General features: G+C 71.0%; 108 protein-coding genes and 1 pseudogene (2 of these 109 running past the window's edge). 60 read left to right on the top strand and 49 right to left on the bottom strand.

The window, feature by feature from the left end; all coding sequences use genetic code 11:
• The 5 genes from MRBLMI12_RS10505 to MRBLMI12_RS10485 form a co-directional block, all read right to left on the bottom strand.
• A protein-coding gene (locus MRBLMI12_RS10505; protein ID WP_363356393.1) for a fluoride efflux transporter FluC crosses the window boundary here: on the bottom strand, positions 1-86 show its 5' end (the start). The gene continues 292 nt to the left of window position 1, outside the view; the window shows 86 of its 378 coding nt (coding positions 1-86); the start codon lies at positions 84-86; the stop codon falls past the left edge of the window.
• Complete coding sequence (locus tag MRBLMI12_RS10500) at positions 83-496, bottom strand: fluoride efflux transporter FluC (protein WP_363356392.1); 414 nt, start codon at positions 494-496, stop codon at positions 83-85. The genes MRBLMI12_RS10505 and MRBLMI12_RS10500 overlap by 4 nt, the downstream gene beginning before the upstream one ends.
• A 135-nt stretch (positions 497-631) precedes the next feature.
• Positions 632-1,600: a DNA topoisomerase IB gene (locus MRBLMI12_RS10495; protein WP_363356390.1), complete on the bottom strand. Its 969-nt coding sequence runs from the start codon at positions 1,598-1,600 to the stop codon at positions 632-634.
• 78 nt (positions 1,601-1,678) lie between these two features.
• Positions 1,679-1,945, bottom strand: a complete 267-nt coding sequence (locus MRBLMI12_RS10490; protein WP_363356388.1) for a DUF7218 family protein — start codon at positions 1,943-1,945, stop codon at positions 1,679-1,681.
• A gap of 36 nt (positions 1,946-1,981) precedes the next feature.
• Positions 1,982-2,869 (bottom strand): SDR family oxidoreductase, encoded by an 888-nt coding sequence (locus MRBLMI12_RS10485; protein ID WP_363356386.1) that lies wholly within the window; start codon positions 2,867-2,869, stop codon positions 1,982-1,984.
• 213 nt (positions 2,870-3,082) lie between these two features.
• On the opposite strand from MRBLMI12_RS10485, the gene MRBLMI12_RS10480 reads away from it, so the two are divergent.
• Complete coding sequence (locus MRBLMI12_RS10480) at positions 3,083-3,247, top strand: hypothetical protein (RefSeq protein ID WP_194412039.1); 165 nt, start codon at positions 3,083-3,085, stop codon at positions 3,245-3,247.
• Between the two features lie 86 nt (positions 3,248-3,333).
• Here MRBLMI12_RS10480 and MRBLMI12_RS10475 read toward each other — a convergent pair whose 3' ends face one another.
• Positions 3,334-4,122, bottom strand: a complete 789-nt coding sequence (locus MRBLMI12_RS10475; RefSeq protein WP_363356383.1) for a MerR family transcriptional regulator — start codon at positions 4,120-4,122, stop codon at positions 3,334-3,336.
• 273 nt (positions 4,123-4,395) lie between these two features.
• Between MRBLMI12_RS10475 and MRBLMI12_RS10470 the strand changes: the two are divergent.
• A pseudogene (locus MRBLMI12_RS10470) lies at positions 4,396-5,232 on the top strand (DUF4097 family beta strand repeat-containing protein); the annotation flags it as partial.
• Between the two features lie 176 nt (positions 5,233-5,408).
• A complete protein-coding gene (locus tag MRBLMI12_RS10465) occupies positions 5,409-6,017 on the top strand; it encodes a PadR family transcriptional regulator (RefSeq protein ID WP_363356381.1) in 609 nt (202 codons plus the stop codon).
• 90 nt (positions 6,018-6,107) lie between these two features.
• Here the strand turns inward: MRBLMI12_RS10465 and MRBLMI12_RS10460 are convergent, their stop codons facing one another.
• On the bottom strand, positions 6,108-6,647 hold the full coding sequence (locus MRBLMI12_RS10460) for a universal stress protein (protein WP_363356379.1): 540 nt from the start codon (positions 6,645-6,647) through the stop codon (positions 6,108-6,110).
• Positions 6,648-6,815: 168 nt separating this feature from the next.
• Here MRBLMI12_RS10460 and MRBLMI12_RS10455 point away from each other — a divergent pair, with 168 nt between their 5' ends.
• Positions 6,816-7,010 carry a DUF3073 domain-containing protein gene (locus MRBLMI12_RS10455; RefSeq protein ID WP_308866161.1) on the top strand — a complete coding sequence of 65 codons (195 nt, stop codon included), beginning with the start codon at positions 6,816-6,818 and terminating at the stop codon, positions 7,008-7,010.
• 96 nt (positions 7,011-7,106) lie between these two features.
• Here the strand turns inward: MRBLMI12_RS10455 and MRBLMI12_RS10450 are convergent, their stop codons facing one another.
• Entirely contained in the window at positions 7,107-8,357 is a 1,251-nt protein-coding gene (locus tag MRBLMI12_RS10450) for an MFS transporter (RefSeq protein WP_363356377.1), read from the bottom strand.
• A 174-nt stretch (positions 8,358-8,531) separates the two neighbouring features.
• Here MRBLMI12_RS10450 and MRBLMI12_RS10445 point away from each other — a divergent pair, with 174 nt between their 5' ends.
• The 3 genes from MRBLMI12_RS10445 (at position 8,532) to MRBLMI12_RS10435 (ending at position 10,915) form a co-directional block, all read left to right on the top strand.
• Positions 8,532-9,392 (top strand): alpha/beta fold hydrolase, encoded by an 861-nt coding sequence (locus MRBLMI12_RS10445; protein ID WP_363356376.1) that lies wholly within the window; start codon positions 8,532-8,534, stop codon positions 9,390-9,392.
• A 33-nt stretch (positions 9,393-9,425) separates the two neighbouring features.
• Complete coding sequence (locus MRBLMI12_RS10440; protein ID WP_363356374.1) at positions 9,426-10,217, top strand: strictosidine synthase; 792 nt, start codon at positions 9,426-9,428, stop codon at positions 10,215-10,217.
• A 95-nt stretch (positions 10,218-10,312) separates the two neighbouring features.
• On the top strand, positions 10,313-10,915 hold the full coding sequence (locus MRBLMI12_RS10435) for a TetR/AcrR family transcriptional regulator (RefSeq protein ID WP_363356372.1): 603 nt from the start codon (positions 10,313-10,315) through the stop codon (positions 10,913-10,915).
• 237 nt (positions 10,916-11,152) lie between these two features.
• Here MRBLMI12_RS10435 and purF read toward each other — a convergent pair whose 3' ends face one another.
• Entirely contained in the window at positions 11,153-12,613 is a 1,461-nt protein-coding gene (gene purF / locus MRBLMI12_RS10430) for an amidophosphoribosyltransferase (protein WP_363356370.1), read from the bottom strand.
• 35 nt (positions 12,614-12,648) lie between these two features.
• Positions 12,649-13,797 carry a phosphoribosylformylglycinamidine cyclo-ligase gene (purM, locus tag MRBLMI12_RS10425; protein ID WP_363356368.1) on the bottom strand — a complete coding sequence of 383 codons (1,149 nt, stop codon included), beginning with the start codon at positions 13,795-13,797 and terminating at the stop codon, positions 12,649-12,651.
• Between the two features lie 239 nt (positions 13,798-14,036).
• Between purM and MRBLMI12_RS10420 the strand changes: the two genes are divergently transcribed.
• Positions 14,037-14,648: a zinc-binding alcohol dehydrogenase gene (locus MRBLMI12_RS10420; RefSeq protein WP_363356366.1), complete on the top strand. Its 612-nt coding sequence runs from the start codon at positions 14,037-14,039 to the stop codon at positions 14,646-14,648.
• A gap of 9 nt (positions 14,649-14,657) precedes the next feature.
• On the opposite strand, the gene MRBLMI12_RS10415 is transcribed toward MRBLMI12_RS10420, so the two are convergent.
• The gene (locus MRBLMI12_RS10415; protein WP_363356364.1) at positions 14,658-15,011 is read right to left on the bottom strand and encodes a potassium transporter Trk; all 354 of its coding nucleotides are present in this window, start codon (positions 15,009-15,011) and stop codon (positions 14,658-14,660) included.
• A gap of 100 nt (positions 15,012-15,111) precedes the next feature.
• A complete protein-coding gene (locus MRBLMI12_RS10410; RefSeq protein ID WP_363357042.1) occupies positions 15,112-18,714 on the bottom strand; it encodes an HtaA domain-containing protein in 3,603 nt (1,200 codons plus the stop codon).
• 149 nt (positions 18,715-18,863) lie between these two features.
• On the opposite strand from MRBLMI12_RS10410, the gene MRBLMI12_RS10405 reads away from it, so the two are divergent.
• From MRBLMI12_RS10405 to MRBLMI12_RS10395, 3 genes are read left to right on the top strand one after another with little or no spacing between them, the layout of a single operon-like run.
• Positions 18,864-20,021, top strand: a complete 1,158-nt coding sequence (locus tag MRBLMI12_RS10405; RefSeq protein WP_363356361.1) for a heme/hemin ABC transporter substrate-binding protein — start codon at positions 18,864-18,866, stop codon at positions 20,019-20,021.
• Entirely contained in the window at positions 20,018-21,106 is a 1,089-nt protein-coding gene (locus MRBLMI12_RS10400) for a FecCD family ABC transporter permease (protein WP_414686215.1), read from the top strand. The genes MRBLMI12_RS10405 and MRBLMI12_RS10400 overlap by 4 nt, the downstream gene beginning before the upstream one ends.
• Complete coding sequence (locus MRBLMI12_RS10395; RefSeq protein WP_363356359.1) at positions 21,103-21,981, top strand: heme ABC transporter ATP-binding protein; 879 nt, start codon at positions 21,103-21,105, stop codon at positions 21,979-21,981. Before MRBLMI12_RS10400 ends, MRBLMI12_RS10395 begins: the two co-directional genes overlap by 4 nt.
• Positions 21,982-22,210: 229 nt before the next feature.
• Here MRBLMI12_RS10395 and MRBLMI12_RS10390 read toward each other — a convergent pair whose 3' ends face one another.
• Positions 22,211-22,579: a sterol carrier family protein gene (locus tag MRBLMI12_RS10390; RefSeq protein WP_349429063.1), complete on the bottom strand. Its 369-nt coding sequence runs from the start codon at positions 22,577-22,579 to the stop codon at positions 22,211-22,213.
• A gap of 115 nt (positions 22,580-22,694) precedes the next feature.
• Here MRBLMI12_RS10390 and purD point away from each other — a divergent pair, with 115 nt between their 5' ends.
• Positions 22,695-23,969: a phosphoribosylamine--glycine ligase gene (purD, locus tag MRBLMI12_RS10385; protein ID WP_363356357.1), complete on the top strand. Its 1,275-nt coding sequence runs from the start codon at positions 22,695-22,697 to the stop codon at positions 23,967-23,969.
• Positions 23,970-23,997: 28 nt separating this feature from the next.
• On the opposite strand, the gene MRBLMI12_RS10380 is transcribed toward purD, so the two are convergent.
• Entirely contained in the window at positions 23,998-24,831 is an 834-nt protein-coding gene (locus MRBLMI12_RS10380; protein WP_363356355.1) for a CPBP family intramembrane glutamic endopeptidase, read from the bottom strand.
• A 237-nt stretch (positions 24,832-25,068) separates the two neighbouring features.
• Between MRBLMI12_RS10380 and MRBLMI12_RS10375 the strand changes: the two genes are divergently transcribed.
• The 3 genes from MRBLMI12_RS10375 to MRBLMI12_RS10365 are packed head-to-tail and all read left to right on the top strand — an operon-like array spanning position 25,069 to position 27,549.
• Positions 25,069-25,764 carry a DUF2306 domain-containing protein gene (locus MRBLMI12_RS10375; RefSeq protein ID WP_363356353.1) on the top strand — a complete coding sequence of 232 codons (696 nt, stop codon included), beginning with the start codon at positions 25,069-25,071 and terminating at the stop codon, positions 25,762-25,764.
• A gap of 4 nt (positions 25,765-25,768) precedes the next feature.
• Complete coding sequence (locus MRBLMI12_RS10370; RefSeq protein ID WP_363356351.1) at positions 25,769-26,899, top strand: sensor histidine kinase; 1,131 nt, start codon at positions 25,769-25,771, stop codon at positions 26,897-26,899.
• Positions 26,896-27,549 carry a response regulator transcription factor gene (locus tag MRBLMI12_RS10365; RefSeq protein ID WP_363356349.1) on the top strand — a complete coding sequence of 218 codons (654 nt, stop codon included), beginning with the start codon at positions 26,896-26,898 and terminating at the stop codon, positions 27,547-27,549. The genes MRBLMI12_RS10370 and MRBLMI12_RS10365 overlap by 4 nt, the downstream gene beginning before the upstream one ends.
• 139 nt (positions 27,550-27,688) lie before the next feature.
• Here MRBLMI12_RS10365 and MRBLMI12_RS10360 read toward each other — a convergent pair whose 3' ends face one another.
• Together MRBLMI12_RS10360 and MRBLMI12_RS10355 are read right to left on the bottom strand one after the other, a co-directional pair.
• Entirely contained in the window at positions 27,689-28,786 is a 1,098-nt protein-coding gene (locus MRBLMI12_RS10360; RefSeq protein ID WP_363356347.1) for a fatty acid desaturase family protein, read from the bottom strand.
• Between the two features lie 130 nt (positions 28,787-28,916).
• Entirely contained in the window at positions 28,917-29,075 is a 159-nt protein-coding gene (locus tag MRBLMI12_RS10355; protein ID WP_308866175.1) for a hypothetical protein, read from the bottom strand.
• Between the two features lie 167 nt (positions 29,076-29,242).
• On the opposite strand from MRBLMI12_RS10355, the gene MRBLMI12_RS10350 reads away from it, so the two are divergent.
• Complete coding sequence (locus MRBLMI12_RS10350; protein WP_363356345.1) at positions 29,243-30,148, top strand: siderophore-interacting protein; 906 nt, start codon at positions 29,243-29,245, stop codon at positions 30,146-30,148.
• Positions 30,149-30,201: 53 nt separating this feature from the next.
• Here the strand turns inward: MRBLMI12_RS10350 and MRBLMI12_RS10345 are convergent, their stop codons facing one another.
• Both MRBLMI12_RS10345 and MRBLMI12_RS10340 read right to left on the bottom strand, forming a co-directional pair.
• Entirely contained in the window at positions 30,202-31,644 is a 1,443-nt protein-coding gene (locus MRBLMI12_RS10345) for a DHA2 family efflux MFS transporter permease subunit (protein ID WP_363357040.1), read from the bottom strand.
• A 149-nt stretch (positions 31,645-31,793) separates the two neighbouring features.
• Entirely contained in the window at positions 31,794-32,420 is a 627-nt protein-coding gene (locus tag MRBLMI12_RS10340) for a PadR family transcriptional regulator (RefSeq protein WP_363356343.1), read from the bottom strand.
• A gap of 133 nt (positions 32,421-32,553) precedes the next feature.
• On the opposite strand from MRBLMI12_RS10340, the gene MRBLMI12_RS10335 reads away from it, so the two are divergent.
• Together MRBLMI12_RS10335 and MRBLMI12_RS10330 are read left to right on the top strand one after the other, a co-directional pair.
• Positions 32,554-32,907, top strand: a complete 354-nt coding sequence (locus tag MRBLMI12_RS10335) for a hypothetical protein (RefSeq protein ID WP_363356341.1) — start codon at positions 32,554-32,556, stop codon at positions 32,905-32,907.
• A 63-nt stretch (positions 32,908-32,970) separates the two neighbouring features.
• Positions 32,971-33,942 (top strand): phosphoribosylaminoimidazolesuccinocarboxamide synthase, encoded by a 972-nt coding sequence (locus tag MRBLMI12_RS10330; RefSeq protein ID WP_363356339.1) that lies wholly within the window; start codon positions 32,971-32,973, stop codon positions 33,940-33,942.
• Positions 33,943-33,971: 29 nt separating this feature from the next.
• Here the strand turns inward: MRBLMI12_RS10330 and MRBLMI12_RS10325 are convergent, their stop codons facing one another.
• The 4 genes from MRBLMI12_RS10325 to MRBLMI12_RS10310 form a co-directional block, all read right to left on the bottom strand.
• Positions 33,972-34,721, bottom strand: a complete 750-nt coding sequence (locus tag MRBLMI12_RS10325) for a cytochrome c biogenesis CcdA family protein (RefSeq protein WP_363356337.1) — start codon at positions 34,719-34,721, stop codon at positions 33,972-33,974.
• Positions 34,721-35,263: a thioredoxin family protein gene (locus tag MRBLMI12_RS10320; RefSeq protein ID WP_363356335.1), complete on the bottom strand. Its 543-nt coding sequence runs from the start codon at positions 35,261-35,263 to the stop codon at positions 34,721-34,723. The genes MRBLMI12_RS10325 and MRBLMI12_RS10320 overlap by 1 nt, the downstream gene beginning before the upstream one ends.
• A gap of 141 nt (positions 35,264-35,404) precedes the next feature.
• Positions 35,405-36,982, bottom strand: coding sequence for a hypothetical protein (locus MRBLMI12_RS10315; RefSeq protein WP_363356333.1), 1,578 nt, complete (start codon positions 36,980-36,982; stop codon positions 35,405-35,407).
• Positions 36,964-37,761: an ABC transporter ATP-binding protein gene (locus MRBLMI12_RS10310; protein WP_363357039.1), complete on the bottom strand. Its 798-nt coding sequence runs from the start codon at positions 37,759-37,761 to the stop codon at positions 36,964-36,966. Before MRBLMI12_RS10310 ends, MRBLMI12_RS10315 begins: the two co-directional genes overlap by 19 nt.
• 186 nt (positions 37,762-37,947) lie before the next feature.
• Between MRBLMI12_RS10310 and MRBLMI12_RS10305 the strand changes: the two genes are divergently transcribed.
• Both MRBLMI12_RS10305 and MRBLMI12_RS10300 read left to right on the top strand, forming a co-directional pair.
• Entirely contained in the window at positions 37,948-39,279 is a 1,332-nt protein-coding gene (locus MRBLMI12_RS10305; protein ID WP_363356331.1) for a uracil-xanthine permease family protein, read from the top strand.
• 207 nt (positions 39,280-39,486) lie between these two features.
• Positions 39,487-40,326, top strand: coding sequence for a VOC family protein (locus MRBLMI12_RS10300; protein ID WP_404909525.1), 840 nt, complete (start codon positions 39,487-39,489; stop codon positions 40,324-40,326).
• A 23-nt stretch (positions 40,327-40,349) separates the two neighbouring features.
• Here MRBLMI12_RS10300 and MRBLMI12_RS10295 read toward each other — a convergent pair whose 3' ends face one another.
• The 5 genes from MRBLMI12_RS10295 to MRBLMI12_RS10275 form a co-directional block, all read right to left on the bottom strand.
• Entirely contained in the window at positions 40,350-41,363 is a 1,014-nt protein-coding gene (locus tag MRBLMI12_RS10295; RefSeq protein WP_363356327.1) for a LacI family DNA-binding transcriptional regulator, read from the bottom strand.
• A 34-nt stretch (positions 41,364-41,397) separates the two neighbouring features.
• Positions 41,398-42,876, bottom strand: a complete 1,479-nt coding sequence (locus MRBLMI12_RS10290; RefSeq protein ID WP_363356325.1) for a glycoside hydrolase family 1 protein — start codon at positions 42,874-42,876, stop codon at positions 41,398-41,400.
• A 66-nt stretch (positions 42,877-42,942) separates the two neighbouring features.
• On the bottom strand, positions 42,943-43,851 hold the full coding sequence (locus MRBLMI12_RS10285; protein ID WP_363356323.1) for a carbohydrate ABC transporter permease: 909 nt from the start codon (positions 43,849-43,851) through the stop codon (positions 42,943-42,945).
• On the bottom strand, positions 43,848-44,876 hold the full coding sequence (locus MRBLMI12_RS10280) for a carbohydrate ABC transporter permease (RefSeq protein ID WP_363356321.1): 1,029 nt from the start codon (positions 44,874-44,876) through the stop codon (positions 43,848-43,850). The genes MRBLMI12_RS10285 and MRBLMI12_RS10280 overlap by 4 nt, the downstream gene beginning before the upstream one ends.
• A gap of 132 nt (positions 44,877-45,008) precedes the next feature.
• The gene (locus MRBLMI12_RS10275; RefSeq protein ID WP_363356319.1) at positions 45,009-46,253 is read right to left on the bottom strand and encodes an ABC transporter substrate-binding protein; all 1,245 of its coding nucleotides are present in this window, start codon (positions 46,251-46,253) and stop codon (positions 45,009-45,011) included.
• A 349-nt stretch (positions 46,254-46,602) separates the two neighbouring features.
• On the opposite strand from MRBLMI12_RS10275, the gene purS reads away from it, so the two are divergent.
• Together purS and purQ are read left to right on the top strand one after the other, a co-directional pair.
• Positions 46,603-46,851 carry a phosphoribosylformylglycinamidine synthase subunit PurS gene (gene purS, locus MRBLMI12_RS10270; protein WP_194412072.1) on the top strand — a complete coding sequence of 83 codons (249 nt, stop codon included), beginning with the start codon at positions 46,603-46,605 and terminating at the stop codon, positions 46,849-46,851.
• On the top strand, positions 46,848-47,555 hold the full coding sequence (gene purQ, locus MRBLMI12_RS10265) for a phosphoribosylformylglycinamidine synthase subunit PurQ (RefSeq protein WP_363356317.1): 708 nt from the start codon (positions 46,848-46,850) through the stop codon (positions 47,553-47,555). The genes purS and purQ overlap by 4 nt, the downstream gene beginning before the upstream one ends.
• Positions 47,556-47,594: 39 nt before the next feature.
• Here the strand turns inward: purQ and MRBLMI12_RS10260 are convergent, their stop codons facing one another.
• Positions 47,595-48,026 (bottom strand): DUF1761 domain-containing protein, encoded by a 432-nt coding sequence (locus MRBLMI12_RS10260; RefSeq protein WP_363356315.1) that lies wholly within the window; start codon positions 48,024-48,026, stop codon positions 47,595-47,597.
• A gap of 108 nt (positions 48,027-48,134) precedes the next feature.
• Between MRBLMI12_RS10260 and MRBLMI12_RS10255 the strand changes: the two genes are divergently transcribed.
• Entirely contained in the window at positions 48,135-49,079 is a 945-nt protein-coding gene (locus MRBLMI12_RS10255; RefSeq protein ID WP_363356313.1) for a 2-hydroxyacid dehydrogenase, read from the top strand.
• A gap of 332 nt (positions 49,080-49,411) precedes the next feature.
• Here the strand turns inward: MRBLMI12_RS10255 and MRBLMI12_RS10250 are convergent, their stop codons facing one another.
• The gene (locus tag MRBLMI12_RS10250) at positions 49,412-50,020 is read right to left on the bottom strand and encodes a nucleotidyltransferase family protein (RefSeq protein WP_363356311.1); all 609 of its coding nucleotides are present in this window, start codon (positions 50,018-50,020) and stop codon (positions 49,412-49,414) included.
• Positions 50,021-50,113: 93 nt separating this feature from the next.
• Here MRBLMI12_RS10250 and MRBLMI12_RS10245 point away from each other — a divergent pair, with 93 nt between their 5' ends.
• The 8 genes from MRBLMI12_RS10245 (at position 50,114) to MRBLMI12_RS10210 (ending at position 60,291) form a co-directional block, all read left to right on the top strand.
• Positions 50,114-51,310, top strand: a complete 1,197-nt coding sequence (locus tag MRBLMI12_RS10245; RefSeq protein WP_363356309.1) for an XdhC family protein — start codon at positions 50,114-50,116, stop codon at positions 51,308-51,310.
• Complete coding sequence (locus MRBLMI12_RS10240; RefSeq protein ID WP_363356307.1) at positions 51,307-52,665, top strand: 8-oxoguanine deaminase; 1,359 nt, start codon at positions 51,307-51,309, stop codon at positions 52,663-52,665. The genes MRBLMI12_RS10245 and MRBLMI12_RS10240 overlap by 4 nt, the downstream gene beginning before the upstream one ends.
• A gap of 160 nt (positions 52,666-52,825) precedes the next feature.
• Positions 52,826-53,665 (top strand): FAD binding domain-containing protein, encoded by an 840-nt coding sequence (locus MRBLMI12_RS10235; protein WP_363356305.1) that lies wholly within the window; start codon positions 52,826-52,828, stop codon positions 53,663-53,665.
• Complete coding sequence (locus MRBLMI12_RS10230; protein WP_363356303.1) at positions 53,662-56,448, top strand: molybdopterin-dependent oxidoreductase; 2,787 nt, start codon at positions 53,662-53,664, stop codon at positions 56,446-56,448. Before MRBLMI12_RS10235 ends, MRBLMI12_RS10230 begins: the two co-directional genes overlap by 4 nt.
• Before the next feature lie 135 nt (positions 56,449-56,583).
• Positions 56,584-57,699 carry an ABC transporter substrate-binding protein gene (locus tag MRBLMI12_RS10225; RefSeq protein WP_363356302.1) on the top strand — a complete coding sequence of 372 codons (1,116 nt, stop codon included), beginning with the start codon at positions 56,584-56,586 and terminating at the stop codon, positions 57,697-57,699.
• A gap of 23 nt (positions 57,700-57,722) precedes the next feature.
• On the top strand, positions 57,723-58,598 hold the full coding sequence (locus MRBLMI12_RS10220; protein WP_363356300.1) for an ABC transporter ATP-binding protein: 876 nt from the start codon (positions 57,723-57,725) through the stop codon (positions 58,596-58,598).
• Positions 58,598-59,407: an ABC transporter permease gene (locus MRBLMI12_RS10215; protein WP_363356297.1), complete on the top strand. Its 810-nt coding sequence runs from the start codon at positions 58,598-58,600 to the stop codon at positions 59,405-59,407. Before MRBLMI12_RS10220 ends, MRBLMI12_RS10215 begins: the two co-directional genes overlap by 1 nt.
• Positions 59,404-60,291: an ABC transporter permease gene (locus MRBLMI12_RS10210; RefSeq protein ID WP_363356295.1), complete on the top strand. Its 888-nt coding sequence runs from the start codon at positions 59,404-59,406 to the stop codon at positions 60,289-60,291. The genes MRBLMI12_RS10215 and MRBLMI12_RS10210 overlap by 4 nt, the downstream gene beginning before the upstream one ends.
• 24 nt (positions 60,292-60,315) lie before the next feature.
• Here the strand turns inward: MRBLMI12_RS10210 and MRBLMI12_RS10205 are convergent, their stop codons facing one another.
• The 6 genes from MRBLMI12_RS10205 to MRBLMI12_RS10180 form a co-directional block, all read right to left on the bottom strand.
• Complete coding sequence (locus tag MRBLMI12_RS10205) at positions 60,316-61,629, bottom strand: allantoate amidohydrolase (protein ID WP_363356293.1); 1,314 nt, start codon at positions 61,627-61,629, stop codon at positions 60,316-60,318.
• On the bottom strand, positions 61,626-62,852 hold the full coding sequence (locus MRBLMI12_RS10200) for a pyridoxal-phosphate-dependent aminotransferase family protein (protein WP_363356291.1): 1,227 nt from the start codon (positions 62,850-62,852) through the stop codon (positions 61,626-61,628). Before MRBLMI12_RS10200 ends, MRBLMI12_RS10205 begins: the two co-directional genes overlap by 4 nt.
• Entirely contained in the window at positions 62,849-64,477 is a 1,629-nt protein-coding gene (locus tag MRBLMI12_RS10195; RefSeq protein WP_363356289.1) for an AtzH-like domain-containing protein, read from the bottom strand. Before MRBLMI12_RS10195 ends, MRBLMI12_RS10200 begins: the two co-directional genes overlap by 4 nt.
• The gene (locus MRBLMI12_RS10190; protein WP_363357038.1) at positions 64,470-65,609 is read right to left on the bottom strand and encodes an acetamidase/formamidase family protein; all 1,140 of its coding nucleotides are present in this window, start codon (positions 65,607-65,609) and stop codon (positions 64,470-64,472) included. Before MRBLMI12_RS10190 ends, MRBLMI12_RS10195 begins: the two co-directional genes overlap by 8 nt.
• A 41-nt stretch (positions 65,610-65,650) precedes the next feature.
• Positions 65,651-67,033 carry an allantoinase AllB gene (allB, locus tag MRBLMI12_RS10185; RefSeq protein ID WP_363356287.1) on the bottom strand — a complete coding sequence of 461 codons (1,383 nt, stop codon included), beginning with the start codon at positions 67,031-67,033 and terminating at the stop codon, positions 65,651-65,653.
• 153 nt (positions 67,034-67,186) lie between these two features.
• On the bottom strand, positions 67,187-67,816 hold the full coding sequence (locus tag MRBLMI12_RS10180; protein WP_363356285.1) for a helix-turn-helix domain-containing protein: 630 nt from the start codon (positions 67,814-67,816) through the stop codon (positions 67,187-67,189).
• A gap of 230 nt (positions 67,817-68,046) precedes the next feature.
• Here MRBLMI12_RS10180 and MRBLMI12_RS10175 point away from each other — a divergent pair, with 230 nt between their 5' ends.
• The 6 genes from MRBLMI12_RS10175 (at position 68,047) to pucL (ending at position 72,628) form a co-directional block, all read left to right on the top strand.
• The gene (locus MRBLMI12_RS10175; protein ID WP_363356283.1) at positions 68,047-69,012 is read left to right on the top strand and encodes an ABC transporter substrate-binding protein; all 966 of its coding nucleotides are present in this window, start codon (positions 68,047-68,049) and stop codon (positions 69,010-69,012) included.
• 110 nt (positions 69,013-69,122) lie between these two features.
• A complete protein-coding gene (locus tag MRBLMI12_RS10170; protein ID WP_363356281.1) occupies positions 69,123-70,010 on the top strand; it encodes an ABC transporter permease in 888 nt (295 codons plus the stop codon).
• Positions 70,011-70,021: 11 nt separating this feature from the next.
• A complete protein-coding gene (locus MRBLMI12_RS10165) occupies positions 70,022-70,813 on the top strand; it encodes an ABC transporter ATP-binding protein (RefSeq protein ID WP_363356279.1) in 792 nt (263 codons plus the stop codon).
• A gap of 57 nt (positions 70,814-70,870) precedes the next feature.
• Positions 70,871-71,371, top strand: a complete 501-nt coding sequence (gene uraD / locus MRBLMI12_RS10160) for a 2-oxo-4-hydroxy-4-carboxy-5-ureidoimidazoline decarboxylase (RefSeq protein ID WP_363356277.1) — start codon at positions 70,871-70,873, stop codon at positions 71,369-71,371.
• A gap of 4 nt (positions 71,372-71,375) precedes the next feature.
• Positions 71,376-71,714 carry a hydroxyisourate hydrolase gene (uraH, locus tag MRBLMI12_RS10155; RefSeq protein ID WP_363356274.1) on the top strand — a complete coding sequence of 113 codons (339 nt, stop codon included), beginning with the start codon at positions 71,376-71,378 and terminating at the stop codon, positions 71,712-71,714.
• A 2-nt stretch (positions 71,715-71,716) separates the two neighbouring features.
• Positions 71,717-72,628, top strand: a complete 912-nt coding sequence (gene pucL, locus MRBLMI12_RS10150; RefSeq protein WP_363356272.1) for a factor-independent urate hydroxylase — start codon at positions 71,717-71,719, stop codon at positions 72,626-72,628.
• A 340-nt stretch (positions 72,629-72,968) separates the two neighbouring features.
• Here the strand turns inward: pucL and MRBLMI12_RS10145 are convergent, their stop codons facing one another.
• Positions 72,969-73,487 carry an adenine phosphoribosyltransferase gene (locus tag MRBLMI12_RS10145; protein WP_363356270.1) on the bottom strand — a complete coding sequence of 173 codons (519 nt, stop codon included), beginning with the start codon at positions 73,485-73,487 and terminating at the stop codon, positions 72,969-72,971.
• 243 nt (positions 73,488-73,730) lie between these two features.
• Between MRBLMI12_RS10145 and MRBLMI12_RS10140 the strand changes: the two genes are divergently transcribed.
• The 3 genes from MRBLMI12_RS10140 (at position 73,731) to MRBLMI12_RS10130 (ending at position 78,029) form a co-directional block, all read left to right on the top strand.
• Positions 73,731-75,413: an alpha-amylase family glycosyl hydrolase gene (locus tag MRBLMI12_RS10140; RefSeq protein WP_363356268.1), complete on the top strand. Its 1,683-nt coding sequence runs from the start codon at positions 73,731-73,733 to the stop codon at positions 75,411-75,413.
• Between the two features lie 74 nt (positions 75,414-75,487).
• Positions 75,488-76,507: a LacI family DNA-binding transcriptional regulator gene (locus MRBLMI12_RS10135; RefSeq protein ID WP_349425812.1), complete on the top strand. Its 1,020-nt coding sequence runs from the start codon at positions 75,488-75,490 to the stop codon at positions 76,505-76,507.
• Between the two features lie 295 nt (positions 76,508-76,802).
• Positions 76,803-78,029 (top strand): amidohydrolase, encoded by a 1,227-nt coding sequence (locus MRBLMI12_RS10130; protein WP_363356266.1) that lies wholly within the window; start codon positions 76,803-76,805, stop codon positions 78,027-78,029.
• 16 nt (positions 78,030-78,045) lie between these two features.
• Here MRBLMI12_RS10130 and MRBLMI12_RS10125 read toward each other — a convergent pair whose 3' ends face one another.
• A complete protein-coding gene (locus MRBLMI12_RS10125) occupies positions 78,046-79,143 on the bottom strand; it encodes a VanZ family protein (RefSeq protein ID WP_363356264.1) in 1,098 nt (365 codons plus the stop codon).
• Positions 79,144-79,352: 209 nt separating this feature from the next.
• Here MRBLMI12_RS10125 and MRBLMI12_RS10120 point away from each other — a divergent pair, with 209 nt between their 5' ends.
• From MRBLMI12_RS10120 to sufU, 3 genes are all read left to right on the top strand, one after another.
• Entirely contained in the window at positions 79,353-81,368 is a 2,016-nt protein-coding gene (locus MRBLMI12_RS10120) for an APC family permease (RefSeq protein WP_363357037.1), read from the top strand.
• A gap of 61 nt (positions 81,369-81,429) precedes the next feature.
• A complete protein-coding gene (locus MRBLMI12_RS10115; RefSeq protein WP_363356262.1) occupies positions 81,430-82,731 on the top strand; it encodes a cysteine desulfurase in 1,302 nt (433 codons plus the stop codon).
• The gene (sufU, locus tag MRBLMI12_RS10110; protein WP_363356260.1) at positions 82,728-83,201 is read left to right on the top strand and encodes a Fe-S cluster assembly sulfur transfer protein SufU; all 474 of its coding nucleotides are present in this window, start codon (positions 82,728-82,730) and stop codon (positions 83,199-83,201) included. Before MRBLMI12_RS10115 ends, sufU begins: the two co-directional genes overlap by 4 nt.
• Positions 83,202-83,216: 15 nt before the next feature.
• Here sufU and MRBLMI12_RS10105 read toward each other — a convergent pair whose 3' ends face one another.
• Both MRBLMI12_RS10105 and MRBLMI12_RS10100 read right to left on the bottom strand, forming a co-directional pair.
• On the bottom strand, positions 83,217-84,071 hold the full coding sequence (locus MRBLMI12_RS10105; protein ID WP_363356258.1) for a DUF4097 family beta strand repeat-containing protein: 855 nt from the start codon (positions 84,069-84,071) through the stop codon (positions 83,217-83,219).
• A 16-nt stretch (positions 84,072-84,087) separates the two neighbouring features.
• Positions 84,088-84,603, bottom strand: coding sequence for a toxin-antitoxin system HicB family antitoxin (locus MRBLMI12_RS10100; protein ID WP_363356256.1), 516 nt, complete (start codon positions 84,601-84,603; stop codon positions 84,088-84,090).
• A 164-nt stretch (positions 84,604-84,767) separates the two neighbouring features.
• Between MRBLMI12_RS10100 and MRBLMI12_RS10095 the strand changes: the two genes are divergently transcribed.
• The 8 genes from MRBLMI12_RS10095 (at position 84,768) to MRBLMI12_RS10060 (ending at position 93,957) form a co-directional block, all read left to right on the top strand.
• Positions 84,768-84,893, top strand: a complete 126-nt coding sequence (locus MRBLMI12_RS10095) for a hypothetical protein (RefSeq protein ID WP_349425805.1) — start codon at positions 84,768-84,770, stop codon at positions 84,891-84,893.
• Positions 84,890-84,979 (top strand): potassium-transporting ATPase subunit F, encoded by a 90-nt coding sequence (locus MRBLMI12_RS10090; RefSeq protein ID WP_349425804.1) that lies wholly within the window; start codon positions 84,890-84,892, stop codon positions 84,977-84,979. The genes MRBLMI12_RS10095 and MRBLMI12_RS10090 overlap by 4 nt, the downstream gene beginning before the upstream one ends.
• On the top strand, positions 84,979-86,661 hold the full coding sequence (kdpA, locus tag MRBLMI12_RS10085; RefSeq protein WP_363356253.1) for a potassium-transporting ATPase subunit KdpA: 1,683 nt from the start codon (positions 84,979-84,981) through the stop codon (positions 86,659-86,661). The genes MRBLMI12_RS10090 and kdpA overlap by 1 nt, the downstream gene beginning before the upstream one ends.
• Positions 86,662-86,664: 3 nt before the next feature.
• Positions 86,665-88,839, top strand: coding sequence for a potassium-transporting ATPase subunit KdpB (kdpB, locus tag MRBLMI12_RS10080; protein ID WP_363356251.1), 2,175 nt, complete (start codon positions 86,665-86,667; stop codon positions 88,837-88,839).
• Between the two features lie 26 nt (positions 88,840-88,865).
• A complete protein-coding gene (gene kdpC, locus MRBLMI12_RS10075) occupies positions 88,866-89,477 on the top strand; it encodes a potassium-transporting ATPase subunit KdpC (protein WP_363356249.1) in 612 nt (203 codons plus the stop codon).
• Between the two features lie 89 nt (positions 89,478-89,566).
• On the top strand, positions 89,567-92,092 hold the full coding sequence (locus MRBLMI12_RS10070) for a sensor histidine kinase (protein WP_363356247.1): 2,526 nt from the start codon (positions 89,567-89,569) through the stop codon (positions 92,090-92,092).
• Between the two features lie 10 nt (positions 92,093-92,102).
• The gene (locus MRBLMI12_RS10065) at positions 92,103-92,792 is read left to right on the top strand and encodes a response regulator (protein WP_363356245.1); all 690 of its coding nucleotides are present in this window, start codon (positions 92,103-92,105) and stop codon (positions 92,790-92,792) included.
• Between the two features lie 202 nt (positions 92,793-92,994).
• Complete coding sequence (locus tag MRBLMI12_RS10060) at positions 92,995-93,957, top strand: hypothetical protein (RefSeq protein WP_363356243.1); 963 nt, start codon at positions 92,995-92,997, stop codon at positions 93,955-93,957.
• A 112-nt stretch (positions 93,958-94,069) separates the two neighbouring features.
• Here the strand turns inward: MRBLMI12_RS10060 and MRBLMI12_RS10055 are convergent, their stop codons facing one another.
• Positions 94,070-94,972: a TerC family protein gene (locus MRBLMI12_RS10055; protein WP_363356241.1), complete on the bottom strand. Its 903-nt coding sequence runs from the start codon at positions 94,970-94,972 to the stop codon at positions 94,070-94,072.
• Between the two features lie 190 nt (positions 94,973-95,162).
• On the opposite strand from MRBLMI12_RS10055, the gene MRBLMI12_RS10050 reads away from it, so the two are divergent.
• Positions 95,163-96,284, top strand: coding sequence for a fatty acid desaturase family protein (locus tag MRBLMI12_RS10050; protein ID WP_404909523.1), 1,122 nt, complete (start codon positions 95,163-95,165; stop codon positions 96,282-96,284).
• Positions 96,285-96,357: 73 nt separating this feature from the next.
• On the opposite strand, the gene MRBLMI12_RS10045 is transcribed toward MRBLMI12_RS10050, so the two are convergent.
• The 3 genes from MRBLMI12_RS10045 to MRBLMI12_RS10035 are packed head-to-tail and all read right to left on the bottom strand — an operon-like array spanning position 96,358 to position 98,640.
• Complete coding sequence (locus MRBLMI12_RS10045; protein ID WP_363356237.1) at positions 96,358-97,236, bottom strand: alpha/beta fold hydrolase; 879 nt, start codon at positions 97,234-97,236, stop codon at positions 96,358-96,360.
• 20 nt (positions 97,237-97,256) lie between these two features.
• The gene (locus tag MRBLMI12_RS10040; protein WP_363356235.1) at positions 97,257-98,237 is read right to left on the bottom strand and encodes an SRPBCC family protein; all 981 of its coding nucleotides are present in this window, start codon (positions 98,235-98,237) and stop codon (positions 97,257-97,259) included.
• Position 98,238: 1 nt separating this feature from the next.
• Entirely contained in the window at positions 98,239-98,640 is a 402-nt protein-coding gene (locus MRBLMI12_RS10035) for an ArsR/SmtB family transcription factor (RefSeq protein WP_363356233.1), read from the bottom strand.
• A gap of 172 nt (positions 98,641-98,812) precedes the next feature.
• Here MRBLMI12_RS10035 and purL point away from each other — a divergent pair, with 172 nt between their 5' ends.
• From purL to MRBLMI12_RS10015, 4 genes are all read left to right on the top strand, one after another.
• The gene (purL, locus tag MRBLMI12_RS10030) at positions 98,813-101,146 is read left to right on the top strand and encodes a phosphoribosylformylglycinamidine synthase subunit PurL (RefSeq protein ID WP_363356231.1); all 2,334 of its coding nucleotides are present in this window, start codon (positions 98,813-98,815) and stop codon (positions 101,144-101,146) included.
• Positions 101,147-101,251: 105 nt separating this feature from the next.
• The gene (locus MRBLMI12_RS10025; protein ID WP_204260058.1) at positions 101,252-101,389 is read left to right on the top strand and encodes a hypothetical protein; all 138 of its coding nucleotides are present in this window, start codon (positions 101,252-101,254) and stop codon (positions 101,387-101,389) included.
• A gap of 156 nt (positions 101,390-101,545) precedes the next feature.
• Positions 101,546-102,352: a hypothetical protein gene (locus MRBLMI12_RS10020; protein WP_363356229.1), complete on the top strand. Its 807-nt coding sequence runs from the start codon at positions 101,546-101,548 to the stop codon at positions 102,350-102,352.
• 39 nt (positions 102,353-102,391) lie between these two features.
• Positions 102,392-103,372, top strand: a complete 981-nt coding sequence (locus MRBLMI12_RS10015) for a hypothetical protein (protein ID WP_363356227.1) — start codon at positions 102,392-102,394, stop codon at positions 103,370-103,372.
• Between the two features lie 30 nt (positions 103,373-103,402).
• Here the strand turns inward: MRBLMI12_RS10015 and MRBLMI12_RS10010 are convergent, their stop codons facing one another.
• Genes MRBLMI12_RS10010 through MRBLMI12_RS09990 form a run of 5 tightly spaced genes read right to left on the bottom strand, consistent with a single transcriptional unit; the run spans position 103,403 to position 108,765 of the window.
• Positions 103,403-104,470, bottom strand: coding sequence for a 1-acyl-sn-glycerol-3-phosphate acyltransferase (locus MRBLMI12_RS10010; RefSeq protein WP_363356224.1), 1,068 nt, complete (start codon positions 104,468-104,470; stop codon positions 103,403-103,405).
• The gene (locus tag MRBLMI12_RS10005; protein ID WP_363356222.1) at positions 104,470-105,444 is read right to left on the bottom strand and encodes a patatin-like phospholipase family protein; all 975 of its coding nucleotides are present in this window, start codon (positions 105,442-105,444) and stop codon (positions 104,470-104,472) included. The genes MRBLMI12_RS10010 and MRBLMI12_RS10005 overlap by 1 nt, the downstream gene beginning before the upstream one ends.
• A 47-nt stretch (positions 105,445-105,491) precedes the next feature.
• Positions 105,492-106,379: a glycine betaine ABC transporter substrate-binding protein gene (locus MRBLMI12_RS10000; RefSeq protein WP_363356220.1), complete on the bottom strand. Its 888-nt coding sequence runs from the start codon at positions 106,377-106,379 to the stop codon at positions 105,492-105,494.
• Positions 106,380-106,399: 20 nt separating this feature from the next.
• Positions 106,400-107,392, bottom strand: coding sequence for an ABC transporter permease (locus MRBLMI12_RS09995; protein ID WP_363356218.1), 993 nt, complete (start codon positions 107,390-107,392; stop codon positions 106,400-106,402).
• Positions 107,389-108,765, bottom strand: coding sequence for a quaternary amine ABC transporter ATP-binding protein (locus MRBLMI12_RS09990; RefSeq protein ID WP_363356216.1), 1,377 nt, complete (start codon positions 108,763-108,765; stop codon positions 107,389-107,391). The genes MRBLMI12_RS09995 and MRBLMI12_RS09990 overlap by 4 nt, the downstream gene beginning before the upstream one ends.
• Positions 108,766-109,146: 381 nt before the next feature.
• Here MRBLMI12_RS09990 and MRBLMI12_RS09985 point away from each other — a divergent pair, with 381 nt between their 5' ends.
• Genes MRBLMI12_RS09985 through MRBLMI12_RS09975 form a run of 3 tightly spaced genes read left to right on the top strand, consistent with a single transcriptional unit; the run spans position 109,147 to position 111,145 of the window.
• The gene (locus MRBLMI12_RS09985) at positions 109,147-109,539 is read left to right on the top strand and encodes a GntR family transcriptional regulator (protein WP_363356214.1); all 393 of its coding nucleotides are present in this window, start codon (positions 109,147-109,149) and stop codon (positions 109,537-109,539) included.
• Positions 109,536-110,453, top strand: a complete 918-nt coding sequence (locus MRBLMI12_RS09980) for an ABC transporter ATP-binding protein (protein WP_363356212.1) — start codon at positions 109,536-109,538, stop codon at positions 110,451-110,453. The genes MRBLMI12_RS09985 and MRBLMI12_RS09980 overlap by 4 nt, the downstream gene beginning before the upstream one ends.
• Entirely contained in the window at positions 110,450-111,145 is a 696-nt protein-coding gene (locus MRBLMI12_RS09975; protein WP_363356210.1) for a hypothetical protein, read from the top strand. Before MRBLMI12_RS09980 ends, MRBLMI12_RS09975 begins: the two co-directional genes overlap by 4 nt.
• A gap of 81 nt (positions 111,146-111,226) precedes the next feature.
• Here the strand turns inward: MRBLMI12_RS09975 and MRBLMI12_RS09970 are convergent, their stop codons facing one another.
• Entirely contained in the window at positions 111,227-111,520 is a 294-nt protein-coding gene (locus tag MRBLMI12_RS09970) for a chorismate mutase (protein WP_363356208.1), read from the bottom strand.
• Between the two features lie 133 nt (positions 111,521-111,653).
• Between MRBLMI12_RS09970 and MRBLMI12_RS09965 the strand changes: the two genes are divergently transcribed.
• Positions 111,654-112,783 carry the 5' portion of an AI-2E family transporter gene (locus tag MRBLMI12_RS09965; protein ID WP_363356206.1) on the top strand. The gene runs 73 nt beyond the window's last position, so only the first 1,130 of its 1,203 coding nucleotides appear in the window; it begins with the start codon at positions 111,654-111,656; its stop codon lies off the right edge, out of view.

Below are 112,783 nucleotides of genomic sequence, written 5' to 3'. Positions count from 1 at the left end.
GTCGGCGTGAGCAGCCGGTCGACGACGTAGCGGAGCCCGGCGCCCACGCCGCCGGCGAGCGCGGCGAGCAGCAGCCACGGGCTCACTCGGCGTCCTCGGGGAATTCGACGCTGCCCGGCCGGTCCACGATCCGGCGTCCGAGGAAGAGTCCGGCGAGCGCTCCCGCGACACCTGCGACGACGGATGCCGCGGCCAGCCCCGCCGCGAGCCACGGCGTGGTGACCCACAGCGCCGTCGCGACTGCGAACGCGCTGTAGGTCGTGAAGCCGCCCATCACCCCCGTGCCGAGGAAGGCGCGGGCGAGTGGACGGCGGTCGTCGAGCCAGCCGACCACGATCCCGAGGATCAGCGATCCGGCGACGTTGATGCCGAGCGTCACCCACGGCACCGCCGCCGGATCGTCGACAGGCGCGACGATCAGCGCGCGCGCGAGTACGCCGATCATCCCTCCCGCCACAGTGACCCCGAGCACGCGCGGATCGACGGGCTGCGGCATCCCTTCACGCTACTCCGGTGCCCGCGGGGCTCAACGATCGGGGGAACCCGTTCACCGGTCGTTGAGCGAGCTTGCGAGTCGAAACGCAGAGAAGAAGCGCCCTGAGCCGACGGGTGACCGCTGCTCCGGGCTGGCTCAGCTGCCGGGGCGGAGCAGGCTGCGGATGGCGGACTCGGGAGTGATCGACAGGTCGAGCAGATGCCCGTCGCGATACCGTGCGAACACGCGGGAGTCGATGTACGAGCCGCGCGCGACCGCCGGTGTGTTGCCGAGTGCCTCGGCCGTCGCCCGTACCGCGAGCGTCTCGGCCCGCTTGAGTTCGGTCTTCGTGTCGACCGTGCCGATGCGCGCCAGCGCGTCGGCCGCGAGGATCGTGCCGCGCAGGGTCCGGAAGTCCTTCGCCGTGAACCGTCCACCGGTGAGCGACCGCACGTACGCGTTGACCTCGGCCGGCGTGAGGGGCACCCGGCGTCCGCCGCGCTGCCACGCGAGCAGCGGCGAGCGGGAGCGCCCCGCGGCCAGCAGCTCGACCGCGGGGGCGAGGTCCGCGTCGTCGATCTCGAGCAGCTGCCGCTTGCCGCTCTTGCCGGGGAACGTCAGCGACACCACGGAGGCCTCCACCGAGGCGTCGCGCCGCTGCAACGTCGTGAGACCGCGACTGCCGTGCGCGGCGAGGTAGCGCTCGGACCCGATGCGCGGCGCCGCGTCGTCCAGAAGCCGGAATGCGACCGCCAGCACCCGCTCGCGGTCGAGGGCGTCGCGTCGGAGGGACGTCGTGACCCGCGCTCGCGCGCGGGGCAGCGCCTCGGCGAGCGCGAGCGCCCGCGCGAACTTGCCGCGGTCGCGGCCCGCCGTCCAGTCCGGGTGGTAGAGGTACTGCCTGCGGCCGGCGTCATCGACACCGACCGCTTGGATGTGCCCGTCGGGACGGGCGCTGATCCAGACGTCCTGCCACGCAGGCGGGATCACCAGCGCCTGGATGCGGGCGAGGTGTCGAGGCCCGGGAGGGCGGCCCTTCGCATCGACGTAGCGGAAGCCGGATCCCGCGCGCAGCCGGCGAAAGCCCGGATCCTCATAGGGCCGCGAGCGGACGAGTTTCGCCATCCGCTCACGCTACCCGGGTCGCCGGTCCCGCCGGAGCGGCCTCCGACCGGCTCGGCGGCGGGACCGGCGACCACGTCGTCAGTGGTTGCGGATCATCGAGATGAGCTCGGACTTCTTCTTGCCCGAGTAGCCCTTCAGGCCCAGCTCCTTGGCGCGCTTGCGCAGCTCGGGCACGGTGCGATCGTCGTAGTCCTTCGCGTTCGCGCCGCGCCGGCCGACCGTCTTGCGGCCCTGGCCGGCAGCCGCGTTGGAGATGCGGGCGGCCTTCTCCTTCGAGGCCCCCTCGTCGCGGAGCTCCTCGTACATCTCGCGGTCCTTGAGGCTGGACCCGCGTCGTCCTGGCATGGCTTCCTCCTTCGGTCACCGCCTCGTGGGCGGATGTCACAGGCCCTTTCCCCCGGTGACCGGCAGGATCGCGCCCGATGTATACGTCGCGTCGTTGCTCGCCAAATACACGTAGGCACCGGCGAGCTCGGCGGGCTGTCCCGCCCTGCCCAGGGGCGTGTCCTGGCCGAACGACTCGAGGCGCTCGGCATCCCACCCCGTCGCCGGGATGAGGGGTGTCCAGATGGGTCCCGGGGCGACGCCGTTCACACGGATGCCCTTCGGGCCCAGCTCCTGCGCGAGCGCCTTGATGAAGGCGACCTGCGCAGCTTTGGTCATCGCGTAGTCGATCAGTCCGGGCGAGGGGTTGAACGCCTGGATAGAGGTCGTCACGATGATCGACGACCCGGGTTCGAGGTGCGGCACCGCCGCGCGCGCGGTGAACATCTGCGCGTACAGGTTGGTGCGGAACACGCGGTCCCACTCCGCCGTCTCGAGCGTGTCGATGCCGTCGCGATCCTTCTGATAGGCGGCGTTCAGCACGAGCACGTCGAGGCCGCCGAACTCGCCGACGGCGCGGTCGACGATGTCGGCGCAGAATTCCTCCTCGCGCAGGTCGCCGCCGAGCGGCAGGGCGCGCGCTCCCGCCTCGGTGATCCAGCGGGCGGTCTCGTCGGCGTCCTCCTGCTCCTCGGGGAGGTAGGTCAGTGCCACGTCGGCACCCTCCCGCGCGAACGCGATCGCCACGGCGCGGCCGATCCCGGAATCGCCGCCCGTGATGAGGGCCCGGCGCTCGGCGAGGCGCAGCGAGCCCCGATACGAGCGCTCGCCGTGGTCCGGTCGGGGACGCGTCTCGTTCGTCAGGCCGGGCTGCTCCTGCTCCTGCGGAGGAAAGGCTCCGTCGTGGTGGGCGGTCGTCGGATCAGTGGACGGCGATGTGCTCATAACGGCGAAAATACGGGCGCGCGCGAATGCGTTCACGGGGCTTGACATCCTCGGCGCCCCGCCTTACCCGCCGTCTCGGGGGCCCCACGTATCACCGGAAAAGCAACGTCGTCAACCCCCTGGGGGCGGCGACGCCGGAGTGCCACTGTCGGTTCATGCCCACGAGGCATGCGGTGCATTCCGTGCATCGACGAAGCAGAAGGAGAACCTCCCATGAACCTCGCCCTGATCATCATCATCGTCGTCGCGATCGTTCTCGCGATCGTCGGCGGCCTCAACTCCGCACTGAGCTGGCTGCTGTGGGTGGCCATCATCGTCGGAGTCATCGCGCTGATCGCATTCCTGTTCAGAGTGATCAGCGGGAACCGCAACACCTGATCTGCAACCACGGATGTGAAGACAGCGGATGCCGCGGCCGGAGTGGGCCGCGGCATCCGTCTGTCTTGCTGGGGGCTGTCCGCGGACTAGAGCTGCGCCTCCGCGTACACGCGGAGCGCGTCGCGGACGAACTCGGCGCCGTGGGTGCCGCCCTCGCTCGTCGCGTAGTTGGCGCCGAAGCGCGGATCGGCCACGTACATCTCGCCGAGACCCAGCACGTAGCCCTTGATGTCTCCACCGCCGGAGCCGGCCGCAGCGGCCGGCGTTCCCGGGATCCCGGTCAACCACTCGACGTGGCGCTTCGCGAGCGCCTGAGCCTCGTCGCTGTCGGGGGCGATCCCGGCCTCCGCGGCCGCGATCCAATCCCGGCCGAGGTCGGCGACACGCTTTTGCCACGCGGCCTTCTCGTCGGCGCTCATCGAGCGCCACCAGCGGTCGCTGTCGGCGTACGCCTTCTTGCCCCAGCGGTCCTCGACCTCGTCCTTGTACTGCGTGTGGTCGAAGCCGTCGAACATGTTCTCTGCCATCAGTCCTTCACCTCCTCTCAGTGCTTCGATGGTGTTCTGCACCGACGCGATCTGCCGCGTCAGCCGGTCCTGCTCCTGGCGGAGCCACGCCAGGTGGGCCTCGAGAGCCGACTCCTCGGCGGTCTCGCGTTCGAGCACGTCGGCGATCTGGGGGAGCCCCAGCCCGAGCTCGCGCAGCAGCAGGATGCGCTGCAGCCGCACGAGTGCCGTCCGGTCGTAGTAGCGGTAGCCGTTGTGGCCGATGCTCGACGGCGGCAGCAACCCGATGTCGTCGTAGTGGCGGAGCGTCCGGCTGGTGGTGCCCGCCAGTTTCGCGATCTGCTGGATAGACCATTCCTGCTCGTCCATGTCGCCCTCCTCTCGTGGTTCGCTCACCACGGTAAAGGTTGACGTTGCGTCAAGGTCAATCCCCAGCATCCACTCCTTTGCAGGTTTGGGGCGCGTCGCGAACACTTGGGGCGCACGGCGCGCGCCCCAAGTGTTCGCGGTGCGCCCCAAACCCGGAACAACCTGACGATCTGGAACGCACCCTTGACAGATACGCGATATATCGTGTTACTCTGCACATACGCGATATATCGCGATACGCATCACCCCCAGAGATACGCAGGAGAAACAGTCATGACCCTGGAGAAGTGGATCATCCACCCGGGCGAGACGCGCGTCATCGACATCGAGACCGTGCGCACGCTCAAGATCGGACTCGTCGGCGGACAGATCGACGTGATCGCCCACGACGAGCCCGGCATCCGCATCGAAGTGCACGACGTCACCGTCAAGGACCTCCGCATCGAGGTCGCCGAGGACCACGTCGAGATCGACCACCCGCAGCTGCGCTGGGACAACTTCCTCGAGGTGTTCCGCAACTTCGGAGCAGGCGGCCCCAAGGCCGAGATCAGCGTCGCGGTCCCCCGCGGTGTCGCTCTGACCCTCGGGGTCGTCAGCGCCAGCGCCCTCGTCTCGGGCCTGCGCGGCGACGCCTCGCTCAACACCGTCTCGGGCGACATCATCGTCGACGGCCTCACCGGCGATCTGTCGGTCAACGCGGTATCGGGCGACGTGCAGGTGCGCGAGCTCGTCGGCGCGCTGAACGCCAACAGCGTCTCGGGCGACGTCGCCGCGACGGGCACGCTGCGCAAGGCCACCATCGACACCGTGTCGGGCGCCGTGCTTGTCGACTCGACCGGCGACATCCTCTCGGTCGGTCTCAACACCGTCAGCGGCAGTTCGACCGTGCGCCTCGATGAGGGCTACCCGGCCAACTACGTCATCCGCAGCGTCAGCGGCCGCGTCCAGGTCGACGGCGTCGTGCGCCGCGGCAACGGCACCGGCCCGACCACGAACTACTCCGGCTCGGTCGGCGAGCTCAGTGGCAGCTTCGCCGACGTCCGCGCGCACAGCGTGTCGGGCGACATCACCGTGCTGCGCCGCGCTGCCGCTCCTGGGGCGGATGCCGCGCCCGCTCCAGGTGTGGCTGACGCGTCGCCCGGCGCCTCCGGGCGCGTGGACCCGGCCGCGCCCGCAGAGCCCGAGCCGACGACCGCCCCTGCGCCGGACGCCGCCTCCGGCGAGGCCGCCGGCGACGAGTCGACCGCGCGCGAAGCGGCGGCCGGCTTCGACCGAGGAGAAGTGTGATGACTCCGGTCTTCTCGCACGGCGATCTGCGCCTGTATCTGCTGAACCTGCTCGATGAAGGGCCGCGCCACGGCTACGACATCATGCAGGCCCTGTCGGACCGCACCGGGGGCACCTACACCCCGAGCGCCGGCACCATCTATCCACGTCTGGCGAAGCTCGAAGAGGAGGGGCTCGTGACCAAGTCCGTCGAGGGCCGCAAGACCGTGTACGCGATCACCGAGGCGGGCCACGCCGAGGTCCAGTCGCGCGCGGGCGACCTCGAGGGCATCGAGGCCGGGCTGGCCGACTCGGTGCGTCTCATCGCCGACGAGGTGCGCGGAAGCGTCCGCGAGGCGATGAAGAGCCTGCGCGCCGACCTGGCTGCCGCCTCTCGCGAGGAGCGCAAGACGACGCCGCAGCCGTCCGGCGAGGACGACCCGCGCGTGCGCAGCCGCGAGCAGATGCAGCGGCTCGACGCCGTGGTCAACGAGTTCCGCGCGAACGTCCGCGGCGACGTCCGCGTGCACGTGGCGCGAGGCGGCGAGCTCGCCGCCTCCCTCGTCGACCAGGTCACGAGCGAGCTCGACCGCGTCGCCCGCGACATCACGCGCACCCTGCGCGGCTGAGCCGCGGCATCCGTCCGGAATCTCCCCCGGAAAGGCGAAGGGTGGTCCCGCTTCGGCGGGGCCACCCTTCTGCGTCGTGCAGAGACCCGCTCAGGAGGGCCAGATCTCCTCGTCGTCGGGCACGGGCTCCCCGAGCGGCACGATCAGGATCGAGCGGTGCTGCCGGTGCGCCAGGCGCGCGCCGACCGAGCCGGTGAAGAACTCGCGGACCGACTCGCCGAAACCGCGCTTGCGCGTGCCGACGACGATCAGCCGGGCGTCGATCTGGTCGGCGAAGTGCTTGATCGCCATCGCGGGGTCGCCGACCAGCTGGCGGACGGTCCACCGCGGCCCGGCATCACCGAGGACGGATGCCGCGGCATCCTGCACCTTCGCCAGCTCACCCTCCCCCGCCGCGATGTTGATGTCGATCGGCGCGGAGTGGACGTACCCGTCGGGGTCTTCGTACGTGACGAAGCGCGTCACGTCGACGTGGACCACGACCAGCGGCACCTGGAACAGCTTCGCGTAGCGAGCCCCCTCTTTCAGGACGCGCGTGGACTGGTCGGGGATCACTCCCACGATCACGGCGCCGTGGAGGCTCTCGTCACTCGTCGCATCGCCTTCGGGCTCGGATGCCTCATCGGTCATATGTCCGCACTCCTCCTACGCCGGTGGGGCCGCAGCCGCCGGGTTACCGGGGCTCCGTGTTATCCTGAATGCTACTCTTACCGGTTCGAAGCCGGATTCGTGAATGCCCGGGTTTGCGCGGCCCAGAGCCCGCAGAATAGCCCGCGACCTTAAATGAGGGGGTCTCGCATGGGGCGTGGCCGTCAGAAGGCGAAGCACACCAAGATCGCCCGTGAGCTGAAGTACGACACGTACAACGTGAACTACTCGGCACTCGAGCGCGAGCTCGGTCACCATGAGGACGAGTTCGTCGACAAGTGGGCCGACCAGTACAACGACGAGGACGAGGACGAGACCTCGCCTGTCTCGTCGTCGCAGGCGTAACGACTCGCACGGCGGTCACCGTTGCGGTGACCTGACCGATCGAGGCGAGGGCACCGTGCGACGGCGCCGCGGCTTGGCCGACGGACGACGGATGCCTCACCAGGCGCCGTGTCGCCGCTCCCAGTCGTCCTCGACGGTGTGCGGCTGCGCCGCCACGACGCCGGCGGGGATCGCTGCGGCGACCACGGCGGCCAGCACGATGAGCGGGGCGGTCCACGAGTCGGTCGCGTCGTGGAGGAGCCCGATGCCGACGGGGAAGAGCGCCGCGATCGCGTAGCCGCCGCTCTGCACGAAGCCGCTGAGCGCCACCGCGCCCTCGTGTGTGCGGGTGCGCAGGCCCAGAAGCACCAGGATCATCGGGAACAGCAGCGGCGCGAGGCCGAACAGCGCGACCCACAGCCACGGCGCAGCGGTCGGCGCGAAGAGAAGTCCCGCGATGCCGGCCAGGCCCGTCCCGACGGCGACGCCGAAGAGCACGCGCGTCGCGCCGGCCCGCGTGACGAGCAGAGGCACGGCCAGTGACGCGGGCAGGCCCATGAACCCGAACAGCGCCAGCAGAACCCCGGCCACAGCGGGGGTGACGCCCGCGATGTCGACGAGGATCGTCGGCAGCCATGCGAACGCCGTGTAGGCGAGGGTGCTCGACACGGCGAAGCCCACGAGCAGCGCCCACGCGATCGGCAACCGCCACATGCGTCCGAAGGCGCGGGGACTGGGCTGCTCGATGTCGTCGTCGGATGCCGCTGCTGCGCGGCTCTTCTCGGCGGCGGCGTGCCGTACCGCCAGTCCGATCCACGGCACGGTGGCCACCAGAGCGAAGACGGCCCAGAGCCCCAGCGAGACGTGCCAGTCCGAGGCATCCGCGACCGGCACCGCGACGAGGGGCGGCAGGAAGGTCGCGAGCGCCATCGTCGTCGAGAAGACGGTCGTCATCAGGCCGACGCGGTCGGGGAAGTACCGCTTCACGAGAGGCGGCAGCAGGATGTTTCCCACGCCGACCGCGGCGAAGATCAGAGCCGTGCCGGCCAGCAGCAGACCGGCGCCCGGTGCGAGGCTGCGGACGATCAGTCCGAGCGCCACGACGACCATCGCCACGACCGCCAGCCGTTCGAGCCCGAACCGCCGTTCCAGGGCCGGCGTGAGGAGGCCGAACACGGCGTAGCAGACCGGCGGTGCGGTGCCGATGAGGCCGATCACCGCGGCCGGCACGTCGAAGTCGACCGCGATGTGGTCGTACAGCGGCGACAGCGATGCGACTGCCGAGCGCAGTGAGAAGGCGAACAGCACGATGCCCACGAGGGCGAGCGCTCGCCCCTGCCAGAGGGGTCGGGACGAGGGGGAACTCACCCATCAACCCTAGGTGGCCCGGGAAGGCACGGGCTCGTGAGCCCGCAGCCCGGCATCCCGCCGGTCGGCGCCTGCGAGCCATTGACTTCATTACTGAGTAGACTCATACTTGAGTATACTCGACATCGATTTCGATGGCGCACCCGACCTCGCAGGACCCCGAAGGGAACCACCATGAGCATCACGAGCAGCGACCCGGTCATCACGTCGTACGCGCAAGCCCCGACGCGCACGCTCTCTGCGGGCGGAGTCACGTTCGCCTACCGAGAGCTGGGGCCGAAGGCCGGCGTCCCGGTCGTCTTCTTCGTCCATCTGGCCGCGACGCTCGACAACTGGGACCCGCGCATCGTGGATCCGATCGCGAAGGATCACCACGTCATCACGTTCGACAACCGGGGTGTCGGCGCCTCCACCGGCGAGGTGCCGGACAGCGTCGAAGCCATGGCCGATGACGCCTACGCCTTCATCCGAGGACTGGGTTTCGACAAGATCGACGTGTTCGCCTTCTCGCTCGGCGGCATGGTCGCGCAGGCGCTCGTCGTCAAGCACCCCGAGCTCGTCCGCAAGCTGATCCTCACCGGCACCGGCCCCGCCGGCGGCAAGGACATCGACAAGGTGGCCGGCACCACGTATTACGACATCCTGCGCGCCACGCTGACGCGGTCGGACCCGAAGGAGTTCCTCTTCTTCAACCGCAGCGCCACCGGCAAGCTCGCGGCCAGGGCCTTCGTGAAGCGTCTCCAGGAGCGCACCGTCGACCGCGACACGCCCATCACGACGAAGGCGTTCCGTACTCAGCTGACGGCGATCAAGAAGTGGGGGCGCTCGGCGCCGACCGACCTCTCGAAGATCACCCAGCCCACCCTCATCGCCAACGGCGACAACGACCGGATGGTGCCCTCCGTGCTCTCGGAAGATCTGCACCGCCGTATCGAGGGATCCGAACTGGTCATCTACCAGGACTCCGGACACGGCGGCATCTTCCAGTTCCACCAGAAGTTCGCGCCCGTCGCCGTCGGCTTCCTCGCCCGCTGACCGGCATCCCGAGTCATCGAGAGGAATGAGCACATGAGCGCCGCCGCCTTCAAGAGGAAGCCCCTCGCGTCGTCGATCCTGCTGTGGGTCCGCACCGACCAGCCGCGCCAGACCGGCATGGACTACTGGCGGGACCCGCATTCGGGGATCATCTCGGCGACTCCCGGTCTCGAGGAGTACCGGCAGATCCACCTCGCCGAGCGCAACCCCGGACTCTGGCCCGTCACCCGGGGCGTCGAGACGGCGATCCCCGCAGACCGGAGGATCGACGGCGTGGCCGAGGTCACGTTCCGGTCGGTCCTCTCGCCGCTGCGCGGTCGCGCGCAGACACGGCTGGCGTTCAAGGACGAGATCAACGTCTTCCGGCGCACGCTTCTGTATGCGGGACCGCCGTACTCCGCCCGGTGGTACGACGTGGCGGAACCCGGCCGGAGGCCGGGTGCGCGCGCCCTCGTCTACCTGCGGCGGCGGCCGGACGTCGGCGGACGCGCCTTCCGGAAGTTCGTCACCGGAGACCTCGCGCCCGCGCTCGCCGGCACCGGCGCGCTCCGGGAGCTGCGTACCCAGACGTTCCTGCCCTGGAACGAGAAGCTCTGGGACACGCCGGACGTCGCCCACGACAACCCCGCGGATCAGCGCTTCCACGCCTCCGTCATGCTCGACTTCGACGACCTGGGAGCGCGCGCAGCGTTCTTCGCGAGCCGCGGGGTCGAGAGGATCTCGAGCGCGCTCGCACCGGACGTCTCGGCGATCCACGCCTACGACGTCTCCGCAGCGCTGACGTACGTCAGCGCCGGCGTCATCCTTCCGCACTACCGGGAGTAGGCCGGTGATGCCGCCCGGGCAGCAGACACCGAAGTCCACCTATTTCTGACTATAATCAGAAAGTCAGCCGATGTCTGCACCCGGAGGATCACGCCATGGCCATCGCGACCCAGCCGGTCGGTCGACGCGAGCGCAACAAGCAGGACAAGCTCCAGCGCATCACGGCCGCGGCCCGAGAACTCTTCACCGAGCACGGCGTCGACGAGGTCACGACCCAGCAGATCGCCGACAAGGCCGACATCGGCACGGGGACGCTGTTCCTGTACGCCAAGAACAAGGGCGAGCTGCTCCTCCTGGTGCAGAACTCCAGCTACGTCGACGCACTGGCCGAAGGGCGCGCCGCCGCGGAGGCCGTGGCGGACCCGCTCGAGGCGGTGATCGCGATCATCCGCCCGGTCGTCGAGTGCAACCGGGTGCAGATCGACAACGGGCGCACCTACCTGCGCGAGATCGTCTTCGGCGATCCCGAAGAGCCCCACCACCGCGAAGCTCTCGCCCTCACGGTTCAGACCGAGGAGGCGGTCGCGGCCGTCCTGCAGCGCGACCAGCGCACCAGCCCGGAGGATGCGGCCGCGCTCGCGCACGTGGTCTCCGCCATCATGTTCGTCAGCATGGCGGCCACCGTGAACATCGCCCTCTCGGTCGACGAGATCGTGGACGACATCCGCCGTCAGGTGCGGGTCATCCTCCCCGCCTGATCCGCACCGCCGAGCCGCCGCAGCCGCCGCAGCCGCCGCGCTCAGCGCGTTTCGTCTCGCTCGTTCCTCGCTCGCTCAACGACCGGGACCGAGCAGCCGAGCCCAGGGCGTTTCGTCTCGCTCGTTCCTCGCTCGCTCAACGACCGGGACCGAACCGCGTTGAACCGGTCATTGAGCGAGCGAAGCGAGACGAAAAGCGTCGAACCCAACGGAGCCGCCGTCCCTGGAACCGAGCCGTCAGCTCTCCTGCGAGCCCTCGACCCAGGCGAGGTACTCGTCGGTGACGGTGCCGGTGATGTAGCGGCCGTCGAAGCAGCTCATGTCGAGGTCCTCGACATCGGAGCCCTCGAGGATCGCCGCCTTGAGGTCGTCGACCTCCTGGTAGACGACGAAGTCGGCGCCGAGCTCATCGGCGATCTCCGGGATCGTGCGGCCGTGGGCGACGAGCTCATGACGCGAGGGCATGTTTATGCCGTACACGTGCGGGTAGCGCACGGGCGGCGCCGCCGAGGCGAACGTGACGCTCTTGGCCCCGGCATCCCGCGCCATCTGGATGATCTCCTTCGACGTCGTGCCGCGCACGATGGAGTCGTCGATGAGGAGCACGTGCTTGCCCTTGAACTCGCTCGACATCGCGTTGAGCTTCTGGCGCACGCTCTTCTTGCGCACCGCCTGGCCGGGCATGATGAAGGTCCGGCCGACGTAGCGGTTCTTGTAGAAGCCCTCGCGGTACTCCACGCCCAGCTTGCGCGCCACCTGCATCGCCGCGGGGCGGGACGAGTCGGGGATGGGCATGACCACGTCGATCGCCTCGCGCGGGGTGTACTTCGCGATGGTGTCGGCGAGCCGGTCGCCCATACGCAGGCGCGCCTCGTACACCGAGATGCCGTTCATGACCGAGTCGGGTCGCGCGAGGTAGACGTACTCGAACGAGCACGGTACGAGCTTCGGGTCGGTGGCGCACTGCTGCGTGTGGAGGTTGCCCTCGAGGTCGATGAACACTGCTTCGCCCGGATCGACGTCGCGCACGATCTCGAACTCGCCGTTCTCGAGCACCAGCGACTCGCTCGTGACGACCCACTCGTAATGTCCGTCGGCGTGCTTGCGCGTGCCGAGGATGAGCGGACGGATGCCGAACGGGTCGCGGAACGCCAGCAGACCGTAGCCCGCGATCAGGGCGATGGCCGCGTACGAGCCCTCGACGCGCTCGTGTACGCGGCTGACGGCCTGGAACACCTGGGTCGGGTCGAGTTCGAGCCCCGAGATCGACGCCTGCAGCTCGTTCGCCAGCACGTTGACGAGCAGCTCGGTGTCGGACGACGTGTTGAGGTGGCGACGATCCTTGTGGAACAGCTCCTCGGTGAGCTCGCGCGTGTTGGTGAGGTTGCCGTTGTGCACGAGCACGATGCCGTAGGGCGCGTTCACATAGAAGGGCTGGGCCTCTTCCTCATTGGACGCGGTGCCCTTCGTCGCGTAGCGCACGTGCCCGAGCCCGATCTCGCCGAGCAGCGCCCGCATGTCGCGGGTGCGGAACGACTCGCGCACCTGGCCGCGGGTCTTGTGCTGGTGCACGACCCCGCTGCGCTCGGCGGTCGCGATGCCGGTGGAATCCTGTCCGCGGTGCTGCAGGAGCAGAAGGGCGTCGTAGATCTCCTGGTTGGCGGACCCACGGCCCACCACTCCTACGATTCCGCACATGGGTGTCGCTTGCTCCGTTGTGTCGTTCTGCCGGCTCAGTGAGCCGAGTGGTCTGCATACGCGCCGACGAGGCGCACGGCGCCGCCGTCGACGCCCTTGGCGCCCTGCTCCCAGTGGCCGTCGGCGCGCTCGCCGCTCTGCACGACGCCCACCTGCCAGGTCGCGATGCCCTCGCGGGAGAGAGCGGATGCCGCGGCCGCCGCCTTGTCGGCGGACACGACCGCGAGGAACCCGACGCCCAGGTTCCAGGTTCCCTCGGTGGCCTCGAGCTCGAGGTGTCCGAGGTCGGCGAGCACGCGGAACACCGGCGAGGGGGACCACGTCGAGCGGTCGACCTCGACCCAGGTGCCCTGCGGAAGCACCCGTGCGAGGTTGGCGGCGATGCCGCCGCCGGTGACATGGCTCAGGGAGTGCACCGCGTCGCCCGTCTCGGTGATGAGGCGCAGCAGCGGCAGTGTGTACAGCCGCGTGGGCTCGAGAAGGGCCTCGCCCCACGTCGTGCCGAACTCGGCGGCGTTGTCTCCGTATTGGATGCCGGAGCCGGCGACGATGTGCCGCACGAGGGAGTAGCCGTTGGAGTGCAGTCCCGAGCCTGCGAGGGCCAGCACCACGTCGCCGTCACGCACGCGCTCGGCGCCCAGCACGCGCGAGGCCTCGACGACGCCGGTCGCGGCGCCCGCGACGTCGTAGTCATTGACGCCCAGCAGACCCGGGTGCTCGGCGGTCTCGCCGCCGACGAGTGCCGTGCCGGTCGCCGCGCAGCCGGCGGCGATGCCGCGGACGATGTCGGCGATGCGCTCAGGGAAGACCTTGCCGCACGCGATGTAGTCGGTCATGAACAGCGGCTTCGCGCCGACCACGACGATGTCGTCGACGACCATGCCGACGAGGTCCTGGCCGATCGTGTCGTGCTTGTCGATGGCCTGGGCGATCGCGACCTTCGTGCCGACGCCGTCGGTGCTGGTGGCCAGCAGCGGCTTGTCGTACGCCTTGAAGGCGGTCGCGTCGAAGAGTCCGGCGAACCCGCCGACTCCCCCGAGCACCTCGGGGCCGTGGGTGCGACGCACCGCGGACTTCATCAGCTCGACGGCGAGGTCGCCGGCCGCCGTGTCGACGCCGGCAGCCGTGTACGGGTTCACGGGCTGCGCGGGACGGGAGGGGGCATCGCGTTCGGATGAGGCCACGGTCACCAGCCTACCGGCGGCGCGGCTGGGCGGACGCCGGGGGTTGCGGTCTTCCGGCGGCCCACTGAATCCGTTCACTTGCGCTGAACGTACGCGCACACCGGTCCGGGGCGTACGTTCAGCGCAAGTGAACGGGTTTCCGAGGCGGAGCCGGGGGCCGCACTCGGCGGCGGGACGGGGGCATCCTTCGTCTGCGGAGACGGCCTGTGAAGCGGGGGCCCGGATCTAGAATGGACGGTATGGGCGGCGCCGGTGCACCGGAGTGGCTGATCCGCGAAGACGCCGGTCAGCCGGTGCTTCTTGCGCTCTATCTGCGGCAGGTGCTCGGCATCCGCTCTCCGGAGGAGTTGCCGCACCTGCGCGGGATCCCGCCGCGGGCGAACGACCGGTCAGAAGAGGCCCAGGCGACGCTCGAACGGCAGTGGCGACTGTACTGGGCGATGACGGTCGAGCCGCAGGCGCATCCGTCCACCGTCCCCCTCGATCTCGTGGACGGATTCGACACCGCGCTCGCGCTGCCGATCGAAGGCTGCGACGAGCTGCGGGCCGCCTTCGTCCCGCACGCCTCCGAGGCGCTGGCGTTCGCGCGGGCGGCGCATGACCGGTACCGCAAGGAGGCCTCGCACAGCACGGGCACGGCGTACCGCGCGTACGCGGGCGCGATCGCGGAGCACGAGCGGCAGGTCGGGCGCCGCGCGCATTCGTTCGAGCTGAACGTGCAGGTGCTGCCGCTGAGTCAGCGCGGCGTGTGGTGGATCGGGTCGCTCACCGTCGCGGTCACGGACGGGCTGCGGGGGGATGTCGCGGCCTTCGACACCGCCATCCACCCGATCATCGCCGAGCTCGCGTAGCGCGCGAGGTCAGTGCGCGGAGCCGTGGCCGTTGGTGCCGGGCTCCGGGTCGACGTGCACCGACGAGTGACCGACGGCGACCTCGTGGGTGTGACGGCGCGAACGGCGGTCGAAGATCAGCGCCACGATGCCGCCGAGTGCGAGTCCGATGGGCGCGCAGATCAGCACGAGGAACCCGAACACCTGACCCTGCGTGTACTCGACGCCGGTGTTGGGGCTGGCCTCGGCGGTGCCGTTGAAGGCGAAGGTGAGGATCATCGCGACCAGCACCCCGAGCGCCGCGCCGAGGACGAGGAACACCGAGATCTTCGGCGCACGACGTACGCTCACGGTCTCGATGTGGTCCTGGCTGTGCTCGGGCATGCCTCCATTGTCCCACTCGGCGCGCCGGTTCGCGCCGGGGGATGAGAAAGGGACGGCGCCCGCGGAAGCCTCGCGGGCACCGTCCCCATGACGGCCGACCTCAAGCGGCCGTCTGGTCCCCACTGCCGCCGGCCGTCGCACGGCGGCGGGTGACCACGATCCAGACCACGGCGCCGATGCCGAGTGCCAGGGCGATCCCCCCGACCGCCCACGGCCACACCGGCGCCGTCGTCTGGTCGGCGGAGATCGCCTCGACCTCGGTGGCCTCGGCGACCGGAGTCTCGTCCTCGACGGCGACCGGTGCGACGGCGCAGTCCGCCGCCACGGGGAGCACGGCCGACACGGGGTCGAGCTCCTCGCCGGCCGCGTACGTGCCGAAAGCGGCCGCGCCGGCCTCGGTGAGCGTCGCGGGGAGCGCGTCGAGCACGAGCCCGTCGTCGGTCACCTCGAGGTCGGGGACGGCGAACTCGGCGAACCGGATGCCGGCCGCCGTGACCGGCTCGCCTGCCTGCGTCGTGCCGCTGACGTCGAACACGAGGTAGCCGGTGTCTCCCGCGAGTTCAACCCGTGCGTTCGCCAGCGTCGTGTCGAGCGCACCTTCGTGTCCCGTGAAGCGGATGCTGCCGCCGTAGGTCACCAATCCGGTGCGGTCCTCGGCATCCACCGTTCCGCTGCCGGCATTCCAGACGAACCCGGGGTACTGGTATGCGACATCGGCCAGCTCCCAGCCGCCCGCCGCGATGCCCTCGATGTAGGTGCGGAAGCTCTCTTTGAAGCCCCAGCCGAGGCTCGCCGCGTCGATGACGCAGCCGGCGGCCACCGCCGCACGCGCGAGGGTGAAGCGGATGCCGCGATCCACGGATCCCTGGAAGGTGAGTGTGTGCTCGCCGTCGGGCAGGGTCGCCGGCAGCGTTCCGGTCCAGGTGGCGGTGCCCGAGGCGTCCGCCGTGACCTCGCCGAGGAGGGTCGGCGTCGAGTACACGACGACCTGGACGCCGTCCTCGTTCGCGGCGAAGCCCGAGGCCGACACTGTGACCGGCTCGCCGTTCTGGAGCGCGGCGAGCGTGTCGTCATCGAGGTCGATGCCCGTGACGGCGGGCGGTGTCGCAGGAAGCGACGTCGTACGCGCCGTCGTGGCCGAAGCGGTCGCGACGGTGCCGGTGGACCCCGCGGGCGCGGCCGCCGCGACGCCGATGGTGAACGTCAGCGGATCGAGCTCTGTCGTGTAGCCCTGGAACACCTGGCTGCGCCCCGACGCGGTGAGGGTGGCGGGCACACGCGAGTAGGTGACCGTGCTGTTCGCAGTGCTGCGCACGGCGGCCGAGAGGTCGAGCGTCGCGAACGCGACCTGCGAGCCGCCGCTCGTCACGTACAGCGTCGCCGAGTTCGCCGACGAGACGCGCACCTGCGGGTTCGCGATGGTGACGTCGAGGACTCCGGAGTGGCCGGTGAAGCGGACCGAGCCGTTGTACGAGACGGCGCCCGTGCCGGTCGCCGCGTCGTACGTGCTGCCGGTCGCCTGACCGAACTGGAACACGCCGCCGGCGCGCGTCGCGCCGCCCGTGACGGCGATGCTGCCGTGCGCGATGTCACCCGTGATGTAGCTCGCGAAGCTCGACGCGATCGCCCACGAGAGCGAGCCCCCGCCCTGGGCCGCAGGCGGCGGGGTCACCGGCGTTCCGGGATCGACCGGTGGCTCAGGGTCGATCGGCGGCAGAGTGCCCGGGAACAGCTTCTCCCAGTCGCCGGCCGTGAACGGCACGTCGGCGCGGGCGTAGATCGTGTCGGCCGTCGGGTTCGAGTGCTGGCGCCAGACGAGCACCTCGTACTGCTTTGAGCGGTCGAGCTTGGCGGCGGGTGCGACGAGGTCGACCGTGAAGGAGCCGTCGGTGATCGGGCGCACGTACTGCACGGCCACGAAGCCTGCGCCCGCCGTCACCGCCGACTCGGTGCCCTTCTCGATGATGGCGGCGTAGGCGCCGGTCACATCGCCGAGGTGGGAGGCGGCGACCTCGATGGTCGCGCCGGCGGTGGCCGAGGCATCCGTCACCGTCACGTCGACGGCGGGAACAGGCGCCGGGTCGGAGAAGGCGATGGGAACGGCGAGCTCATTGATCGCCTGCACGACGCCGCCGGCACCGACGGTGAACACGGCGAGGGACGCACCTTCGAGTCGCTTCGCCTCCAGCGTCGCCTCGTCCACGTCTACGGTCCACGTGAAGTCCGCCGTGCCGTCGCCGTTGTCGGTCCACTTAAGATACGGCGCCTGTGTCTGCACGCCCTGCGCCCAGACCGAGTAGGCGTTCGACCGGTCGCCCGAGACCGCACCGGCGGACGGGCGCCACGTCTCCTTCAGCCAGCCGATCTGCGCGTACACACCAGCGGGCTGCCCCGCCGACGGCCCGTAGATCGCCTTGCCCGCCGTGCTGTAGTCCGTGCCCGTGATCGTGATCGTGTCGCCCTCGGGGTCGAGGCCGGTGGTCTTCGAGACCGCCAGCGACGGCGCCGGAGCAGGCTCGGCGAACGTGATGGGCGTGTAGGTCTCGAACGCGGCGTACTTCGCCCCTGCGCCCGAGTAGGTGTAGATGCCGTAGTTGCCGGTGAGCAGCTCGGATGCCTCACTGCGCGAGACGGCCAGCGTCGTCTCGAACCTGCCGTCGGCAGCGATCGCGATCCCCCCGCGCGCGGCGCCGCCGATGGTCGCGACATCAGCCGCGTGCACACCCCACTTCGTGTCGATGCCTGGTCGTGCCGAGGTCGGCGCACCGGAGGACGGCGTCCACTCATCGAGGAACTTGCCGAAGACGATGTACGAGCCGCCGAACTTCCCCGCGAGCGGCTGCCGGGTGCCGTCGGTCGCCGGCCCGTTCGGGAGGAACCCCGAACCCGACACCGTGACGGTCTCGCCGTCGGCGTTCAGCCCGGTCGTCTTCGACACCGTCACGGTCGGCGTCGGCGTCTCGGGCTCGGGCTCCACCGGCGGCGCAGTGATCTCGTACGAGACGACCGCAGAAGTGGAGCCGGTGAACGCGGCCGCGTCGGCCGGCGTGAACACGGCCTTGAGCTGCGCGGTGCCGGCGGTCGCGATGCTCGCGGTGATCGTCGAGCCGACGGCGGCGGAGCCCAGCTGCGTGTCGCCGTTGAAGTAGGCGACGATTCCGGATGCTGCGGGCTCGACCGTCGCGCCGAGCGTGAAGTCAGCGCCGGCCAGGCTCGAAGCGGCCGGATCGACCGTCAGGGTCGTGGTGGTCGCGACGGCAGGGGCAGGACTGTACTCGAGCGGTTGGGTCAGGTTCTGACTCGGGTCGGGCACGCCGTGGGCCTTGCGCGAGAACAGCGTGTAGCTCGTGCCCTCCGTGTACGCCGGCACCGGGATGTCGACGGAGAACGAGCCGTCGCCGTTCATCGGCGCCGTGGCGCCGAGACCCGGAAGCGCGCCCACCGTGTTGGCCGTGTCGAACCAGACCGTGAAGGTGTCGCTGCTCGCGCCGGTCGCGCGAAGTCCCAGGTAGAGGCCGGGGCTCGTGGTGCTGTAGCCGGTTCCCGTGACGGTGATCGTGCCTCCGTCTCGAGGAAGCTGCGGCGCCGACAGGGCGGGTCCGGCGGCGAAGGCCGGGACGGCGGTCAGTGCTCCTGCCACGACGAGCAGGAAGGCGAGGAGGGCGGCCAGGGGCGCCCGGCTGCGCTCGAGGAACGGCTGCATGTTCACGTGTTCTCCGGCGCCGGCAACGTCGAGGCGCACCGGCGCATCAGTGCGATTCGGGTTGGTGACTTAGGTTTGGCTAACCTAATATCGACTCGAACGTAGGGCACTCTCCCAGCCGACGTCAAGCCTAAGGTAAGGCTCACCTAATGTTTCGTATCTCCCCCGCTCGACGGTCTTCGACGCGCCTGGCGAGCGGCGTCGGCCTGCTCGTCGCCGCCGTCATCCTGTCGGGCTGTGCCGCGATCGCCACCGCGGCCGACGCCACCGATACGGACTGCCCTGCGGCCGCCGAGCCCTTGGCATCGCTCACCCTCGTAGACGATCCGCGCGCCGCGACCGGTCCCTCGACGGCGTGCCTGGCCTCGCACGCGATCGAGGCGGTCGCCGCCGACGGGGCGCCCGAACTGCCGGTGACGGTGACGGATGCCGAGGGGCGAGACGTCGAGATCACCGATGTCAGCCGCATCCTGCCCGTCGACATCTCGGGCACGATCGCGGCGACGGTGTTCGGGCTCGGACTCGGAGATGCCGTAGTCGGGCGCGACTCGTCGACGTCGTTCGACGGCACCGAGGACCTTCCGGTGGTGACGAAGTCGGGGCACACCCTCAACGCGGAGGCCATCCTCGAGCTGGCTCCGACCGTGATGCTGACCGACACGTCCATCGGTCCGAAGGAGGTGCGCCAGCAGCTCCGCGATGCCGGCATCGCCGTCGTGGTGGTCTCGAGCGAGCGGCGCGCCGACACGGTGTCCGACCTCGTTTCGGAGATCGCTGGTGCGCTGGGCGTCCCCGACCGGGGCGACGCGCTCGCGGATCGGCTCGACGCTGACGTCGCAGCCGCGGTGGCGGAGGTCGGCGCAGTCGCGCCGGTGGCGGCATCCGATCGTCCGCGCATGCTGTTCCTCTACGTGCGGGGCAGCGCGAACGTGTACTACATCTTCGGCCGGGACTCCGGGGCGGACTCCCTCATCGAGGCGGTCGGCGGCGTCGACGTCGCAGGCGAGATCGGCTGGGAGGGCATGAAGCCGATGACCGCCGAGGCGCTCGTCGCGGCGCAGCCGGACGTGCTGGTGATGATGACCGACGGTCTCGCCTCGGTCGGCGGGGTCGACGGTCTGCTCGAGCGCATCCCTGCGCTGCAGCAGACGCCTGCCGGAGCGAACCGCCGAGTGGTCGACATGGCGGATGCCGAGATCCTGAGCTTCGGGCCGCGCACCGCCGACGTCATCCGCGCCCTGGCGCGAGCGGTCTACGCCCCGGCATCGGCGCCCGCCGCGACGCCGACCGAAGAACCCGCTTCGTGACGGCCGACATCGCGACGGCCGAGGTCGTCACCGGGGTGCCCACGACACATCGCGGCCGAAGGTTCGCCATCGTGGTCGCCGGGCTCTCGGCGGGGATCGCGATCGTCGTGATCGTGTCGCTCGGCCTCGGCCAGTACTGGCTGACACCGGCCCAGGTGGCGGGCGTGCTGCTGCAAGCCCTCGGCCTCGGCGCGCCCTGGGCGCCCGACGCACCGATGGCGGCCGGCGTGATCCTCGACATCCGGCTCCCCCGCATCGTGCTGGGGCTGCTCGTCGGCGCCGCCCTCGCGGTGTCGGGGGTGCTGATGCAGGCCATCTTCGGCAACCCGCTCGCCGACGCGGCCGTCGTCGGCGTCTCATCGGGCGCCGCGTTCGGCGCGGCCGCGAGCCTCACCTTCGGGCTCGCCGTGTTCGGCATGTGGACGACCCCGGCCTTCGCCTTCGCCGGCGGGCTCGTCGCGGTGTTCTCGGTCTATCTGATCAGTCGGTCCGGCGGACGTACCGAGGTCGTCACGCTGCTGCTCACCGGCATCGCGATCAACGCGATCGCGGGCGCCGGCCTCGCGTTCCTCACATTCCTCGGCACGACCGCGACCCGCGAGCAGATCGTGTTCTGGCAGCTCGGCAGCCTCAACGGCGCGCTGTGGCAGAACATCGCGCTCGTCGCGCCGCTGGTCGCGATCGGCGTCGCGGCGGCCGTCGCCGTCGCGCGCCGCCTGGACCTCTTCGCCCTCGGCGAGCGCACCGCCCGCCATCTCGGTGTGCGGGTCGAATTGCTGCGCGTCACGGTGATCGTGATGGTCGCGCTGCTGGTCTGCGCGGCGGTGGCTTTCGCCGGGATCATCGGCTTCGTGGGGCTCGTCGTGCCGCACCTCATGCGCATGGCGATCGGCCCGGCGCACCTGCCGCTCGTGATCTCGAGCGCGCTCGGCGGAGCGCTCCTCATCGCCGTGGCCGATCTCATCGCCCGCACCGCCGTGCCTCTCGCCGACCTGCCGATCGGCATGATCACGTCGCTGGTGGGCGGGCCGTTCTTCCTGTGGCTGCTGCTGCGGACGCGTCGACGGGCGGGAGGCTGGGGATGACCGGGACGGACGATCTCGCTGCACCGACCAGGCACGCTCTCGAGCCGATGCCCGAGAGTCGAGGGGGCGGATCGGACTCGCGGGCGGCACTCGTGCCCGGCGCCGTGCGACTCGCCGCCCAAGGAGTGACCGTGACCCCGGCGGGAGCGCCGGGACCGGTGCTGGCGGATGCCGCGATCGACGTCCGCGCGGGCGAGCTCCACGCTCTGGTCGGGCCGAACGGCGCGGGCAAGTCGACGCTGTTCGGCGTGCTCGCCGGCGACATCACGCCGGATGCCGGCGGCGTGAGCCTCGACGGTGCGCCGCTCGGCGGCATCCCTCCCCGCATGCTGGCGCGGCGGCGGGCGGTGCTGCTGCAGCAGAACGCGGTGTCGTTCCCCTTCACGGTGGAGCAGGTGGTGCGGATGGGACGGGCGCCGTGGGCGCGCACGCCCGCCGAGGATGACGATGACGCCGCGGTCGCCCGGGCGCTCGAGGCCACCGATCTCGTCGGTCTCGCCGGTCGCGGCATCACGTCGCTGTCGGGCGGCGAGCGCGCACGCGCCGCGCTCGCGCGGGTGCTCGCGCAGGCCTGCGACGTGCTGCTGCTCGACGAGCCGACCGCGGCCCTCGACCTCAAGCATCAGGAGGACGTGCTGCGGATCGCCCGCGGTCGCGCGGACGAGGGCGCGGCGGTCGCCGTGGTGCTGCACGACCTCAACGCCGCGCTCGGCGTGGCCGATCGCGTGACGCTGCTGTCGCGAGGGCGGGTCGTCGCCTCGGGAGCCCCGCCCGACGTGCTGACCGCCGCAGCCATCGAGGAGGTGTACGGGCAGCCCGTCGACGTCTTCGCCCACCCCCGCACCGGCACGCCGGTGGTCACGCCCCGCCGCTGAGCCCCGCCCGGCGCTCCCCCGGCGCCTCCGCGGCGGTCTCTCGGCGCTCCGTCTCCGCGAGACCCCAGTGGACGGACGAGACCGTGGGGTTCACCCAGGGTCTCGTCCGTCCGCTGGGGTCTCGGCGATCGCGGCGCCGCGACGGCCGGCGATCGGCGCGCCGCGACGGCCGGCGCGATCGGCGCGCCGCGACGGCCGGCCGTCGGGAGCGCGGCGCCGGTCGGCGACGTCAGGGGCGCAGCGGCAGGAGGTCGGAGATGTCGGCGCGCGTGCCCGAGGCGCTGATGCGGCCGGCGGTGGCGGCATCCGTCCATTGCTCCGCACCCGTGGCGAGCGCGATCCAGGTCGCGGGGTCGGTCTCGACGACGTTCGGCGGCGTGCCGCGGGTATGCCGTGGCCCCTCGATGACCTGCACCGCGCCGAACGGCGGCACACGCACCTCGACCGAGTTGCCCGGCGCCTTCTCGGCGAGCAGCTGCAGCAGGTAGCGCACGGCGGTCGCGTTGTCGGTGCGGGCGGGCGGGACGGATGCCGCGGCCGCCGCCGCGACCGCGCTCAGGGCGGTGCGGCCGTCGTCGGTCGAGATCTTGCGGGCCACGCCTCCACCGTACGCCGCCGGGTACACGGAGCCGTCAGCGACGGCCGCGATGACGAACCGTCCCACTCCCACACCCGCCCGAAACCCGGCGGGGCGCGTCGGTAGGCTGGAGCGCGTGAAGATCCTGGTTCTCGGCTCGGGCGCGCGGGAGCACGCCATCATCCTGGCGCTGCGGTCGGAGGAGACCGAGCACGAGATCTTCGCCGCTCCCGGCAACGCCGGCATCGGACAGGACGCACAGCTCGTCGCGCTCGACGTGAACGATCCCGCAGCCGTCACCGTCTTCGCCAACGAGAACGACATCGACCTCGTCGTGATCGGCCCTGAGGCGCCGCTGGTCGCGGGCGTCGCCGATGCGGTGCGTGAGCACGGCATCCCGGTCTTCGGGCCTGGCAAGGCGGCCGCGCAGCTGGAGGGATCGAAGGCGTTCGCCAAGCGCATCATGGACGCCGCGGGTGTGCCCACCGGCCGAGCGAAGCGCGCCGCCAGCCGCGCCGAAGTCGAGGCCGCGTTCGACGAGCTCGGCGCCCCGCACGTCGTCAAGGCCGACGGGCTCGCCGCCGGCAAGGGCGTCATCGTCACGTCCGACCGGGCAGCGGCCCTTGCCCACGCCGACGAGTACCTGCCGTCCGGCCCGGTCCTCATCGAGGAGTTCCTGGCCGGCCCCGAGGTGTCGCTCTTCTTCCTCAGCGACGGCGACCACGTGCTGCCGCTCAGCCCCGCCCAGGACTACAAGCGCCTGCTCGACGGCGATGAAGGCCCCAACACTGGCGGCATGGGCGCGTACTCGCCGTTGCCGTGGCTCGACGGCCGATTCGGCAGTGAGCGCGAGTTCGTCGAACTCGTCACGCGCGACGTCGCCGAGCCCGTCATCCGTCAGCTGGATGCCGAGGGCACGCCGTTCATCGGACTGCTCTACGCCGGCCTCATCCTGACCGACGACGGAGTGAAGGTCATCGAGTTCAACGCCCGCTTCGGCGACCCCGAGACGCAGGTCGTGCTTCCCCGGCTCGTGGATCCGCTGTCGGAGCTGCTGCTGGCCGCGGCATCCGGTCATCTGGAAGACCTTCCCGTCCCCGCGTTCTCCACCGACGTCGCCGTGACCGTGGTGCTCGCGAGCGAGGGCTACCCGACCGCGCCGGTGACGGGCCGGGCCCTGTCGGGCCTGCGCGACGCGGAGGCGGTGCCCGGTGTGCACCTCGCCCACGCGGCCACGGCCGAGACCGACGGCGGGCTCGTGGCCACCGGCGGCCGCGTGCTCAACGTCGTCGGCGTCGGGACGACCTTCGCCGAGGCCCGCGAGCGCGTCTACCGGGCGCTCGGCGAGATCCGGCTCGACGGAGGCCAGCACCGCACCGACATCGCCGCCCGGGTCGCCGAAGGGCTCTGACCCGCGACGACACCCTGGACGCTCGGGGTCACCGCACCGGATCGGCGGAGAGTGCGTCGGCCGCACCACGCGTCGCGTCCACGCGACCGCGGATGAAGATGATCGCGAGCAGCCCGACGAGGATGACGGGGATGTTGCCGAACCCGGCGATCGTCGCGAGCGTGCCATCGGCCGGATGCGCGGCCTGCAGGAAGATGCTCGGGTCGGTGCTGGCGTGCAGCAGGATCGGCCAGATCAGGTTGCCCGTCACGCGGAGTGCGAGGTACATGCAGATGCCGAACGCGAACGTGTAGAGCAGCTGTAGCAGCGTGGCGAAGGGCGACTGCCCCAAGAGCAGGTTGCTGGCGTGCAGCGCGGAGAACAGGGCCGCCGACACCAGGGCGACCGCGATCTCGGGGTGCCCGGCCTTGCGCATCAGATTGACGACGTAGCCGCGGGTCAGGACCTCCTCCGCGAAGCCGATGCACAGACCCGCCAGGAGCCACGCCGCCACGTAGCCGAAGTCGAGCTCGGCGTAGTCGACGGTCGCAAAGCGGAGGACGTTGAAAATCAGCACGACCGCGACAGCGATCCACATCCACCCGCGGCCGCGGATCGGCTGCGGGCCGAAGAGTTCGCGCAGCCAGCCGACCGACAGCCCGAAGAGGATGAGGATCACGCCGCCGATGACGATGGGGAGCACGAAGAAGAACAGCACGTAGCCGGCGCTCTCGGTATCGCCGATCGACGGTGCGATCGGCCCCAGGGCCAGCGCTGCCCCCTGGTAGAGCACGAAGTACCCCACGACCAGGATGAGTGCTCGCCACCATCCGCCCCGCTCCCAGAAGCGCTTCCATGTGTTCGTCTCGCCGGAACCGGTCACGGACTTCCCCTCGTCGTTTCCCATGCCTGAGTTCGAGAGTAGAGGCTCGCGGCGCGGTTTCGCGGCGGCGCCACCGCCCGGCCGGATCCGCGATCGCGGCCGAAGGAGCGTGAGCGGACGGTAGCCAGGGCTTGCGTGATCGGTGGCCCCTCGCGTTGCCGGGTCGGCCGATCGGACGAGGCCTTTCGAGCCGGTCGGCCGAAGCGGCGCAGCATCCGTTCTCGCGAACATGGCGGCATGACCACAGTCACTGCCCGCCCTCGACGCGCCCGGCCCCAATGGCTTGTGCCCGCCGGGCTCATCGCCCTCAGCCTCGTCCCGATCGTCGCCGGCTCGGCCCGCCTGACCCAGCTCACGACCGGAGCGACGGTCACCGCAGAGAACGCCCGGTTCTTCGACTCGCCCATCCCCGTGGTGGCGCACATCATCGGCTCGAGCGTCTTCCTCGTGCTCGGCGCGTTGCAGTTCGCGCCGTCGTTGCGCCGGCGGCGCTGGCACCGCATCGCCGGACGCATCGTCGCGCCGGCGGGACTGGTCTCGGCCCTGTCGGCGCTGTGGATGACGCTGTTCTACGACATGCCGGCTTCCGTCACCGGTCCGGGGCTCGCCGGGGTACGGATCGCGCTCGGCACGGGGATGGCGGCGGCCATCGTCGTGGCGTTCGCTGCGATCCGGCGCGGCGACGTCCGCAGCCACAGCGCGTGGATGACCCGCGCCTATGCAATCGGTCTCGGCGCAGGCACACAGGTCCTGGTGTTCCTCCCGTTCACGCTTCTCATCGGCACGCCCGCGCCGCTCACGCACACGCTGCTGATGACGGCGGGCTGGGTGATCAATCTCGTCGTCGCCGAGATCGTCATCGGGCGACGGGCGCGGACGGTCCGTCGGCGCACGGCCGGACCGATGGCGGCGACCACTGCCCGCCTATCATGAGGGCATGACGAGCCCGGTCCGCGCGCTCTGGGACGCGCCCGCGGCGGTTCCGGCGCCGCCCCGGCGGGTCTGGCGCGACTGGGTGCTCGTCGTCGCGATCCCGCTGCTCGCGGTGGTCGAGGCATCCGTCCGCACCGACGTGCCGTGGCGCTGGCTGTGGGCAGTGGTGCTCGCCGCGCTCGCACCCACGCTGCTGTGGCGCCGGTCGCGCCCCTTCACGGTGCTGGGGATCGCGTTCGCTGTGGGCACGACAGTGGGCCTGGCGACAGCCGGCGACCCGCAGCTGTACACGACGGCGTACTTCCTGATCCTTCTCTACGCGGTGTTCCGGTGGGGCTCCGGACGCGCGATGGTCGCGGGCGGCGCACTGGTGGTGATCGGGATGCTGCTCACCTTCGTCGCGAGCCCGCCCGATGTCGCCGACATCATCGGCGGCGTGGCCGTCGCGGTGACGACGAGCACGCTGGGTCTGGCCGCACGCTGGCGGCGGAGGGCACGCACGCGCGAGCTCGAGCAGGTGCGACTCCTCGAGCGCGAGCAGCTCGCCCGCGACCTGCACGACACCGTCGCACACCATGTGTCGGCGATCGCGATCCAGGCGCAGGCCGGCACCGCCGTGGCCGCCACCGACCCGAGTGCGACCGTGCAGGTGCTGCACGCCATCGAGGCCGAGGCGACGCGGACGCTCCGCGAGATGCGCGCCATGGTGGGCGTGCTGCGTGCGCCCGACGACGCGCTCGCGCCGACTCCTGGCCTCGCCGGGATCCGTGCTCTCGAGCGGATGGATGCGGCGGCCCCGGCCGTCGCCGTGAGGCTCGGCGGCGACCTCGAGAGCGTGCCGCCGACGGTCGCGGCCTCGGTGTTCCGGATCGCGCAGGAGGCGGTCACGAACGCCCGCCGTCACGCGCGGGATGTGACCCGCATCGACGTGGGTGTCGACGTCGACGCCGATGGAGTGCGACTCGAGGTCCGTGACGACGGTGCGGGCGCAGCATCCGCTCCGTCTCCCGGCTACGGGATCACCGGGATGCGCGAGCGCGCAGCGCTGCTCGGCGGGACGTGCGACTCCGGGCCGGCACCCGGTGGCGGGTGGATCGTCGCGGCGACGCTCCCCCGGGCAGGATGGACGGCATGAGCGTGCGAGTGCTGGTCGCCGACGACCAGGATCTCGTGCGGACGGGCCTGCGCATGATCCTCGACGCGCAGCCCGACATCGAGGTGGTCGGCGAGGCCACGGACGGCGCCGCGGCGGTCGCGCTGGCGGGGATACTCCGGCCCGACGTGTGCCTGCTCGACATCCGCATGCCGGTGATGGACGGGCTCGCGGCGACCCGCGCCCTTGCCGGACCGGACGTCGCGGACCCGATCCCCGTCGTCGTCATCACGACCTTCGACCTCGACGAGTACGTCTACGAGGCGCTGCGGTCGGGTGCGCGCGGATTCCTCCTCAAGGATGCGGGGGCGGTGCTGCTCGCCGAGGCGGTGCGCGCGGCGGCCCGCGGCGACGCGCTCATCGATCCGAACGTCACGGTGCGGCTCATCGAGGCTTTCGCCGGCGCGGCGCCCGAGCCGCCGACTCCGCCGTCGAGTCCGCTCACCGAGCGAGAGGAAGCCGTGCTTGCCGGCGTCGCCCGCGGGCTCGGCAACAGCGAGATCGGCGACGAGCTGCATGTCTCGCTCAGCACGGTGAAGACGCACCTCGCGAGCATCATGACCAAGCTCGGCGCCCGCAATCGCGTCGAGCTCGCGATCTGGGCCCACGAGCGCGGCCGTCCACGGCGCTGACGACCCGATGCCCGAAGACGCCATGGGCGGACGCTGACCCGGTCTCGCGACTCACAGGCGCGCGGGAGGACCCGCCGTCCGCGACCTGCCCCCCAGGACAGGTCGCGGACGACCCCCGACCTCACGCCTTCCCCCGGCGTCAGACCGCCTGCCGTTGCTGCAGCAGGGGGCATTCGAACGGGTCGCGCTCGCCGAGCCCGACCCGGTTGATGTAGCGCGTGACGATCCGGTACGACTCCCAGAGCCCCGTTTCGGTGTACCGCACGTCATGGGCGACGCAGTAGTCCCTGATGGTGCCGGAGGCCTTCCTCAGGTGAGGACGGGGCATCGATGGGAACAGGTGGTGCTCGATCTGGTAGTTCAGCCCGCCCATCGCGACGTCGAGGAATCGGCTGCCCCGGACGTTGCGGCTCATCAGCACCTGCCGGCGCAGGAAGTCGACCTTCACCGCGGCCGGCACGAGCGGCATCCCCTTGTGGTTGGGCGCGAAGGCCATGCCCATGTAGACGCCGAAGAGGCCGAGCTGCACCGCCAGGAAGACGGCGGCGATGCCGGGCGACAGCACGAGGAACACCAGCGCGAGATAGCCGCCGATGCGCAGGGCGAGGAAGACGATCTCTACGCTGCGCCGGCGCAGCGGCTCACGCGCGACGACACGGCGCACGCTCGAGGCATGCAGCGACAGGCCCTCGAGCAGGAGGATCGGGAAGAAGAACATCCCCTGGTGGGCCATGACCCACGCCAGTGCGGGGCCGTACTGCTTTGCGCGCTGCTCCACCTGATCGGGGGTGAACGACACGACGGGCAGTTCGATGTCGGGATCGGAGCCGATCTTGTTCGGGTTCGCATGATGGCGCGTGTGCTTGTGCTGCCACCAGCCGTAGCTCATCCCGACCAGGAGGTTGCCCAGCACCATCGACGTCCAGTCGTTCCACCGCCCCGAGACGAAGATCTGCCGGTGCGCGGCGTCGTGCCCGAGCATGGCGATCTGCGTGAACAGAATCGCGAAACCTGCCGCCGTGAAGAGCTGCCACCAGGTGTCGCCGATCAGGAAGAAGGCGACCAGGGCTGCGGCGAGCACCACCACCGCGCCGATGAGCTTGGTCCAGTAGTACCCGTAGCGGCGGCGCATCAGACCGCTGGTGCCGATGATCTTCGCGAGGTCGGTGAAGTCGTTGCCCGCCCGGGGCGTTCGGGCCACCGTGGCGCGGACGCCGCCGGTGAGCTGGTCGGTCATGTGCTCGTCCCCGATCCTCCGGCCGCACAGGTGTGCGGTCCGCGGGTGTCGGGGTCCGGGACGTCCGTATCGGTCAGGCTACGCCGATGTCAGGCGCTGCGGCAGTGCCCGGGCGAGTTCACAGGCGGGGTCACGTCTGGCGGCGGATGAAGCGCATCAGCCAGGCGATCACCGCGATGATGATGATCACGAGGCCGATCCACAGCAGGAACTTCGCCGCCTCGATGAACACGCCCAGCAGCAGCAGGACGATTCCGACGATGAGCAGGATCACTGCGAGTCCGGTCATGGTCTGATCCTGGCCCCCGGCCGCGCGCTCACCAATGGGTTGACAAAGCCGACGCGACTGCGCAAGGCGGAGTTCCGTGCTCCGCAGCGACGCGATCTGCGCCCACCCCGCCCGTCACGTGGTTGGCTGGGACGGCGGACCTCGACCGCGACCGTGAGGAGACCGATATGACGGATGCCCCGATCCCGACGCCGTCGGCAGAGACCGCGGCGAGCACGCCGGGCGCCGTGCCGGCCTCCCCGTTCTTCCGCGCCGGCGGCCGCAACCGCTTCACCGCCCGCCGTGCGCACGTCGTCTCGGTCGAGCAGGTCGCCCCGGTGCTGCTGCGCGTGCGGGTCACCGGCCCCGACTTCACGGACTTCACCAGCGGCGGTCCGGCGGACCATGTGCGCGTGTTCTTCCCCGACCCCGAGACCGGCGACCTGGTCGCACCGACCGCGGTCGGCCCGGGCGAGGACGGCATCGTGCGACCGGACGCGCCCACCCACGCACGTGACTTCACTCCGCTGCGCGTGACCACGATCGACGGCGAGGTCGCCGTCGATCTCGACTTCTACCTGCACCCCTCGCCCGGACCGGCCTCCCGCTTCGCGAGCGGCGCGCGCCGCGGCGACGAGCTCGTCATCGTCGGCCCGCGCGGCTCGAAGGCGGCTCCCCAGGGCGCGGCGCGCCTCGTGCTCGTCGTGGATGAGACCGCGCTCCCGTCGGCCACGCGCTGGGCCGCCGAGGTGCCCGCCGACACATCGGTCGACCTCATCGCGCTCACCGCCGACGACGGGTCGTGGGTCGCCGGGTACGTCTCCGAGACGTCGGGCCGCACCGACGTCCGGGCGCATCACCTCGACGCGGGCGGCGACCCCGACGCCGTCGTCGCCGCCGTCGACGCGGTGGGCGTGGATGCCTCGACCTTCGTGTTCGCGGCGGGTGAGGCATCCGCCCTCGTCCCTCTTCGCCGCCACCTGCGCCGCACGCTCGCGCTGCCGGCGGAACAGGTCGCGCTGAGCGGCTACTGGAAGCGCGGAACGGCCGGATTCGACCACCACGCGCCGATCGACCCCTCCGACCCGGATTGACGCGAGGGGCCACTCGCCTCGCGAGCGGTCCCCTCGTCTCTTCGCCCCGCGAGTCAGTCGGCGGCGACCGCCGCGTTCGCGGCCTGCCAGTCCTCGGTCGACGTCGCCTTCGGCCGGCGCAGGAACAGCACGGCGACCACGCCGATCAGCATCACCGCTGCGGACAGCAGCACGGACTGCGCCATCGCCGTCGCGAACGGCTCTGCGACGAGCTCCGGCAGCGCTCCCGAGCCGAAGCTGCCGCCGGGCGCGTCGGCGGCGCCGGGGAGGTTCGCCTCGATGCGGCTCTGCATGAACACCGCGATCGCGGCCGAACCCAGGACCGAGCCGATGGTGCGCATCGTGTTGTAGATGCCGGCACCGGCGCCCGCCTGCCGCGGAGCGAGGTTGCGCGTGGCGGTGGTCGCGAGCGGCCCCCACATGCCGGCGTTTCCGACGCCCATCAGCAACGACGGGATGAGGAACACCCAGATGGGGGTGTCGAGGTTCATGAGCACGGAGTACAGCACGAGCGAGCCCGCGACGAGCAGCAGCCCCGGCACCAGGAGGACGCGCGGATCGGTGCGGTCGAGCCATCTGCCCGCGAGCGGCGACAGCACGCCGGCCGCGACCGCCATCGGCACGAGCAGCAGGGCCGACTCGGTCGGCGTGAGGCCGCGCGCCAGCTGCAGGAAGAACATCAGCGGCAGGGACATGCTCGTGACGGTGAAGCCGACCGTCGAGATGCCGATGTTCGCGACGGAGAAGTTGCGGTCGCGGAAGAGCTCCAGCGGTACCAGCGCCTCGCTCTTGGTCTTCGCCTGCTGCCAGATGAACAGTCCCATCACCAGCACGCCGGTGATGATGAGGCCCCACACGGTGATCGGGCCCCAGATGACGCCCCAGTCGTAAGTCTCGCCCTCCTGCAGACCGAACACGATGAGGAAGAGCCCGATCGCACTGAGGAAGACGCCGACGAGGTCGAACTTGTGGGGGTGCGTCTCGAGCTTGGGCACGAGGATCCACGCGAGCACGAAGCCGACGACACCGACCGGAAGGTTGATGAAGAAGATCCACTCCCAGCCGAGCCCGTCGACCAGCAGGCCGCCGGCGAGGGGGCCGACGAGCATCGCGACGCCGGAGGTCGCACCCCACAGTCCCATCGCCGCACCGCGCTGGTTCGGCGGGAAGGTGCGCGTGATGATGGCCATCGTCTGCGGTGTCATGAGAGCCGCGCCCAGACCCTGCACGGCCCGGAAGGCGATGAGCGCGCCGAGCGTCGGCGACAGTCCGCAGGCGAGCGAGGCCAGGGTGAAGACGGCCAGGCCGCCGAGGTACATGTACTTCGGGCCGAACCTGTCGCCGAGGCGCCCCGTGATGAGCAGCGGCACCGCGTAGGCCAGCAGGTACGCCGAGGTGACCCACACGACGTTGTCGAGGTTGTTGGTGTCGGGGTCGAGGGCAGCCTTGATGGCCGGGTTCGCCACCGAGACGATCGTCGTGTCGACGAGGATCATGAAGAACCCGATGACGAGGGCCCAGAGGGCGGGCCACGGGCTGCGGGGCTTGTGTCCGGCGGCGTAGGCGCCGGTGGGCGGGTGGGCCGCCGAGGCGGTTGCAGAGGACGCACCCGCCGCGCGGGGGCCGTCCGGGGTGTTCGGGGTGGTCACTGGCGTGCTGCCTTTCGTTGGGCGAGATAGCGTTCCGACGGGGTCGCGTCGGGGCCCCAGGCGAAGTCGGGATCGGCGATCCGCGGGAGGGTCGCGTCCATCCAGGCGAGCTCCGCCTGGAGGAGGGCCTCTTCTCGCGCGATCTCGAGGAGGTACTGCTCCGGCACGCCCTTGTCGAGCGCCTGCCGGCGGCCGGCGCTGAGGGAGTCGAGGGCGCCGGCGAGCGCCGCGCGGCGCTCTCCCAGCAGCGCGAGCGCCTCCTCGCGCTCGAGGTCGTGGACCTCGGCGAGCGCGACGCGGAACTCCGCCGGCCGATCCACGCGAGGCAGTTCCCGCCGCACCCATTCGAGGACCGCGGCGGCGCCGGCATCCGTCTGCGTGTAGGTGGTGCGCTCGGGCCGATTGCCCTCGCGGTCGACGCCGACCTCGGCGACGAGTCCTGCCCGCTCCAAGCGGGCGACCGTGTGGTAGACCGTGCCGTTGGTGATGGTGACCAGGCGGTCGTCGCGGCGGAGGTGCATGAGCCGGATCATCTCGTACGGGTGCATGTCACCCTCGCCGAGGAGCGCCAGCACGGCCACCCCGAGCGGGGTGAGGCGGGCGACGGCATTTGTCACGATCATTCCTCCATGTCGATTAGTCCACATGGACTATACGCCTCCTCGCGCGCGATCGCCTCCGCGGGATGTGAAGACGAGCACCACCCGGATGCCGCTTCCCTGGCGCGGTGTCGGCGGCGGGTCGTACGGTGAGGGCATGGCAGACAAGGCCGTCGTGCGCCGTGAGAAGTTCCCCGAGGCCTACGCGATCTTCGACCCGATCGTGGCGGAGTGGACATCGCGGCCCGATGTCGCCCTCGGAGCGATGTTCGGCTCGGAGGGCTTGAACGTCCGCGGCAAGGTGTTCGCCTTCGTGACGTTCGCGGGTGAGCTGATGGTCAAGCTGCCCGAGAGCCGGATCGGCGAGCTGGCGGAGGCGAACGAGGCGCAGCCCGCGGTCATGCGCGGTCGGCCGATGCGCGAGTGGGCGACGGTGGGGACGGATGCCGCGGAGCGCTGGGCTCCGCTCGTCGGCGAGGCGTTCGCGCACGTCGACGCGATCACCCCCTGACCCTCTTGCCGGCGTTCACGACGCCGACCCGCACCCGCCGCACCCACCCGGGATAATGGACGGGTGACGGCTACCCCCACCCCCACGACCGAGCTCCCCGGCTGGCGCCACGCGTACTCGGGCAAGGTGCGCGACCTCTACGTTCCGGAAGACACGGCGGAGGGGGCGCAGCCCGAGCGCCTGCTCGTCGTGGCCAGCGACCGCGTCAGCGCGTTCGACCACGTGCTCTCGCCCGGCATCCCGGGCAAGGGGGAGCTTCTCACCACCCTCAGCCTGTGGTGGTTCGACCAGCTCGCGGGTGCCGACGGCGGGCGCGGCATCCCGAACCACCTCGCCGCGTCGCACACCCTCACGCGCGGCGCGGACGGTGAGGCGAACACCGCCGACGACCTGAAGAGCCTGATCCCGGATGCCGTCACCGGTCGTTCGATGGTCGTGAAGAGCCTCGACATGCAGCCGATCGAGTGCGTGGTCCGGGGCTACCTCACCGGGTCGGGCTGGGCGGAGTACCGCGAGAGCGGCACCGTGTGCGGCATCGAGCTGCCCGGCGGGCTGTCGAACGGCGACCGGCTGCCCGAGCCCATCTACACCCCGGCGTTCAAGGCGCCGATGGGCGAGCACGACGAGAGCATCTCGTTCGAGCGCACCGTCGAGCTCGTCGGCGCCGAGCGCGCGGCCGAGCTCCGCGACCTGTCGCTCGAGATCTACTCCCGCGCTGCCGCGACGGCCGAGGCGCACGGCGTGATCCTGGCCGACACCAAGTTCGAGTTCGGGCTCGACGAGAACGGCGTGATGACCCTCGCCGACGAGGTGCTCACCAGCGACTCGTCACGGTACTGGGATGCCGCGGCCTGGGCCTCGGGCACGATTCCCGAGGAGCGCATGGCGAGCTTCGACAAGCAGATCGTGCGCGACTGGCTCGCGGCGAACTGGCCCGCGCCGCGTGAGGGCGAGCCTCCGGCGCTTCCGGCCGACATCGTGGCACGTACCACCGCCCGCTACCGCGAGCTGCTGGAGCGCCTCACCGCCGCCTGATTCCGCCTCGCCGTGCCGGGTCCGTTCGCTCACCCGAGCAGCATCCGCTCGATGTTCTCGATCGGGCCGTACCACCCCTGCTCGAGCACCCACGCCTGCACCACGCGATCCCAGCCGAGCGCCACGGCGACCCCCACCACCACCAGCAGGCCGCCGATCACGCGACGGAACACGCCATGGGGATCGGCGAGCCAGCCCAGCCGGCGAACGAGCGCCGTCCCGGCCAGAGCGATCCCCAGCAGCGCCAGGGCGAGGCCGGCGGCGTAGGCCGAGACATAGAGGACGCCGGCGGCGAAGCTGGCCGGCAGCACCGCGGCGACGATCAGGGCGTAGGTGGGGCTGCAGCTGCTGAAAGCCGGACCGAGGGCAGCACCCAGGGCGATGTCGCCGCCGAGACCAGCCCGGCGGTAGCCCCGATCGAGCAGTCGCCCGCCGCCCGCCTGCCAGCCGGCGGCGACGGTCAGCCGCTCCCAGAGGGTGGGGAACACCATCGTGAGCCCGAAGGCGGCGACGATGACGCCCGACGCCGCCTGCCATACCCAGGCCGGGATCCCCAGAAGGGCAGTGGTCGCCTTCAGAAGCAGGGTGAACACCACGACGGATATGGCGAGGGATGCCGCGATCACGAGCGGGCGGTACCACTCGCGCTCCGCGGTCTGCGCTGTCGCACCGGTCCGGACGGCAGTGCCCCCGACGATCACCGGAAGCAGCGGGAGCACGCACGGGGCGAGAACCGTCAGCACTCCGGCCGCGAACGAGACGACCGTCAGCGCGAGCATCAGCCGCCGAGCCCGAGCCCCGACAGGGCCGCTGCCAGGGTCGGCTCGTCGTAGGCGACGAATGCGGCGGTGCCGTTGCCCTCCTCATCGAGCGCCACCACCGTCGTCTGGATTCTGACGCCGTACTGCTGGCGCAGATCCTGTCGTGAGTCGTAGTCGACCTTCAGCACCGTGACGCCCGCAGGCACCCCGGCAGCGAGGATGTCGGACTCGAGGGCGCGGCACTGCGGACACCAGGGCGCATGGAAGAACAGGACCCTCGTGCCGCCCGCTGCAGCCAGTGCATCCTCGCTGTAGTCGACGTAGGCGCCCGGTGCCGGCTGGTCCGTCGCAGCCGCTTGCGGCTCGACGGTCGACTCCGGGCTCGTGCGGTCCGGTGACGGAGAAGCGCTGGGCTCTGCCATCACGGAGGAGGCCGGCGAGGGGCCGCCGACGCCGGCGAGTCCCGCGTCACCGCCGCCTGCCGCGAAGGCGATCGCCGCAGCGACGCCCGCCACCACGACGGCACCGACCACTGTCCCGATCACCGTTGCCCGCTTCATGACACCATCCTGATCCGTGCCGCGGCGCTGGGATGCATCGCAGTCATTACGGTTCCCATACGGACCGCGGAAGGTGGAGCTGATCGTGACGTCGGACCGGCGACCCGGACGCGTCGGCACCGCGGCGCCGACGCCACGGGATCAGGCGTTCTTCATCGCCTTGAGCCGCGACAGCAGGACAGGTGCCGTGCGGTCCAGCGCGCGACCGCCGACGAGGATGCCGCCGGTGAGCACGGCGGCACCGAGCACGATTCCGATGGCGCACGCCACCCAGCTGAGCGTCGCGTCGCCCGTGAAGTAGCCGATCAGCCCTACGATCACGACGGGTGCCGACAGCACCAGCGCGACGAGCCAGATGCCGAAGAACGCCATGCCCTGGAGGAACGTGGTGCCCGGAACCCGTTTGAACGGGTTGTCGCCGGAGGCTGCCACCGGAACCACCAGCTGTGCCGAGGTGACCGCGCACACGCCGTAGCACGTGAGCAGGATGCCGACCGACATGCCGAGGATGCCGGGGAACTGCTGCCAATCGCCCCCGAGGGCGAAGGGCACGATCACGGCGAGCACCACCAGGGGCAGCGCCACCGCGGCCGCGGCGAGGCTGCGGCCGACCCGGTCGGCGCGTCCGGAGGCTCCCGTGATGAGTTCGGTGCCGAAAGCCGTGCCGTCGTACGAGATGTCGGCGTACACGACGATGCCGATCACCATCGCGATGATCGGACCCGAGAACGTCAGCGCGGTCAGGGGATCGCCGCCGCGGGCGTAGAACCACAGCAGCACGGGCACGAGCGGCGCCCCGATGAGCTGGCGCAGGTAGCGCGGGTCGCGCGTCCAATACGTCAGCGCCCGCGCGAAGATGGCGCCTGCCGCGCCGGTGGGCACGCGCCCGAACCAGCCGACGGAGCCCGCCCGCACCGGCGCGGCCGACGTCTGCGGGGGACGCACCAGGGAACGGCCGAGCGATGCGCGCCACAGCAGCCAGAGGACCGCAAGCGTCACGAGCGCGATCAGCAGCTTCGCCGCCGCCGCTGGCAGATCCCCCGCCGCGGCATCGGCCGGCACCGCCCAGGCGGCGCCGAGCGGGGTCCATCCCAGCACCGGAACCGTCGACGCCAGCGTGTCGGCGTTCACGGCGAAGCCGGTCGCCACGCCCGCGATGATCGGGCCGGCCAGGATCAGCGGGATGAAGATGACGATCCCCGAGACCTCGCGGAAGCGCCGCCCGCTGCCGAGTCCCGACGCCAGCGACGCGACGGCGCGCGAGGCGACGACCGCCGTCAGCACGGCCAGGGGCGTGCTGACGATCCAGGCGACGATCGCCGCCGGCCAGTGGGCCCAGGTCGCGATCGTCGCGATCGCCGCCGCGGAGGTGATGATCCCGGGGATGCCGCAGACCCCCGCGAGCGTCAGTGCGACCATCATGCGCGACAGCGACATGGGGAACACGACGAGGCGGGCGGGGTCCAGCGTGGTGTCGACGCCGAAGGCGACGAGGGGGACGAGGGCCCAGCCCAGGGTCACGACCGAACCGACGCCGACGATGACGTTGCTCGCCAGCCGCAGATCGCCGAAGCCGAGCAGCACGAGCCCCACCACGATGCCGGCCAGCAGGCCGAGCCCGTACGCGGCGCCGAAGATGAAGCCGACCAGCTGCCACGGGCTGCGGGCGAGCTGATTGCCCAGAACCCGGAACCGCAGCCTCAGGAGCGTCGCAACCATTCCGGCCCCTCCGTGTGGCGACGGCCTCCGACGAGCTCGACGAAGCGATCCTGCAGCGGCTGGCCCGCGCGCACGTCATCGACGGTCCCGGCGACGAGCAGGCGGCCGGCGGCGACGATCGCGACGTGGTCGCACATGCGCTGCACCAGGTCCATCGAGTGACTGGAGACGATCACCGTGCCGCCGCCCGCGACGTAGCCGGTGAGGATGTCCTGGATGTTCGCGGCCGACACCGGATCCACCGACTCGAACGGCTCGTCGAGCACGAGCAGCCGCGGCGCGTGGACGAGGGCGCACGCCAACGCGATCTTCTTGGTCATGCCGGCCGAGTAGTCCACGACCATCGTGCCCGCGGCATCCGTCATGTCCATGAGTGCCAGGAGATCCGCCGTGCGACGGGCGATCTCGTCGTGCGAGATGCCGAAGAGCAGGCCGTTGTACGTGACGAGCTGCTCGCCGGTGAGTCGATCGAACAGCTTGACGCCGTCGGCCAGGTTGCCGAGCATCGCCTTCGCCGTGACGGGATCACGCCAGACGTCGACCCCATGCACGAGCGCCTGGCCCGCGTCGGGTGCGAGGAGGCCCGTCGCCATCGACAGCGTCGTGGTCTTGCCGGCGCCGTTCGGTCCGACCAGGCCGTAGAACGATCCGGCGGGCACCCGCAGGCTCAGATTCTCGACCGCCACCTTCTGCCCGAACCGCTTGTGCAGGCCGCGGAGCTCGAGCGCCGCATGATCGCCGGGTAGCGAGGACCCGCTCCGGGCGGCATCGGCCGTCACCGCCGGGCCAGGGGGCAGGGAAGGAATCGCTGAGTCGGTCACATCTCTCCGTCACATCGGTTTCGCGAACGAGGCGCCGCGGCCCCGCACCAGCCTCTCGGATGCCGCATCGCCGGGGCAACTCACCGAGCCGCCGGTCGTCGCTAGGGTGATGCTCGCACCATCCCCCGAGCGCAAGGAGCGCACATGCCTACGTGGACCCTTCACGGCAACGGCCGGACCGTCGAACCGGGCAAGGTGGTGAAGCCCGACGAGCGACTGAACTGGCCCGCCACGGTCGCGATCGGCGCGCAGCACGTCATCGCGATGTTCGGCGCCACATTCCTCGTGCCGGTGCTCACCGGCTTCCCCGTCTCGACGACCCTGCTCTTCTCGGGCATCGGAACGCTGCTGTTCCTGCTCATCACGAAGAACCGCTTGCCCAGCTACCTGGGCTCCTCATTCGCATTCATCGCCCCGGTGACGGCGGCCACCGCCTCGCAGGGCATGGGCTCGGCGCTCGCCGGCATCGTCGCCGTGGGCGTGCTGCTGGCGGCCGTCGGCTTCATCGTGCAGTTCGCGGGCCTCGGCTGGATCGAGAAGCTCATGCCTCCGGTCGTCGCCGGCGCCATCGTCGCGCTGATCGGATTCAACCTTGCGCCGGTCGCGTGGACGAACTTCCAGCAGGCGCCGATCACCGCGACCATCACGCTGGCCGCCGTGATCCTGTTCAGCGTGCTGTTCCGCGGGTTCCTCGGCCGCATCTCGATCTTCCTCGGCGTGATCGTCGGCTACATCGTCGCGCTGCTGCGCGGCGAGGTCGACTTCAGCGCCGTCGACGAGCTCGTGGCGAACGGGCAGTGGGTGGGCCTCCCGACCTTCGCGTTCCCGACCTTCGGCGACCCGGGGACCTGGAGCGTCATCGCGATGTTCCTGCCGGTCGTGCTCGTGCTCATCGCCGAGAACGTCGGCCACGTGCGCGGCGTCGCGACGATGACCGAGTCGTCGGTCAACCAGTACACGGGTCGCGCCCTGATCGCCGACGGCGCCGCCACCGTGCTCGCCGGCACCTTCGGCGGCTCGGGCACGACGACGTACGGCGAGAACATCGGCGTCATGGCCGCGACCCGCGTGTACTCGACCGCCGCCTACTGGGTCGCGGGACTGTTCGCCATCCTGCTGTCGCTGTCGCCGGTGGTGGGCGCGGTGTTCAACTCGATCCCCGCCGGCGTGCTCGGCGGTGTGACGACCGCGCTGTACGGCCTGATCGGCATCATCGGCATCAAGATCTGGGTCGACAACCGCGTCGACTTCTCGCGCCCGGTGAACCAGTACACCGGCGCCGTCGCGCTCGTCATCGCGATCGCCGGGTTCACGATGCAGTGGGGCGACTTCCAGCTCGGCGCGATCGTGATCGGCGCAGCGGCGGCCCTGCTGATCTACCACCTCGGCAACGCCATCGCCCGCTGGCGCAAGACCGGCGCCGACGACGGCGGCCCGATCCCGGCCGTCGGCCAGCTCGGCGGCGACCCGCAATAGTCGAACAGCGGATGCCGCCACCCGAGGCCCTCGAGTCCACCTGGGTGGCGGCATCCATCGTCCTTCTCGGGTTTGGGGCGCAGCTGACTCCGGGTCTCCGGGCGACCTCGACCCGTCGTGCGGGGGAATGAAGGGCGGATGCCGGAGGTTCTCATTCGTGTGAATACACAACTCGCGGCGGCCGACCGTCTCGCCGCCGACACGTCGATGGGAGCCGTGACGCTCCTCGTGGGCGACCTCGACGGCATGACGGCGTTCTACCGCGACGTCATCACGCTGCAGGTGCTCGCCACCGACGGCGACGAGGTCGTGCTCGGACGAGCCGGCCGAGCCGTGGTCGTGCTGCGGCACGAGCCGGCGCTGCGCCACGCGACGCCCGGCGCGGCGGGGCTGTTCCACACCGCCATCCTCTTCGAGACGCAGGAGGCCCTTGCGGCCGCGCTGTACAGCGTCGCCCAGCACGCCCCGCACACGTTCACCGGATCGGCCGATCACCTGGTCAGCCAGGCGTTCTACCTGACCGACCCCGAGGGCAACGGCATCGAGCTCTACTGGGACCGCGCCCGCACCGAGTGGTCGTGGACGCACGGCAGCATCGAGATGGCGACCCTTCACCTCGACCCGAACGCCTTTCTGCGCGAGCACCTCACCGAGCGGGCCGCGAGCGGTGCGACCGGTCAGGACGCGGCATCCGTGGGGCACGTGCACCTGTCGGTCGGCGACGTCGCGAGCGCCCGTGCGTTCTACGTCGACGCGCTGGGGTTCGACCAGACCGCCGCGATGGGCGACCAGGCGCTGTTCGTGAGCGCCGGCGGCTACCACCACCACATGGCGATGAACGTGTGGAACTCGCGCGGAGCCGGACCACGGATGCCGGCGCTCGGCCTCGGCCGCGTCGACCTCGCCCTGCCCGACGCCGACGCCCTCGGCGCCCTCGCCGAGCGCCTGCGGCACCACGGCCTCGAGGCGCGCGACGACGGTCGCACCGTGTCGTTCGACGACCCCTGGCGCAACCTCCTGCAAGCCACCGTCCCCGGCCGCGGCTGACCCAGGATTCCCGGAACCCGCGGTCAGACCGATTCGCGGACGACCAGCTCGGTCTCGAGGATCGTGACGTGCCGCGGATGCCGCCCCGCGAGGAGGTCGAGCAGCACCGTCGCCATGCGCTCCCCCTGCGCGAAGGAGGGCTGGCGCACCGTCGTCAGCTGCGGGATGACGGAGGTCGCCACCGGCGAGTCGTCGAAGCCGATGATCGCGATGTCCTCCGGAACACGAAGGCCCTCCGCCGCGATCACGGTCAGCACGCCGCGCGCCATGAGGTCGCTGGCCACGAAGACCGCATCGGGCTTCGCACCGGTGGCGAGCACGCGACGCATCGCATCCGCACCGCCGTCGGCGGTGAAGTTGCCGTCCTCGACGGCGATCTCGTCGAGGTCCCACGCGGCCAGCGCGTCGCGGTAGCCCTGCAGCCGGTCGACGCCGGCGGGCATGTCGCGCGGACCCGTGATCGTCGCGATGCGCTTGCGGCCGCTCTCGATCAGGTAGACGGTCGCGTCGTAGGCCCCGCGCACGTTGTCGACGTCGACGTAGTAGTCGCGTTCGCGCTCGCGCACCGGGCGGCCGCCGTAGACCACCGGGACGACGCTCGCGATGCGGTCGATGAACGTGTCGCTGGTGTGGTGCGAGACGACGATGGCGCCGTCGACGGCGCCGCTGCGGACGTAGCTCGTGGTCTTGTCGCCCGGGTCATCGCTCGCGATGAAGAGGTTGAGCACGTAGTCCGAGCGGCTCAGGCGGGAGTTGATCCCCGACACGATGGCCGCGAAGAAGGGGTCGCCGAAGAACCGTGTGGTGTCTTCGGGGACGATCAGCGCGACCGCGTGGGTCTTCTGGCTCGCCAGCGACCGCGCGGCGCGGTTCGGGACGTAGTTGAGCTCGGCGATCGCTCGCGTCACCGACTGCAGAGCCTCGGGGCTCACCGCCGTCGAGCCGTTCACCACGCGCGACACCGTGGACCGCGAGACCCCCGCCGCTGCGGCGACCTCTTCGATCGTGACTGCCGAACGCATCGCCTCGACGCTCATTCTCTTCCTCCTCCCGGATGCTATGTCCGGGACGCTATGACGTGACGGCCGCCGCGCGCGCGGGCTCCAGGTCGAGGGCGCGGGCGCCGATGATCCGGCGGTACTCGAGAGCGCTGTCCTTCGGCGTGCGCTCCTGCGTGTCGTAGTCGACGCGCACGATGCCGAACCGCTTCTCGTACCCCCACGCCCACTCGAAGTTGTCGAGGAGCGACCAATAGAAGTATCCCCGCACATCGACGCCCGCGTCTGCGGCATCGAGGATCGCGCCGAGGTGGCCGCGCAGGAACTCCACGCGATCGGCGTCGTGCACGCGCTTCTCGTCACCCTCGACGACCAGCTCGTCGTCGTAGGCCGCACCGTTCTCGGTGACATAGAGAACCGTGCCGGCCGACTGCGCGTACTCGTCCCACACCCGGTGCAGCAGCGTGGTGAGGCCCTCGGGCTGCACCTCCCACTGCATCGGGGTGCGGGGAAGGCCGCGCTCGTGCCAGAAGATGCCTTCGTGCGAGGGGTACGGCGAGCGGCCCGGGCGGTCGGTCGGCGCGTCGCCGCCGATCGGCGGGTTCACCGGCTCGTGGCCGCCCACGTACTCGCCGTGGTAGTAGTTGACGCCGAGCGTGTCGATCGGCGTCGCGATCGTCTCGAGGTCACCCGGACGCACGGCGGACTCCCATGCGGCGACGGCCGCGGCATCCACCTTCCGGATGTCCTCGACGACGTCGGCCGGGTACTCGGCGCGGAAGATCGGGTCGAGGAACCAGCGATTGAACTGGCCGTCGATGCGGCGCGCGGCGTCGGCGTCTGCCGGGTCGTTCGCGTCGACCGGCTCGGCGACCGTCAGGTTCAGCGTGATGCCGAGCTTGAGCGACGCGTCGCGCGCCCGCAGCTCGCGCACGGCCTGCCCGTGACCGAGCAGCAGGTGGTGCGCGGCCAGGACGCCCTCTTCGACGCTGTAGTGACCCGGCGCGTGCAGGCCGGCGGTGTAGCTCAGGAACGACGAGCACCACGGCTCGTTGAGCGTCGTCCACACGTTCACCCGGTCGCCCAGCGCGTCGTGCATCGTCAGCGCGTACTCGGTGAACAGGTCGGCCGTGTCGCGGTTGGCCCAGCCGCCCTTCTCCTGCAGCGCCTGCGGCAGGTCCCAGTGGTAGAGCGTCAGCCACGGCAGGATGCCGGCATCCAGCAGCTCGTCGGTCAGCCGCTTGTAGAAGTCGACGCCCTGCGGGTTGACCGCGCCGCCGTCGGGCCGCACGCGCGACCACGACGTCGAGAAGCGGTACGTCTGCAGGCCCAGGTGCTTCATGAGCGCCACGTCGCCGGCGTAGCGGTGATAGTGGTCGCACGCCACGTCGCCGTTGTCGCCGTTGATGACCGCGCCCGGCACACGGCAGAAGGCGTCCCAGATGGAGTCACGGCGGCCGTCCTCGTGGGCGGCGCCTTCGATCTGGAAGGCGGCGGTCGCGGCGCCGAACAGGAAGTCCGACGGGAAGGCGCGCGGGATCGCGGTCGTCATGAGGGGGGAGGTCCTCTCTGGATGCATTGAGTTCAGGATGACTGAGGCCGAGCGGAGGCGGAAGGCCTAGCCCTTGACGGCACCGGCCATGATTCCACTCACCAGCTGCTTGCCCGCGAAGGCGAACAGGATGAGCAGCGGGATCGTGGCGAGCAGCACGCCGGCCAGCACGATGGAGTAGTCCACGAAGTAGTTGGACTGCAGCAGCGAGAGCGCGACCGGCAGGGTGGGGCTCTGGCGGTCGAGCACGATGAACGGCCAGAAGAACTGGTTCCACGCGCCGACGAAGGTGAAGAGGAACAGCATCGCGGCCGCGGGACGGGCCGCGGTGACGCCGACCGTCCAGAACGTGCGGATCATGGAGGCCCCGTCCACGCGCGCCGCCTCGATGAGCTCGTCCGGCACGGTCTGCGACAGGTACTGCGTCATCCAGAACACCCCGAACGCGCTGGTGAGCGCGGGGATGATGATGGCGCCGATCTGGCCGGTCCAGCCGAGGTCCGAGAACAGGAGGTACAGCGGCACCACGCCGAGCTGCATGGGCACGGCCATCGTGGCGACCACGAAGGCCAGCAGCCACTTGCCGCCCGGGAAGCGCAGCTTCGCGAACGCCCAGCCGGCGAGCGTCGAGAAGATGACGACGGATGCCGCGATCACGGTCGAGCTGAAGATGGAGTTCCACAGCGCCAGCCAGAAGTTGACGGCCGGGTCGTTGACGACCGCCAGCGCGTTGGCGATGAAGTTGCCGCCCGGCAGCCACGACATGTTCGGGTCGTTGATCGTGGTGGCGTCGCCCGAGCCGATCAGGAACGACCAGTAGTAGGGGAAGATCGCCGAGACGATGACGACTCCGAGGCCGAGGTACACCCAGAACCCGGCGCGGACGCCGCGGATCTTGGTGGTGCGCCGGTTGCGACGCGCGTTGGGGAGGTTCTCCTCGACGACGGCGAGGGGCGGGGTGCTGATGGCGCTCACTGCTGGGCTCCCTTCCGGCGACGGCGGCGCTGGATGACGCCGCGACCGCCCTCGTCGCGCACAAGGCGACGGGTGATGCCGAGGTTGATCAGGCCGATGGCGAGGATGATGATGAACAGGATCCACGCCAGGGCTGCGGCGCGGCCGAAGTTGAACTCGCCCCAGCCGATGTTGTAGAGGTACAGCGTGATCGTCAGCCACTGGTTGGCGGCGCCGCCGCGGCCGAAGGTGTCGAACATGCGCGGCTCGTCGAAGATCTGCAGTCCGCCGATCGTCGAGGTGATGATCACGAAGATGAGCGTCGGCTTCAGCGACGGGAGCGTGATGCTCCAGAACTGGCGGAACGCGTTGGCGCCGTCGACGGTGGCGGCCTCGTAGTACTCGCGCGGCACGGCCTGCATGGCGGCGAGCAGGATCAGGGCGTTGTAGCCCGTCCAGCGGAAGTTGACCATCGTCGCGATGGCGATGTGGCTCCAGAACGGGTCCTTGTGCCAGGCGATCGGGTCCAGTCCGATGCTGGTGAGGATGTTGTTCACCAGACCGTGGTTGTCGCCGAACATGTTGCTGAAGATCAACGCGACGGCGACCGGGGCCATGACGTACGGGAGCAGGACGCTCATCCGCCAGAAGGTCTTGGCCCGGATGTTGCGGTCGAGCATCGCCGCGATGAACAGGGCGAGCACGATCTGCGGCACCGACGACAGCAGGAAGATGCTGAACGTGTTGCGCAGCGCGACCCAGAAGTCGGCCTGCGACAGGATCCAGATGTACTGGTCGAAGCCGACGAACGTGCCGGAGTTGCGGACGAGGTCCCACTCCTGGAACGAGATGACCGCCGTGTAGACGATCGGGAAGAGTCCCACGATCGCGAACAGGATGAAGAACGGCGAGATGTAGAGGTAGGGCGAGACCTTCAGGTCCCAGCGGCTCATGCGATGGGAGAAGGACAGCACGCGCGGCGCGCGTTCGGGCTTGGGCCGATCGTCCGGCCCCGATGCCGTGGGGCGGGTTGCGGTCGAGGTCACCGGGGGGCTCCGATCCGGGTGGAGAGTGGGCGCTGGAGGCGGAGTGCGTGCGGGCCGCGGGGACCCGCACGCACTCCACTGGTGATGTCAGATCACGTCCGGCGAGCGGACACGATCGTCATCGTCGACCGATCAGAATGCTTCGACTTCGGCGACGTAGGTGTCCCACGAGGTCTGCGCGTCCTCGACACCGTCGAAGACTCGCGTGATGGCGTCCTGCAGCGCGGTGTTGTACTTGAAGTAGTCCGCGCTCTTGTACGGCGTGACCGTGATCGCCTCGGAGCGGTCGGCGAAGATCGAGCCGGTCGGGGCGTCGGCGTAGTACTCGTTGGTCGAGTCCGTGATCGACGGAGCGGCCTGCGCGTCGACCGCGCTCGGGAATGCGCCGACGTTGACGAAGGTCTTCTCCTGCTGCTCCGGAGCGGTCAGCCAGTCGGCGAGGGCGAGAGCCGCCTCGACGTTCTTGCCGTTCGCCGGGACGGTCAGGTACGAGCCGCCCCAGTTGCCGCCGCCGTTGGGGAACGCGTTCGCGATCTCCCAGCCGGTGACCTCGGGCGCGTTGCCCGAGATGATGCCGAGCATCCACGGCGGGCACAGCATGGCAGCGAATTCACCGTTGGCCATCGAGGCGTTCCAGTCGTCCGACCACTGGCCCGAGTAGGCCGAGTTCGGGATGCCGCGCTCGACGACGAGGTTGTAGGCCGCCTCGATCTCCGGGTTGGAGGTCGCGACCACAGTGCCGTCGGGCTCGTCGTACGGGAACTCGACCTGGTTGACGATGCCCTGGAACGCCGAGTTGGCGGAGTCGAGCATCGGCTTGCCGGTCGCAGCCTTGTACTGGTCGGCCAGGTCGAAGAAGGTGTCCCAGTCGCCGTCGATCGCCGAGGCGACCTCGTCCGGCGTCGAGGGCAGGCCGGCGGCGGCGAACAGGTCGGCGCGGTAGCAGACCGCCTGCGGTCCGATGTCGGTGCCGAAGCCCACGAGACGCCCATCGGCATCCGTCGCGGCCTCTTCCTTCCATTCGACCCAGCGGCCCTTGGCGCTGTCGGGCACCTCGGCGAGCAGGTCGGAGTACTGCATGGCCTCGGCGAACCAGTCGACCTCGACGGCCTCGATGTCGGCGAGGCCTTCCTTGCCGAGCTTCGCGAAGAAGTTCGTACGGGCGTCGTCGGTGATGGCCGCCTTGTTGTGGACGATCTTCACGTTCGGGTTCTCGTCCATGTACTCCTGGAGGAGTTCATCGTCGTAGCCGAAGTCGTTGAAGGTCGCCAGGGTCAGCGTGATCTCGCCGTCTTCGCTGCCGGCGTCGTCGTTGCCGTTGCCGCCGGCGCAGCCGGCGAGGACGATGGCGGAAGCCGAGAATGCGGCGATTGCCACAGCGCTTCTGCGGAAGGCGCGTGCGTTCACTGTCACTCCTTTGTGTTGTCAGGGTCGTGTGTGTTGCAGGATCGGCTCGGAGGGATCCTCGCCGGTTGGTGTGTTCGTGGGAGCGTTCCCATCGATCGAGACGCCACGCTACGGGAGCGCTCCCACGAAGTCAAGGGAGCGCTCCCACGGTTTGATCACGGTTGCGTCACGAGCTCTGCGGCAGGCGGTCGATACGACGGATGCCGGGGCCCGTAGACTGGAGGGGACCCCTGCCCGCGACATCCGGCGTTTCGACTCCTCGCTGCGCTCGTCGCTCAACGACCGATAGCTGCGGCCCGCGGCCGCCAGGAGGATTCGGATGCCCACCATCGTCGTCGACGTCATGCCCAAGGCCGAGCTTCTGGACCCGCAGGGGAAGGCCGTCTCGGGCGCATTCGCCCGGCTCGGGGTCTCCGACTTCAGCGCGGTGCGCATCGGCAAGCGGTTCGAGCTCACCGTCGAGGGCGAGGTCACCGACGAGGTGCTCGCCGAGGCGCAGCGCATCGCCGACGAGATCCTGTCGAACGCGGTGATCGAGGACGTCGTGGGCATCGAGGTCGTGGAATGACCGCCCGCATCGGGGTCATCACCTTCCCCGGCTCGCTCGACGACCGCGACGCCCAGCGCGCGATCGAGATCGCCGGCGGCGAGCCCGTCGCCCTCTGGCACGGCTCGCACGACCTCGACGGCGTCGACGGACTCGTGCTGCCGGGCGGCTTCAGCTACGGCGACTACCTGCGCGCGGGTGCGATCGCGGCGCTCGCGCCGATCATGTCGGAGGTGAAGGATGCCGCGGCGCAGGGCATGCCCATCCTCGGCATCTGCAACGGCTTCCAGATGCTCGTCGAGGCGCACCTGCTCCCCGGCGGCCTGATCCGCAACGCGCACCAGCAGTTCATCCGCCGCGACCAGCGCCTCCGCGTCGAGAACAACGACACGGCATGGACGCACGAATTCGCCTCCGGCCAGGAGATCGTGATCCCGCTGAAGAACGCCGACGGCGGTTACATCGCCTCCGAGAGCGAGCTCGATCGCCTCGAGGGCGAGGGTCTCGTGGTGTTCCGGTACGTCGGGGTGAACCCCAACGGATCGCTCCGCGACATCGCCGGCATCGCCAATGAGCGCGGCAACGTGGTCGGCCTCATGCCCCACCCCGAGCACGCGGCCGAGCCGGGCTTCGGTCCCGACACCGCGGCTGCCATGCGGTCGGGCGTCGACGGCCTGTCGTTCTTCACCTCGGCTATCGCGGCCGTGGTGGCGCAGGCCGCCTGACCACCGGCATCCGCCGGCGAGCGACCGGAAGCGCGCGCGTCAGACGGTGCCCGCCGGCGGCCACACGCCGATGATGAGCGCCATCACGACGATCGTCACGAGCTCGTGCGCGATGTTCAGCACCGTCAGCGAGGACGGCCGGCCCTCGAAGGCGTCGTGCGTGATGAACCTCGCCGCAGTGAAGCCGGCCCACAGGATGACGCCGGTCGCCAGCGCCGACCAGAGGTAGCTGCCGCCGTAGAAGTGCCACGCGATCGAGGAGGCGCCGGCGAGCACCCACGCGGTCACGAAGCTGACGATGACGGTCACGACGATCGGCACGACGGCGGTCGCTCCGGGCCGGTCCATGTCGACGTTCGCGAGCTTCGCCCATCGGGTGCCGAACACCTTCGGGGTGTACCAGATGGAGCCGACGACCATGCTCGACGCCGTCGCGATGAGCACCGCCCAGTAGTTGATCTCGGGAACCACGTCCGCCTCCTCTTTCCGGGGCGCCGCTCGGACCGCGGTGTCCGCTGGGCGAGAGCGTAGCGCCGCTCGGCGACGCCGGCCCGTCGCCTCGCCGGTAGCGTGGATGGTGTGAGCAGTGACATCCGCACCCTCGTCGTCAGCGTCCCGACCGAAGAACTCGCCGCAGATCTCGGGGAGCTCCCCGCCGGCGTCGAGCTGGTGGTGTGGCCGATGGACGGCCCCGCCCCGCGCGACCGGTTCGACATCGTCGTGCCGCCGTACATGTCGATGGCGCGCGTGCTCGAGCGCCTCGAGGGCGTCGACGTCGGTCTCGTGCAGGGTCAGTCGATCGGCTTCGACGGCGTCGCCGACATCCTTCCCGCGGGCCTGCGCTTCGCCAACGCGGCATCCGTGCACGAGACCTCCACGGCCGAACTGGCCGTGGGCCTCGCAATCGCGTCGCAGCGGCACATCGACGCTTTCGCGGTCGACACCGCGGCGGGGCGCTGGGCGCCCGTCTTCGCGCAGAGCCTCGCCGACCGCCGCGTGCTGCTGCTCGGCTACGGCGGCGTGGGCAAGGCGGTCGCCGCGCGCCTCGCGCCGTTCGAGGTGGAGCTCACGGCGGTGGCCTCCCGCGCCCGCGACGAGGACGGCGCGCACGGCGTGGACCATGTGCACGGGGTGGACGAGCTGCCCGAACTGCTCCGCCGCGCCGAGATCGTGATCCTGACGCTGCCCGGCGGCGACGCCACCCGGCACATCGTGGACGATGCGTTCCTGGCCGCGCTGCCCGACGGCGCGCTCGTCGTCAACGTCGGGCGCGGCTCGCTCATCGACACCGAGGCGCTCGTCGACCACATCCGTCGCGGACGGATCCGCGCCGCGCTCGACGTGACCGACCCCGAGCCGCTTGCGGACGGGCACCCGCTGTGGAGCCTTCCCGGCGTGCTCATCGCGCCGCATGTCGGCGGCGCCTCGAGTGCGATGCGCCCCCGCGTCGCGAAGCTGGTGCGCACGCAGATCGAGCGCCTCGTCGCCGGCGAGCCGCCGATCAACGTCGTCCTCGGCGACTGAAGCGGGCACCCCCGGTCGTTGAGCGAGACGAAACGCGCCGCGCCCCCGGTCGTTGAGCGAGCGAGGAACGAGCGAGACGAAACGCGCGGGAACCCCCGGTCGTCGAGCGAGACGAAACGCGCCGCACCCGGCGCAGCGGCACAGCTCGAGGCGCTTCGGCACCCCCGGTCGTTGAGCGAGCGAGGAACGAGCGAGACGAAACGCGCCGCACCCGGCGCAGCGGCACGGCTGGAGGCGCTTCGTCTCGGTCGCTGGCGCTCCCTCCCTCGACGACCGGTGGTGCGACGTGTTCGACTCGCTCAACGACCGGTGAGCGGGCGCTCCGCGTGTCGTCACCGGTGGTCGATGTCGGCGCCCGACCAGAGATCGCTGCACTCGACCTCGACCACGCCCTGGGTGACGAGATACGGTCGTGCGCCGCGGTCACCATCCAGCGCGGCGCACAGCGCGGCGAAGTGCGAGCGGGTGATCCCCGCGGGATGCCCAGGCACGCCGCCATAGACGGCCTGAACGAGGGGCGCTTCCCGACGAAGCGTCGCAATCACTCGACGAACGACGGATGCCGGCGCATCGGGAGCGTCGACGGGCATCACGACGACGGCGTCGAACGCCGCAGCAGCCGTGAACCCCGGATCAGCGGATGCCGCACCCTCCGCGCTGTGCCGGGCTCCCTGGGCCGCTCGGAGTGCCGCCCGCAGAGACGCCGAGAGTCCGTCGGCCCAGTCGCCCGCCTCGACCACCCCGGCGTCGTCCGGCACGAGTGCGGCGACCTCGTCGCCGCGCGCACCGACGACGACCAGCACCTCGTCGCAGCCTCCCTCCCGAAGCGTGCGGACCGCTCGAGCGACCCAGGGCTCGCCGTCCGCCGTGCGCGCAAGACCCTTCGGCGACCCGTATCGGGTCCCGGCGCCCGCCGCCAGCACGACTCCGCAGATGCGCACGACTCCGCCTACCTCGGATGGGATGCCGCGGCGGCGCCGCGGGCGTTTCCTGAGCGTAGTGCGCCCGAAACACGGCGGGCCTAGCGTGTGCGCATGCTCGAACGCGCGCGCGACCTGCTGCCTCTGCTGCGGCGTGGCGCGCCTGTCGCCGCCGTGACCGTCACCCGGGTGGCGCGGAGCGCCCCTCGCGGCCCGGGCGCCACCATGGCCGTGACCGCAGACGGGAGCGTGCTCGGGTCGATCTCCGGAGGCTGCGTGGAAGGCGACGCGGTGGTGCTGGCGCACGGTGCGCGCGTGGGGGGCAGACCCCTGACGGCGCGGCTCGGGTTCTCGGACGACGCCGCCCATGCCGCCGGCCTCGCCTGCGGGGGAAGCGTCGACGTGGCCGCCTACGCGGTGTCGCCCGAGCCCGCCGTGATCGCAGCCCTCGAGTCGGTCGTCGCCGGCCGCGGAGTCACCGTCGGCATCGTGCTGGCAGGACCGCGCGCAGGCACGGTGCTCGACGAGACCGCGCTGCGCGGCGCTGTCGCCGGCACCATGCCCGGCGAGCCCGCGCCGCGCTCAGCGGTCGCCGGCGGCGACCGTCGCCGTGGCGAGGTCCCGGAGATCGGCGACCTGATCTCCCGCCGGGAGACAGCCGTGCTCGCGACTGCACAGGACGGCCACGACGTGCTCGTCCTCTCGCACGCACCGGCGCCCCGGCTCATCATCGTCGGCGCCGGCGAGCACGCCGCTGCTCTGTGCCGCGTCGCGGCCGCGGCGGGTTTCGCCGTCACGGTGTGCGACGTCTGGGAGGCCCTCGTCACGCGTGAGCGGTTCCCCGCCGCGACCGAACTGGTCGCGGCGATCCCTCACGAGCATCTCGCCGGGCTCGACGTCGCGGCGCTCGACGCCCGGACCGCGGTGTGCGTGCTCACCCACGACGAGCGCGTGGACGCGCCGGCCCTCGCAGCGGCGCTGTCGCTGCCGATCGGGTTCGTCGGGGCGATGGGTGCCCGGGGCACGGTCGCGCGCCGCGCCGAGCTGCTGCGCGAGTCCGGGGTCGACGAGGCCGACATCGCGCGGATCCGTGCGCCGCTCGGCCTCGATCTCGGCGGCGCATCGCCCGACGAGACGGCGATCTCGGTCCTCGCCGAGATCGTCGCCGCCCGTCACGGCGGATCGGGGCTGCCCCTGCGCGAGCGGAGCGGATCGCTCCACCGCCGCACCCCCGCGACAACGGCCGACGCGCCCACCGGCTCGGCCGCGACCTCGGGCTGCGGCATCCCACTTCAGGCAGGAGCCTCATGACCCGCACCGTCATCGAGAACGCGCATGTCGCGACCGTCGACGCGGTCGGCGCCGAGTACGCCGGCGGCCACGTCGTGATGGAGGGCGGACGGATCATCGCGGTCGGCGCCGGGCGCGCGCCCGACCCCCTGCGCGAGGGCGCCGAGCTCGTCGACGCGCGCGGATGCCTCGTGACCCCGGGCCTCATCAACACCCACCACCACCTGTACCAGTGGCTCACGCGCGGGTACGCCCAGGATTCGATCCTGTTCGACTGGCTGACGGCGCTGTACCCGCTGTGGGCGCGCATCGATGCGGACCTCACCGGGGCCGGGGCGGCGGGAGCGATGGCCGTCCTCGCCAGGTCGGGCTGCACGACGGTCGGCGACCACCACTACGTCTTCCCGCACGGATCGGGCGACATCGTCGGCGCGCTCGTCGAGTCCGCGTCGACCGTCGGAGTGCGGCTGCACGCCACGCGCGGGTCGATGGATCTGGGCCGCTCGCAGGGCGGGCTCCCGCCCGACTTCGCGGTGGAGACGACGGATGCCGCCCTGCGGGCGTCGCAGGAGGCGGTCGAGCGCTACCACGACCCCTCGTTCGACGCGATGGTGCGGATCGCGATCGCGCCGTGCTCGCCGTTCTCGGTCACCGCCGACCTGCTGCGGGAGGCGGCGGTGCTGGCCCGGTCGCTCGGTGTTCGGCTGCACACGCACGCCTCGGAGACCGTCGAGGAGGACGCCTACTGCATCGAGCACTTCGGCCGCACCCCGACGCAGCACCTCGAAGAGCTCGGGTGGCTGGGCGATGACGTGTGGATGGCGCACGGCGTGCACCTCGACGCCCCCGCGATCGAGCGATACGCCGCGACCGGCACGGGGGTCGCGCACTGCCCCTCGTCGAACGCGCGGCTCGCCGCCGGCATCGCGCCGGTGCGGGCGCTGCTCGATGCCGGCGTGCCGGTCGGGCTGGGTGTGGACGGCTCCGCGTCGAACGAGTCGGGACAGCTCGGCGCCGAGATCCGCGAAGCGGTGCTCATGAACCGCCTCCGCACCGGATCAGAGTCCATGAGCGTGCGCGACGGCCTGCGCATCGCGACGATGGGCGGCGCGCGGGTGCTCGGCAGGCAGCAGGAGATCGGCTCCCTCGAGCCCGGCAAGCTCGCCGACGTCGCGGTGTGGCAGGTCGATCGCGTCGAGCACGCGGGCATCCTCGATCCGGTCGCCGCACTCGGCCTCGGGGCGCTGCCGCCGCTGAAGCGCCTGTACGTCGGCGGCAGGGCGGTGGTCGAGGACGCGACGCTCGTCACGGCCGACGAAGCGCGCCTCGCGCGCGAGGTCGCCGCGGCATCCGTGGCCCTCGCGGAGCGGCTCTGACCGGCGACGCCCACGACGACCCGGCGCCCGGGCGGCGACTGCCGCATGCCCGCAATCGAGCGAAACACCGTGGAAACCGCAGGTTGCTTGACTGGCGGACCAGCGGCCTCCGACGCGTCGAGTCGAGGGTGGCCGGCCGTCACAGCGGAAGGAGACGCGCGTGGACGTGACCTCGGTCACCTCGTACCGCCGGGCGCGTTCGCGCCGCGACCTGCGGCTGGCTCCGGGCGAGACGCTCCTCGCGGGCGGCACCTGGCTCATGAGCGAGCCGCAGCCGCACACGACGGGTTTCGTCGACCTCACGACCATGGGGTGGCCCGCACTCGAAGTCGCCGCGGACGGCCTTCGCATCGGCGCGACCTGCACGATCGCGCACCTCGTCGCATGGGCCGAGGGCCGCGGCGAGGTGAGCGTGCCGCACGCATGGGCCGCGTCATCCGTCATCCCCGACGCCGCGAACGCGCTGCTCGCGTCGTTCAAGATCTGGAACACCGCGACCGTCGGCGGCAACGTGTGCCGGTCGTTCGCCGCGGGAGCGATGATCTCGCTCGCCGTCGCCCTCGACGGCACGGCCGAGGTCTGGCCGCCCGGCGGCGGCTCGCGCACGATCGCCGTGGCCGACCTCGTGACGGGCAACGGCGAGAACGCGCTCGCGCCGGGTGAGGTGCTGCGGGCGATCGACCTTCCCGCCCGCGCGCTGCGTTCGCGCGTGCTGCTGCGCAAGATCGCGCTCGCCGAGCACGGGCGCTCCGGCGCGGTCGTCACCGGCAGGATCGACGACGACGGCGGGTGCGTCTTCACCGTCACGGCGGCGACGGTGCGTCCGGCTGTGTTCCGCTTCGCCGAGGTTCCGGATGCCGCGGCCCTCGCTGCGGCCGTGCACGACGCCCCCGGCTACTACTCCGATCCGCTCGGCTCGGCCGACTGGCGCCGCGGGGTGAGCGCCGTGCTGGCGCGGCGCATCCGGGACGAGCTGGTGCGACAGGAGCGGGCCGCATGAGATTCGAGGTCAACGGGGAGCCGCTCGAGGCGGAGCCGCGGGCCGGGCAGTGCCTGCGGACGCTGCTGCGCGAGAGCGGGCACCACGAGGTCAAGAAGGGCTGCGACGCCGGGGACTGCGGCGCGTGCAGCGTGATCCTGGACGGCGTGCCCGTGCACTCCTGCGTCATCCCGGCGGTGCGGGTCGAAGGCGCCTCCGTCACGACGGCTGCCGCCCTCGCCGGCGGCGACGACCTGCACCCGGTGCAGGAGTCGCTCGTCGAGCACTTCGGCTTCCAGTGCGGGTTCTGCACCCCGGGCGTGGCAGTGACCGCCTCGACACTCACCGCCGACGACCTCCCCGACCTCGACCGCCGGATGAAGGGCAACCTCTGCCGGTGCACCGGGTACCGGCCGATCCGCGACGCCATCGAGGCGTCGGTGCTCGGCCCCGTGCGCGAGACCGGCGGCGCGGCCGCCGAGCCGGTCGAAGGACGCGTCGGGCAGTCGGTGCGGCCGGAGCCGAGCCGCAGGATCGTGCAGGGGCTCGAGCCGTACACGTTCGACACCGACGTGTCGGACGCGCTCGTCCTGCGGGTCGTCGGATCGCCTCACGCCCACGCGCGCATCGTCGCGATCGACACCACGGCGGCGAGCGCGGTACCGGGCGTGATCGCGGTGTTCACGCACGAGAACGCCACCGCCCGCCGGTTCTCGACGGCGCGGCACGAGCACCGCGAGGACGACCCCGACGACACCCGCATCCTCGACGACGTCATGCGCTTCGTCGGACAGCGGGTGGCGGCGGTGGTCGCCGAGACGGCGGAGGCCGCCGACGCGGCCTGCCGCCTGGTCGCGGTCGAGTACGAGCTGCTCGAAGCGGTCTTCGACCCCGAGGAAGCACGGCGTCCCGGCGCACCCGTGCTGCACCCCGACCGGACCGTCGAGGACCGCGTGGCGGAGGCATCCCGCAATGTGCTGGCGACGCTCCACGACGGCATCGGCGGCGACGTGGAGGCTGCCCTCGCGTCGAGCGCCGTGACGGTGTCGGGCACCTGGCGCACCAGCCGCGTGTCGCACGCGCAGCTCGAGACCCACGGCGCGATCGGCCGCCTGGACGCGGAGGGCCGGCTGGTCATCCGATCCAGCACCCAGGTGCCGTTCCTCGTGCGCGACGAGCTGGCGCGCCTGTTCGAGCTGCCGCGCGAGCGCATCCGCGTGCACGCGGCGCGCGTGGGCGGCGGCTTCGGCGGCAAGCAGGAGATGTTCGCCGAAGACCTGGTCGCTCTCGCGGTGCTGCGCACCGGACGCCCGGTCGCGTACGAGTTCACCCGCGCCGACGAGTTCCGTCGCGCCTCGGTGCGGCATCCGTTCCGTGTCGCAGTGACGCTCGGGGCGACGGCGGAGGGCGTGCTCACGGCCATCAAGCTCGATGTGCTGAGCGACACCGGCGCGTACGGCAACCACGGCATCGGCGTGATGTTCCACGGCTGCGCCGAGTCGATCAACGTCTACCGCTGTCCCGTCAAGCGCGTCGACGCGGAGGTCGTCTACACGAACAACGTGCCGTCGGGCGCGTTCCGCGGGTACGGGCTCGGCCAGGTGATCCTCGGCGTGGAGTCAGCGCTCGACATGCTCGCCGAGCGACTCGGCATCGACCCGTTCGACCTCCGTCGCCGCAACGCCGTGCGCGAGGGCGATCCGCTGCTCACCGTGCACGACGAGCACGATGAAGACCTCGTGTGGGGCAGCTACGGACTCGACCAGTGCCTCGATCTCGCGCAGGATGCGCTCCGCCGCGGGAACGGCGTCGACGCGCCCGACGGCTGGCTCGTCGGGGAGGGCATGGCCCTGTCGTTCATCGCCGCCATGGCCCCCGGCGGCCACCACGCGCACACGTCGGCCACCCTGCGCACGGACGGCACGATCGCCCTCGCGGTCGGCACCGCCGAGTTCGGCAACGGCACCAGCACCGTGATGCGCCAGATCGGCGCGACCGTGCTCGAGGCCTCCGCCGAGCGCATCGTGCTGCGGGGCGCCGACACCGACCTCGTCCCGTACGACACCGGCGCGTTCGCGTCGGCCGGGGTGACGGGCGCGGGCAAGGCGCTCACGGCCGCATGCCGCCAGCTGAAGACGCGCATGCTCGACACCGCCCGCCGGGTCACCGGAGCGGATGCCGCACAGCTGGCCCCCGGCGGCGTGCAGGCGGGCGGCCGCCTCGTGCCGTACGCCGATCTCGTGCGCGCCGCCGCGCCCGCGCACCGCACCGTCGACGGCATCGTCGGCACCGGCAGCGAGCACGGTGACGAGCGCAGCCTGTCGTTCAACGTGCACGCCGTGCGTGTGGCCGTCGACCCCGAGACCGGCACCGTGCGGGTGCTGCAGTCGGTCCAGTCGGCCGATGCGGGATTCGTGATGAACCCCGCGCAGTGCCGCGGCCAGATCGAGGGCGGCGCGGCGCAGGGGCTCGGCAGCGCACTCTACGAGGAGGTTCTGGTCGATGAGACCGGGGCGGTCGCCAATCCCGCGTTCCGGCTCTACCGCGTCCCGCAGTTCGCCGACGTCCCGATCACAGAGGTGCTGCTCGCCGACACCCACGACTCCGTCGGGCCCTTCGGCGCGAAGTCGATGAGCGAGTCGCCGTACAACCCCGTCGCGGCTGCGGTCGGCAACGCGATCGCCCGCGCGGTGGGCGGTCGTCCGTACCACCAGCCGTTCACCCGTGAGCGGGTGTGGCGCCTGCTGCAGGAGCGCGGAGCGCAAGCCGCACCCGTGGCGGCAGCGGCATCCGCGCTGCCCTGATCCACCGCCGCACAGCCGCCGTCGCGCGCGTCCCGACGCCTCGTCACAACCCGGAAACACCAGGGGGCACGAGGCGAAACGTGCACCCCATAGCGTCGCTCAGATCACACTGCATCAGAAGGGGAGCCACACCCGATGGCACGACACAGCAACCTGAGCCGGCCGCGCCGGCTCGCGGCCGCCGCGGCCGCATTCGTCGGAGCCGCCCTCGTCCTCGCCGGCTGCGCATCGGGCGGTTCCACGCCCGCCGCGGGCGGCGGCGAAGAGGCGGCGTCGTACGGCGAGATCAGCGTCCAGTACTCGTGGATCAAGAACGAGGAGTTCGCGGGCGAGTTCTACGCCTACGAGAACGGCTACTACGACGAGGCCGGCTTCGACGACGTGATCGGCATCTCCGGTCCCGACACGGGCGTGGCCAAGCTGCTGTCCGGAACGGTGCAGGTCGCGCTCAGCGACGCGGCTTCGATCGGCGCCGCGATCGCCGAGGAGGAGGCGCCTCTCAAGATCATCGGCGCGACGTTCCAGAAGAACCCGTTCACGATCCTCTCGCTCGCCGACGGCGGGAACATCACGACGCCCGAAGACCTCGTGGGGAAGACCATCGGCGTCCAGGACTCGAACGCCTCGGTGTTCGCGGCCCTCCTCAACGCCAACGGCATCGACCCGGCCGACGTCACGGTGGTGCCGGTCGACTTCGACCCGACGCCGCTGATGAACGGCGAGGTGGACGGCTTCATGGCGTACCTGACCAACGAGGCCCTCACGGTCGAGCTCGCCGGCTACGAGATCACGAACCTCTCGTACGCCGACAACGGCGTGCCGTACGTCGCCGAGACCTTCAGCGTCACCGACCAGTACCTCGCTGAGAACAAGGAGCTGCTCAAGGCGTTCCTCATCGCCGAGATCAAGGGCTGGACCGACGTGTTCACGGAGTCGACCGACGACACCGTCTCGCTCATCGAGACGTACTACAACCAGGCGGCCTCCGAGTCGGAGGACGGCCTCGAGGCCGTGTTCGGAGCCCTCGACCCGGTCAAGACCGGCAAGGGCCTCGAAGCCGAGAAGCTGCTCATCTCGACCGAGGAGACCGAGGCCAACGGCCTGTTCACGATCTCGGACGACCTGAAGGAGCAGACCGTCGCCTCGCTCGCTGCCGCCGGCTGGGACGTGTCGGTGGACGACCTCTTCGACACGACGATCATCGACGAGATCTACGAAGAGAGTCCCGAGCTCAAGGACTACCTGCCGTAGTCCTCCTCTGATCAGAGAGCATCATGACCGACACGCACCTGAACGGCACCCGCACGACGGATGCCGCGGTCACCGCACCGCCGGCGGGGCAGACCCCGCCGGCGGTGCCGGCCTCGGGCTCCGGCATCCGCATCGACGGACTCAGCAAGACGTTCCAGACGGGTCGCGGAAAGACCGTGACCGCCCTGCAGGACACCCACCTGCACACCGACAGGGGCTCGTTCCTGGCTCTGCTCGGTCCCTCGGGCTGCGGGAAGTCGACGATCCTGCGCATCCTCGCCGACCTCGAGACACCGACCGGCGGCGAGGTCTTCGTCGACGGCAAGACTCCGGCCCAGCTGCGTCGCGACAGCGAGCTCGGCATCGCGTTCCAGGACCACGCGCTGCTGCCGTGGCGGTCGGTCTCGGCGAACATCAGACTGGTCTTCGAGATCGCCGGCCGCCGCGTCGACAAGGCGTACATCGACGAGCTCATCGCCCTGGTGGGCCTGACCGGCTTCGAGAAGGCCAAGCCCGCGCAGCTGTCGGGCGGCATGCGACAGCGCGTGTCGATCGCCCGGGCGCTCGCCCTGAAGCCCTCCGTGCTCCTCCTCGACGAGCCGTTCGGCGCGCTCGACGACATGACCCGTCAGAACCTCAACCTCGAGCTGCTGCGCATCTGGACCGAGAAGCCCGCGACGACGCTGCTGGTGACCCACGGCATCGCGGAGGCGATCTTCCTCTCCGACCGCGTGGCGGTGATGTCGCCGCGACCCGGCCGCATCAAGGAGATCATCGACGTCGACCTGCCGCATCCTCGCACGCCCGACATGCAGCGCTCCCCCGAGTTCCACGAGCTCGTCGACCGCGCCTCCGAGCTGCTCTTCGGCGCCGACGGCCGCGCCGCCGCGGAGTCCTGATGCGCGGGCGCGGCATCCCCGGGTGGCTCGCGGGCGTCATCGGCGCCGTGGCGCTGATCGCAGCGTGGTGGCTGTTCTCCGTGACGATCTTCCAGCCGCCGCCGGGGACGACGTTCACTCCCGTGCCGTCGCCGTTCGTCGTGTTCCAGACGATCTGGCAGGACGGTCTCGCCGCGTACTGGAGCGTCTTCCAGGTGACGGTCACCGAGGCCCTCATCGGGTACGCGTGGGGCAACGCCCTCGCGCTGCTGCTCGCGGCGACGGTGCTGCTGGCCCCCCGCATCGAGACCGTCGTCGTGCAGATCGCGGTCGTGAGCTACTGCCTGCCCGTCGTCGCCGTCGGCGGCATCGCCATCGTGGTGCTGGGCGGCGCGAAGCGCGCCGGCGACCCGAGCGCGACCGCGATCTTCCTCGCGGCGCTCGCGGTGTTCTTCACCACCGTCGTGGGGGCGCTGCTCGGGTTCCGCTCCTCCGATCGCGCCAGCCTCGACGTCGTGCGCGTCTACGGCGGATCGCGGTTCACGCAGCTGCGCAAGGTGCGGCTCATCGCGGCGCTGCCCGCCATCCTCAACGCCCTGCAGATCGCGGTTCCGTCCGCCTTCCTCGGAGCGATCCTCGGCGAGTACATGGGGGGCACCGACCGCGGCGTCGGCATCACGCTCATCCGGCTGCAGGGCGACCTCGACTCGGCACGCGTGTGGGCGGTGTTCCTGCTGTCGGCGATCGTCGCGCTCATCGGCTACGCGCTCGTCGGGCTGATCTCGCGCGCGGTCACGCCGTGGGTCTCCGGAAGGGCGGTGGCGGCATGAGCACCACGACGGACACGTCCGCACCTGGCGACGCCATGACGTCCGCCGCCTCGCCCGCCCCACCGGGTGCGGCCGCCGCGCGGGCGGGCGCGATCTCGCGCACCGTCGGCAGGTCGCTGCTCAACGCCCTGCTGACCTTCGTCATCGTGCTCGCGCTGTGGTGGGCTGTCGTGAATCTCACGGGCATCTCGCCCTACGTCGCGAAGGGCCCCGCCGACGTCTGGGAGTTCTTCTTCACCTCGGAGGAGGCGGCTCAGAACCGCGCCGAGATGATGCCGCTCCTCGCGCAGACACTCTCCGACGCGGCCCTCGGGTTCGTCGTCGGCATGGTGGTCGCCCTGGTCCTCGCGCTCGCGTTCTCGCTGTCGCGCTCCGTGGAGATGGGCGTCATGCCGCTCGCGCTGCTCCTGCGGTCGGTGCCGCTCGTCGCGATCGCCCCCGTGATCATCCTCATCACGGGACGCGGGACCGCGGCATCCGTCGCCGTCATCGGCTCGATCGTGGTGCTCTTCCCGGCCCTCGCGTCGATGATGTTCGGGCTGAGCCGGGCCTCGAAGGAGAGCCTCGACGTGGTTCACGTCTACGGCGGCGGCCGGGCGACCCAGCTGCGCAAGGTCAACGTGCCCGGAGCCCTCCCCTCGCTCTTCGCCGCGGCGCGCGTCTCGGTGCCGGGCGCCGTCACCGGTGCGCTCCTCGCGGAGTGGCTGTCGACCGGTCAGGGCATCGGCGGCATGATCCAGAAGTTCAGCGCGTCCGCCCGCTTCGACGAGCTGTGGGCGTCGGTCGCGCTCATCACGATCATCACGCTGCTGCTCTACAACGTCGTGCAGGTGATCGAGAACATCGTGCTCGCACGCATGGGCATGACGACCTCGAGTCGCTGAGGACGCCGGAGCACGTCCGTCGAGTCAGCGGTCGGCGGCGAGCTGCAGCACCGCCTCGGCGAGCGCCTGGATGCCGCGCGCGACGTCACCGGCCGACACCGACTCGTCGGGGTGATGGCTGATGCCGTCAGGGTTGCGCAGGAACAGCATGCCCACCCCGGTGATCGCGCCGATCGCCATGGCGTCGTGACCGGCGCGACTGAAGATCACGGCGGGGTCGTCCGCATCCGCCGGCAGCGTCGACGCGATGCCTTCGCGCACCACGTCCTGCAGGAGCGGATCGCAGAAGACAGCAGGCGCCGAGTGCACCTCCCGCGCCGCCCACCGCAGACCACGCCGGCCCATGATCGCGTCCAGCTCCCTCTCGATCTCGAGCCACACGCGGTCCCGCGACCCGTCGAACTCGCCGCGCAGGTCGAGGGACAGGTGCGCCTCGCCCGGCACCACGTTCACGGCCCCCGGATACGCCTCGAACTGCCCGACGGTGCCGATGATGTGATGCTCGGCGCGGCAGATCCGCTCGACGGCGAGCGCCGCCTCGGATGCTCCGAGCAGCGCGTCGCGGCGCATGTCGTACGGCGTGCCGCCGGCGTGCCGGGACTCGCCCTCGACCACGAGCTGGAAGCGTCGCGCAGAGGCGATCGACGACACCACCGCCAGCGACTCGCCCCGTCGGTCGAGCTCGGGGCCCTGCTCGATGTGCGCCTCGAGATACCCCACCAGCTCGGCGGGGTGCCGGGCGGCCTCGCCGACGCGTCCGGGGTCGAGCCCGAACTCCAGGAACGCCTCCCGCAGCGTCGTGCCGTCGGCATCCGTCAAGTTCCACCAGTCGGGGTCCCAGCGCCCGGCGACGGCGGACGAGCCCAGCAGCGCCTTGCCGAAGCGCGTGCCCTCCTCGTCCGAGAACGCGACGACCTCCAGCGCGAAGGGGAGCGCGATCCCGGATGCCGTGCCCGCGGTGTGCGGCGCGCGGAGCAGGCGCACCACCTCGAGGGCCATCAGCACGCCGGCGATCCCGTCGAACCGGCCGGCGTCGGGAACGGTGTCGAGGTGCGAGCCGAGCATGAGCGCCGGCGCGTCGGGATCGGGCCCGGTCGGCCGCATCGGGTCGATGCGCCCCACCTGGTTGCCGGCGGCGTCCTGCCGGGTCGTCAGGCCGGCCTCGCGCATCCACTCCGCGGCGAGGCGGTTCACGCGGGCGTGCTCGGGCGAGAGGTAGACGCGCTCGATCGACCCCGTGGTGGCCGACACCCGTGCGAGCTCGTCGCACCGCGCCATCACCCGGCGGGCGGCAGCCGCGATGCGATCGCGCTCGATTCCGGCGAGGCGAGCGGTCATGCCCGTGCTGCTCGATGGACGTCGGCCGCGGCATCCGTCCCGCCGCCCGTGGGCACCGCCGCGCCGTACCGGCGCAGCACCGCCTCGAGCGCGGCGAGGGTGGTGAGCACGGCGTCCTCGCGGGCGTTGTAGCCCATCGTGCCGATGCGCCACACCCGGCCGTGGAGCGGACCGAACGACGTGCCGATCTCGATGCCGAAGTCCTGCAGCAGCGCGGACCGCGCGGCGTCGCCCGGCACGCCGGCCGGGATCTCGACCGCCACCACGTTGTTCATCTTGTGCGCGACGTCGCCGAACACCGCGAGGCCGAGCCCCTGCACGCCGGCCAGCATCGCCGCCCCCGCGACACGGTGCCGCTCGATGACGGCGTCGCGCCCCTCGAGCAGCAGCGCCCGGGCGCATTCGCGCGCGGCGTAGAGCATGGAGGTCGCCTCGGTGTGGTGGTTGAGGCGCCGCGGTCCCCAGTAGTCGAGGATCATGCCGAGGTCGAAGTAGTTCGAGCGCACGAAATCGGCGGCATCGGGGTCGCCCTCCTCCCGGATCCCGGCCTCGACGCGCCCGCGGGAGCGGATCACCTCGACCGCGCGCTCCGACAGCGTGATCGGCGCCGAGCCCGACGGGCCGCCCAGGCACTTCTGCAGACCGGCGGTCGCGGCATCCAGCCCCCACTCGTCCGTCTGGAAGGCGTTGCCGCCGAGCGAAGCCGTCGCGTCGCTGTAGAACAGCACCCCGTGGCGCGCGCAGATCGCGCCGATCTCGTCGAGCGGCTGGTTCATCGTCGTCGACGTGTCGCCCTGCACGAGGGCGAGGAGGGCCGGCTTGACGCGCACGATCGCCTCTTCGATGACGGATGCCGGGAACACCTGCCCCCACGCCGTCTCGATCGTGTGCACCTCGGCCATCGCCCGCTCGGCGATCTCAGCCAGCAGATGCCCGAACCTGCCGAACACCGGCACGAGCACGCGGTCGCCCGGTCGCACGAGCGACACGATCGCGGCCTCGATGCCGGCGCGGCTCGTGCCGTCGACCAGGAGCGTCGCCTCGTTGCGCGTGCCCCACACGCCGCGGTACAGCTCCTGCGTCTCGGTCATCGTCGTCGTCATGAACGGGTCGTACTGCCCGACGAGCGGCGCCGACATGGCGCGCAGCACGCTCGGGTACGCCGAGATGGGCCCGGGGCCCATCAGCAGGCGCGGGGGCGGGTCGATCGGACCGGGGATCATGGTGTCGCTCCAGGGTGGGAGACGGTCGCGGCGAGGCGACGGGCGAGGCGCACGAGCGCGATGTCGGTGCCCTCACGCGAGACGAGGCTGACCCCGACGGGCGCGGGGCCGAGGGGCGAGGGCACCGTGAGCAGGGGCACCGACACGGCGGGAAGGCCTCCGACCGCCGCGGGCGTGGTCATCCGCAGCGTGGCGACGCGCACGCGGTCGACCTCGGCGCCGCTTCGTCCCCGCGCGGGCGCCGGCCCCGGCACCGTGGGCAGGATCAGGACCGCGCCGCGCACCAGTTCGCGCATGCGCTCGTGGAGCGGCTCGAGTCGTCGGCGGGCGGATGCCTCGTCCTCGGCGGTGACCGCGGCAGCGACGCGCAGGCGCTCGGCGACGGCCGGGCCCACCGCTGCGGGATGCTCACGCAGCCAGGGACCGTTGTTGCGCCAGGCCTCGGCGGCCTGGACGGTGCGGAACGGCTCGAGGTACTCGTCGAGATCGCCGATCGGCGTGCGCCAGAGCACCGGCGGCTCGGACGACGCGGCGAGCCGCACGAGCAGTGCGTCGAAGGCGGCGCCCGTGGCGGGATCGACCGCGGCGAGCGCCTCGTCGGGCACGGCGAAGCGCCACGGCAGGTCGGAATCCGAGGCTCCGAAGACGCTCTCGGTCGACTCCGACCCGTCGAAGCTCAGGCACCAGTCGACGACGCGCTGGAGGGTGTCGCCGTCACGTGTGAGCCAGCCGACGGTGTCGAACGACTGCGCGAGCGGCAGCAGTCCCTGGCGTGGGACGAGGCCGTGCGTGGTGCGCAGCCCCCACAGCCCCTGGTACGAGGCGGGTACCCGCACCGAACCGGCGGTGTCGGTCGCCAGGCCGATGTCGGCCTGGCCGGTCGCGACGGCGGTCGCGGGCCCGCTCGACGAGCCGCCGGGCAGGGCGCCCGGGACGGCGGCGTTGGCCGGCGTGCCGTAGTGGACGTTGTCGCCGGCGATCGAGTAGGCGAACTCGTCGGTGCGCGCGATGCCGCGAAGGGATGCCCCGCCCCGGAGCAGGTCGCTCACGGCAGGCGCGGTCGTGGTCTCGACGCGCGCGGAGTCGAGGAACGTCGGATTGCCCGCCCCGATGCGATAGCCCTTGATCGCGAACAGGTCCTTGACCGCCGCCGTGAGGCCGGCGAGCGGGCCCTCCCACGCGCCCTGCCACAGCGGATCGCCGACCGTGCGCCACACCGTCCGGTCCAGCGGCTGCGCGCGCGGACTGACGTGCGCGGCGGTGATGCGCCACTCTCCGTCGATGCGCTGCCACAGCTGCGTCTGCAGCCCCGTGCCCCCGCCGGCGTAGCGCGACACCGAGACCAGGAGCGCAGCATCCGTCCCCAGCGCCCGATGCTCGATGCGCTCGATCGTGCGCGGCGCGACACCGCCCCGCGTGCCGCGGAACGCCGAGATCGCGTCGTGCCCGACGAGCAGACCCGCCGCGTCGCCGCGCAGGGTGTCCGGGCCCGGAGCGAACGTCTCGTCGAGCACAGCCACGTCGTCGGCGACGATCGCCGCCTCGTACCGCTCGAACGCCGCGCGCAGATCGAGCGGCACCGCCTCAGCTCCGGGGATCACGGCGGGTCGCGCCGGCTCAGTCATGGGTCACCGCCTCGGTGCCGGGATCCGCGGCCGGCGGCCGGACGGCGATCGCGGCGAAGTCCGCCTCGCGGATCCGCGCGTGCACCCCGCACACGATGTCGACGACCTGCGAGATGTCGAAGTCGGTCGCCGCCGACAGGTACGCGTAGGCCAGGTGCTCGTCCATGCCGTACCGCGCCTGCAGCAGCGACAGCGCGGCGCGCACGCAGTTGCGCATCGCGACGCCGAGGTCGCGGTCCATGCCGGTGGGCACCAGGTACTCCTCGGTCCGAACGAGCGGACCGGCGACCTCGCCGAACGCGGCGAGCGCCTCGGCGCGCGGCACCACGTCGAAGCGCAGCGTGGCCCGCAGCGATGCCTCGAGCGCGGTGAGGGCGACCTCTCCGTCGCCCTGCGCGAAATGGGGGTCGCCGACGTAGGCGAGCGCCCCCTCCACCTGCACCGGCAGGTAGAGCACCGCGCCCTCGACGAGCAGCTTGATGTCGATGTTGCCGCCGTGGGTGCCGGGCGGCACCGAATGGGGCCGCTCGTCGGCGTCGACCGCGACGCCCATCGTGCCGAGGAACGGCGCCAGGGGGAACTCGACGACGCGCTCTCCGCCCTCGACCACGGGCAGCACGCCCACCCATCGGTCGCCGCGCCGTTCGATCGGGGTGAACACGCTCACGCTGTGCTCGCCGCGCGGCAGCTCGCCCGGCAGAGCGCCCTTGCCGTGACGGTTCGAGATGACGCCGTACGGCACGCGCGGATCGAGGCGCTCGACCGTGATCTTGAGCAGGTCGCCCGGCAGTGCGCCCTCGACGCGGATGGGCCCGGTCGCGACGTGCGGTCCGTCGGCGAGCGGGTCGCGGGCCAGCGCTCCCGCGATCTCGATGGCGTCTTCCAGAACGGATCCCTCGGCCACCCCGTGCGACGCGAAGAACGCCGCAGGGTCCTTGCCCTGGTCCTCGAGGATCCCCTCGTGGCTCACGGTGTCGACCGTCACGGTGTCTCCCGGCGCGATCGTGAGGACGGCGGCATCCGTGCGGCACGGAAGCCGGCCCCACATCACCGTCGCCGGCGTCGACCGGAGGTAGTGGTCGCCGGGGATGTCGCCGGTGTCCGGCTGGAGCGTCGGGAGCTCGTCGTGGATGCGCCCCGCGAATCCCCTGCCGGGCGCTTCGTCGCGGCGGTTCACGCGCGCACCCCCTCGCGCGCCGACAGGAGCCGGCCCGATGGCGCCCCGCGGAAGTGCGGCGCCTCGCCCGCCCCACCCTCGGTCACGTCGTAGACCGTGGTGCCGTGCAGCCAGGTGCGGCGGACGCGACCGGTGAGCCGGCGTCGGTCGTACGCGGTGATCGGGTTCCTGTGCAGCAGCTCCTCGGCGCGGATCTCGAGGGGGTCGTCGACGCCGAACACCGTGAGGTGCGCGACCGCGCCCACCTCGATGACGCCGGCGCCGACGAGCCCGGCCACGCGCGCCGGACCGGTCGTGTACAGCGGCAGGATCGCCTCGAGCGGGATGCCGCGACCTCGCGCCTCGGTCCACACCGCCGACAGTCCCACCTGCAGTCCCGCGATGCCGCCCCAGGCGAGGCCGAAGTCGCCGCCGCCCGAGCGCTTGAGATCGACGGTGGACGGCGAGTGGTCGCTCACGATCGCGTCGATGGTGCCGTCGACGATCCCCTGCCACAGCAGGTCGCGGTTGGCGGCCTCGCGGATGGGCGGGCAGCACTTGAACTCCGACGCGCCGTCGGGGATCTCCTCGGCGGCGATCGTGAGGTAGTGCGGGCACGTCTCGACGGTGAGCGCGACGCCCTCGGCCTTGGCGGCCCTGATCGCGGGGAGCGAGTGCCCGTCGCTGAGGTGCAGGATGTGCGCGCGGGCGCCCGTGCGCCGGGCCTCTGCGATGACGGCCCCGATCGCCGATGCCTCGCTCGCGGCCGGCCTGCTCGCGAGGAACGCGTCATAGCCACGGCCGAGCGCCCCGGCGTCGTGCAGCAGGGCCGGATCCTCGGCGTGCACGATGAGCCGCGATCCGATCGCCGCGATCTCCTCCATCGCGGCCGCGAGCTGGACGCGGTCGAGGTGGCCGAACTCGTCGACTCCGGATGGCGACAGGAAGCACTTGAAGCCGTGCACGCCGGCGTCGTGCAGCGCGTCGAGCGTGCCGAGGTTCTCGGGCACCGCGCCGCCCCAGAAGCCGACGTCGACGAAGGCCGACGGCGCGGCCGCGGCCCTCTTCACCGCCAGCGCGGCGGTGGTGGTCGTGGCCGGGATGGAGTTCAGCGGCATGTCGACGATGGTCGTGACGCCGCCGGCCGCCGCGGCGAGGGTCGCCGAGCGGAAGCCCTCCCACTCGGTGCGCCCCGGTTCGTTCACGTGCACGTGGGAGTCGACCAGGCCGGGCAGCAGCACGGCGTCGTCGGGTACGAGGGCGGCGTTCGCGCCGGCCACCCGCGCGCGGACGTCGAGCACGTCGGCGATGCGGCCGCCCTCGACCACGATCGCCGCCGGTCGGAACGAGCCCTCGATCAGGGCGCGTCCGGCTCGGATCACGAGGCGGTCGGGCGTCATCGCGTGCCGGTCGTCCCGCGAGGCGAGCAGGCAGGAGCGGTCATGACGGTCTCCAGACGATGTCGGTGAAAGTGGATGCCGGTGCTTCGGCCGGCGCGTGGTGTGAAGCTATCGCTTAACCTCTCGCACTCGGGTTTCCCGTGTGTAACACCGCTATGACGCACCGGCATCGTGCGCCGTCACGTCGGTGAGGGTGAGCCAGATGGCGACCGCGGGCTCCGCGGTGTCGTTCACGACCCGATGCGGACGCGACGCCGAGAAGGAGAGCGATCCTCCCGGCCCCAGCCGCACGGAGCCGTCGCCGAACTCGAACGTCAGCTCGCCGCTGACGACCCGGCCGCTCTCGTAGCCCGCGTGCACGAGCATGGCCCCGTCCACGCTGGAGGCCGAGCCCGGCGGATACGTGGACTCGAACCAGTCGACGCCCGGCAGCTGCGCCGGGGAGAGCCGGCGGTAGGTGACGCCCTGGTCGAGCTGCGCGGGATGGGTGTCGCCGGCGTGCGCGACGAGCACCCCCGGGAGCGCCTCCGTCACGTCGGGGTGATCGGCGTCGACGCGCGGTGCGAAGACGCCGGTGTCGTCGAAGATCGCCGATACCGGCACGCCGAGCACCCCCACGAGCTCGATCAGCCGGTTGACGGAGGGCTGCATCGCGCCCGTCTCGATCTGCGAGAGCGCGCTCGAGGAGATCCCGAGCTCGTGCGCGACGGACGACAGCGACCTCCCGGTGGCGGCGCGGAGCGTCCGCAGCCGCGGGCCTATCTGCGCGGGCACCTCACCCATCGACGCCTCCTGACTCGACTGTGCGCCACATCGTATGCCGCGCGGCCGCCTGCGGAGATGCCCGGTCGAGCTCCCAGGCTGGTCGCTCTCTGCGTTAAGCGATGACTTAACGCACTCGTTACACGGACTTCACACCGCGAGTGAACGGGCGTCCTTGAATGAGGCCAGTCCCACACAGCATCCCCACCCGCTCCGCGCTGCCGCCGGAGCCCGATCCAGGAGTCCCGCCCATGCGCCCTCTGTCCCATCGCCTCACCGCCGTCGCCGCCCTCGCGACCGCCGCCGCGCTCGCGCTCGCGGGCTGCAGCGGCTCCCCCTCCGCCGCGAGCGACGATTCGTCGGGCGACGAGACCGTCACGGTCAAGATCGGCACGCTCCGCGGCCAGCCGCACTTCTACCAGCCCTTCCTCTACAACGACTACGCGGTCGACGGCGTCGAGTTCGAGGTCGTCACACTCGACACGACGCCGGCGCTGTCGGACGCCCTGGTCTCGGGGTCGATCGACTTCGCCATCTCGGGCGTCACCCCCACGATCGCCTCGATCTCGCAGGATCGCGACCTCACGGTCGTCGCCAGCGCCGCCGACGGCGGCTCGGGCTTCATCGGCAACGGCGAGTCCTCGCTCGAGGAGCTCGTGGGCGAGAAGATCGGCATCGTCCAGGGCTCGGCGCAGGAGGTCGCGCTGCGGCTGCTGATCGAGGATGCCGGCCTTACCCCCGAGGACTTCGCCCTCACCGTGATCCCCGTGCCCGAGATGGCTGCGGCCTTCGGCGCCGGTGACATCGCCGCCTTCATGGGCGTCGAGATCGGCGTGTCGATCGCGAAGGCGAACGGCGGCACCGAGGTGGTCGATCCCTACTCGACCGAGATCGGCAAGGTCAACATCGGCCTGATCACCACCGGCGCACTGATCGAGGAGAACCCCGAGCTCGTGCAGAAGGTCGTCGACACTCACGCCGCCACGACCGCGTACATGGCCGACAACATCGACGAGTGGCTCCCCGGCATGGTCGAGGAGTTCGGCGGCGACGAGGATGTCTTCACCTCGGCCCTCGAGAACTTCTGGCTGCGCTCCGATCTGTCGGACGAGTACGTCGGCCAGCTCGAGGCGCTCGCGACCGCGATGGCCGACATCGGCCTCATCACGGACGCGCCCACGGCCGGCGACATCGTCGACACGACGTTCGCCCCGTGACGCGGGGTGGTGGCGGCGAGCCCCCCGCGCCGCCACCACCTTCGCTTCGCACCCCTCGCCGCCTCACCGCCCCGCCGCCCCATCCGGCATCCGTTCGAAAGGAGGTCATCGTGACCCAGGCCACCGTGACCGACCTCGCCCCCGACGCCTCGGCAGCAGCACCGCCGCGCCGTCGGCCGCGCCCCCTGGCCCGGCATTCCGCGCTGAACCGCGTGCTGCTCGGCAGCATCGTGCCGATCCTGTTCCTCGTCGTCTGGCAGGTCGGCCGCGAGCAGGCGTGGGAGATCCCCATCGTCGGCATCCGGATGGGCTACCTGCCCTCCCCGGCCGACGTCGTCGCATCCCTCTGGGACTACGCGTTCGGCGGCATCCATGACGATGCCTTCTCGGGCGACCTGTGGATCAACCTCGGCACGTCCTCGCTCCGCGTGCTCGTCGGATTCGTCATCGCATCGGCGATCGCCGTGCCCCTCGGCATCCTGATGGGCCGCTACTACACGATGGACGCGCTCTTCGACCCGTTCATCAACCTCTTCCGCCCCATTCCCGCGACCGCCTGGGTGCCGCTCGTCGGCCTCCTGATCGGCTGGGGCGACCAGGCCACGATCTTCCTCATCGCGCTGTCGGCGTTCTTCCCGATCGTCCTGGGCGCGATCAGCGGCTCGAAAGAGGTTCCGCCGCGCCTCATCGAAGCCGGACGGATGCTGGGCGCCCGGCGCTGGGAGGTCCTCGCCCAGGTCGTCGTCCCGGCCTCCGCGCCGGCCGTCGTCAACGGCATGCGCGTGGGACTGGGGATCTCGTGGGTCGTGCTCGTGCTCGGCGAGGGCGTCGGCGTGAATGTCGGCCTCGGCGCGAACATCATCCTCGCCCGCGACGTGGTGCGCACCGACATGGTCGTGGTCGGCATGATGGTCGTCGGCGTCGCCGGGTTCCTCTCCGACCGCATCCTGATGGGCGCCTTCCAGCTGTTCACCCGCGGCCGCCCGCTGATCAAGTGACAGGACCTGCCATGAGCGACATCACCACCACCGCCGACGTCGACATCAGCGGGCTCTCCAAGCGCTACGGCCCGGAGGGCGCGGGCGTGCAGGCCGTCGCCGACGTCGACCTGCACATCGCCTCCGGCGAGTTCGTCGCGATCGTCGGCGCCTCGGGCTGCGGCAAGAGCACCGTGCTGCGCATCCTCGCCGGCTTCGAGCCCGCGACCGGCGGTACGGTGACCGTCGGCGGCGCGCCGATCACCGCCCCCGGCCCCGAGCGGGGCGTCGTGTTCCAGGACTACGGGCTGTTCCCCTGGCTCACGGTCCACGAGAACGTGGCGTACGGTCCGCGCCGGCGCCGCGTCCCCCGGGCACGGGTGCGAGAGCTCACCGAGCGCTTCATCCGCACCGTCGGCCTCACCCGCTTCGCCGACAAGTACCCCGGCCAGCTCTCCGGCGGCATGCAGCAGCGCGTCGCGATCGCCCGCGTGCTCGCGAACGAGCCCACCGTGCTGCTGATGGACGAGCCGTTCGGCGCCCTCGACGCGCTCACCCGGTCGGATCTGCAGACCGAGCTGAAGCGCATCCACGTCGAGACGAAGACCACGGTGGTGTTCGTCACGCACTCCATCGAGGAGGCAGTGTTCCTGGCGGACCGCGTCGTGGTGATGACCGGCGGCGCCTCGCACGGCGTGCCCGGTCACATCAGCCGCGTCGTCGGCATCGACCTGCCCGCCGAGCGCGACATCACGAGCCCTGACTTCAACGAGTACAAGCGCGAGATCTCCGACCTCGTGCACGCGGTCGTGGACCATGTCTGAGCGGGCGCAGCTGCGTCGGCCGTGCGCCGCAGTGACGCCGCGGCCGAGGGGATACCGATGAACATCGACGAGTTCAACGCGCTCGACGCCGCGGCCGCACGCGAGAGCGTGGCGGTGTGGGCGGGCATCCCCTCCTGGGTCGAGACCCTCGTCGGCGGCCGCCCGTACGGCACCGTCGATGAGCTCGTGGCGCGCGCCGCCGCGCTCGCCACCCTGTGGACGCGCGCCGACCTCGACTCCGCGGTCGCGCAGCACCCCCGGATCGGCGCCCGGGTGACCGGAGAGAACGCGGAGGCCGTGGCATCCCGACGCGAACAGGCCTCGATGACGGATGCCGCCGCCGACGTCGCGGCTCGGATCGCCGACGGCAACGCGGCCTACGAGGCGCGATTCGGTCGCGTCTTCCTCATCCGCGCGGCCGGCCGCTCCCCCGAGGAGATGCTCGCCGAGCTCGAGCGGCGGCTCGGCAACAACGACGACGCCGAGGCTCGGGAAGCCGCCGGCCAGCTCGCCGAGATCGCGCTGCTGCGCCTGCAGGCGGCCGTGACGCAAGGATGAACGCATGAGCAGCCACCTGACCACCCATGTCCTCGACGCCTCGAGCGGAACCCCCGCCCAGAACGTCGTCGTGTCGCTCGCGCGGCACCTGCCCGGCGGCGGCACCGCGGGCGTCGCCCAGGCGTTCACCGACGCCGACGGGCGAGCAGCCCTCGGCCCCGAGCGTCTCGAGCCCGGCATGTACGCGCTCACCTTCGGCACCGGGGCGTGGTTCGCCGACCGCGGCATCGCCTCGTTCTACCCGCTCGTCACCGTGACCTTCACCGTCGAAGACACCGATCGGCACTACCACGTGCCGCTGCTGCTCAGCCCGTTCGCGTACTCGACCTACAGAGGGAGCTAGTCATGGTCTCGGTGAGCCTCGGCGCCAACAAGTACGGCAAGGCGGAGAACCGCGTCGTGCGGATCTACCGCGACACGCCGCGACACGAGATCGTCGACCTCAGCGTCACGTCGCAGCTGCGGGGGGCGGCGCTCGCGAGCTCGTTCCTCGAGGGCGACAACGCGATGATCGTCGCCACCGACACGCAGAAGAACACCGCGTTCGCGTTCGCGAAGGAGCACGGCATCCCCTCACCCGAGGAGTACCTGCTGAGACTCGGCGACCACTTCGTCGCGGCATTCGACTGGATCGAGGGCGGCCTCTGGCAGGCCGAGCAGTACGAGTGGGAGCGCATCCTCGTCGACGGTGCGCCCCACGACCACTCCTTCGTGCGCCGGGGACACGGCACGCGGCTGGCGACCGTGCAGAAGCTCGACGGCGCGACGCACGTCACCGGCGGCGTGAAGGACCTCACCGTGCTGAAGTCGACCGGGTCGGAGTTCTCGGGGTTCCCGCGCGACCGGTACACGACCCTGCCCGAGGCGACCGACCGCATCATGGCGACGTCGGTGACGGGGCGGTGGCGCTTCCTGCCCGAGGCGGTCGAGGAGGGTGTCGACTACAACGGCCTCTACTCCGACGTCCTCGCCGTGCTGCTGTCGACGTTCGCCACCGTGCACTCGCTCGCCCTTCAGCAGACGCTGTTCGCGATGGGCAAGGCCGCGATCGAGGCCCGGCCCGAGATCGCCGAGGTGCGCTTCGCGATGCCGAACAAGCATCACTTCGCGTACGACCTGTCGCCGTTCGGGCTCGAGAACCCGAACGAGGTCTTCTACGCCGCCGACCGCCCCTACGGACTCATCGAAGGGACGGTCGTCCGGGACGGGGTGGATGCCGCGCCCGGCGCGTGGCTCGATCTCCCGGGCTTCGTCTGAGTCGTCGGGGCTCGTCGGCGGGCTCGTCGCGTTTCGTCTCGGTCGCTGGCGCTCCCTCGCTCAACGACCGGGGTCGGCGTTCCGGTCGTTGAGCGAGCGAGGAACGAGCGAGACGAAACGCCCCGCGCCCAGCGCCTTCCGGTCGTTGAGCGAGCCAGCAACGAGCGACACGAAACGCCCCGTACCCGGCGCCTGGGACCCGGAGTTCCGGTCGTTGATCGAGCGAGGAACGAGCGAGACGAAACGCCCCGCACCCGGCGCCTTCCGGTCGTTGGGCGAGCGAGGAACGAGCGACACGAAACGCCCCCAACCAGCGCAGACCGCCGGCTCGGTGACCAGGTCAGCCGGTGAAGACCGTGTGCACGTCGCCGACGACCTCGCGCCCGCCGAGCGCGGTCAGCTCCATGAGCACCGCCGTGCCGACGACGACGCCGCCGAGCTCGGCGACGAGCTGGTGCGCGGCGACCAGGGTGCCGCCCGTGGCGAGCACGTCGTCGACCAGCAGCACGCGGCTGCCCCCGGCGATGTCGTCGTGCGCCTCGATCGTCGCGGTCCCGTACTCGAGCGCGTAGGTGACGGATGCCGCGGGCAGCGGCAGCTTGCCGGCCTTGCGGATCGGCACCAGGCCCGCTCCGGCCTCCATCGCGGCAGCACCGGCGAGCAGGAACCCGCGGGCTTCGACGCCGGCGACGACGTCGAACGAGCCCTCGAACGGCGCGATCATCGCGTGGATGACGGTGCGCAGGGCCCGGGCATCCGCCAGCAGGGGGGTGATGTCGCGGAACTGCACCCCCGGCTCGGGGTAATCGGGGATCGTTCGGATCAGGGACTCGGCGCGCGTGAGGGCTTCGGACAGCACCCGCCCACCCTACGCCCGGGCCCGACTCCCGCCGCCCTCCGCCCCTTCGCCACCACCGCGACGCCTCCGCGCTTCGCCACCACCGCGCCGCATCCTGCGCCCGCGTCGTTCCTCAACTGAGGAACAGGGCCGGAATGAGGGGCCGAGCACGGCGTTTCGGCCCTCACATCGGCCCTGTTCCTCAGCTGAGGATCGCCGGCCGGCTCGACGTCACACTGTAAGCGCTTGCAGTACACTGGCCGGATGACTTCCGCAGAGACCGCTGAGCGCACGGACGCGTTCCTCGCCCCCGTCGGCGGCGAGTGGTGGCGCACCGCCGTCATCTATCAGATCTACCCCCGCTCCTTCGCAGACGCATCGGGCGACGGCATCGGCGATCTGCCGGGCATCACGTCGCACCTCGACGACCTGAAGAGCCTCGGCATCGACGCGATCTGGCTGAGCCCGTTCCAGCGGTCGCCGCAGAAGGACGCCGGCTACGACGTCAGCGACTACTGCGACGTCGACCCGCTGTTCGGCACGCTGGCCGACTTCGACGCGATGCTCGCCGGTGCCCATGACCGCGGCATCCGTGTCATCGTCGACCTCGTCCCCAACCACTCCTCCGACCAGCACGAGTGGTTCCAGCGGGCGCTGGCCGCCGCGCCGGGCAGCCCCGAGCGCGGGCGCTACATGTTCCGCGACGGGAAGGGCGCGCACGGCGAACTGCCCCCGAACAACTGGGAGTCGGTCTTCGGAGGCCCCGCTTGGACGCGCGTCGTCGAGGCCGATGGCCGCCCCGGCCAGTGGTACCTGCACCTCTTCGACTCGTCGCAGCCCGACTTCGACTGGTCGAACGAGGAGGTGCGCGAGGAGTTCCGCCGCATCCTTCGCTTCTGGCTCGACCGGGGCGTCGACGGCTTCCGCGTCGACGTGGCGCACGGCCTCGTCAAGGCCGAGGGCCTGCCGGACTACATCCCCGACCCGGAGGCCGGGTCGATGGGCGGCGAAGAGGAGAACGTGCCCTACTGGGGCCAGGATGCCGTGCACGAGGTGTACCGCGACTGGCGCAAGATCCTCGAGGACTACCAGGGCGACCGCGCCCTCGCCGCAGAGGCGTGGCTGCCGACCGCCGCGCGCACAGCCGAATGGGTGCGCTCGGACGAGATGCACCAGGCCTTCAACTTCCCCTACCTGCAGACCGAGTGGAACGCCGCGGACCTCCGCGAGGTCATCGACGTGTCACTGCAGGCGTTCCCCGGTGTCGGTGCGCCGAGCACCTGGGTGCTGTCGAACCATGACGTCGTGCGCCACGCCTCCCGCCTCGCGCTGACCGCCGAGAACCCCCAGGGTCACGGCATCGGCCCGGAGTCGCCGGGTCAGCCGATCCCCGAGGTGGGTCTCGCTCGCGCCCGCGCGGCCACGACGCTCATGCTCGCGCTCCCGGGCTCGGCCTACCTGTACCAGGGCGAGGAGCTGGGTCTGCCCGAGGTCATCGACATCCCGGGCGACGCGCGTCAGGACCCGACCTGGTTCCGCACGAACGGCGAGCGGTACGGCCGCGACGGCTGCCGCGTGCCGATCCCGTGGAACGCGGATGCCCCTGCCTACGGCTTCAACGAGAGCGGTGCGTCGTGGCTGCCGCAGCCGGCCGAGTGGGCGACGCTCGCGCGCGACGTGCAGTCCGGCGTCGAGGGATCCACGCTCGAGCTGTACCGCACCCTCCTCGCGGAGCGCCGTGCGCGATCGCTGGGCGCCGGCTCGCTCGAGTGGGTCGACGGCTACGGAACGGATGCCGTCGCATTCCGCAACGGGAATGTCACGGTCGTCGCGAACACCGGTTCCACGCCGATCGCGCTCCCGGGCGGTATCGTGATCGCGGCGAGCGGTCCGGTCGCAGGCGGGGAGCTCCCGGCCGACACGACCGTCTGGGTGACGAACGACTGAGCCGGCGTGACTCCCGGCTCCGCGGGGCCGGGAGTGCGAACGCAGCGCCGTGAGCGCGAGGAAGAGGTGACGACGTGGTCAGCATCGACGAGGTCGCCCGCCAGGCGGGCGTCTCGACGGCGACCGTCTCGCGCGCGCTGAGCGGACGCGGCCACGTCTCGGCCGGGGCCAAGGCCAAGGTCGAAGCAGCTGCCAAGAGCCTCGGCTACGTGGTGTCGGCCTCGGCCTCGAGCCTGGCCTCGGGACGCACGCGCAACATCGGCGTGCTGGTGCCCTTCCTCGACCGCTGGTTCTTCTCGACGGTGCTGAGCGGCATCGCGTCGGCGCTCATGCGCCGCGGCTACGACATCACGCTGTACAGCCTCACCGCCGATCGCGCCGAGCGCCACGACATCTTCGACACGTTCCTCCGGCGTCAGCGCGTGGACGGCGTCATCGCGATCTCGCTGGAGCTCGGCGAGGAGGAGACCGAGCGCCTCGTCGCGCTCGACCTGCCGGTCATCGCCATCGGCGGACCCAACCCGCGCCTGACCACCCTGACGGTCGACGACGTCGCGGTCGCGCGCCTGGCCACCGAGCACCTGCTCGCCCTCGGACACCGCGCGATCGCGCACATCGGCGCGAGCCCCGAGTTCGACATCGACTTCCACATCCCCACGCAGCGCCGGCAGGGCTTCGAGCAGGCGCTGGCGGATGCCGGCATCACCGTCAGCCCGTCGCTGTTCGAGCCCGCCGACTTCACCATCGAGGGCGGCTTCCGCGCCGCCAAGCAGCTGCTCGGCAAGCCCGGCGGCCGGCCCACGGCGATCTTCGCGGCCTCGGACGAGATGGCGATCGGCGCGCTCCTGGCCGCGCGGGAACTCGGCTACCGCGTGCCCGAGGACCTGTCGGTGATCGGCATCGACGGCCACGAGCTCGGCGAGTTCTTCCGCCTCACGACGGTCGACCAGTTCCCCCTCGGGCAGGGCGAGCGCGCCGCCGACGCGATCCTCGAGGCGCTCGAGTCGACGGATGCCGAGACGCCGACGCACCGCCCGGGCGAGCTGCCGTTCGAGCTCATCGTGCGCGGCACGACCGCCCGCCTCCCCTCCTGACGCCTCCCCTCCTGACGCCTCCCCTCCTGACGCCTCCCCTCCTGACGCCTCCCCTCCTGACGCCTTACTCCCCGGCCCCGACGTCTCGCCCTCCTGGCTGCGCGCCGATTCACGCCCATCTCCTTCGTTCACTTGCGCTGAACGTACGCCCGAGCCCGCTCTCGGCGTACGTTCAGCGCAAGTGAACGGTTGTGCGCGATGTGCGGCGGTTGCGGCGGTTCCCGCGGGACGTCCAGGGACGTCCCGGGACGTCCCGGGCGGTGCCCGCGTCGTGCCCGCGGATAGGCTCGACCCCATGACCCTCGACCTCGAAGCGCTCTACATCGATCTGCACCGGCATCCGGAGCTGTCCTTCCAGGAGACCCGCACGGCGGGGGTGATCACGCAGCACCTCACGGAGCTCGGCGTCGAGTTCGAGGAGGGCATCGGCAAGACCGGCGTCGCGTCCGTCATCCGCAACGGCGAGGGCCCCGTGGTGTGGCTGCGCGCCGACATGGACGCCCTCCCCGTGCCCGAGCAGACCGGCCTCGAGTACGCCAGCACCGCGCGCGGCACCGACCCGTCCGGCAACGACGTGCCGGTGATGCACGCCTGCGGCCACGACATGCACGTCACCGCGCTGCTCGGCGCACTGGAGCGCCTGGTCGCCACGAAGGACGAGTGGTCGGGCACGATCGTCGCCGTCTTCCAGCCCGCCGAGGAGTACGGCGCCGGCTCGCAGGCGATGATCGCCGACGGCGTGCTCGACCGGTTCCCGAGGCCCGACATCGTGCTCGGCCAGCACGTCACGCCGCTTCCCGCGGGAACCATCGGCGTGCGCAGCGGCACGCAGATGGCGGCATCCGACGGGCTGACGGTGACCCTGCTGGGCCGTGGCGGCCACGGCTCGCGGCCCCAGGCGACCATCGACCCGGTCGTGATGGCAGCTGCCACCGTCATGCGGCTGCAGACGATCGTCTCGCGCGAGGTCGACCCGCGCGACGTCGCGGTCGTCACCGTCGGCTCGATCCACGCGGGGCTGAAGAACAACATCATCCCGGCCGAGGCGAAGCTCGAGCTGAGCCTGCGCTACCCCGACGACGAGGCCCGCGCCCGGGTGCTCGAGAAGGTCGAGCGCATCGTGCGCGCCGAGGCGCAGGCGTCGGGTGCCGAGGAGCCTCCGGTCATCGTCACCGACCACACCCTCCCGCCGACCATCAACGACGTCCACGCCACCGCACGCCTCGTGCTCGCGTTCGATGCCGCGTTCGGCGAGGGAACGGTCATCGACCCCGGCATGTTCACCGGCAGCGAGGACGTGTCGTGGTTCGCGCGCGAGGCCGGCGTGCCGCTGGTGTTCTGGTTCTGGGGCGGCGCCGACCCGGTCGCGTTCGCCGAGGCGTTCGCCGCCGGGACCGTCGAGCGCGACATCCCCACGAACCACTCGCCGTTCTTCGCACCGGTGCTCCAGCCGACGCTCAGCCGTGGTGTCGAGGCGCTCGTGGTCGCCGCGCGCGAGTTCCTGGACACGCCCGCGGACTGATCCTGCCGGCTGTTCCTCAGACACCGGATGCGGATGCCGCGCCCGGCGGCCCGGCATCCGGCTCCTCGGGCTCGCGGGCGTCGACGACACGCTGACCCGAGACGAGGCCGGGCAGCCCGCGACCGCCGGTGGTGAACACCAGCACCACCGAGAGGCCCGCGAACACGGTGGCCACGAACGTCCACGCGCCCGGCAGGGCGATGAGCACGAGCCAGCCGCCGATCCCGCCGAGGAAGCGGAGGAAGCGGGCGAGCCCGACGGGCAGCGGCCCGCCCGCGAAGCGCAGCTGGACCGCGTGGTCGCCCACGGTGCCTCCGGTCGCGAGCGTGACGACGAGCCACACCGCGATCGGCGTCGCGCCGCCGACCAGACTCGCGGCCGACCCGTCCTGCACGGCCGCTTCCGCGCCGAGCAGATACAGCGTCAGCTGCACCACCACGACGACCGACAGGCTGAGCAGCCAGGCGGCGAGCCCGTCGCACACCATGCCGAGCAGACGCCGGCCGCGCGTGACCGGCTGCGGCTCGCCGGCGTCCGGCAGTCGCGGCGATCCCCGCAGGCGGCGCGGCACGGCCAGCGCGAGCAGTGAGCCGAGGACGGCGCCGAGGGTGTTGGTGAGCAGATCGCCGACGTCGAACACCCGGTAGGCGCACGGATAGAGGCCCCAGACGCCCGTGAGCTGCGTGACCTCGACGAAGGCCGACAGCGCGAAGCCCACGACGACGGCTGTGCCGACGCCGCGATCGCTGAGCACGCGGATGAAGAAGCCCAGCGGCACGAACAGCAGCACGTTCAGCAGCAGCTGCGCGACGGCGGGATCGGTGGCCGCCGCGGCGCCCCTGCGGGCGAGAGCTCCCCGCACCTCGGCCGCGAGCGCCGTCACATCGACGTTGACGCCCGCGCAGCGGATCGCGTCGGGGTCGGGCAGCGGCAGCAGCGTGTAGGTCCAGATCGCCAGCACGGCGACCAGTGCCGCGCCCCACAGCAGGAACCGTCCTACGCCGAAGCCGCCGCGCCGGCGGAAGCTGAGCGCGACGAAGGGCACGAACACCAGCACCCCGACGACCACCCCGAGGGTGATCGCGAGCACGGCGAGGATGATCCGGTCCTCCACCCCTCGAGTGTCCCAGAGAGGCCGCTGCATGGATTTCGTGAGGATGCCCGTCCTGATGCGTGCTCACGAACTCCTCACGAGTAACCTGGCCCGCCGTGACGAACGAAAGCCGCGAGCCGTCGGTGGACGAGGCGCCGAAGGCGAAGCGCCTCATCCTGGGCGACCCTCTGGCGTCCACCGACACCGACGAGCACCTGCTCCCCAAGAAGATGGCGCTGCCGATCTTCGCCTCCGACGCGCTGTCGTCCGTCGCATACGCGCCTCAGGAGCTCCTGCTCATCCTGCTGACCGGAGGCCTCGCGTTCCTCGCGTTCGCCCCCTGGATCGCGGCCGCGGTCGTGGTGCTGCTGATCGTCGTCGTGATCAGCTACCGGCAGCTGATCAAGGCCTATCCTTCGGGCGGCGGCGACTACGAGGTCGCCCGCAAGAACCTCGGCGAGATCCCCGGCGTGATCGTGGCCTCCGCCCTCGCGGTCGACTACGCCCTCACCGTGGCGGTGTCGGTCGCCTCGGGCGTCGACAACATCATCTCGGCGCTTCCGGGCCTCAACCCGTTCCGCGTCGAGCTGGCAGTGGGCTTCGTCATCCTCATCGTCGTGATGAACCTGCGGGGCGTCCGCGAGGCCTCCCGCGCGTTCGCGATCCCGACGTACATCTTCATCGGGTCGGTCGGCGTCATGATCGTCGTGGGGCTGTTCCAGGTCGTGATGGGCAACCCGCCCGTGGCCTCGAGCGCCCACTACGCGGTCGAGACCCAGGACCTCACGCAGGCGGCGGTCATCCTGCTCGTGCTGCGGGCGTTCTCGAGCGGCTGCTCGGCCCTGACGGGTGTCGAGGCCGTCTCGAACGGCGTGCCGGCGTTCCGCACGCCGAAGGTGCGCAATGCGCAGACCACCCTCGCGCTCATGGGCGGGATCGCCATCCTGCTCTTCGCGGGCCTCACCGCGATCGCCCTGGTGTCGGGCGTGCACTATGCAGAGAACCCGTGCGACCTCATCGGCTTCGACTGCTCGAACCCGCAGCCGAGCCTCATGGCGCAGGTCTCGTCGGCGGTGTTCGGCATGAACTCGGTCCCGTTCTTCGTCATCCAGGCGGCGACCGCGATCGTCCTCCTGCTCGCCGCGAACACGGCGTTCAACGGCTTCCCCCTGCTGGGATCCGTCCTCTCGCGCGACGGCTATGCACCGAAGGCCCTGAACACCCGGGGCGACCGCCTGGTGTACTCCAACGGCATGATCATCCTGGGTCTCGTCGCCATCGGCGTGCTCATCGTCTACCAGGCGAACCTCACCAACCTGATCCAGCTGTACATCATCGGCGTCTTCGTCTCGTTCACGCTCGGCCAGATCGGCATGATCCGGCACTGGCGGCGGGGCCTGAAAGCCATCCGCAGCCTCCCCGCCGACGAGCGCAGCGGAAAGGCGGTCCGCACCGAGCTGTTCGGGCTGCGCAAGGGTCTCTTCATCAACTCGCTCGGCGCCACGATGACGGCATCCGTCCTCATCATCGTGACCATCACGAAGTTCACGCACGGCGCGTGGCTGATCTTCCTCGCGATCCCGATCCTGTCGTTCCTCATGATCGGCGTGCACCGCTATTACCGCGACGTCGACCACGAGATCGCCATGGACGACCGCACCCACTTCGGCTCGACCGGCGATGTCGCCCTGATCCTGGTCAACAAGCTGCAGAAGCCGGTCGTGAAGGCGGTCGACTACGCGCTGGCCGCGAAGCACGACAAGACGTTCGCCGTCCACATCTCGGTGACGAAGGAGGACGCGGCGGCCCTCGAAGCCGAATGGCGGGCGCACCGCATGCCGATCCCGCTGAAGATCGTCGAGTCGCCGTATCGCACCTACGCGAGCCCGATCGCCGAGTTCGTCAAGAAGTACCGCGAGCAGCACGGATCGGCGGTGATCACCGTCTACCTGCCGCAGTACATCGTCGGCCACTGGTGGGAGTCGCTCCTGCACAATCGGCGGGCGCGACGCATCGCACAGCAGCTCATGCTCGTGCACGGCGTCTCGATCACGCTCGTGCCCTGGCTGCTGGACTCGTCCGAGCTCATCTACGGCCGGCGCTCCCGCGCGCTTCCCGGCGACGACCGCGCAGGACGGCTGGCGGTGCCCGAGGTGCACCGCGCGGCCCGGCGCGCCATCCGCCCGGCCGGGCCGCCCGAGAGGGCGGACGCCGACGAGCCGTCGGTGCCCGCCGCCACACCCTGACCGCGGGAGGCCGCCGCGCGACCCCGGCGCCGAGAGGCGGCATCCCGCGTAGCCTTGAAGGGTGACCACTCCCGCACCTGCACCCTCGCCGGCCGTGCTCCCGGACGCCTCGGCGCTCCGCGAGGACTTCCCGCTGCTCGGCGAGCGCGTCAACGGCGAACGCCTGGTCTACCTCGACTCCGGCGCGACGAGCCAGAAGCCTCAGGCGGTCATCGACGCGGAGGTCGATTTCCTCACGCGCGCGAACTCCGCCGTCCATCGCGGCGCGCACACGCTCGCCGCCGAGGCGACGGAGCTGTTCGAGGACGCCCGCACCACCGTCGCCGGGTTCGTCGGCGCGCGGCCCGAGCAGCTCGTCTGGACGAGCGGCGCCACCGCCGGGCTCAACCTCGTCGCCTACGCGATCGGCAACGCCTCGGTGGGTCGCGGCGCCCCGCAGAGCGCCCGGTTCGCGCTGCGCCCGGGCGACGAGATCGTGGTGACCGAGAGCGAGCACCACGCCAACCTCATCCCGTGGCAGGAGCTGGCCGCCCGCACCGGCGCGGTGCTGCGTCACATCCCGGTCCACGACGACGGGACGCTGGACATGGATGCCGCCGCCGACGTCATCGGCGAGCGCACGCGCGTCGTCTCCTTCACGCACGTCTCGAACGTGCTGGGCATCGTGAATCCGGTGGACGAGCTCGTCGCCCTCGCCCGCGCCGTCGATGCGGTGACCGTGCTCGACGCCTGCCAGTCGGCTCCCCACCTGCCGCTCGACCTCCCGGCACTCGATGTCGACGTCGCCGTCTTCTCGGGACACAAGATGCTCGGCCCGTACGGCATCGGGGGCCTCTACGGGCGCGCCGAGGTGCTCGAAGCGCTGCCGCCGTTCCTCACCGGCGGCTCGATGATCACGACGGTGACGCTCGACGAGGCTGCGTACCTCCCGCCGCCGCAGCGGTTCGAGGCCGGCACGCAGCCGGTGTCGCAGGCGATCGGCCTGGCGGCCGCGGTCCGCTACCTCGACGGCGTCGGGATGCGCGCGGTGCACGCGCACGAGAAGCAGCTGGAAGCCCGCATGGGTGAGGGGCTGCGGTCGATCCCCGGTATCCGCCTGCTCGGCGACGCGCCCGGCGCGGATCGGGTCGGGCTGTGGTCGTTCGACGTCGACGGTGTGCACGCGCACGACGTCGGGCAGTTCCTCGACGCGCGCGGCGTCGCGGTGCGCGTCGGGCACCACTGCGCGCAGCCGCTGCACCGCCGGCTCGGGCTCACCGCCTCCGTCCGCGCATCGACGGCGCTGTACAACACCGCCGACGACGTGGACGTGTTCCTCGACGCCCTGTCGGGCGTGCGCTCGTTCTTCGGGGCCGGCGCATGAGCGGGCTGGAGTCGCTGTACCAGGAGCTGATCCTCGACCACTCCAAGCGCCCGCACGGCAAGGGACTCGCCGACGAAGCCGCCGAGGGCACTGCTCCCGGCAGCCGCGTCGCGACCTCGTATCAGCGCAACCCGATCTGCGGTGACGAGATCACACTCCGCGTGCGTCTGTCCGACGACGGCACCACCGTCGACGAGGTGACGTGGGACGGCGCCGGCTGCTCCATCTCGCAGGCGTCGGCATCGATGCTCGCCGCGCTGATCGAGGAGGAGGAGCGGATGCCGCGGGCCGAGGCATCCGCGCTCGTCGAAGGCTTCCGCGAGGCGCTGCGATCGCGCGGCGAGATCCCGCTCGACGAAGAGGTCTTCGGCGACGCCGCCGCGCTCTCGGGCGTCTCGAAGTTCACGGCGAGGGTGAAGTGCGCGATGCTCGCGTGGGTGGCGTTCGAGGACGCCGTCTCGCGCGCCTGACCGGCTGTCCCGGCCTCAGCCGGCGACCGGGTGCGTGCGGTGCACGGTGATGTCGCCGTAGCCGGTGCGCGCGTACAGCTCCAGCGACGCCTCGCCCTCGACCGGGCCGGTGGCGGCAGCCAGCTCGTTGCGCACCGACGCGTGCCGGCTCGACGCGTCGAGCCAGACGGCGGTGCCCGAGCGGATGCCGAGCGTCACGGCGCCGTACGACGCCTCGACCCGCGCCGTCCCGCCGTTGAGGTCGCCGATACGCACCGGTCCGTAGGCCGAGCGGACGGTCAGCGCCGGCCCGGGATCGCCGAGATGGACGACCCCGCTCGACGTCGCGATGTCGGCGACCCCCGACACGGATCCGACGTCGATGCCGGCATCCGATCCCTTCAGTCTCAGCGCGCCGTCGACGATGCCGATGCGCGCGCGGCCTGAGCTGATGCTGACGTCCGCGTCGCCGCGCACGTGCTCGACGCGCAGCTCGCCGTGGCCGAGACCGAGGTCGGCGCGACCGGTGCGCTCGAGGGTGGCGTCGCCGTAGTCGAGGGCGATGCGCGCGGTGCCGACCGCCCCCGCGACGCGGATCGAGCCGTACTTGAGCGCCAGCGACACGTCGGAGCCGGTGGGCACGCGCACGGAGACGTCGACGGAATCGCCCGAGCCGAAGAGGGTGAAGCGCGTCGGCCCGACGATGCGCAGGTCGGAGCCGGAGTGGATCACCCGCACGGCGTCGGCGGCGCTGCGGTCCCCGCCCCGGTGCGGGTTGGCGGGGCCGATCTCGACGGCGAGGTCACGACGCGACTCCGCGATGACGTCGATGCGCCCCATCTGCAGCTCGATGCGCAGGGCCGCCGGACCCGGCGCAGGGAACGTCCTCATCAGCGCACCCCCTTCATCAGCGCACCCATCCGGTGTACGACGAGCTCGCGTGCACCAGAGCGCCGGGCGCGGGATCGAGCGACGTCATCACGGCGCGCACGAGCCAGGCGTTGAGCGACACGCCCTCGGCCGCGGCGGCGGCCTCGGCGCGCGTCTTGAGCGAGTCCGGCAGGCGCAGCGTCGTGCGCGCCGTGGCGTCATCGGCGTCGTCGGCCTGCCCCGCGGTGGCACCCGTCGCCAGCGCGATGGGTCCGCTGGTGGCCACGGCCGTCTCGACGGCCGATTCCGCTTCGGGGCGCGAGACGATGAAGTCGACCTCGCGGCCGCGCAGGCGCACATCGACAGATCCGGGCGCGAGCTGGCGGGTGACCTCGCCCGCCGCCTCGGACAGCGCTTCGAGGATGGCCAGGCGGGCCGCCGGCCCCAGTGCCGCCGCGAGTCGCTCCGCGATCTCGGCGGTCTCGGCGCCGCCGGCGGACGCGGCGGCGGCGAGCTGACGCTGGAGCTCCTCGACGTGCGGAGTGATCTGCATGACGTCATGCTGACACCACTCTGACGTCACGTCAACGTCGATGCTCGCCGTGTCAGGGGATCGTGAGGGCCCGCACGCAGGACGTTCGGATTCCGTGAGGACGGCGCGCGCGACGCGTGCGAGGGAGTTGCATCGAATCCGGGTCCGCTGCACCGCGGACCGCCGTGCGGCGTCGCCGCCGGATCGCACCCACCCGGGGAGTCCCTGTGCTCGATGTCATCTACCTCGTCGCGACGCTCGCGCTGTTCGCGCTCGTCGGCCTGATCGCGAAGGGAGCGGAGAGACTGTGATCGTCTTCTCGCTCGTGGGGGCCGTCCTGGGCATCGCCGCGATCATCTACCTCGTCGTCGCCCTCGTGAAGCCCGAGAGGTTCTGATGGACTCCGCCACCGTATGGACCGGCATCCTCCAGATCGCCACGGTCTTCCTCATCCTCGCGCTCCTGTACCGCCCGCTCGGCGACGGGATCGCCCGCATCTACACCGCCGACAAGAACTGGCGCGTCGAGCGCGGCGCGTATCGACTGATGGGCGTGGACCCGGGGTCCGAGCAGACGTGGCAGGCCTACGTCCGCGGCGTCCTGGCCTTCTCGGCGGTCGGCGTGCTCTTCGTGTACGCGATGCAGCGCTTCCAGGGCGTGCTGCCGTACTCCCTCGGCCTGCCCGCCGTGCCCGAGGGTCTCGCCTTCAACACCGCGGTGTCGTTCGTCACCAACACCAACTGGCAGTCGTACTCCCCCGAGCTGACGCTGGGGTACACGGTGCAGCTCGCAGGACTGGCGGTGCAGAACTTCGTCTCGGCCGCCGTCGGCATCTCGGTCGCGATCGCGCTCGTACGCGGGTTCTCACGCCGCGGATCGGCGACCATCGGCAACTTCTGGGTCGACCTCACGCGCGGCATCACCCGGCTGCTGCTGCCACTCGCCCTGCTCTCGGCTATCGCGCTGATGATCGCGGGAGTGGTCCAGAACTTCAACGGCTTCACCGAGGTGGGAACGATCACCGGCGGCACGCAGCTGATCCCCGGCGGACCGATCGCGTCGCAGGAGGCGATCAAGGAGCTCGGCACGAACGGCGGCGGCTTCTTCAACGCCAACTCCGCGCACCCGTTCGAGAACCCGACTCCCTGGTCGAGCGTGCTCGAGATCCTGCTGCTCCTGGCGATTCCGGTCGCCCTCCCGCGCGCCTTCGGCCGCATGGTGGGCGACAACCGGCAGGGCTACGCGATCCTCGCCGCCATGGGCTCGATCGCCGTCGTGTCGATCGCCGCGGTGACCTGGCTCGAGTCGCTGGGCCTCGGCACCGCACCGCAGCTCGCGGGCTCGGCGATGGAGGGCAAGGAGGTCCGCTTCGGCATCTTCGGCTCGACGCTGTTCGCCGGCGCCACCACACTGACCTCGACGGGTGCCGTCAACTCGATGCACGACTCGTACACGGCCCTCGGCGGCATGATCCCGATGATCAACATGATGCTCGGCGAGATCGCCCCCGGCGGCGTCGGATCAGGCCTCTACGGCATGCTCGTGCTCGCCGTCATCGCCGTGTTCGTCGGGGGCCTGCTCGTCGGACGCACGCCCGAGTACCTGGGCAAGAAGATCGGCCCGACCCAGATCAAGCTCGCGAGCCTGTACATCCTGGTCACGCCGACGCTCGTGCTGACCGGCACCGCGCTGAGCTTCGCGATCCCCGGGATCCGCGACGACGTCGAGTCGACGTCGATCTGGAACCCGGGCGTGCACGGGCTCGGAGAGGTGCTCTACGCGTTCACCTCGGCGGCCAACAACAACGGGTCGGCCTTCGCGGGGCTCACGGCGAACACGCCGTGGCTGAACACCGCGCTCGGCGTCGCGATGCTGCTCGGGCGATTCATCCCGATCGTGCTGGTGCTGGCGCTGGCCGGCTCGCTCGCCGCCCAGAAGTCCGTGCCCTCCACCATGGGCACACTCCCCACCCATCGTCCGCAGTTCGTCGGCCTGCTGGCCGTCGTCGCGGTCGTCATCACCGCACTCACGTATTTCCCCGTTCTCACGCTGGGTCCCCTGGCGGAAGGGCTCGTCTGACTCATGTCCACCACCATCACTCCCGGAACCTCCACCGGCACCGGCCCGATCCCGGGCACCATCGTCCCCAAGCCCTCCCGCGCTCGAGCCTTCAGCTGGGCGCAGCTGTGGGCCGCCCTGCCGGGCGCGCTGCGCAAGCTGAACCCGGCCGCGCTGTGGCGCAACCCCGTCATGTTCCTGGTGTGGGTCGGTGCGGCACTGACGACGGTGATCGCGATCGCCGAGCCGTTCCTCGGGGGGCCCGAGTCCTCGGGCGGCACCGCCGTCCCCTTCGGGTTCACCTGGGGCATCGCGGTGTGGCTGTGGCTCACCGTGCTGTTCGCGAACCTCGCCGAGTCCGTGGCCGAGGGGCGCGGCAAGGCGCAGGCGGCGACGCTGCGCAAGACCCGCACCTCCACCATGGCGCGCCGAGTGACCGCCTACGACGAGAAGACGGATGCCGCGGCCGACCATGCCGAGACGGTCGAGGCCGCGTCCTCCGACCTGACCCTCGGCGACATCGTCATCGTCACCGCTGGAGAGCTGATCCCGGGTGACGGCGACATCGTGAACGGCATCGCCACGGTCGACGAATCGGCCATCACGGGCGAGTCCGCACCGGTCGTGCGGGAGTCCGGCGGCGACCGCAGCGCCGTCACCGGCGGCACCCGCGTCCTGTCGGACCGCATCGTCGTGCGCATCACCTCGAAGCCCGGCGAGACCTTCGTCGATCGCATGATCGCGCTCGTCGAGGGCGCGAGCCGCCAGAAGACGCCCAACGAGATCGCCCTGAACATCCTGCTCGCGAGCCTGTCGATCGTGTTCGTGATCGTGGTGCTCACGCTCAACCCGATCGCGTCGTACGCGGCGGCGCCCGTCAGCATCCCGGTGCTCGTCGCGCTGCTCGTGTGCCTCATCCCCACCACGATCGGCGCGCTGCTGTCGGCGATCGGCATCGCCGGCATGGACCGTCTCGTGCAGCGCAACGTCCTCGCGATGTCGGGCCGCGCCGTCGAGGCCGCCGGAGACGTCACGACCCTCCTGCTCGACAAGACGGGGACCATCACATACGGCAACCGCCGGGCATCGGACTTCGTCACGATGCCGGGCGCGTCAGACGAGGAACTCGCCCGCGCCGCCGCACTCTCGTCGCTGGCCGACCCGACCCCCGAGGGCGTCTCGGTGGTGGAGCTCGCCGCGGTCCGCAGCATCCATGTCACCGCGCCCGACGGCGCCACCAGCGTGCCCTTCACAGCGCAGACCCGCATGAGCGGCGTCGACCTGGCAGACGGCACGCAGGTGCGCAAGGGCGCCGGTTCGGCGGTGCTCGCGTGGCTGGAGGCATCCGGATCCCCCGTGGTGCCCGCGACCCGCGCACAGCTGATCAGCGAGACCGACGCCATCGCCGAGTCCGGAGGGACCCCTCTGGTGGTCGCGATGCTCGGGGCCGACGGCACCGGGCGCGTGCTCGGCGTCGTGCACCTCAAGGACATCGTCAAGGACGGCCTGCGCGCACGATTCGCCGAACTGCGCGAGATGGGCATCCGCACGGTCATGATCACCGGTGACAACCCGCTGACGGCACGCGCGATCGCCAAGGAGGCCGGTGTGGACGATTACCTCGCCGAGGCCACGCCCGAAGACAAGCTCGCGCTCATCAGGCGCGAGCAGGAGGGTGGCAACCTCGTCGCGATGACCGGCGACGGCACCAACGACGCTCCCGCGCTCGCGCAGGCCGACGTCGGGGTGGCGATGAACACGGGCACGTCGGCAGCGAAGGAGGCCGGCAACATGGTCGACCTCGACTCCGACCCGACGAAGCTCATCGACATCGTGCGCATCGGCAAGCAGCTGCTCATCACGCGCGGCGCGCTGACGACGTTCTCGCTGGCCAACGACATCGCCAAGTACTTCGCGATCATCCCCGCGATGTTCATGGGGATCTTCCCCGGGCTCGCCGCGCTGAACATCATGCAGCTCAGCTCTCCGGCATCCGCCGTCACGAGCGCCATCATCTTCAACGCGATCGTCATCGTGATCCTCATCCCGCTGGCGCTGCGCGGCGTGAAATACCGCCCGGCGAGCGCCTCGCAGATCCTCAGCCGCAACCTGCTCGTCTACGGCCTGGGAGGCGTGATCGCCCCCTTCATCGGCATCAAGCTCATCGACCTCGTCGTGAGCCTCATCCCGGGCTTCTGAGCCTTCGAGCCCGACAGGAGACGCACATGTCCACCACCACCCGCACCACCGTTCGCACGACGGGCGTGGCGCTGCGCGCCATGCTCGTGTTCACCCTCGCGCTGGGGGTCGGCTACACACTGCTGGTCACCGGCATCGGGCAGCTGGCGCTGCCCTGGCAGGCCAACGGCTCGATCGTGACCGCCGGCGACGAGCCGGTCGGCTCCGCGCTCATCGGGCAGTCGTTCACGGATGCCGACGGCAACGCGCTGCCGGAGTACTTCCAGTCCCGCCCCTCGGCGGCCGGCGACGGCTACGATGGCGGAGCCTCGAGCGGCTCCAACCTGGGTCCGGAGAACGCGGACCTCGTCGCCGCGATCGAGGAGCGCAAGGCCGCGATCGCCGAGCTCGAGGGCGTCGACGTGTCGGAGGTCCCGGCCGATGCCGTCACCGCATCGGCCTCGGGCCTGGACCCGCACATCAGCCCGGCGTACGCCCTGCTGCAGGTGCCGCGCGTCGCCGCCGCGCGCGGAATCGACGAGAACGAGGTGCGCAGCGTGGTCGAGTCGCACATCCAGCAGCGCGACCTCGGCTTCCTCGGCGAGCCCCGCGTGAACGTCGTCGAGCTCAACCTCGCCCTCGATGCGCTGGCGCAGTGACCGCTCCCCTGTCACAGATGGCGGGCCGCGGGCACAGATCGTGGCAGGCGAGCGGACATCGGGCAGGACGGCGGACATAAGGTGACCACATGAAGCGCGGCAAGCTGCGGGTGCTGCTCGGGGCGGCGCCCGGCGTCGGCAAGACGTACGAGATGCTCGAAGAGGGCCGCCGTCTCGCGGACGGCGGCCGTGATGTCGTCGTCGCGGTCGTCGAGACGCACGGTCGCGCCGCCACCGCCGCGCTGGTCGACGGCCTCCCCGTCGTCCCTCGCGCCATCGTCTCGCACCGCGGGGTGGAGCTGACCGACATGGATCTCGAGGGCGTGCTGGAGCGGCATCCCGAGATCGCACTGGTCGACGAGCTCGCCCACACCAACGCCCCCGGGCTGCCGCACCACAAGCGGTGGCAGGACGTCGACGCCCTCCTCGACGCCGGCATCGACGTCATCACGACCGTCAACGTGCAGCACATCGAGTCGCTCGGCGGCGTGGTCGAGCAGATCACGGGCGTCGCCCAGCAGGAGACGGTTCCGGATGCCGTCGTCCGGGCCGCCGACCAGGTCGAGGTCGTCGACCTCTCGCCGCAGTCGCTGCGCGACCGCCTGTCGGCGGGGCTCGTCTATCCGGCGGAACGGATCGACGCCGCGCTGTCGAACTACTTCCGGCTGGGCAACCTGACCGCGCTGCGCGAACTCGCGCTGCTGTGGCTCGCCGACGAGGTCGACAGCGCACTGCGGTCGTACCGCGCCGAGCACGGCATCGAAGGCGCATGGCAGGCGCGCGAACGAGTGGTCGTCGCCCTCACCGGCGGTTCGGAGGGCGAGACGCTGCTGCGACGCGGCGCCCGCATCGCAGCGCGGTCGGCGGGCGGCGAGCTGCTCGCGGTGCACGTCTCGAGCCAGGACGGCCTGCGCTCGGGCGATCCGGGCGCCCTCGCCGTGCAGCGGGCGCTGGTCGAGTCCCTCGGGGGCACGTACCACCAGGTCATCGGCGACGACGTCCCCCGTGCGCTCGTCGACTTCGCGCGCTCCGTGAATGCGACGCAGCTCGTCATCGGCGTGAGCCGCCGCGGCCGGCTGATGGCGGCATTGACCGGTCCCGGCATCGGGGCGACGGTGATCCGCGAGTCCGGCGACATCGACGTGCACATGGTGACCCACGCCGCCGCGGGCGACCGGTTCCGGCTGCCGCGCATCACCGGCGGCGCCCTGAGCGTCAAGCGCCGCCTGCTCGGCTTCCTGCTCGCGCTCGTCGGCGGGCCGCTGCTGACGTGGCTGCTGGTCTCGATCCGCAACGAGGACACGATCACCAGCGACGTGCTCGCCTACCAGCTGCTCGTCGTGCTCGTATCGCTCGTCGGCGGCATCTGGCCCGCCGTGTTCGCCGCCGTGATGTCGGCGTTCACGCTCAACTACTTCTTCGTCGAGCCGTACTACACCGTCACCATCGCGGACACGCGGAACGTCTGGGCCCTGATCCTCTACGTCCTGATCGCCGTGCTCGTGAGCTTCATCGTCGACCGTGCCGCACGTGCCGCTCGCGCCGCACGGCGTGCGGAGGCCGAGGCGGAGCTGCTCGCGAACGTCGCCGGCAGTGTGCTGCGGGGCGAGTCGGCGGTGCCCGCACTTATCAGCCGCACCCGCGAATCGCTCGGGCTCGCCGGGGTGCGACTCGTCGACGCCGACGGCACCGTCGTCGCCACCGACGGCGAACCCGTGCGCGACGGACGCTACGACGCGGTCACGGTGGCCCGACGCAACGGCGGCCCGCCCGCCATGCTCGAGCTGCACGGCCACACGCTCGACGCCTCCGCACGCCGCCTCATCGATGCCGTGGCCGCGCAGCTCTCGGCAGCCCTCGAGCACAGCGATCTCACCGCGACCGCGCGCGCGGCCGGCGCCCTGGCCGAGACCGACCAGGTGCGCAGCGCCCTCCTGTCGGCGGTGAGCCATGACCTCCGCCGCCCGCTCGCCGCCGCGGTGGCCGCCGTCGGCGGCCTGCGCGCCGCGGAGCCGAACCTCTCGCCCGACGACCGCGCCGAGCTGATCGCCACCGCCGACGAGTCCCTCGCCACCTTGTCGGCGCTGGTCACCGACCTGCTCGACGTCAGCCGCGTGCAGGCGGGAGTGCTCGCGGTCTCGCTCCAGTCCGTGGACAGCGCCGGCGTCGTGCTCGCCGCGCTCGACGAACTGGGTGCGGGACCCGACAGGTTCGAGCTCGCCCTGGATCCCGACCTTCCGCCGCTGGCGGCGGATCCCGTGCTGCTGCAGCGCGTGCTCGTGAACGTGCTGTCGAACGCCGCGCGTCACGCGCCCGGGGGCACCCGCGTCCGCGTGGCGACCAGTCGTCTCCGACACACGGCCGAGATCCGCGTCGTGGACCACGGCAGCGGCGTGTCGCCCGAGCGCCGCGACGACATGTTCACTCCGTTCCAGCGACTCGGCGACACCGACAACACCGCAGGTCTCGGTCTCGGACTCGCCCTGTCCAGGGGCTTCACCGAGGGCATGGGCGGTACGCTCACCCCCGAGGACACGCCCGGAGGAGGCCTGACGATGGTCATCGCGCTCCCCGTGGCCGACCCGATCCCCGCCGAAGAGAGGCCGCTCTCATGAAGTTCCTGTCGTGAAGGTCCTCATCGCCGACGATGATCCGCAGCTCGTCCGGGCCCTCCGCATCACCCTCGCCGCCCACGGCTACGAGGTCGTGGCGGCGCCCGATGGCGCCGCGGCGGTCGCGCTGGCGGCGAAGGAGCACCCTGAGATCGTGATGGTGGATCTCGGGATGCCGCGGCTCGACGGCGTCCAGGTCATCGAGGCGCTGCGAGGCTGGACCACTGCGCCCATCATCGTGGTGTCCGGGCGCACGGGCTCGGCCGACAAGGTGGAGGCGCTGGATGCCGGCGCGGACGACTACGTCACCAAGCCGTTCCAGATCGATGAGCTGCTCGCGCGTCTGCGCGCGCTGTCGCGGCGCCTGGGCGCGGCATCCGGAGTCCCCGTCGTGACCTTCGGCGACGTCGTCGTCGACCTCTCGACGAAGACCGTCACCCGCAGCGGCGAGCGCGTGCACCTGACGCCGACGGAATGGCGCATCCTCGAGTTCCTCGCTCGCAACCCCGGTTCGCTCGTGACGCGGCAGGCGCTGCTCAAGGACATCTGGGGCACCGAGCAGGTCGCCGACACCGGCTATCTGCGGCTGTACATCTCGCAGCTGCGCAAGAAGCTCGAGGCCGACCCCGCCCGTCCCGCGCACCTGCTGACGGAGTCCGGGATGGGCTACCGGCTGCTCACCGACACTCCCGACGCCGCCTGACGTCCCCGCAGCGACCCGGCCGCGACGCTCGCTCCACCGAAGCGAGCGCTGCAGTTCCCTGCGAACGCGGCGCCCCGCGACAGCGCGCTCGCCGGAAACCGCCGCGATCGCGCCTCCTCCCCACGGGCAGCCGCTGACGCTTCCATCCACCGATGGGATCTGCGCGGCGATGCTCAGCGCACAGGGCGCGCAGCCTTGAGGGGTGTGGATCGACAGACCTCCGCTGACCACCGTCTTCCGCCGACGCGAGAACGACGGCGAGCCCGTGAACGACCGGAGACTGCGCGCACGCCTGGCGGGCGGTGAGATCGTCCGCATCGCGCGGGGTGCCTACGTCGAACGCGCCGAATGGGACCGTCTGACGCCGATGGCTCTGCACGCACAGCGGGTGTGGGAAGCCGGCGCCCGAGGGGCGAGTCCCTTCGTCGTGTCGCACTGGGCTGCGGCAGCGCTCCATGGCATCGACATGCTCGGGAGATGGCCGGCGACGGTCGACGTGAGCATCGACGCCGCCTCGGGCGGGAGGTCGAGCGGCGCGTTCCGCCGCCACGGTCGACCGCTGTCGGAGATCGAGACCAGTCCGTGGGAACGGCATGGCGTGACGACTCCGCTGCAGACTGCGGTCGACCTCTTGGCGTCCACACGATTCGTCGAGGGCGTCGTGGCAGCGGACCAGGCCCTGTGGAGCAGACGCCCGGGCGGGCCGCTGGTCGAGGCCGCCGCGCTGCGGGACCGCGCACACAGCGTCACAGGCCGCGGCTCGGCTCGCGCACCCCGGGCCGCCGACTTCGCGACGAGTCTCGCCGACAGCGTGCGCGAGTCGCAGAGCCGTGTGCTGATCGCATTGCTGGGCTTCCCGGAACCGGAACTGCAGTCTCGGTTCGTGCTCGCGGACGGCCGCGAGGCGTTCACCGACTTCTTCTGGCCGCAGCGTCGCCACATCGGCGAGTTCGACGGTGCGGGGAAGTATCGCGATCCGGCGCTTCTGAAGGGTCGGACTCCGGAGGAGGTCTTGTTGGCGGAGAAGGATCGGGAGGACGAGCTCCGCCGCCAGGTCACCGCATTCTCGCGCTGGCGGCTGCCCGCGCTGCGGTCGCCGAGGATGCTCTACGACATCCTGCACGGCGCCGGTCTGCCGACATCACGGCCTCGCCCAGGACGCTAGCCCCCCGGCACGCGGGCGCTGCAGTTCCCTGCGAGCGCGGCGCCCCGCGACAGCGCGCTCGCCGGAAACTGCCGCGGTCGCGAGCGCGAGCGCCGCAGCCCGGAGCCCCGGGTCAGCCGAGTCCCTGGCGCTCCTCGTCGGCACCGGGAGCGGTATCCCCCGCCACGGGCTTGGACGACAGGCCCACCGAGCCGGCGTGCGGGTCCTTCGACAGCGCGGCCGCCACGGCGACCGACTCGTCGGCGTCGGGGTACTGCGGTCGCAGCTGCACGGCGGACTGGCGCTTCTGCTCGCGCTTGGCCCTACGGGCCGCGTAGGTGAGGTTCAGCGCCTCGACGAGGATCGCGAAAGCCATCGGCGCGTAGATGAAGGCCTTGTCGATGTGCACGCCGAAGCCCTCGGCCACCAGGAACACGCCGATGAGGAGGAGGAACGACAGCGCCAGCATCTTCACCGTGGGGTGCTTGTTGACGAAGGAGAAGATGAAGCGGGCGGCGAACAGCATGATGCCGAACGAGAGCACGACGACGGTGATGATCACGACGAGGTTCTCGGTCATGCCGACGGCGGTGATCACCGAGTCGAGCGAGAAGACGATGTCGAGCGCGAGGATCTGCGCGAGCACCGCCCCGAAGGTGACAGCCTTGCGCCCGGAGCCGCCGTGCTCCTCTTCGGCGCCCTCGAGCTTGTGGTGGATCTCGGTCACGGCCTTGTAGACCAGGAAGAGGCCACCCGCGATGAGGATGAGGTCCTTCCACGAGAACCCGAGCCCCCACAGCACGAAGATCTCGTCCTTGAGCGTGATGATCCATCCGGCGAAGAGCACCAGGATCACGCGGATCACCATCGCCAGCGTCAGACCGAGGTTGCGGGCCTTCGCCTGCTGCTCCTTCGGCAGCTTCGACGCGAGGATCGAGATGAAGATGACGTTGTCGACGCCGAGCACCACCTCGAGGACGAACAATGTGACGAACACCGCGATCAGATCGGGCGTGAAAGCGAAGGAGAAGTCCACGCGGCTATCGTATGCGGCCGTGTCCACCGGCCGCTGAGACGGTGCTCCTGGGGATGGCCCCCGAACATGCTGGGGATCGTCACCCTATTCCCCCGCGGCCATATGCACCTGCGTAGTGTGGGCCCTAGCGATCGGCATCCGCCTGTCTCTCCGCGTCGACCAGGGTCGGCATCCGACCAGAGCAGGTGCCATCATCGCCACCATCACCGCTGTCGCACCCGAGGCCGCCCGTCTGGGCCCGGTCCGCCAGACCTATGCCGGGACCGAGACCTTCCCGCCTGTCGCGCGGGCCTACACCGAGGTCTCCCAGGTCGTGCGCGAGACCGGTCTGCTGCAGAGGGCGCGCTGGTTCTACGCGATCGTCGGCGGGGCACTGGTGCTCGCGCTCGGCGGGGCGATCACCGGCTTCATCCTGCTCGGCGACACCTGGTACCAGCTGCTGATCGCCGCCGCGCTCGGCATCATCTTCACCCAGGTGGCATTCCTCGCCCACGAGGCCGCGCACCGGCAGATCCTGGTGTCAGGACCGTCGAACGACCGTCTCGGCCGCTTCCTGGCCGCGGGGATCGTGGGCATCAGCCTCTCCTGGTGGAACAACAAGCACAATCGCCACCACGCCAACCCCAACCGCGTCGGCAAGGACCCCGACATCGAGGTCGACACCATCCGGTTCCTCGAAGAGGATGCCGCGAAGGTGAGCCGCCTCGGCGCGCTGATCACGCGCAAGCAGGGATGGCTCTTCTTTCCGCTGTTGACGCTCGAGGGGCTGAACCTTCACGCGCTGGGCCTCAAGCACCTCTTCTCGCGCGGCGAGGTCAAGGGCCGCTGGATCGAGCTCTCGCTGATCGCACTGCGCTTCTCGCTGTACCTCACCCCGCTCTTCCTCTTCCTGCCGATCGGCATGGCCTTCGCCTTCCTCGGCGTGCAGCTGGCCGTCTTCGGGGTCTACATGGGCGCCTCGTTCGCACCGAACCACAAGGGGATGCCGATCATCGCGGCCGACGCGAAGCTCGACTTCTTCTCGAAGCAGGTCCGCACCTCGCGCAACATCCGCGGCGGCTGGTGGGCGACCGCCCTCATGGGCGGCCTCAACTACCAGGTCGAGCACCACCTCTTCCCGAGCATGGCACGGCCGTACCTCGCGAAGACCCGCGAGATCGTCATGGAGCAGTGCCGCACGCGAGGCGTGCCCTACACCGAAACCAGCCTGATCCAGTCGTACGGCATCGTCATCGCATACCTGAACCGCGTCGGCCTCTCGGCCCGCGACCCGTTCGACTGCCCGATGGTGAACCGCTTCCGCACCGTCTGAGCAGACATGCATGAAAGCGGGGGACGGATGCTGCGGCATCCGTCCCCCGCTTCTTTGCGGGCCGCAGTGGCGATCAGTCGAGGACGTCGCGAAGGCGGGCGGCGAAACCCGCCGGATCACCGGGGTACCCCGGCTGATCGGTGAAGCCTGCGTGGTGGCTGGGGAATTCGGTCACCTCCACGTCGAGCGCCGCCGCGACCGCGCGGGCGCCCCGCGCGGGGAGTGTGTCACCCGACTCGACGCCCGCCGCGATGACGAGTCGGTCGCCCAGGTCTCGCAGCGCGCCGACGTCGATGCGGTACGCGAGGGTCGCCGGCATGTTCCGCAGCAGCGGATTCGTGCGGGCGCCGTCATCCTCGGACGACATGCCGAACATCGCGGGGTCGGGCGCCGGTCCGTCGAGATAGCCGTCGGGCACGGGCCCGTCGAGCATCACGAAGGGGATGAACTTCGCCATCGCGGCGCCATCGCCCTGCTCGGCGTAGGTGCGCTTCATGTCGGCGACCACGGCGAGCACCAGGTCGCGGTCGGGGAGATGCTCGGCGAGTGGCGGCTCGTGCGCGACGGAGATGCGCACGTCGTCCGGGTGGGCCGCGGCGAGCGCGAACAGGTTCACCGCACCACCACTGGTTCCGAAGGCATCGACGCGGCCGACGCCCAGCGCCGCGATGACGCGATGCAGGTCGGACGCGTGCTGCTCGACCGTGATGTCGGCGGTGCCGACGGGGTTGCGCCCGGCGCCGCGCGGGTCGTACGTCACCACCGGTCTATCCGTGATGCGCGCGGCGAGGAGTGCGAGTCCGCTCGCGTCCATCGGTGCGGCGAAGAGGAACAGCGCCGGCCGATCGACGGTCGCCTCGGTCAGGTCGCCGTGGATGTCGTAGGTGATCGCGTCGTCTCCGGCGCCCACGACGTGGGTGGACACGGTGCGCGCGACGGTGTTCTCTGTCATCTTCGTCTCCCAGGCTCCGCTCACACCCCGGCGAGCACGCCCTCCAGGCGGGCGTAGCTGGCCTCCATGCCGTCGGTCATGCCGGTGGCGAGCACGATGTCGCGCGTCTCCTTGTCGGGGTACTCGATCAGCAGTGTGATGAGGGTCGCGCCGTCCTCCTCGTACAGGTTGAGGTCGTTGAGCGTCGACGGGTAGTCCGTGCCGGTCATGTGCTCAGTGGTGACCGCGCGGCGCGGCGCGTCCGACAGCAGGGTCTCGCCGTCGAATCCGAAGGCCTCGCCCTCGCCGCCCTCGACCGGCTCCCACTGGTAGCGGTAGCGACCGCCGACGTTCGGGTCGACCTCGCACACCGACATCCGCCAGCCGTCGGGTCCGAGCATCCACTTCTCGAGCAGCTCGGGCTCCTGGTGGGCGCGCCACACGAGATCGATCGGGCCTTCGATGAGCCGCGTGATCCGCACGTGGGTGTCGTCGAGGATCTCGGTCTGCGTGCCCTTGCCGGCGGCGTACGCCCGCAGTCCTTCGAGCACGCGGTCGAGCTGGTTGACCGCCATCGTGGCGCCCTCGATCATGCCCATGCCGACGACCTGCTCCAGCGCCTCGGCGGAGGTGAAGTAGGTGACGTTGCGCAGCTCGGACCCCTGCTCGGTGCCGTCGAAGCTGAACACCATGCGCGAGACCGGGAGATCGGTGTTCGGCGTGCCGTTCTCGTCGGCGAAGGCGTCGAGCACCTCGAACGAGCGCGGCTCGGCGACGGAGAGGAACTCCCACGAGCCGTAGGCCTTCTCGCCGCGCGGACTGGTCATGTGGTAGATCGCGCGCCCGCCCGGCGCGAAGTCGAACGAGGTGAAGGTGGCGGGCCACCCGGGAGGTCCCCAGAAGCGCTCGAGCTGGCGCGGGTCGGTGAAGGCGTCCCAGACCCGCTCGACGGGCGCGGCGAACTGCGCCGTGAGCGTCATGGTGAGCGCTTCGGGGTCGGTGGTGACATCGGTGACGGGCATCTCATACTCCTTGCGTGTCGGTCTTATCAGTGCTGTCGGGGTCATCGGTGGGTGCTTCCGGGGCTGTGGCCGGTCCGGCGAGCAGGGCGTCGAGCCGGTCGATGCGCGATCGCCAGAGCTCTTCGTAGCGGGCGAGGAGCGCCCGTGCCCGGGCGATCATCGTGGGATCCGCTCGGACGAGACGCTCGCGGCCCTCGGCGCGCTTGATGATGAGGCCTGCGGCCTCGAGAACGGCCACGTGCTTCTGCACCGCCGCGAACGACATGTCGTAGTCGCGCGCCAGCGCCGAGACCGAGAGTTCGCCCTCGATCGTGCGGCGCAGGATGTCGCGCCGCGTGGACGCGGCGAGTGCGTGGAACACGCGGTCGATGTCATCATCGCTGAGCTCAATTCCTACAACCATTTGGTTGTAGGTTACGACGGATGCCGGCATCCGTCAACCCCCTCCTCCGTTCGCCTGTCGCAGAGCGGTGGGCCGAGGGCACACATCGTGACAGGCGAGCAGCGAGGAGGCTCTCGCGCCGAACTAGACTGGACGGGTCCGGCATCCCCCGAAATTTCTGGAGCTGAGCCGCGTGACCACCCCCTCTTCGACCGCTGTCGCCGATACCGTCGAGAACGCCACCGCCACGCCGGAGAAGGAGCAGCCGTACGCGGCGCTCGGTCTCAAGCCCGATGAGTACGACCGCATCCGCGAGATCCTCGGCCGCCGCCCCACGTCGGGCGAGCTGGCGATGTACTCCGTCATGTGGTCGGAGCACTGCTCCTACAAGTCCTCGAAGATCTACCTCCGCAAGTTCGGCGAGAAGGTCTCCGACGAGATGAAGACCCGCCTCATGGTGGGCATGGGCCAGAACGCCGGGGTCGTCGACATCGGCGAGGGCTGGGCGGTGACCTTCAAGGTCGAGTCGCACAACCACCCGAGCTACATCGAGCCGTTCCAGGGCGCCGCGACCGGCGTCGGCGGCATCGTCCGCGACATCATCTCGATGGGGGCGCGTCCGGTCGCCGTGATGGACCAGCTGCGCTTCGGCGCCATCGACAACCCCGACACCGCGCGCGTGGTGCACGGAGTCGTCTCTGGCATCTCGTTCTACGGCAACTGCCTGGGCCTGCCGAACATCGGCGGCGAGACCGTGTTCGACGCGGTCTACCAGGGCAACCCGCTCGTCAACGCGCTGGCGGTCGGCGTGCTGCGCCACGAGGACCTCAAGCTCGCCAACGCCACCGGCGCCGGCAACAAGGTCGTCCTCTTCGGCGCCCGCACCGGCGGCGACGGCATCGGCGGGGCATCCATCCTCGCCTCCGACACGTTCGCCGACGGCGGCCCGACCAAGCGCCCCGCGGTGCAGGTCGGGGACCCGTTCGCCGAGAAGGTGCTCATCGAGTGCTGCCTCGAGCTCTACCGGGACGAGCTGGTCGAGGCCATCCAGGACCTCGGCGCGGCCGGCATCTCGTGCGCCACGTCGGAGCTCGCCGCGAACGGCGGCTCGGGCATGCGCGTCGACCTCGAGAACGTGCTGCTGCGCGACCCCTCGCTCACGCCGGAGGAGATCCTCATGAGCGAGAGCCAGGAGCGCATGATGGCGATCGTCGCGCCCGAGAAGCTCGACGCCTTCCTCGAGGTCGTCGGCAAGTGGGACGTCGAGACCTCGGTGCTCGGCGAGGTGACCGGCGACGGACGCCTGCAGATCTTCTGGCACGGCGAGGAGATCGTGAACGTCGACCCGTCTACGGTCGCCGTCGACGGGCCCGTGTACGAGCGCCCGGTGGCGTACCCGACGTGGATCGACGCGCTGCGCGACGACTCGGCATCCGCTCTCCCCCGCCCCACCGACGCCGAGACCCTCCGCGAGCAGTTCACGCGCCTCGTGGCGAGCCCCAACCTCGCCGACACGTCGTGGGTGACGAACCAGTACGACTACTACGTCATGGGCAACACGGCGCTGTCGTTCCCCGACGACGCCGGCATGATCCGCGTCGACGAGCACTCGGGCCTCGGCTTCGCGATCGCCACCGACTGCAACGGCCGCTACTGCCAGCTCGACCCGTACCAGGGCGCGAAGCTCGCCCTCGCCGAGGCGTATCGCAACGTCGCCGTCAGCGGCGCCGTGCCGACGGCGGTGACCGACTGCCTCAACTTCGGCTCGCCCGAGAACCCCGAGGTCATGTGGCAGTTCTCGCAGACCGTGGACGGTCTGTCGGACGGATGTCTCGAGCTCGGCGTCCCCGTCACCGGCGGCAACGTCTCGTTCTACAACCAGACCGGCGACCAGCCGATCTTCCCGACGCCTGTCGTGGGCGTGCTCGGGATCATCGACGACGTCGCGCGCCGCATCCCGTCGGGGTGGCAGGACGCGGGCGAGAACATCTACCTCCTCGGCGTCACCTCGACCGAGCTCTCGGGCTCGCAGTGGGCCGGCACGATCCACGACCACCTCGGCGGTCGCCCGCCGGCGGTGGACCTCGGTCAGGAGAAGAAGCTCGCCGAGCTGCTGCACGCGGCCGGTCAGCAGTCGCTCGTGTCGTCGGCGCACGACCTGTCGTCGGGCGGCCTCGCGCAGACCCTCGCGGAGGCCGTCATGCGCTTCGGCGTCGGCGCACGGGTGTGGCTGAACGAGATCCAGGAGCGGGACGGAGTGGATGCCGCGACCGCCCTGTTCTCGGAGTCGACGGGCCGCGTCATCGTGACCGTGCCGCGTGAGGACGACGTGAAGTTCCGCGGCCTGTGCGAAGGCCGGGGCTACCCGGTGCTGCGCATCGGCGTGACCGACTCTGCCGCGGACGGCGACGAGCCGGCGCTCGAGGTGCAGGGGCTGTTCACGCTGCCGCTCGCCGAGCTGCGCCGCCTGTCGACGTCGACCCTCCCCGACGCCTTCGGCCCGATCATCACCGAGCACACCGCCTGACCGATCCGAACCTGCTGTTCGGGGCGCATGACGTCCGTTCGGGGCGCGCGATGTGCGCCCCGAACGGGCGCGGTACGCCCCAAACCCGCCCACTAGACTGAGCGCATGGCGCCGGAAGACGACGAGTACAGCGGTTTCAACGACACCCGGCAGCGGCGCGTCAAGATCATCGCGTGGGTGACGATCGTCGCCCTCATCCTCGTCGGCGGCGGCGCCACGGTCTTCGCGCTCCTCTTCGGCTGATCCGTAGCGGGTCGCCCTGCACGGAGTTCGCAGGACATCGCGGATGCCGCAGCCTCCGCCCGCGATCCCGCGAGGTTCGCGCGATTCGGCGACGCCGGTGAAGGTGTCAGGAGATTCCCGGCGACAACCGCGCTATATCGCGATTACCATGGCACCGTGGAGCCGATCCTCCTGATCATGGCGAGCTGGTGGTGGATCGCTCCGGCCGCCGCCGGCGCCGGAGCGGCGACCTATGCCGGCCTGACGACGCGCAGCCGCCGAGCCCGAAGGCTCGAGCTCGATGCCGCGCGCCAGGAGGAATCCCTCGCCTACCGCGAGCTCGTCGCCGCGAAAGCGCGCGTGCGTACCGCGAGCGCCGACATGCTGACCGCGAAGTCCCGCGCCGGCGCCCCCTCGTTCCAGACGGGCGATGCGCGCCGCGAGCTGCTGGCCGCCAAGCAGGCCGAGAAGGCGGCCTCGCTCGCCCTTCGGGCCAGCCGGTCCCGCGTGAAGGCGGGGTACTCCCAGTACCGCGCGGCGACGTCGCACGATCCCCTCCCCATCGACGTGCTGTACGCCGCGCACGACGCGATCAACACCCGCTGGCTCGCCTACGAGACCGATGTCGACAAGGCGCTGGCGTATCCGCAGATGACCGACGTGCGGCATCCCGCGACCCTCGCGTTCCTGCGCGCGCAGCGCGAGGCTCTCGCCAAGCGCCCGACGCTGCGCGAGCGCGCGACGCCCCAGCAGTACCTCGAATACCGCGTGGCGGTGCGCCATCTCGAGTCCACGTTCGACGAGGCCGAGCGCCAGGCCGGAGTCGCCGGAGCGGCGCGCCCCGCGTCGCCCGCGGCGTCGGCCGCCGCCGGGCTCACCGCCGCGGCCGCGGTCATCGCCGAGATCGCCGACCGGCTGCCGACGCTGATCGCACGCATGCCGCCTCCGCGCGCCGGCGATCCGCGCGCTGACAGGGTGCCCTGAGCCCGACACAGCGGCGCACCAGGCGGTTAGCATGACAGAGTGCAGCCGATCCTCGATTTTCTCGGCGACTTCTGGTGGCTGGTCTTTCCTCTGATCGGCGTTGTCGGCATGGTCGGCAACGCCTGGGAGCGTGGTGCCCGCCGGCGCCACCAGCGCCGCATCGAAGTCATGCACGCGAAGGCCGAGCTCAAGGCCGCACAGGCGGCGGCGCGCGGCAAGGCCGTGGCCGCGGCATCCCTCCCACCGATCACCGGTCAGACGGCGGTGCCCGAGCCCACGGCGGCTCCGCGCGAGACCCAGGTCACGCAGCTCGAGCGGCTGTTCGCGACCCATGACGGCGTCACCGCGCGCTGGCTCGAGTACGAGCTCGATGTGGCGAAGATCATCGCCTTCCCGGCGATGAGCGATGGCCGTCAGCCCCTCACCGCAGCGTTCCTCCGTGCCAAGCGCATCGCCGACGGCCTGCGCCCGCCATCGCCGAAGGCGCGCCTGTCGAAGGAGCAGCTGGCCGAGTACCGCAACGCGGTGGCCGACTTCGAGGTGGCCTTCGACGTCGCCGAGCGCGATGCCCGGCGCCTGCGCGACTCGAGCTTCACCGAGGTCGAGCGCAAGCGGCTCGACACCGCGAAGAAGCTCCTCACCGTCGCGATCGACGAAGCAGCCACGCCGGCGGAGCGCCAGCTCGCGTACCGGCGCGTGCGCGAGGAGCTCGACGGACTCCTCTCGATCTCGGACGAGGCGATCGAGGTGCTCGAGAACAAGGTGATGCTCGAACTCGGACCGACCACGTCCACGACGACGGACACCCCCTCCGCGACCACCACGACGGCGCCCCCGGCGTCCGCCCCCGCAGCGCCGCCGGCATCCGCCCCCGCCCCTGCGCCGGAGCCCATCGCCGAGCCGCTCCCCGCGCCGAAGCGCCCGAGCACGACCCCGCCGGCAGCCGCCACGTGGCCCGTGCCGTCACGCGGCAGCGGCGACGCACCCGGTCGGGTGACGCACCCCAAACCCCACCGCTGACCGTTCGAACGCGCTGCGACCTGCGCGCGGTCAGGCGCTGACCTCGGGGTGCGCGTCGATCCAGGCGTCGATGCGGGCGAACCAGTCGAACAGCCACGCGGCGCGGGCATCGAGGTCGTCTGGCACGTCCGCACGGGGCACGCGCCAGGCGCGCATGGTGATGCCCTTGTCCATGGGCAGCTCGCGCCAGATGTCGCGGAGCGTCACGAGGCGGTCGAGGCCGGTGTGGGCGATGAACACGACGTCGGCGTCGGGGGCGGCATCCAGCGCGGCGTGCATGCCGCCCGGCTGCGGCGCCATGACGTGCCGCAGCGCCTCGGCCCGCTCGGCCATCGCCTCCCGCCCGGCGTCGCGCAGACGCTGGATCCGCGAGCGGCGACGAGCGGGGCTGACGTTGCCACCCTCCGGGAAGATGACGAACGCGTCGTCGGGTCCGAGGCCGGTGGCGAGCTCGGCGAGCGCCTCCTCGACCCGCAGACCTCCCCCCGCGTGCCCATGCCCGAAGCCCGACGGCACGATGAACCGCGACGGCACGCGGTGCAGCAGGATGTCGATCGCCGGATCCCACTGCAGTGTGTACTTCAGGACGATGCGCGGCTGGCGGGCGACCTCGTTCAGCAGCGTGTGGATCAGGATGAACGAGTCGCCGGGTCCCCCGTGGCGACTGGCGACGACGAGCGGCGTGCCGGGAGTGAAGAGCCGGTCGAAGGCGGCCCGGCCCGGCGCCGCCGCCCCTTCATCGGACCCCGTCGTGGTGATCGTGAGCCGCAGCACGCCCCCGAGGATCCGGAACAGCACCCGCAGTCCCCAGCCGCCGAGGCGGTAGTGGGCGGCCACGAAGCCCGGGCGCCGGAGCGCATATCCGAAGCCCGATGCGATCCACAGCCCGAACATCGCGACGACGAGCATCGCGTCCCAGAGCAGGTAGACGGTCACGAGCCAGAGAACGCGCGGGAGCCGGAACCGCCCGGGCACCAACGACGTGAGAGCCAGCGCGAGGATCAGCCAGATCGGCGTGAGCACCAGCATGACGACGGCCACGACGATCACCAGGGGCGCCAGAAGGATGCGGCGCACCCAGGTCCGCGGCACGCCCATCAGTCCGCAGCCTCGCCGCGGGCGGCGTCCTCGCCCCGCGAAGCTTCGCCGTGCGCAGCCCCACCGCGGGCGGCGCCCTCACCGCGGGCGGCGCCCTCACCGCGGGCGGCGTCGCGCTCGGCCGGCGGCTGGCCGCCGAGCCCCCGGTCGCCGAGGCCGCGCTCGGCGAGGAACGTCAGGCTCGCGTCGTATGCGGCGTCGATGCGCCGGCGGACGGTGTCCATGCGGCGGTACGACATCAGTGCGTCGCCGCCGTCGATCCCGCCGCCGCTGGGCAGCACGTGGAGGGCGACGCCCTCGGGCAGCGTCGCGACGTCGCGCGCGAACCGGTGGCGGCGGGCGATCTCGAAGGCCACGCGCGCGGTGTCCACCGCCGACTGCGGCGCGACGAGCGGCGTCTCGATGCGGCCGACCTGCAGCACGAAGACGGTGCGGGCTCCGGCATCCACCGCCTGAGCGATCGGGATCGAGTTCACGATGCCGCCGTCGATGAAGTGCTCGTCGCCGATGCGCGTCGGGGGCAGGAGGCCCGGCACCGACGCCGACGCGAGGATCGCCTCGATCAGCGGGCCCGACTCGAACACGTGCTCGGCGGCGCGCTCGATGCTCGCGGCGACCACGCGCAGGGGCACCGGGAGGTCCTCGAAGCGGGTGTCGGCGCCCAGCGACCGCTCGAGCAGGTGTCGCAGCGGCGCCGGTGAGTTCAGGTGCGTCTTCGTCTTCACGAGCCGGGTGAACTGCGCGAAGAGCGAGTCGCCGTAGACGGCGTTCGCCTCGGGGGAGGTCCACGCGTCGAGCAGGCGCTCGATCACGGCGGGCGTCGGGTCGCTCGCGACGAGCGCGCCGTTGATGGCGCCGATCGAGGTGCCGACGACGAGGTCGGGACGGATGCCGGACTCGAGGAGCGCCCGCAGCATGCCGATCTCGACGGCGCCGCGGACGCCCCCACCGCCGAGAACGAACGCCACCGTCATGCCCACACCCTATTTCGGGTGCGGGGCCGCGGCAGGGATTCCCGGGGTCAGCGGGTGAGGCCGTCGACCCAGTCCCGGTTGTCGGCGATCCACTCCGCCACGACGGGGCCGTAGTCGTCGCCATCGTACGCGCCGAACATGGCGTCCTCGAGGGAGTACAGCAGCTCGTTGTCCATCCGGAAGTCCTCGAGCCAGCGCGAGACCTCGGGCTGCTCCTCGGCGAACGCGGTCGAGGTGACCGTGTGGATGCCCTCGGCGTCGCCGAGCAGGCCGTCGGGGTCTTCGAGGTCCTTGATCGGGAACGCGTTGTACGCCCAGTGCGGGCGCCACAGAGTGACGGCGACGTCGCGTCCGGCATCCGTCGCGGCCTGCAGCTCGGTGAGCATCGCCGGGGTGGACGCCGTCACGAAGTCCATGCCCTCCAGGCCGTACCCGGGAATGACGTCGTCCTGGGTCACGGTGACGAGGCCGGATCCGGCCTCGATGCCGACCAGCCGGTTGCCGAACAGGTCGGCGTTGGCGGCGAGCTCGGTCAGCGAGTCGATCGGGGCGTCCTCGTTCACCGCGATGGTGAGCTTCGCCTCGTCGTTCCAGGCACCCAGGTCGACGAGGTCGTCGCCGTAGGTGTCCATGTAGTCGGCGTGCGTGAGTGGCAGCCAGGTGTCGAGCGTCAGGTCGTAGTCGCCCTGCGCGATTCCCGTGTAGGCCGCCGCGGGGTCGGCGTAGGCGAGGTCGACGGTGTACCCCTCTTCCTCGAGCACGGCCTTCCACAGCTCGGACGCGGCGATGCCCTCGTCCCAGCCGTTGAAGACGGCGATGGTCAGGTGGCCCTTGCCGGCAGTCCCCGCGCCGGTCTGCGCGAGGGCGCCGGTCACGAGCAGCCCGGCGGTCCCCGCCAGGGCGATGCCTGCGGCGATGATGCGTCGCGTGATCATGTCAGTCCTCTCGGGTCGGGTCAGACGTGGGCGGGCTCGGGCCGCGCGGAGGGCGCGTCGTCGGGGACGGATGCCGGGCCTGCTGTCGCGGGACCCTCGGCGTCGACGGACCCCCGGCGCGCGGCATCCGTCTCCACATCCGGTGTTCCACTCACGACGGCACCGGCGCGGCGAGCCGTCCGCGGGCGCGGCGTGGAGAAGCCGGACGTGACGCGGTCGAGGATCATCGCGAGGATCACGACGGACAGGCCGGCTTCGACGCCGAGCCCGATGTCGATGCGGCTGAGGCTCTGCACCACCTGGCCGCCCAGCCCGCCCGCGCCCACCATGCCGGCGATGACGACCATCGACAGGCTCAGCATGATCACCTGGTTGACGCCCGCCATGATGCTCGGCAGGGCCAGCGGCAGCTGGATCTGGCGCAGGATGCGCCCGGGCGAGGCGCCGAACGCGTGACCCGCCTCGACGATCTCGGGGTCGACGCCGCGGATGCCGAGCTCGGTCAGGCGCACGCCGGGAGCGAGGGCGAACACGATGGTCGCGACCATGCCGGGAACGGGCCCGACGCCGAAGATCAGCATCGCCGGGATCAGGTAGACGAACGCGGGCATCGTCTGCAGGAAGTCGAGGACGGGGCGCAGCGCCGCCGATACGCGGTCGTTGCGCGCCGCCCAGATGCCGAGGGGAACCGCGATGGCGATCGCCACCGCGGCGGCGAGGATCACCAGGGCGAGCGAGTCCATCGCGTTCGACCACTGCCCTACCGCGACGATGACGAGCAGTCCGACAACGCTGCCGATGGCGAGCAGCATGCCCTTCGACCAGTATGCGAATGCGGCGATCACGAGGATCACGACCCAGAACGGCGGGGTCGACAGGGACGCGTCGAGCCAGCCGTAGAGGCCGTTGAAGACGAGGGCGACGACGTCGAAGAAGCCGCCGAGCACGTCGATCATCCAGCGGACGGCGGTCTCGACCACATCGCCCAGCGGAAGGCGGAAGACATCGTTCATCGTGCGGCTCCCTCGGTCGTGGCGCGGGCATCGGTCACAGGGCGGCCTCCGGGTTCGGCGACCATCGTCGGTGAGGCCGGGCGGGACGCCCGCGCCGCGGTCGCGGGCTGCTCGACCGCCGCGAGCGTCTGCGTGATCTCGCTCGCCGGCACCGTGGCCGGCAGGTCGATGACCGGGTTCTCGCGGGTGACCGGCGGCACGTTGCCGAGAGCGGCGAGCAGGGTCACGCGGGGGATGGCGCCCACGAGCCGGCCGGCGTCGTCGACGACCGCGACCGGCACCGGACGCTCCACTGCCCGCTCGACGACATCCGTCAGCGGGTCGTCGACGTGCACCGCCGCGTGGGCGGTGTGCACGATCGCGCGAAGGTCCGTCCGACCGTCCTTGACGGCCCGGATCACCGCGCGATCGGTCACCGTGCCGAGGAACCTGCGGTTCTCGATGACCGACACGGATCCGACCTGCAGGTCGCGCATCACCCGCAGCGCTCCGCGCACGCCGGCGCTCACCGGCGTGGTCGCGGCGGGCGGCGCCATCACCGAGCCGGCGGTGAGCACGCGTGCCCGGTCGACATCCTGCACGAACTGCGCGACGTAGTCGTTCGCCGGGTCGGTGAGGATCTCCTCCGGCGTCCCGTTCTGGACGATGCGGCCGTCACGCATCACGGCGATGCGGTCGCCGAGGAACATCGCCTCGTTGAGATCGTGCGTGATGAACACGATGGTGCGTCCGAGCTCGCGCTGCAGCTCGATGAGCTGCTCCTGCATCTCGCGCCGGATGAGCGGGTCGAGGGCCGAGAACGCCTCGTCCATGAGCAGGATGTCGGTGCCCGAGGTGAGCGCCCGGGCCAGGCCCACGCGCTGACGCATGCCCCCCGAGAGCTCGTCGGGCATCGCGTCGGCACGGTCGCCGAGCCCGACCTTGCCGAGGATCTCTCGCGCCCGCTCGCGCCGCTCGTCGCGCCCGACGCCCTGGATCTCGAGCGCGTAGGCGGCGTTGTCGAGCACCGTCAGGTGGGGCAGCAGCGCGAAGTGCTGGAACACCATCGAGACGGAACGCTGGCGGATGCCGCGCAGGGCCTTCGCCGAGCCCTTCGTGACGCTCTGCCCCTGCACGAGCACCTCGCCCGCCGTGGGCGGGAGCAGTCCGTTGAGCATGCGCAGCACGGTGGACTTGCCGGAGCCGGAGAGCCCCATGATGACGAAGATCTCTCCCGGCTGGACGGTGAAGCTCGCGTCGATCACGGCGGCCGAGCCGGCGTCCGCGACGTCGGCGCGCGTCGCGCCGGTGCGGAGGCGCCGGACGGCGTCCTTGGGGTTTCGTCCGAAGACCTTGAAGAGGCCCTTCGCCTCGATGGCAGGAGGAAGCGTCACTGTGTGCACCTCGGCAGCTTCCGTGCAGAAGCTGCAGCGGTTGCGCCCGGGTGGCGGCCGTACACGCAGCGGATGTCGGATCCGCGCTCCGGCCGCCGACCATACGCTCACCGGTCTGGCGCCCCGTGAGGGCGTCACCCGTGACCGCGGACTGGTCGGGAACAGCCCCATGAGGGGCCTGATCCACCGTTTCACGACGGCCGCGAGCGGGCAAATTGGACAGCCATCGGCGCTTTAGGTAGGTCGCGCACGCGTGATAACACGGCTCGCGCGGTGGCCGGGCCGTGAAGCTGACGGACGGGTGGCGCCTCGGGGCACTTGACATACCGGCCGCTTCAATGGTTAGTTACTCAAGTAAGTAACCAACTCACCGGGAGCGACGTGATCGAAGAAGGCCGGGCGCTGTTCGTCCAGATCGCCGAAAGCGTGGAGGACTCGATCATCGACGAGTCCCTCGCCGAGGAGGCACAGGCCCCGTCGACGAACGAGCTCGCCGCGTTCTACCGAATCAACCCCGCCACCGCCGCGAAGGGAATCGCCATGCTGACCGACAAGGGCGTGCTGTACAAGCGCCGCGGCATCGGCATGTTCGTCGCGCCGGGCGCGCGCGACCTGCTGCTCGCCGAGCGCCGGAGCGCTTTCGCCGACCGCTTCGTCGACCCGCTGCTGGCCGAGGCCCGCAAGCTCGGGCTCGGGCCCGACGACCTCGCACTGCTCATCCGCGACCGCGCCTCGGGACGCGGCACGACCACGACAGAAGGGAACCCACGATGACGACCGGGACGCACGTCATCGAGGTGAAGAATCTCACCAAGCGCTACCGCGACACCGTCGCGGTGGACGACGTGAGCTTCACCATCGAGAGGAACACGATCTACGGCCTGCTCGGCCGCAACGGAGCCGGCAAGACGACCGTCATGTCGATTCTGACGGCGCAGAACTTCGCCACCAGCGGCGAGGTGCGCATCTTCGGCGAGCAGCCGTACGAGAACGCGCGCATCCTCAGCCGCATGTGCTTCGTGCGCGAGAGCCAGAAGTACCCCGACGACGCGCTTGCGAAGCACGCCTTCGCCACCGCCCGCCTGTTCTTCCCGAACTGGGACGAAGAGCTCGCGCAGCGATTGATCGAGGACTTCCAGGTGCCGTCCAAGACGCGGATCAAGAAGATGTCCCGCGGGCAGATCTCCGCTGTCGGTGTGATCATCGGCCTCGCCGCCCGCGCGGAGATCACGTTCTTCGACGAGCCGTATCTGGGCCTCGACGCCGTCGCCCGCCAGATCTTCTACGACCGGCTGCTGGAGGACTACACCGAGCACCCCCGCACGATCATCCTCTCGAGCCACCTGATCGACGAGGTGTCCAACCTCATCGAGCGTGTGCTCGTGATCGACCGCGGCCGCATCCTGATGGACGAAGAGACGGATGCCGTGCGCGGCCGTGCCGCCAACATCGTCGGCGACACGGCCGCCGTCGACGCCTTCGTCGCCGGTCGCGAGATCATCCACCGCGAGTCCCTCGGCCACGTGGCCTCGGTCACCGTGCTCGGGCCGCTCACCGCGGACGACCACTCACAGCTCGCCGCGGCGGGCCTCGACATTGCGCCGGTATCGCTGCAGCAGCTGATCGTGCGCACCACCCAGCGAGCGTCCGCCGAAGCGGCCGCCGCCGATGAAGGAGCTCTGCGATGAACCGCACCGTCAATGTCGTGCGCATGCAGCTGATCAACAAGCAGACCTTCGTCTGGGTACCGCTGATCGTGCTCGGCGCCTCGTTCGCGATCACGATCGCGATCTACGCGATCCTCGCCAGCTCGGGCCTGCCCGGACCGTTCTACGGCGGTGGCTCGCAGGCACCTCTCTGGGTGCTGCTGTTCGTGGGGATCTCGTCGCTGACCCTGACGTTCCCGTTCTCGCAGGCGATGAGCGTGACCCGCAGGGAGTTCTTCCTCGGCACGATGCTCGCCGCCGCGATGTGCGCCGTGCTGCTGGCCGCGGTCTTCGCCGTCGGCGGCATGATCGAGGAGGCGACGAACGGCTGGGGCCTCAACGGGTACTTCTTCGCCCTGGACTGGGTGGTCGCGGAGGGCCCGCTCGTGGCGGCGTTCTTCTACTTCGTCCTGGCGCTGCTCATCTTCATGCTCGGATTCTGGTCGGCGACCGTGTACAAGCGGTCCGGAGCCATGGTGCTGACGATCATCTGGTCGGGCGTCGGCCTGCTCCTGGTCCTCGCGGTCTGGGCGATCACCCGCTTCGAGATGTGGACCGACGTGATCTCGACGATCGTCCAGCAGGGACCGGCCGGGTTCGCCGCCTGGGGCCTGCTCGTGACCGTGCTGCTCGGCGGGATCTCGTACCTGACGCTGCGGCGCACCGTCCCCTGATCGCCGGCGACGAGGAACGGATGCCCCGACCCCGCGCTCGCGCCGGGTCGGGGCATCCGTCGCTCCGCCGCCGTCAGCGACTCAGCGACTGTCGGCGGCCTCGGTGTGGTGGCGGATGACCTCGGCGACGATGAAGTTGAACCACTTCTCGGCGAAGGCGGGGTCGAGGTCGGCCTCTTCGGCGAGACGCCGCAGGCGCGCGACCTGCTGCTCCTCGCGGGCCGGGTCGGACGCGGGCATGCCGTGGTCGGCCTTCAGATGACCCACCTGCTTCGTCGCCTTGAAGCGCTCGGCGAGCAGATACACCAGGGCGGCGTCGATGTTGTCGATGCTGCTGCGCAGCCGCGCCAGCGTCGTCGTGGGATCTTCGGTCATGGCGGTCCTCCTCGCCCCTCGACGATACCCGAGCGGTGCGGCCCGGCACGCCGCCCGGCGGGCGTCGCACGATCAGGGTGAAATCGCCGGGCCGGCGTGTGCGGGGGGCCGCCCCGCCCCTAGAGTGTGACGCATGACCGACCCCTCGTCCTCGCTCGGCGCGACCGCCGCCGAAGCCGCCGAACCCCTGGCCGCGGCCCCGGCAGCCGGCACCGACGCTGCCGCGGTCGTCGTGAGCGACCATCCAGCCACGTTCACCGTCGCCGACAACCAGCAAGGTCGGCCCTTCTGGGCGAGGCTCGACAACCCTTTCGCCGCTGGGCTGCTGCTGACACTCGGCGGATTGGTCGCGCTCCTCCTCGGCATCGCCCTCACCAACATCTCGACCATCCTCGTCTACATCGGACTGGCGATGTTCGCCGCCCTGGGCCTGGATCCGGTGGTCAAGTGGCTGGGCAGGCACGGGGTCAAGCGTGGGTGGGCGATCGCCATCATCTTCCTGACCGGCGCCATCCTCGGCGTCGGTCTCATGATGCTCGTCGTGCCGACCCTGGTCGCCCAGATCGGCCAGTTCGTCACCGGCATCCCCGACACCCTCGACAACTTCCAGAAATCCGACTTCTTCCAGTGGCTCGAGGGGATCTTCGGCACCGGGCTGAACTCGCTGGTGACCGACGCCGAGAAGTGGATCACCAACCCGGCGAATATCGCGGCGATCTCCGGCGGTGTGCTGAAGGTCGGCGCCGGCATCGCCACGGCTATCTCCGGTGGCCTGATCATCGTCGTCCTCACCCTGTACTTCGTCGCTTCGCTTCCCGGCATCAAGAACTCGCTGATGCAGTTCGCGCCGGCACGCCGGCGCCCGGGCGTGCGGGCCATGACCGACCAGATCACCGACTCCGTCGGGGGATACCTCATGGGAATGGTCATCCTGGCGTTCTTCAACTCCGTGGTCGCAACTCTCCTGCACTTGGTGCTGGGGCTGCCGTATCCGCTGCTGATGGGCGTGCTCGCCTTCTCGATCACGATCATCCCCCTGATCGGACCCGTGCTGTACTGGATCGTCGCGACCGTCATCGCCCTGTTCACGAGCCCGCTCGCGGCGCTGATCTTCGCCATCTGCTACTTGATCTACATCCAGATCGAGGCCTACGTGCTCACCCCGAAGGTCATGAACAAGGCCATCGAGATCCCCGGCTCGCTCGTCGTGATCGGCGCGCTCATCGGTGGCACTCTGCTCGGCTTCATCGGGGCGCTCGTCGC

Source organism: Microbacterium sp. LMI12-1-1.1 (assembly GCF_040676455.1).
Classification (GTDB): domain Bacteria; phylum Actinomycetota; class Actinomycetes; order Actinomycetales; family Microbacteriaceae; genus Microbacterium.
Note: the sequence above shows the minus strand (reverse complement) of the source record. Positions and strands in the feature narration are given on the sequence as shown.

Coding starts and splice junctions, on each gene's coding strand:
- MRBLMI12_RS10480 (WP_194412039.1), top strand. CDS start 3,083: ATGAACCTCGCCCTGATCATCATCATCGTCGTCGCGATCGTTCTCGCG.
- sufU (WP_363356260.1), top strand. CDS start 82,728: ATGAGCGGGCTGGAGTCGCTGTACCAGGAGCTGATCCTCGACCACTCC.
- MRBLMI12_RS10360 (WP_363356347.1), bottom strand. CDS start 28,786: ATGACCGACCAGCTCACCGGCGGCGTCCGCGCCACGGTGGCCCGAACG.
- uraD (WP_363356277.1), top strand. CDS start 70,871: ATGAACATCGACGAGTTCAACGCGCTCGACGCCGCGGCCGCACGCGAG.
- kdpA (WP_363356253.1), top strand. CDS start 84,979: ATGGACTCCGCCACCGTATGGACCGGCATCCTCCAGATCGCCACGGTC.
- MRBLMI12_RS10230 (WP_363356303.1), top strand. CDS start 53,662: ATGAGATTCGAGGTCAACGGGGAGCCGCTCGAGGCGGAGCCGCGGGCC.
- purQ (WP_363356317.1), top strand. CDS start 46,848: ATGACCGCCCGCATCGGGGTCATCACCTTCCCCGGCTCGCTCGACGAC.
- MRBLMI12_RS10200 (WP_363356291.1), bottom strand. CDS start 62,852: ATGATCCCCGGTCCGATCGACCCGCCCCCGCGCCTGCTGATGGGCCCC.
- MRBLMI12_RS10410 (WP_363357042.1), bottom strand. CDS start 18,714: ATGCAGCCGTTCCTCGAGCGCAGCCGGGCGCCCCTGGCCGCCCTCCTC.
- MRBLMI12_RS10335 (WP_363356341.1), top strand. CDS start 32,554: ATGGCAGACAAGGCCGTCGTGCGCCGTGAGAAGTTCCCCGAGGCCTAC.
- MRBLMI12_RS10175 (WP_363356283.1), top strand. CDS start 68,047: ATGCGCCCTCTGTCCCATCGCCTCACCGCCGTCGCCGCCCTCGCGACC.
- MRBLMI12_RS10100 (WP_363356256.1), bottom strand. CDS start 84,603: ATGCAGATCACTCCGCACGTCGAGGAGCTCCAGCGTCAGCTCGCCGCC.
- MRBLMI12_RS10375 (WP_363356353.1), top strand. CDS start 25,069: ATGACCACAGTCACTGCCCGCCCTCGACGCGCCCGGCCCCAATGGCTT.
- MRBLMI12_RS10120 (WP_363357037.1), top strand. CDS start 79,353: ATGGCGCTGCCGATCTTCGCCTCCGACGCGCTGTCGTCCGTCGCATAC.
- MRBLMI12_RS10000 (WP_363356220.1), bottom strand. CDS start 106,379: ATGATCACGCGACGCATCATCGCCGCAGGCATCGCCCTGGCGGGGACC.
- MRBLMI12_RS10340 (WP_363356343.1), bottom strand. CDS start 32,420: ATGATCGTGACAAATGCCGTCGCCCGCCTCACCCCGCTCGGGGTGGCC.
- uraH (WP_363356274.1), top strand. CDS start 71,376: ATGAGCAGCCACCTGACCACCCATGTCCTCGACGCCTCGAGCGGAACC.
- MRBLMI12_RS10215 (WP_363356297.1), top strand. CDS start 58,598: ATGCGCGGGCGCGGCATCCCCGGGTGGCTCGCGGGCGTCATCGGCGCC.
- MRBLMI12_RS10315 (WP_363356333.1), bottom strand. CDS start 36,982: ATGGTTGCGACGCTCCTGAGGCTGCGGTTCCGGGTTCTGGGCAATCAG.
- MRBLMI12_RS10420 (WP_363356366.1), top strand. CDS start 14,037: ATGGGCGGCGCCGGTGCACCGGAGTGGCTGATCCGCGAAGACGCCGGT.
- MRBLMI12_RS10490 (WP_363356388.1), bottom strand. CDS start 1,945: ATGCCAGGACGACGCGGGTCCAGCCTCAAGGACCGCGAGATGTACGAG.
- MRBLMI12_RS10445 (WP_363356376.1), top strand. CDS start 8,532: ATGAGCATCACGAGCAGCGACCCGGTCATCACGTCGTACGCGCAAGCC.
- MRBLMI12_RS10130 (WP_363356266.1), top strand. CDS start 76,803: ATGACCCTCGACCTCGAAGCGCTCTACATCGATCTGCACCGGCATCCG.
- MRBLMI12_RS10435 (WP_363356372.1), top strand. CDS start 10,313: ATGGCCATCGCGACCCAGCCGGTCGGTCGACGCGAGCGCAACAAGCAG.
- MRBLMI12_RS10245 (WP_363356309.1), top strand. CDS start 50,114: ATGCTCGAACGCGCGCGCGACCTGCTGCCTCTGCTGCGGCGTGGCGCG.
- MRBLMI12_RS10225 (WP_363356302.1), top strand. CDS start 56,584: ATGGCACGACACAGCAACCTGAGCCGGCCGCGCCGGCTCGCGGCCGCC.
- purS (WP_194412072.1), top strand. CDS start 46,603: ATGCCCACCATCGTCGTCGACGTCATGCCCAAGGCCGAGCTTCTGGAC.
- kdpB (WP_363356251.1), top strand. CDS start 86,665: ATGTCCACCACCATCACTCCCGGAACCTCCACCGGCACCGGCCCGATC.
- MRBLMI12_RS10370 (WP_363356351.1), top strand. CDS start 25,769: ATGACGAGCCCGGTCCGCGCGCTCTGGGACGCGCCCGCGGCGGTTCCG.
- MRBLMI12_RS10345 (WP_363357040.1), bottom strand. CDS start 31,644: ATGATCCTCGTCGACACGACGATCGTCTCGGTGGCGAACCCGGCCATC.
- allB (WP_363356287.1), bottom strand. CDS start 67,033: ATGACGCCCGACCGCCTCGTGATCCGAGCCGGACGCGCCCTGATCGAG.
- MRBLMI12_RS10295 (WP_363356327.1), bottom strand. CDS start 41,363: ATGAGCGTCGAGGCGATGCGTTCGGCAGTCACGATCGAAGAGGTCGCC.
- MRBLMI12_RS10325 (WP_363356337.1), bottom strand. CDS start 34,721: ATGCTCGCGCTGACGGTCGTCTCGTTCGCGGCCGGAGTGCTGACGGTT.
- MRBLMI12_RS10240 (WP_363356307.1), top strand. CDS start 51,307: ATGACCCGCACCGTCATCGAGAACGCGCATGTCGCGACCGTCGACGCG.
- MRBLMI12_RS10320 (WP_363356335.1), bottom strand. CDS start 35,263: ATGAAGCGGGCAACGGTGATCGGGACAGTGGTCGGTGCCGTCGTGGTG.
- MRBLMI12_RS10365 (WP_363356349.1), top strand. CDS start 26,896: ATGAGCGTGCGAGTGCTGGTCGCCGACGACCAGGATCTCGTGCGGACG.
- MRBLMI12_RS10415 (WP_363356364.1), bottom strand. CDS start 15,011: ATGCCCGAGCACAGCCAGGACCACATCGAGACCGTGAGCGTACGTCGT.
- MRBLMI12_RS09975 (WP_363356210.1), top strand. CDS start 110,450: ATGAACCGCACCGTCAATGTCGTGCGCATGCAGCTGATCAACAAGCAG.
- MRBLMI12_RS09995 (WP_363356218.1), bottom strand. CDS start 107,392: ATGAACGATGTCTTCCGCCTTCCGCTGGGCGATGTGGTCGAGACCGCC.
- MRBLMI12_RS10165 (WP_363356279.1), top strand. CDS start 70,022: ATGAGCGACATCACCACCACCGCCGACGTCGACATCAGCGGGCTCTCC.
- MRBLMI12_RS10350 (WP_363356345.1), top strand. CDS start 29,243: ATGACGGATGCCCCGATCCCGACGCCGTCGGCAGAGACCGCGGCGAGC.
- MRBLMI12_RS10300 (WP_404909525.1), top strand. CDS start 39,487: ATGGGAGCCGTGACGCTCCTCGTGGGCGACCTCGACGGCATGACGGCG.
- MRBLMI12_RS10010 (WP_363356224.1), bottom strand. CDS start 104,470: ATGGGCGTGCCGCGGACCTGGGTGCGCCGCATCCTTCTGGCGCCCCTG.
- MRBLMI12_RS10220 (WP_363356300.1), top strand. CDS start 57,723: ATGACCGACACGCACCTGAACGGCACCCGCACGACGGATGCCGCGGTC.
- MRBLMI12_RS10180 (WP_363356285.1), bottom strand. CDS start 67,816: ATGGGTGAGGTGCCCGCGCAGATAGGCCCGCGGCTGCGGACGCTCCGC.
- MRBLMI12_RS10025 (WP_204260058.1), top strand. CDS start 101,252: ATGGCGCCGGAAGACGACGAGTACAGCGGTTTCAACGACACCCGGCAG.
- MRBLMI12_RS10500 (WP_363356392.1), bottom strand. CDS start 496: ATGCCGCAGCCCGTCGATCCGCGCGTGCTCGGGGTCACTGTGGCGGGA.
- MRBLMI12_RS10455 (WP_308866161.1), top strand. CDS start 6,816: ATGGGGCGTGGCCGTCAGAAGGCGAAGCACACCAAGATCGCCCGTGAG.
- MRBLMI12_RS10460 (WP_363356379.1), bottom strand. CDS start 6,647: ATGACCGATGAGGCATCCGAGCCCGAAGGCGATGCGACGAGTGACGAG.
- MRBLMI12_RS10485 (WP_363356386.1), bottom strand. CDS start 2,869: ATGAGCACATCGCCGTCCACTGATCCGACGACCGCCCACCACGACGGA.
- MRBLMI12_RS10070 (WP_363356247.1), top strand. CDS start 89,567: ATGAAGCGCGGCAAGCTGCGGGTGCTGCTCGGGGCGGCGCCCGGCGTC.
- MRBLMI12_RS10140 (WP_363356268.1), top strand. CDS start 73,731: ATGACTTCCGCAGAGACCGCTGAGCGCACGGACGCGTTCCTCGCCCCC.
- MRBLMI12_RS10035 (WP_363356233.1), bottom strand. CDS start 98,640: ATGGTTGTAGGAATTGAGCTCAGCGATGATGACATCGACCGCGTGTTC.
- MRBLMI12_RS10305 (WP_363356331.1), top strand. CDS start 37,948: ATGCCTACGTGGACCCTTCACGGCAACGGCCGGACCGTCGAACCGGGC.
- MRBLMI12_RS10355 (WP_308866175.1), bottom strand. CDS start 29,075: ATGACCGGACTCGCAGTGATCCTGCTCATCGTCGGAATCGTCCTGCTG.
- MRBLMI12_RS10290 (WP_363356325.1), bottom strand. CDS start 42,876: ATGACGACCGCGATCCCGCGCGCCTTCCCGTCGGACTTCCTGTTCGGC.
- MRBLMI12_RS10495 (WP_363356390.1), bottom strand. CDS start 1,600: ATGGCGAAACTCGTCCGCTCGCGGCCCTATGAGGATCCGGGCTTTCGC.
- pucL (WP_363356272.1), top strand. CDS start 71,717: ATGGTCTCGGTGAGCCTCGGCGCCAACAAGTACGGCAAGGCGGAGAAC.
- kdpC (WP_363356249.1), top strand. CDS start 88,866: ATGTCCACCACCACCCGCACCACCGTTCGCACGACGGGCGTGGCGCTG.
- MRBLMI12_RS10195 (WP_363356289.1), bottom strand. CDS start 64,477: ATGACTGAGCCGGCGCGACCCGCCGTGATCCCCGGAGCTGAGGCGGTG.
- MRBLMI12_RS10405 (WP_363356361.1), top strand. CDS start 18,864: ATGTTTCGTATCTCCCCCGCTCGACGGTCTTCGACGCGCCTGGCGAGC.
- MRBLMI12_RS10210 (WP_363356295.1), top strand. CDS start 59,404: ATGAGCACCACGACGGACACGTCCGCACCTGGCGACGCCATGACGTCC.
- MRBLMI12_RS10045 (WP_363356237.1), bottom strand. CDS start 97,236: ATGACAGAGAACACCGTCGCGCGCACCGTGTCCACCCACGTCGTGGGC.
- MRBLMI12_RS10395 (WP_363356359.1), top strand. CDS start 21,103: ATGACCGGGACGGACGATCTCGCTGCACCGACCAGGCACGCTCTCGAG.
- MRBLMI12_RS10475 (WP_363356383.1), bottom strand. CDS start 4,122: ATGGACGAGCAGGAATGGTCTATCCAGCAGATCGCGAAACTGGCGGGC.
- MRBLMI12_RS10105 (WP_363356258.1), bottom strand. CDS start 84,071: ATGAGGACGTTCCCTGCGCCGGGTCCGGCGGCCCTGCGCATCGAGCTG.
- MRBLMI12_RS10205 (WP_363356293.1), bottom strand. CDS start 61,629: ATGACCGCTCGCCTCGCCGGAATCGAGCGCGATCGCATCGCGGCTGCC.
- MRBLMI12_RS09980 (WP_363356212.1), top strand. CDS start 109,536: ATGACGACCGGGACGCACGTCATCGAGGTGAAGAATCTCACCAAGCGC.
- MRBLMI12_RS10465 (WP_363356381.1), top strand. CDS start 5,409: ATGACTCCGGTCTTCTCGCACGGCGATCTGCGCCTGTATCTGCTGAAC.
- MRBLMI12_RS10040 (WP_363356235.1), bottom strand. CDS start 98,237: ATGCCCGTCACCGATGTCACCACCGACCCCGAAGCGCTCACCATGACG.
- purF (WP_363356370.1), bottom strand. CDS start 12,613: ATGTGCGGAATCGTAGGAGTGGTGGGCCGTGGGTCCGCCAACCAGGAG.
- MRBLMI12_RS10440 (WP_363356374.1), top strand. CDS start 9,426: ATGAGCGCCGCCGCCTTCAAGAGGAAGCCCCTCGCGTCGTCGATCCTG.
- MRBLMI12_RS09970 (WP_363356208.1), bottom strand. CDS start 111,520: ATGACCGAAGATCCCACGACGACGCTGGCGCGGCTGCGCAGCAGCATC.
- MRBLMI12_RS10005 (WP_363356222.1), bottom strand. CDS start 105,444: ATGACGGTGGCGTTCGTTCTCGGCGGTGGGGGCGTCCGCGGCGCCGTC.